This is a genomic window from Lysobacter soli (genome assembly GCF_003382285.1).
In the GTDB taxonomy this organism is placed as follows: domain Bacteria; phylum Pseudomonadota; class Gammaproteobacteria; order Xanthomonadales; family Xanthomonadaceae; genus Lysobacter_J; species Lysobacter_J soli.
In genome coordinates this window covers 55,994-169,164 of the sequence record NZ_QTJR01000004.1, presented here as the reverse complement: position 1 = coordinate 169,164, position 113,171 = coordinate 55,994, and the positions used below count along the sequence as shown (strand labels likewise).

Annotated in this window: 110 protein-coding genes, 2 tRNA genes and 1 pseudogene (2 of these 113 running past the window's edge); 74 read left to right on the top strand and 39 right to left on the bottom strand. The window is 67.0% G+C overall.

The features are described from left to right. Both DX912_RS08005 and DX912_RS08000 read right to left on the bottom strand, forming a co-directional pair. Positions 1–112, bottom strand: partial view of a hypothetical protein gene (locus DX912_RS08005; RefSeq protein ID WP_115841966.1) — the 5' portion only. The gene continues 98 nt to the left of window position 1, outside the view; the window shows 112 of its 210 coding nt (coding positions 1–112); its start codon is at positions 110–112; the stop codon falls past the left edge of the window. A gap of 164 nt (positions 113–276) precedes the next feature. After that, complete coding sequence (locus DX912_RS08000) at positions 277–615, bottom strand: RcnB family protein (protein WP_115841965.1); 339 nt, start codon at positions 613–615, stop codon at positions 277–279. A gap of 332 nt (positions 616–947) precedes the next feature. Here DX912_RS08000 and DX912_RS07995 point away from each other — a divergent pair, with 332 nt between their 5' ends. From DX912_RS07995 to DX912_RS07985, 3 genes are all read left to right on the top strand, one after another. Beyond that, the gene (locus tag DX912_RS07995) at positions 948–2,264 is read left to right on the top strand and encodes a metal-dependent hydrolase family protein (RefSeq protein WP_115841964.1); all 1,317 of its coding nucleotides are present in this window, start codon (positions 948–950) and stop codon (positions 2,262–2,264) included. Between the two features lie 112 nt (positions 2,265–2,376). Next, positions 2,377–2,601 (top strand): hypothetical protein, encoded by a 225-nt coding sequence (locus DX912_RS07990; RefSeq protein WP_115841963.1) that lies wholly within the window; start codon positions 2,377–2,379, stop codon positions 2,599–2,601. Between the two features lie 40 nt (positions 2,602–2,641). Further along, complete coding sequence (locus tag DX912_RS07985; protein WP_115841962.1) at positions 2,642–3,526, top strand: bifunctional helix-turn-helix transcriptional regulator/GNAT family N-acetyltransferase; 885 nt, start codon at positions 2,642–2,644, stop codon at positions 3,524–3,526. Between the two features lie 6 nt (positions 3,527–3,532). Here the strand turns inward: DX912_RS07985 and DX912_RS07980 are convergent, their stop codons facing one another. Then, complete coding sequence (locus DX912_RS07980) at positions 3,533–3,907, bottom strand: YciI family protein (protein WP_115841961.1); 375 nt, start codon at positions 3,905–3,907, stop codon at positions 3,533–3,535. A 205-nt stretch (positions 3,908–4,112) separates the two neighbouring features. On the opposite strand from DX912_RS07980, the gene DX912_RS18360 reads away from it, so the two are divergent. The 3 genes from DX912_RS18360 to DX912_RS07965 all read left to right on the top strand — a co-directional run bounded on the left by DX912_RS18360 (position 4,113) and on the right by DX912_RS07965 (position 6,183). Next, complete coding sequence (locus DX912_RS18360) at positions 4,113–4,382, top strand: DUF2798 domain-containing protein (protein WP_181902759.1); 270 nt, start codon at positions 4,113–4,115, stop codon at positions 4,380–4,382. 104 nt (positions 4,383–4,486) lie between these two features. Next, positions 4,487–5,425: an ABC transporter ATP-binding protein gene (locus tag DX912_RS07970; protein WP_115842082.1), complete on the top strand. Its 939-nt coding sequence runs from the start codon at positions 4,487–4,489 to the stop codon at positions 5,423–5,425. Continuing rightward, complete coding sequence (locus tag DX912_RS07965) at positions 5,422–6,183, top strand: ABC transporter permease (protein ID WP_115841959.1); 762 nt, start codon at positions 5,422–5,424, stop codon at positions 6,181–6,183. The genes DX912_RS07970 and DX912_RS07965 overlap by 4 nt, the downstream gene beginning before the upstream one ends. A gap of 66 nt (positions 6,184–6,249) precedes the next feature. Here the strand turns inward: DX912_RS07965 and DX912_RS07960 are convergent, their stop codons facing one another. Then, entirely contained in the window at positions 6,250–6,804 is a 555-nt protein-coding gene (locus tag DX912_RS07960) for a DUF3016 domain-containing protein (protein ID WP_115841958.1), read from the bottom strand. A gap of 299 nt (positions 6,805–7,103) precedes the next feature. On the opposite strand from DX912_RS07960, the gene DX912_RS07955 reads away from it, so the two are divergent. Beyond that, positions 7,104–7,823: a M23 family metallopeptidase gene (locus tag DX912_RS07955; RefSeq protein ID WP_233433526.1), complete on the top strand. Its 720-nt coding sequence runs from the start codon at positions 7,104–7,106 to the stop codon at positions 7,821–7,823. A gap of 3 nt (positions 7,824–7,826) precedes the next feature. Here DX912_RS07955 and DX912_RS07950 read toward each other — a convergent pair whose 3' ends face one another. Together DX912_RS07950 and DX912_RS07945 are read right to left on the bottom strand one after the other, a co-directional pair. Continuing rightward, entirely contained in the window at positions 7,827–8,078 is a 252-nt protein-coding gene (locus DX912_RS07950; RefSeq protein ID WP_115841956.1) for a DUF3297 family protein, read from the bottom strand. An 87-nt stretch (positions 8,079–8,165) separates the two neighbouring features. Continuing rightward, the gene (locus tag DX912_RS07945; RefSeq protein WP_115841955.1) at positions 8,166–8,450 is read right to left on the bottom strand and encodes a DUF4031 domain-containing protein; all 285 of its coding nucleotides are present in this window, start codon (positions 8,448–8,450) and stop codon (positions 8,166–8,168) included. 237 nt (positions 8,451–8,687) lie between these two features. Between DX912_RS07945 and DX912_RS07940 the strand changes: the two genes are divergently transcribed. Next, entirely contained in the window at positions 8,688–8,897 is a 210-nt protein-coding gene (locus tag DX912_RS07940) for a cold-shock protein (protein WP_115841954.1), read from the top strand. A 108-nt stretch (positions 8,898–9,005) separates the two neighbouring features. Here DX912_RS07940 and DX912_RS07935 read toward each other — a convergent pair whose 3' ends face one another. The 5 genes from DX912_RS07935 to DX912_RS07915 all read right to left on the bottom strand — a co-directional run bounded on the left by DX912_RS07935 (position 9,006) and on the right by DX912_RS07915 (position 13,602). Further along, the gene (locus DX912_RS07935; RefSeq protein WP_147298594.1) at positions 9,006–10,655 is read right to left on the bottom strand and encodes an outer membrane protein assembly factor BamB family protein; all 1,650 of its coding nucleotides are present in this window, start codon (positions 10,653–10,655) and stop codon (positions 9,006–9,008) included. 109 nt (positions 10,656–10,764) lie between these two features. Continuing rightward, the gene (locus DX912_RS07930; protein ID WP_115841952.1) at positions 10,765–11,175 is read right to left on the bottom strand and encodes a DUF3037 domain-containing protein; all 411 of its coding nucleotides are present in this window, start codon (positions 11,173–11,175) and stop codon (positions 10,765–10,767) included. Then, positions 11,162–11,929 (bottom strand): HipA family kinase, encoded by a 768-nt coding sequence (locus DX912_RS07925; RefSeq protein ID WP_181902769.1) that lies wholly within the window; start codon positions 11,927–11,929, stop codon positions 11,162–11,164. The genes DX912_RS07930 and DX912_RS07925 overlap by 14 nt, the downstream gene beginning before the upstream one ends. A gap of 85 nt (positions 11,930–12,014) precedes the next feature. Continuing rightward, positions 12,015–12,206 (bottom strand): hypothetical protein, encoded by a 192-nt coding sequence (locus tag DX912_RS07920; RefSeq protein WP_147298593.1) that lies wholly within the window; start codon positions 12,204–12,206, stop codon positions 12,015–12,017. A 106-nt stretch (positions 12,207–12,312) separates the two neighbouring features. Then, positions 12,313–13,602 (bottom strand): CynX/NimT family MFS transporter, encoded by a 1,290-nt coding sequence (locus DX912_RS07915; protein WP_115841949.1) that lies wholly within the window; start codon positions 13,600–13,602, stop codon positions 12,313–12,315. Positions 13,603–13,910: 308 nt separating this feature from the next. Between DX912_RS07915 and DX912_RS07910 the strand changes: the two genes are divergently transcribed. Together DX912_RS07910 and DX912_RS07905 are read left to right on the top strand one after the other, a co-directional pair. Then, complete coding sequence (locus DX912_RS07910) at positions 13,911–14,342, top strand: PepSY domain-containing protein (RefSeq protein WP_115841948.1); 432 nt, start codon at positions 13,911–13,913, stop codon at positions 14,340–14,342. 267 nt (positions 14,343–14,609) lie between these two features. Next, positions 14,610–16,283, top strand: a complete 1,674-nt coding sequence (locus DX912_RS07905) for a M28 family metallopeptidase (protein WP_115841947.1) — start codon at positions 14,610–14,612, stop codon at positions 16,281–16,283. Between the two features lie 163 nt (positions 16,284–16,446). On the opposite strand, the gene DX912_RS07900 is transcribed toward DX912_RS07905, so the two are convergent. Next, positions 16,447–17,061 (bottom strand): cysteine hydrolase family protein, encoded by a 615-nt coding sequence (locus DX912_RS07900; RefSeq protein WP_115841946.1) that lies wholly within the window; start codon positions 17,059–17,061, stop codon positions 16,447–16,449. 98 nt (positions 17,062–17,159) lie between these two features. On the opposite strand from DX912_RS07900, the gene DX912_RS07895 reads away from it, so the two are divergent. Beyond that, positions 17,160–17,594, top strand: a complete 435-nt coding sequence (locus DX912_RS07895; RefSeq protein WP_115841945.1) for an Lrp/AsnC family transcriptional regulator — start codon at positions 17,160–17,162, stop codon at positions 17,592–17,594. Between the two features lie 127 nt (positions 17,595–17,721). On the opposite strand, the gene DX912_RS07890 is transcribed toward DX912_RS07895, so the two are convergent. Next, a complete protein-coding gene (locus DX912_RS07890) occupies positions 17,722–18,048 on the bottom strand; it encodes a DUF6249 domain-containing protein (protein WP_115841944.1) in 327 nt (108 codons plus the stop codon). Positions 18,049–18,202: 154 nt separating this feature from the next. Between DX912_RS07890 and DX912_RS07885 the strand changes: the two genes are divergently transcribed. Next, positions 18,203–18,775 carry an RNA polymerase sigma factor gene (locus DX912_RS07885; protein ID WP_115841943.1) on the top strand — a complete coding sequence of 191 codons (573 nt, stop codon included), beginning with the start codon at positions 18,203–18,205 and terminating at the stop codon, positions 18,773–18,775. Then, entirely contained in the window at positions 18,772–19,293 is a 522-nt protein-coding gene (locus DX912_RS07880; protein ID WP_115841942.1) for a hypothetical protein, read from the top strand. Before DX912_RS07885 ends, DX912_RS07880 begins: the two co-directional genes overlap by 4 nt. Positions 19,294–19,749: 456 nt before the next feature. On the opposite strand, the gene DX912_RS07875 is transcribed toward DX912_RS07880, so the two are convergent. Together DX912_RS07875 and DX912_RS07870 are read right to left on the bottom strand one after the other, a co-directional pair. Next, a complete protein-coding gene (locus DX912_RS07875; RefSeq protein WP_115841941.1) occupies positions 19,750–20,976 on the bottom strand; it encodes an RtcB family protein in 1,227 nt (408 codons plus the stop codon). 57 nt (positions 20,977–21,033) lie between these two features. Then, on the bottom strand, positions 21,034–22,161 hold the full coding sequence (locus DX912_RS07870) for a slipin family protein (protein WP_115842081.1): 1,128 nt from the start codon (positions 22,159–22,161) through the stop codon (positions 21,034–21,036). Positions 22,162–22,203: 42 nt separating this feature from the next. Here DX912_RS07870 and DX912_RS18355 point away from each other — a divergent pair, with 42 nt between their 5' ends. After that, the gene (locus DX912_RS18355) at positions 22,204–22,524 is read left to right on the top strand and encodes a hypothetical protein (protein ID WP_181902758.1); all 321 of its coding nucleotides are present in this window, start codon (positions 22,204–22,206) and stop codon (positions 22,522–22,524) included. A gap of 16 nt (positions 22,525–22,540) precedes the next feature. On the opposite strand, the gene DX912_RS07865 is transcribed toward DX912_RS18355, so the two are convergent. The 3 genes from DX912_RS07865 to DX912_RS07855 form a co-directional block, all read right to left on the bottom strand. Further along, positions 22,541–22,608 (bottom strand) — tRNA-Leu (locus DX912_RS07865). 1 nt (position 22,609) lies between these two features. Then, positions 22,610–22,680: transfer RNA gene (locus tag DX912_RS07860), tRNA-OTHER, on the bottom strand. 667 nt (positions 22,681–23,347) lie between these two features. Next, positions 23,348–23,998, bottom strand: coding sequence for an arylesterase (locus DX912_RS07855; protein ID WP_325050562.1), 651 nt, complete (start codon positions 23,996–23,998; stop codon positions 23,348–23,350). A 145-nt stretch (positions 23,999–24,143) separates the two neighbouring features. Between DX912_RS07855 and DX912_RS07850 the strand changes: the two genes are divergently transcribed. Next, positions 24,144–24,845 carry an ABC transporter ATP-binding protein gene (locus DX912_RS07850; protein WP_115841940.1) on the top strand — a complete coding sequence of 234 codons (702 nt, stop codon included), beginning with the start codon at positions 24,144–24,146 and terminating at the stop codon, positions 24,843–24,845. After that, positions 24,842–27,352: an ABC transporter permease gene (locus DX912_RS07845; protein ID WP_233433523.1), complete on the top strand. Its 2,511-nt coding sequence runs from the start codon at positions 24,842–24,844 to the stop codon at positions 27,350–27,352. Before DX912_RS07850 ends, DX912_RS07845 begins: the two co-directional genes overlap by 4 nt. 40 nt (positions 27,353–27,392) lie before the next feature. Here the strand turns inward: DX912_RS07845 and DX912_RS07840 are convergent, their stop codons facing one another. Continuing rightward, on the bottom strand, positions 27,393–27,653 hold the full coding sequence (locus tag DX912_RS07840) for a hypothetical protein (RefSeq protein ID WP_115841939.1): 261 nt from the start codon (positions 27,651–27,653) through the stop codon (positions 27,393–27,395). A 133-nt stretch (positions 27,654–27,786) separates the two neighbouring features. Between DX912_RS07840 and DX912_RS07835 the strand changes: the two genes are divergently transcribed. Genes DX912_RS07835 through DX912_RS07825 form a run of 3 tightly spaced genes read left to right on the top strand, consistent with a single transcriptional unit; the run spans position 27,787 to position 30,214 of the window. After that, positions 27,787–28,845 (top strand): class I SAM-dependent methyltransferase, encoded by a 1,059-nt coding sequence (locus DX912_RS07835; RefSeq protein WP_115841938.1) that lies wholly within the window; start codon positions 27,787–27,789, stop codon positions 28,843–28,845. After that, positions 28,842–29,549, top strand: a complete 708-nt coding sequence (locus DX912_RS07830; protein WP_115841937.1) for a pseudouridine synthase — start codon at positions 28,842–28,844, stop codon at positions 29,547–29,549. Before DX912_RS07835 ends, DX912_RS07830 begins: the two co-directional genes overlap by 4 nt. After that, on the top strand, positions 29,546–30,214 hold the full coding sequence (locus tag DX912_RS07825; RefSeq protein WP_115841936.1) for an HAD family hydrolase: 669 nt from the start codon (positions 29,546–29,548) through the stop codon (positions 30,212–30,214). The genes DX912_RS07830 and DX912_RS07825 overlap by 4 nt, the downstream gene beginning before the upstream one ends. 5 nt (positions 30,215–30,219) lie before the next feature. Here DX912_RS07825 and DX912_RS07820 read toward each other — a convergent pair whose 3' ends face one another. After that, positions 30,220–30,756 carry a DUF1415 domain-containing protein gene (locus DX912_RS07820; RefSeq protein ID WP_115841935.1) on the bottom strand — a complete coding sequence of 179 codons (537 nt, stop codon included), beginning with the start codon at positions 30,754–30,756 and terminating at the stop codon, positions 30,220–30,222. A gap of 1 nt (position 30,757) precedes the next feature. Next, positions 30,758–31,240: a YajQ family cyclic di-GMP-binding protein gene (locus DX912_RS07815; RefSeq protein WP_115841934.1), complete on the bottom strand. Its 483-nt coding sequence runs from the start codon at positions 31,238–31,240 to the stop codon at positions 30,758–30,760. A gap of 158 nt (positions 31,241–31,398) precedes the next feature. On the opposite strand from DX912_RS07815, the gene DX912_RS07810 reads away from it, so the two are divergent. The 3 genes from DX912_RS07810 to DX912_RS07805 all read left to right on the top strand — a co-directional run bounded on the left by DX912_RS07810 (position 31,399) and on the right by DX912_RS07805 (position 34,031). After that, entirely contained in the window at positions 31,399–32,469 is a 1,071-nt protein-coding gene (locus tag DX912_RS07810; protein ID WP_115841933.1) for an NAD(P)-dependent alcohol dehydrogenase, read from the top strand. Between the two features lie 151 nt (positions 32,470–32,620). Beyond that, positions 32,621–32,851, top strand: a complete 231-nt coding sequence (locus DX912_RS18155) for a hypothetical protein (protein ID WP_147298591.1) — start codon at positions 32,621–32,623, stop codon at positions 32,849–32,851. Between the two features lie 292 nt (positions 32,852–33,143). Beyond that, positions 33,144–34,031, top strand: coding sequence for a DMT family transporter (locus DX912_RS07805; protein ID WP_115841932.1), 888 nt, complete (start codon positions 33,144–33,146; stop codon positions 34,029–34,031). Between the two features lie 192 nt (positions 34,032–34,223). Here DX912_RS07805 and DX912_RS07800 read toward each other — a convergent pair. The 3 genes and pseudogenes from DX912_RS07800 to DX912_RS07790 form a co-directional block, all read right to left on the bottom strand. Continuing rightward, positions 34,224–34,955, bottom strand: a pseudogene (locus DX912_RS07800) (DNA-formamidopyrimidine glycosylase family protein); the annotation flags it as partial. 7 nt (positions 34,956–34,962) lie between these two features. Then, the gene (locus tag DX912_RS07795) at positions 34,963–35,157 is read right to left on the bottom strand and encodes a hypothetical protein (protein ID WP_115841930.1); all 195 of its coding nucleotides are present in this window, start codon (positions 35,155–35,157) and stop codon (positions 34,963–34,965) included. Between the two features lie 180 nt (positions 35,158–35,337). After that, positions 35,338–35,988 carry an OmpW/AlkL family protein gene (locus tag DX912_RS07790; RefSeq protein ID WP_115841929.1) on the bottom strand — a complete coding sequence of 217 codons (651 nt, stop codon included), beginning with the start codon at positions 35,986–35,988 and terminating at the stop codon, positions 35,338–35,340. 253 nt (positions 35,989–36,241) lie between these two features. Between DX912_RS07790 and DX912_RS07785 the strand changes: the two genes are divergently transcribed. The 4 genes from DX912_RS07785 to lpdA all read left to right on the top strand — a co-directional run bounded on the left by DX912_RS07785 (position 36,242) and on the right by lpdA (position 41,171). Beyond that, positions 36,242–37,126: a DUF2884 family protein gene (locus DX912_RS07785; protein ID WP_147298590.1), complete on the top strand. Its 885-nt coding sequence runs from the start codon at positions 36,242–36,244 to the stop codon at positions 37,124–37,126. 91 nt (positions 37,127–37,217) lie between these two features. Continuing rightward, positions 37,218–38,657, top strand: a complete 1,440-nt coding sequence (locus DX912_RS07780; protein ID WP_115841927.1) for a dihydrolipoyllysine-residue acetyltransferase — start codon at positions 37,218–37,220, stop codon at positions 38,655–38,657. Next, positions 38,654–39,331 (top strand): hypothetical protein, encoded by a 678-nt coding sequence (locus tag DX912_RS07775; RefSeq protein ID WP_233433522.1) that lies wholly within the window; start codon positions 38,654–38,656, stop codon positions 39,329–39,331. The genes DX912_RS07780 and DX912_RS07775 overlap by 4 nt, the downstream gene beginning before the upstream one ends. Before the next feature lie 19 nt (positions 39,332–39,350). Beyond that, positions 39,351–41,171 carry a dihydrolipoyl dehydrogenase gene (gene lpdA, locus DX912_RS07770; protein ID WP_115841926.1) on the top strand — a complete coding sequence of 607 codons (1,821 nt, stop codon included), beginning with the start codon at positions 39,351–39,353 and terminating at the stop codon, positions 41,169–41,171. Positions 41,172–41,243: 72 nt separating this feature from the next. On the opposite strand, the gene DX912_RS07765 is transcribed toward lpdA, so the two are convergent. Together DX912_RS07765 and DX912_RS07760 are read right to left on the bottom strand one after the other, a co-directional pair. Then, entirely contained in the window at positions 41,244–42,047 is an 804-nt protein-coding gene (locus DX912_RS07765; protein WP_115842077.1) for a hypothetical protein, read from the bottom strand. A 417-nt stretch (positions 42,048–42,464) separates the two neighbouring features. Beyond that, on the bottom strand, positions 42,465–42,683 hold the full coding sequence (locus DX912_RS07760) for a DUF2061 domain-containing protein (protein WP_115841925.1): 219 nt from the start codon (positions 42,681–42,683) through the stop codon (positions 42,465–42,467). 260 nt (positions 42,684–42,943) lie between these two features. Here DX912_RS07760 and DX912_RS07755 point away from each other — a divergent pair, with 260 nt between their 5' ends. The 9 genes from DX912_RS07755 to DX912_RS07715 all read left to right on the top strand — a co-directional run bounded on the left by DX912_RS07755 (position 42,944) and on the right by DX912_RS07715 (position 50,215). Continuing rightward, positions 42,944–43,312, top strand: coding sequence for a hypothetical protein (locus DX912_RS07755; protein ID WP_232338469.1), 369 nt, complete (start codon positions 42,944–42,946; stop codon positions 43,310–43,312). A 10-nt stretch (positions 43,313–43,322) separates the two neighbouring features. Continuing rightward, entirely contained in the window at positions 43,323–44,153 is an 831-nt protein-coding gene (atpB, locus tag DX912_RS07750; RefSeq protein ID WP_115842075.1) for a F0F1 ATP synthase subunit A, read from the top strand. A gap of 77 nt (positions 44,154–44,230) precedes the next feature. Continuing rightward, positions 44,231–44,509 (top strand): F0F1 ATP synthase subunit C, encoded by a 279-nt coding sequence (gene atpE / locus DX912_RS07745; protein WP_115841924.1) that lies wholly within the window; start codon positions 44,231–44,233, stop codon positions 44,507–44,509. Positions 44,510–44,604: 95 nt separating this feature from the next. Next, a complete protein-coding gene (locus DX912_RS07740; RefSeq protein WP_115841923.1) occupies positions 44,605–45,075 on the top strand; it encodes a F0F1 ATP synthase subunit B in 471 nt (156 codons plus the stop codon). Positions 45,076–45,123: 48 nt separating this feature from the next. After that, positions 45,124–45,651 (top strand): F0F1 ATP synthase subunit delta, encoded by a 528-nt coding sequence (locus DX912_RS07735; RefSeq protein ID WP_115841922.1) that lies wholly within the window; start codon positions 45,124–45,126, stop codon positions 45,649–45,651. A 48-nt stretch (positions 45,652–45,699) separates the two neighbouring features. After that, the gene (gene atpA, locus DX912_RS07730; RefSeq protein WP_115841921.1) at positions 45,700–47,250 is read left to right on the top strand and encodes a F0F1 ATP synthase subunit alpha; all 1,551 of its coding nucleotides are present in this window, start codon (positions 45,700–45,702) and stop codon (positions 47,248–47,250) included. A gap of 67 nt (positions 47,251–47,317) precedes the next feature. Continuing rightward, positions 47,318–48,181 carry a F0F1 ATP synthase subunit gamma gene (atpG, locus tag DX912_RS07725; RefSeq protein WP_115841920.1) on the top strand — a complete coding sequence of 288 codons (864 nt, stop codon included), beginning with the start codon at positions 47,318–47,320 and terminating at the stop codon, positions 48,179–48,181. Positions 48,182–48,244: 63 nt separating this feature from the next. Beyond that, a complete protein-coding gene (gene atpD / locus DX912_RS07720; protein WP_115841919.1) occupies positions 48,245–49,645 on the top strand; it encodes a F0F1 ATP synthase subunit beta in 1,401 nt (466 codons plus the stop codon). 144 nt (positions 49,646–49,789) lie between these two features. Beyond that, positions 49,790–50,215 (top strand): F0F1 ATP synthase subunit epsilon, encoded by a 426-nt coding sequence (locus DX912_RS07715; RefSeq protein ID WP_115841918.1) that lies wholly within the window; start codon positions 49,790–49,792, stop codon positions 50,213–50,215. A 105-nt stretch (positions 50,216–50,320) separates the two neighbouring features. Here DX912_RS07715 and DX912_RS07710 read toward each other — a convergent pair whose 3' ends face one another. Beyond that, a complete protein-coding gene (locus tag DX912_RS07710) occupies positions 50,321–50,725 on the bottom strand; it encodes a GtrA family protein (protein WP_115841917.1) in 405 nt (134 codons plus the stop codon). Positions 50,726–50,838: 113 nt separating this feature from the next. On the opposite strand from DX912_RS07710, the gene glmU reads away from it, so the two are divergent. Further along, on the top strand, positions 50,839–52,209 hold the full coding sequence (gene glmU / locus DX912_RS07705; protein WP_115841916.1) for a bifunctional UDP-N-acetylglucosamine diphosphorylase/glucosamine-1-phosphate N-acetyltransferase GlmU: 1,371 nt from the start codon (positions 50,839–50,841) through the stop codon (positions 52,207–52,209). A 261-nt stretch (positions 52,210–52,470) separates the two neighbouring features. On the opposite strand, the gene DX912_RS07700 is transcribed toward glmU, so the two are convergent. From DX912_RS07700 to DX912_RS07675, 6 genes are all read right to left on the bottom strand, one after another. Then, on the bottom strand, positions 52,471–53,787 hold the full coding sequence (locus DX912_RS07700; protein WP_115841915.1) for a sensor histidine kinase: 1,317 nt from the start codon (positions 53,785–53,787) through the stop codon (positions 52,471–52,473). Positions 53,788–53,791: 4 nt separating this feature from the next. Next, a complete protein-coding gene (locus DX912_RS07695) occupies positions 53,792–55,126 on the bottom strand; it encodes a sigma-54-dependent transcriptional regulator (protein WP_115841914.1) in 1,335 nt (444 codons plus the stop codon). 107 nt (positions 55,127–55,233) lie between these two features. Further along, on the bottom strand, positions 55,234–56,469 hold the full coding sequence (locus DX912_RS07690) for an ABC transporter permease (RefSeq protein ID WP_115841913.1): 1,236 nt from the start codon (positions 56,467–56,469) through the stop codon (positions 55,234–55,236). Positions 56,470–56,484: 15 nt separating this feature from the next. Next, on the bottom strand, positions 56,485–57,804 hold the full coding sequence (locus tag DX912_RS07685; protein ID WP_115841912.1) for an ABC transporter permease: 1,320 nt from the start codon (positions 57,802–57,804) through the stop codon (positions 56,485–56,487). Positions 57,805–57,815: 11 nt separating this feature from the next. After that, positions 57,816–58,547, bottom strand: coding sequence for an ABC transporter ATP-binding protein (locus DX912_RS07680; RefSeq protein WP_115841911.1), 732 nt, complete (start codon positions 58,545–58,547; stop codon positions 57,816–57,818). 67 nt (positions 58,548–58,614) lie between these two features. Then, entirely contained in the window at positions 58,615–59,904 is a 1,290-nt protein-coding gene (locus tag DX912_RS07675) for an efflux RND transporter periplasmic adaptor subunit (protein ID WP_115841910.1), read from the bottom strand. A gap of 207 nt (positions 59,905–60,111) precedes the next feature. Here DX912_RS07675 and glmS point away from each other — a divergent pair, with 207 nt between their 5' ends. The 11 genes from glmS to DX912_RS07620 all read left to right on the top strand — a co-directional run bounded on the left by glmS (position 60,112) and on the right by DX912_RS07620 (position 71,043). Beyond that, the gene (glmS, locus tag DX912_RS07670; RefSeq protein WP_115841909.1) at positions 60,112–61,944 is read left to right on the top strand and encodes a glutamine--fructose-6-phosphate transaminase (isomerizing); all 1,833 of its coding nucleotides are present in this window, start codon (positions 60,112–60,114) and stop codon (positions 61,942–61,944) included. 172 nt (positions 61,945–62,116) lie between these two features. Next, positions 62,117–62,476: a hypothetical protein gene (locus DX912_RS07665; RefSeq protein WP_181902757.1), complete on the top strand. Its 360-nt coding sequence runs from the start codon at positions 62,117–62,119 to the stop codon at positions 62,474–62,476. A 1,140-nt stretch (positions 62,477–63,616) separates the two neighbouring features. Continuing rightward, positions 63,617–64,060, top strand: coding sequence for a hypothetical protein (locus tag DX912_RS07660; RefSeq protein ID WP_115841907.1), 444 nt, complete (start codon positions 63,617–63,619; stop codon positions 64,058–64,060). 125 nt (positions 64,061–64,185) lie between these two features. Next, positions 64,186–64,674, top strand: coding sequence for a hypothetical protein (locus tag DX912_RS07655; RefSeq protein ID WP_115841906.1), 489 nt, complete (start codon positions 64,186–64,188; stop codon positions 64,672–64,674). Between the two features lie 163 nt (positions 64,675–64,837). Further along, a complete protein-coding gene (locus DX912_RS07650; RefSeq protein ID WP_147298589.1) occupies positions 64,838–65,173 on the top strand; it encodes a hypothetical protein in 336 nt (111 codons plus the stop codon). Between the two features lie 156 nt (positions 65,174–65,329). Beyond that, a complete protein-coding gene (locus DX912_RS07645) occupies positions 65,330–66,130 on the top strand; it encodes an Imm41 family immunity protein (RefSeq protein ID WP_181902756.1) in 801 nt (266 codons plus the stop codon). Between the two features lie 71 nt (positions 66,131–66,201). Then, the gene (locus tag DX912_RS07640) at positions 66,202–66,747 is read left to right on the top strand and encodes a hypothetical protein (RefSeq protein WP_115841903.1); all 546 of its coding nucleotides are present in this window, start codon (positions 66,202–66,204) and stop codon (positions 66,745–66,747) included. Positions 66,748–66,953: 206 nt separating this feature from the next. Further along, positions 66,954–67,604: an outer membrane beta-barrel protein gene (locus tag DX912_RS07635; RefSeq protein WP_115841902.1), complete on the top strand. Its 651-nt coding sequence runs from the start codon at positions 66,954–66,956 to the stop codon at positions 67,602–67,604. A 121-nt stretch (positions 67,605–67,725) separates the two neighbouring features. Continuing rightward, entirely contained in the window at positions 67,726–68,079 is a 354-nt protein-coding gene (locus DX912_RS07630; protein ID WP_115841901.1) for a hypothetical protein, read from the top strand. Positions 68,080–68,385: 306 nt separating this feature from the next. Beyond that, positions 68,386–69,378, top strand: coding sequence for a hypothetical protein (locus DX912_RS07625; RefSeq protein WP_147298588.1), 993 nt, complete (start codon positions 68,386–68,388; stop codon positions 69,376–69,378). Between the two features lie 258 nt (positions 69,379–69,636). After that, a complete protein-coding gene (locus tag DX912_RS07620) occupies positions 69,637–71,043 on the top strand; it encodes a choice-of-anchor Q domain-containing protein (RefSeq protein ID WP_115841899.1) in 1,407 nt (468 codons plus the stop codon). A gap of 363 nt (positions 71,044–71,406) precedes the next feature. On the opposite strand, the gene DX912_RS07615 is transcribed toward DX912_RS07620, so the two are convergent. Then, positions 71,407–71,964: a fasciclin domain-containing protein gene (locus tag DX912_RS07615; protein WP_115841898.1), complete on the bottom strand. Its 558-nt coding sequence runs from the start codon at positions 71,962–71,964 to the stop codon at positions 71,407–71,409. A 213-nt stretch (positions 71,965–72,177) separates the two neighbouring features. Next, positions 72,178–73,428, bottom strand: a complete 1,251-nt coding sequence (locus DX912_RS07610) for a threonine synthase (RefSeq protein ID WP_115841897.1) — start codon at positions 73,426–73,428, stop codon at positions 72,178–72,180. Between the two features lie 284 nt (positions 73,429–73,712). Here DX912_RS07610 and DX912_RS07605 point away from each other — a divergent pair, with 284 nt between their 5' ends. After that, positions 73,713–73,892 (top strand): hypothetical protein, encoded by a 180-nt coding sequence (locus tag DX912_RS07605; protein WP_115841896.1) that lies wholly within the window; start codon positions 73,713–73,715, stop codon positions 73,890–73,892. A gap of 80 nt (positions 73,893–73,972) precedes the next feature. On the opposite strand, the gene DX912_RS07600 is transcribed toward DX912_RS07605, so the two are convergent. After that, positions 73,973–74,293: a hypothetical protein gene (locus tag DX912_RS07600; protein ID WP_115841895.1), complete on the bottom strand. Its 321-nt coding sequence runs from the start codon at positions 74,291–74,293 to the stop codon at positions 73,973–73,975. A gap of 19 nt (positions 74,294–74,312) precedes the next feature. Beyond that, entirely contained in the window at positions 74,313–74,786 is a 474-nt protein-coding gene (locus DX912_RS07595) for an Hsp20/alpha crystallin family protein (RefSeq protein ID WP_115841894.1), read from the bottom strand. A 324-nt stretch (positions 74,787–75,110) separates the two neighbouring features. On the opposite strand from DX912_RS07595, the gene DX912_RS07590 reads away from it, so the two are divergent. The 16 genes from DX912_RS07590 (at position 75,111) to DX912_RS07515 (ending at position 93,691) form a co-directional block, all read left to right on the top strand. Further along, positions 75,111–77,864, top strand: a complete 2,754-nt coding sequence (locus DX912_RS07590; protein ID WP_233433536.1) for a CHASE3 domain-containing protein — start codon at positions 75,111–75,113, stop codon at positions 77,862–77,864. Next, on the top strand, positions 77,861–78,244 hold the full coding sequence (locus DX912_RS07585) for a response regulator transcription factor (RefSeq protein WP_115841892.1): 384 nt from the start codon (positions 77,861–77,863) through the stop codon (positions 78,242–78,244). Before DX912_RS07590 ends, DX912_RS07585 begins: the two co-directional genes overlap by 4 nt. Before the next feature lie 41 nt (positions 78,245–78,285). After that, entirely contained in the window at positions 78,286–79,413 is a 1,128-nt protein-coding gene (locus DX912_RS07580) for a YaiO family outer membrane beta-barrel protein (RefSeq protein WP_147298586.1), read from the top strand. 2 nt (positions 79,414–79,415) lie between these two features. Further along, positions 79,416–80,504: a HEAT repeat domain-containing protein gene (locus DX912_RS07575; protein WP_115841890.1), complete on the top strand. Its 1,089-nt coding sequence runs from the start codon at positions 79,416–79,418 to the stop codon at positions 80,502–80,504. Further along, a complete protein-coding gene (locus DX912_RS07570; RefSeq protein WP_115841889.1) occupies positions 80,501–81,904 on the top strand; it encodes a glycosyltransferase family 2 protein in 1,404 nt (467 codons plus the stop codon). The genes DX912_RS07575 and DX912_RS07570 overlap by 4 nt, the downstream gene beginning before the upstream one ends. Positions 81,905–82,213: 309 nt before the next feature. Further along, positions 82,214–82,525 (top strand): hypothetical protein, encoded by a 312-nt coding sequence (locus DX912_RS07565; RefSeq protein WP_115841888.1) that lies wholly within the window; start codon positions 82,214–82,216, stop codon positions 82,523–82,525. A 353-nt stretch (positions 82,526–82,878) separates the two neighbouring features. Beyond that, positions 82,879–83,139, top strand: a complete 261-nt coding sequence (locus DX912_RS07560) for a hypothetical protein (RefSeq protein WP_115841887.1) — start codon at positions 82,879–82,881, stop codon at positions 83,137–83,139. Positions 83,140–83,333: 194 nt separating this feature from the next. Beyond that, a complete protein-coding gene (locus DX912_RS07555; protein WP_115842074.1) occupies positions 83,334–84,011 on the top strand; it encodes a hypothetical protein in 678 nt (225 codons plus the stop codon). A 394-nt stretch (positions 84,012–84,405) separates the two neighbouring features. Then, on the top strand, positions 84,406–85,773 hold the full coding sequence (locus DX912_RS07550) for a right-handed parallel beta-helix repeat-containing protein (protein ID WP_147298584.1): 1,368 nt from the start codon (positions 84,406–84,408) through the stop codon (positions 85,771–85,773). A 108-nt stretch (positions 85,774–85,881) separates the two neighbouring features. Next, entirely contained in the window at positions 85,882–86,277 is a 396-nt protein-coding gene (locus tag DX912_RS07545) for a GFA family protein (RefSeq protein ID WP_115841885.1), read from the top strand. 72 nt (positions 86,278–86,349) lie between these two features. Next, the gene (locus tag DX912_RS07540) at positions 86,350–86,967 is read left to right on the top strand and encodes a dihydrofolate reductase family protein (RefSeq protein WP_115841884.1); all 618 of its coding nucleotides are present in this window, start codon (positions 86,350–86,352) and stop codon (positions 86,965–86,967) included. A gap of 286 nt (positions 86,968–87,253) precedes the next feature. Then, positions 87,254–87,823, top strand: a complete 570-nt coding sequence (locus tag DX912_RS07535; RefSeq protein WP_115841883.1) for a fimbrial protein — start codon at positions 87,254–87,256, stop codon at positions 87,821–87,823. A 76-nt stretch (positions 87,824–87,899) separates the two neighbouring features. Beyond that, positions 87,900–88,625: a fimbrial biogenesis chaperone gene (locus DX912_RS07530; RefSeq protein ID WP_232338468.1), complete on the top strand. Its 726-nt coding sequence runs from the start codon at positions 87,900–87,902 to the stop codon at positions 88,623–88,625. Positions 88,626–88,772: 147 nt separating this feature from the next. After that, a complete protein-coding gene (locus DX912_RS07525) occupies positions 88,773–91,325 on the top strand; it encodes a fimbria/pilus outer membrane usher protein (RefSeq protein ID WP_115841882.1) in 2,553 nt (850 codons plus the stop codon). Between the two features lie 106 nt (positions 91,326–91,431). Further along, on the top strand, positions 91,432–92,469 hold the full coding sequence (locus DX912_RS07520; RefSeq protein ID WP_181902755.1) for a fimbrial protein: 1,038 nt from the start codon (positions 91,432–91,434) through the stop codon (positions 92,467–92,469). Positions 92,470–92,656: 187 nt separating this feature from the next. Further along, entirely contained in the window at positions 92,657–93,691 is a 1,035-nt protein-coding gene (locus DX912_RS07515) for a fimbrial protein (protein WP_181902754.1), read from the top strand. A 95-nt stretch (positions 93,692–93,786) separates the two neighbouring features. Here the strand turns inward: DX912_RS07515 and DX912_RS07510 are convergent, their stop codons facing one another. Beyond that, a complete protein-coding gene (locus tag DX912_RS07510; RefSeq protein ID WP_115841879.1) occupies positions 93,787–95,307 on the bottom strand; it encodes a DUF1254 domain-containing protein in 1,521 nt (506 codons plus the stop codon). A 44-nt stretch (positions 95,308–95,351) separates the two neighbouring features. After that, positions 95,352–96,731 carry a DUF1214 domain-containing protein gene (locus tag DX912_RS07505; protein ID WP_115841878.1) on the bottom strand — a complete coding sequence of 460 codons (1,380 nt, stop codon included), beginning with the start codon at positions 96,729–96,731 and terminating at the stop codon, positions 95,352–95,354. 309 nt (positions 96,732–97,040) lie between these two features. Here DX912_RS07505 and DX912_RS07500 point away from each other — a divergent pair, with 309 nt between their 5' ends. The 10 genes from DX912_RS07500 to DX912_RS07455 form a co-directional block, all read left to right on the top strand. Beyond that, positions 97,041–102,935 carry an autotransporter domain-containing protein gene (locus tag DX912_RS07500; RefSeq protein ID WP_115841877.1) on the top strand — a complete coding sequence of 1,965 codons (5,895 nt, stop codon included), beginning with the start codon at positions 97,041–97,043 and terminating at the stop codon, positions 102,933–102,935. 126 nt (positions 102,936–103,061) lie between these two features. Next, the gene (locus tag DX912_RS07495; RefSeq protein ID WP_115841876.1) at positions 103,062–103,895 is read left to right on the top strand and encodes a PhzF family phenazine biosynthesis protein; all 834 of its coding nucleotides are present in this window, start codon (positions 103,062–103,064) and stop codon (positions 103,893–103,895) included. A 252-nt stretch (positions 103,896–104,147) separates the two neighbouring features. Next, on the top strand, positions 104,148–105,776 hold the full coding sequence (locus tag DX912_RS07490) for a TldD/PmbA family protein (RefSeq protein WP_181902753.1): 1,629 nt from the start codon (positions 104,148–104,150) through the stop codon (positions 105,774–105,776). A 23-nt stretch (positions 105,777–105,799) separates the two neighbouring features. Beyond that, positions 105,800–107,134 (top strand): TldD/PmbA family protein, encoded by a 1,335-nt coding sequence (locus DX912_RS07485; RefSeq protein WP_115841874.1) that lies wholly within the window; start codon positions 105,800–105,802, stop codon positions 107,132–107,134. A 15-nt stretch (positions 107,135–107,149) separates the two neighbouring features. Then, positions 107,150–108,775, top strand: coding sequence for a TldD/PmbA family protein (locus tag DX912_RS07480; protein WP_115841873.1), 1,626 nt, complete (start codon positions 107,150–107,152; stop codon positions 108,773–108,775). Beyond that, entirely contained in the window at positions 108,772–109,473 is a 702-nt protein-coding gene (locus tag DX912_RS07475) for a DUF4159 domain-containing protein (RefSeq protein ID WP_115841872.1), read from the top strand. Before DX912_RS07480 ends, DX912_RS07475 begins: the two co-directional genes overlap by 4 nt. A gap of 119 nt (positions 109,474–109,592) precedes the next feature. Continuing rightward, a complete protein-coding gene (locus DX912_RS07470) occupies positions 109,593–110,588 on the top strand; it encodes an AAA family ATPase (protein WP_115841871.1) in 996 nt (331 codons plus the stop codon). 13 nt (positions 110,589–110,601) lie between these two features. Beyond that, positions 110,602–111,516, top strand: a complete 915-nt coding sequence (locus tag DX912_RS07465) for a DUF58 domain-containing protein (protein WP_181902752.1) — start codon at positions 110,602–110,604, stop codon at positions 111,514–111,516. Next, positions 111,513–112,643 (top strand): BatA domain-containing protein, encoded by a 1,131-nt coding sequence (locus DX912_RS07460; RefSeq protein WP_115841870.1) that lies wholly within the window; start codon positions 111,513–111,515, stop codon positions 112,641–112,643. The genes DX912_RS07465 and DX912_RS07460 overlap by 4 nt, the downstream gene beginning before the upstream one ends. Continuing rightward, positions 112,640–113,171: the beginning of a hypothetical protein gene (locus tag DX912_RS07455; protein ID WP_115841869.1), read on the top strand. 1,646 nt of this gene lie beyond the right edge of the window; 532 of the gene's 2,178 nt are visible here — the first part of the coding sequence; its start codon is at positions 112,640–112,642; the stop codon falls past the right edge of the window. Before DX912_RS07460 ends, DX912_RS07455 begins: the two co-directional genes overlap by 4 nt.

Genomic DNA, 113,171 nt, shown 5'->3' with positions numbered 1-113,171 from the left:
CGTCGTGGCCGGCGCGCATGGCGTGGTCGCGATCGGTGTCGCGATTGCCACCGGACGGCGGCGTGGTGTGGTCGCTCTTGACCCGGTCCCGCGCGTGCTTGTTGGTGCCCATGGTGTCTCCGTTCGTCGAGGGAACACCAACGTAGAGACGGCGCTGTTAGGGGTGTGGAATCGCGATGTAACGCAGGCGTTACCGCACGCGTGTTCAGCCTGAATGCGAAAAGGCCCCGGAATTCCGGGGCCTTTCGGTCGACGCAGCTGGAACGCCGGCCGCGATCAGTGATGCAGCAGCACGTCGGCGATGATGCCGGTGGCCACGGCGATCAGGACGTAGCGGCCGTCGTCGCTGCGCACCCAGCGGTGGCCGCGGGGCGGCTCGCGCAGGTCGTAGTGGCGGTAATCGTCGACGTAGACGCGACGTTCGACATAGACCACGCCGCGGCGGTAATCGTGCTTGTTGTGGCCCTTCTTGTGGCCGCGACCACGGTCGTGGTGGTCGTCGTGATCGTCGTAGTGGTCGTGACGATCGCGGTCGTGATGCTTGTCATGGGCCGAGGCGGCGACCGGCGAAAGCAGCAGGAAGCCGATCGCGAGAGTCGAAAGCAGGCGCTTCATGAAATCCCCTGTGTGCATGCGAGTTGCGGTGATGGATCTGGTTTGTGTCGATCCTGACTGGGGCGCACCGGCTGGCAATCGGGTTCGCGCCGAATCGCGACGCAGTTCGCGCTTTGTGACCGGAATCCTTCACCTCGGCTTTAGGTAAGCGCTTACAGCACCCCTTTGGAACGAAAAAAGCCGGGGTGGCGCGCGAACCGGTCGCGCGCCACCCCGGCAATCTCCCTGACGAGGAGTGCGCCCAGTGTGGCCGCCGCCTGTCGCAGGAGGCGAGACGGCGCGCCGCGTCGCCTCCTACACTCGCCCGAACGTGAACGCCTGAGGGGAAGGGAATGAAGCGTCGTGCCGTCGTGGCCCTGGCGGGCCTGTCCGTCGCCTTGTCGCTGGCCACCGCCGCGACGCCTGCGCAGGCGCCCGCCGCGCCGGCCTCGGCGCCCGTCGTGCTGCGGGCCGCGCACCTGTTCGACGGCCGCAGCGGCCAGCTTGTGTCGCCGGGCGTGGTGGTGGTGCAGGGCGATCGCATCGCCGCCGTCGGCGATGCCGCCGTGCCGGCCGGCGCGAAGGTCATCGACCTGGGCGAAGCCACGCTGCTGCCGGGCTTCATCGACGCGCACACGCACATCGCCTCCAACCACGACGACAACTGGGCGCAGGGCTTCTACGAGAACATGCTGCGCTTTCCGACCGAGCAATCGTTCCACGCGGCACGCAACGCGAAGCTGACGCTCGAAGCCGGCTTCACCACGGTGCGCGAGGTCGGCGCGCCGGATTTCGTCGACATCGCGCTGCGCAACGCGATCCGCGACGGCCTGGCCGAAGGCCCGCGCATGCTGGTCGCAGGCCACGCCCTCGGTTCCACCGGCGGGCATTGCGATGCCGCGCCGTTCCCGCCGGAGCGCGTCGTGCCGCTGGGCCCGCGCGACGGCGTGTGCAACGGCGCCGAGCAGTGCCGCCTCGCCACGCGCGAGCAGATGAAGTACGGCGCCGACCTCATCAAGATCTGCGCCTCCGGTGGCGTGCTGTCGGAAGCCGATCCGGTCGACGTCCCGCAGCTCACGCCCGACGAGCTGCGCGCGATCGTGACCGAAGCCCACACCTGGGGCCGCAAGGTCGCCGCGCACAGCCATGGCGATCTCGCCGCGAAGCTCGCGGTGGAAGCCGGCGTGGATTCGATCGAGCACGGAAGCTTCCTCACCACGCCCACGCTGCAGCTGATGAAGAGCAAGGGCACGTACCTGGTGCCCACGCGCATGACGCAGGTCTGGGTGCTCGACAAGGCCGATACGTATCCGCCGCAGATCGGCGCCAAGGCGCGCGCGGCCGGCGCGGCGCACCAGAAGATGTTCAAGGAGGCGCTGCGCGTGGGCGTGCCGATCGCGCTGGGCACCGACGCCGCGGTGTATCCGCACGGCCTCAACGCGCAGGAATTCGGCGACATGGTCGACCTGGGCATGACGCCGTCGGCGGCGTTGCTCACCAGCAGCCAGGGCTCGGCGAAGCTGCTGGGCATCGAGAACGAAACCGGCACGCTGGAGGCGGGCAAGTTCGCCGACATCGTCGCCGTGCCCGGCAACGTGCTGGAGAACATCCGCGCCACGCAGAAGCCGCTGCTGGTGATGAAGCAGGGTGCGGTGGTGCGCGGGCCGTAAGCCGCGCGCCGGGCGCAATCGATCAGTTTTCGAGAAGCGGCGCCGCGGGCGCCGCGCGAGGATGCCTTCCGTCGGCCCGCATCGTGCGGGCCATCCGCCAGGGAGCGCTCGAATGAACTGGAACAAGTGGATCCGCCAGGCCCATCGCTGGCTGTCGATTGCCTTCACGCTGTTCGTCATCGCCAACTTCGCCGTGATGGGTCGGGGCGACATCGCGCTGTGGGTCGGCTTCGCGACGCTGGTGCCGCTGGCGTTGCTGCTGGTCAGCGGGCTGTACATGTTCGCGCTGCCCTATCTGTCGCGTCGCCGGGCGCAACCGGCCTCCGGACAACCCTGAAACGCTTGCGCCCGAGCAATTGCCTGACTAAAGTCAGGCAATGGACGAACGTCAGATCGAACAGGTCCGCAGCTTCAACCGCTCGGTGACGCGCCGGATCGGGGCGCTTTCGGACGACTTCCTAGGTCGCGGCCGTCCGCTGGCCGAGTCGCGACTGCTGTTCGAGATCGGTAGCGACGGCGCCGACGTGCGCGACCTGCGCGCGCGGCTGTCGCTGGATTCGGGCTACCTGAGCCGCCTGCTGCGCGGCCTTGAATCGCAGGGGCTGGTGAAATCGCAGCCGGCGCCGGATGACGCGCGCGTCCGGCGCGTACTGCTGACCGCGAAGGGACGGCGGGAATTCGAGGCGCTCGACCGGCTGTCGCAGGACTTCGCGACCTCGCTGCTGTCGCCGCTGGGCGAGGCGCAGCGTGAGCGCCTGACCCGGGCGATGGCCGACGTCGAACGCCTGATGCGCGCCGCCGCCGTGGTCATCGAACCGGCGGACCCCGCCAGCGCCGATGCGCGCGCGTGCATCGACGCGTATCTGCGCGAACTCGACGAACGCTTCGACACGGGGTTCGACGCGACGCGCGGCCCGAGCGCCGATCCGCAGGAACTCGTACCGCCGTCCGGCGTGCTGCTGCTCGCGCGCCTGGACGAGGACGCGCTCGGCTGCGGCGCGCTGAAGGTGCTCGGCGACGGCGCCGGCGAGATCAAGCGCATGTGGGTCGCGCCGACCGCACGCGGCCTCGGCATCGCCCAGCGCATGCTCGATGCACTGGAAGCGCGGGCGCACGCGATGTCGCTGCACACGCTGCGCCTGGACACCAACCGCACGCTGCTGGAAGCACGCGCGCTGTATGCGCGCAACGGCTACGTCGAGATCCCGCGCTACAACGACAATCCCTACGCGGATTACTGGTTCGAGAAGCGCCTGGCCTGACGCGCGTTACGCGCCCACGCGCTCGCGCACCGCGTTGAAGTCGCGCACCGGGCGCACTTCGATCGAACCGAAGCGCGACCACGGGAACGAATGCGCGATGTCCACCGCAGCTTCGATATCCGGCGCCTCGATCAGGTTGAAGCCGGCGAAGACTTCCTTCGCTTCGGCGAACGGACCGTCGAACACGTGCGTGCTGCCGTTGCGGGCGCGGATCGAACGCGCGGTGCTGGGGACTTCGAGCTGCTGCGAATCCAGCAGCACGCCGCGCTCGCGCAGGGCGTCGGCCTTTTCGATGCAGTCCTTCATCAGGCGGTCGTACTCGCCTTCCGGCAACGCGTCGAGCAAGGCCTGGTCGGTATAGATCATCAGCAGGAATTTCATGGCACTCCGCGGATGCGTACTGGGGACACGCATTGTGGCCCATGCGTGCGACGGCGCGATGTACCGGAAGACACACGACGGCGCCGCGATGGCACGTTTCGCCGATTCGCCCGCTGACGGGACGGTTCTTCCCCCCGATACGGGCTTATCGGCGCGGGGTCGCGTGCCTAACCTGTCACTCCTCCCCCGCAACGGAATGCCCGCCATGCTCACGCCACGCCAGGCCCAGTTCGCCTTCGTTCCGCTGGTCGTCACGCTGATGTCGGGCGTGATGAGCTTCGCCATGATCGCCTTGCACCGCGGTTTCGGCCCCGGGCTCGTCGAGGCCTGGCTGCGCGGATGGCCCGTCGCGTTCGCCGTCGCGCTGCCGGCCGCGTGGGTGATCCTGCCCGGCGTGCGCGCGCTGCTGGCGCGTGTGACGAAGGTGTGCAGCGAAGCCACCGGATCGTCGCGTCGCCTCGGCCGCATGGGATGAGCGACGTGTCGTCGGCGCCGCTCCGGTACGATGCCGCGGGTTCTCCGCAGGAAAAGGAACACGGCATGGCGTCCACCGCCGGCTTGCAGGCACACGATCCCGTCATCGACCCCGTGATCGATGTCAGGGGGCTCACCAAGACGTACTCCACCGGTTTCCAGGCGCTCAAGGGCATCGACCTGCAGATCCGCCGCGGCGAGATCTTCGCGCTGCTCGGGCCCAACGGCGCGGGCAAGACGACGCTGATCAGCATCATCTGCGGCATCGTCAACGCGAGCTCCGGCAGCGTCACCGCCGACGGCCACGACATCGTCCACGATTACCGCGCCGCACGCATGAAGATCGGGCTGGTGCCGCAGGAGCTGTCGACCGACGCGTTCGAAAGCGTATGGGCGACGGTGAAGTTCAGCCGTGGGCTCTTCGGCAAGCCGCGCGACGACGCGTACCTGGAAAAGGTGCTGCGCGACCTTTCGCTGTGGGACAAGAAGGACAGCAAGATCATGGCGCTGTCGGGCGGCATGAAACGCCGCGTGCTCATCGCCAAGGCGCTGTCGCACGAGCCGTCGATCCTGTTCCTCGATGAACCGACCGCAGGCGTCGACGTCGAACTGCGCCACGACATGTGGGAAATGGTGCGTCGCCTTCGCGAGAACGGCACCACGATCATCCTGACCACGCATTACATCGAGGAGGCCGAGGACATGGCCGACCGCATCGGCGTGATCAACAAGGGCGAGCTGGTGCTGGTGGAGGACAAGGCCACGCTGATGCGCAAGCTCGGCAAGAAGCAGCTCACGCTGACGCTGCAGGCGCCGCTGGAGCGGATTCCCGACGACCTCGCCGAATACCCGCTGGAACTGGCCGAAGACGGCCATTCGCTGGTCTACACCTTCGACGTGCAGGCGCAGGAAACCGGCATTGCCGCGCTCCTGCGTCGCCTCACCCAGCACGGCATCGACTTCAAGGACCTGCATTCGTCCGAGAGTTCGCTGGAGGACATCTTCGTCAGCCTGGTCCGCCAGAACCGGGAGGCGCGCGCATGAACCTGCACGCGATCCGCGCCATCTACCGCTTCGAGATGGCGCGCACGTTCCGCACGCTGATGGAGTCGATCGTCTCGCCGGTGCTGTCGACGTCGCTGTACTTCATCGTCTTCGGCGCGGCGATCGGTGGGCGCATGGGCGATGTCGACGGCGTGAGCTACGGCGCCTTCATCATCCCCGGCCTGATCATGCTGTCGCTGCTGAGCGAGAGCATCTCCAACGCGTCCTTCGGCATCTACATGCCCAAGTGGGCCGGCACGATCTACGAACTGCTGTCGGCACCGGTGTCGGCGATGGAAATCGTGATCGGCTACGTAGGCGCCGCGGCGACCAAGTCGCTGATGCTCGGCACGCTGATCCTGCTCACCGCGCGCTTCTTCGTGCCGTACGAAATCCAGCATCCGTTCTGGATGCTGTGCTTCCTGGTGCTGACGGCGCTTACCTTCAGCCTGTTCGGTTTCATCATCGGTCTGTGGGCCGACAGCTTCCAGCGCCTGCAGCTGGTGCCGCTGATGATCATCACGCCGCTGACGTTCCTCGGAGGCGCGTTCTATTCGATCAGCATGCTCCCGCCGTTGTGGCAGAAGGTCGCGCTGTTCAATCCGGTGGTGTACCTCATCAGCGGTTTCCGCTGGAGCTTCTTCGGGATTTCCGACGTCAACGTCGGCATCAGCGCGGCGGCGATCCTTGGCTTCCTGCTGCTGTGCCTGGGCGTGGTGTACTGGATCTTCCGCACCGGCTGGAAGTTGAAGCAGTAAGCCGCTCCGCGCGACAAAACGAAGGGCCGCAGCTGCGGCCCTTCTTGTTTCCGGCGACTTCGATGACTAGCTGCGCTCGCCTTCGCGCAGTTCCTGCGTGAGCCAGCGATCGATCAGGCGTTTCTCGAAGCGCAGCGGATCGCTGTTGAGCGAGGCGCTGTCGCTCATCAGGAAGCCCGGATCGCTGAGCTTGCGCTCGCCTTGCGCGATCACGTTGCCGTTGGCATCGGTAAGGCGCACGTTGAGCGTCATGCGCGGCGGATAGACGTCGCGGATGATGCGCGTGTTCTGCAGGTTCGGGCCGTGCCACGGTTCGAACATGCCCGCGCGGCGGATGTCGAGGATGTCGACATCCAGGCGCTGGCCCTCGGGCAGGCGCTTCTCGGCGCGCTCGCGCAGGTAGCCCGCGAGTTCCTGCACCCAGTTGCCCTGCGAGGCTTCCCAGCGGTTGCCGCTGTAGCGAAGTTCGCTGAAGCGCGACGGGTCTTCCCATCGCACGTTGACCGACTCGCTTTCTGGCAAGGCGCGCGGTGCATCCGGATCGGTGACGTTTCGGACTCCGGCGATCGCAGTGGAGGTGAAGGCAGCGGCGAGAAGGAGAAGGGCGAGGCGCGATTTCATGGCGACCTCCGAAGGGATGGGGCAATCGGATTCTCCCACCGCCGATGCGCGCCGGCGACGCGGCTCGCAGCGACGTACAGCCGGCGTTCGCGGTTTCGAACCACGAATCCTTAACAGGTCAAGGCCTTCGGCTGAGAGTTTTTCGGACCCGTCTCATATCGGCCCCGGGGACCGATCCGGAAACTTCCTCCTGCGCCGCAATGGCGCTTCGCCCGGCACGTATCGCAGCCGGAATTCCCCCGCCAGGAGTCCACCGCGTCCGGTCGCCGGGCGCCGCCGTCCGCCCACGGAGCCGTTCCATGTCCCCCGCCGTACGCAAAGCCCGAGTCCGTCCCGTCCGCTGCGGTTGGCGCAGCAGCCTGCAGGTGATCTGCGCAGCCGCGGTGCTGGTTGCCGCCACGAGCGCCGGCTCCGGCTATGCGCGCACGCACGTCGCCGTGCCGGCGCGCGCGGTCGCCATCGAGGCGGGGATGGGCGGTCCGTACCTGCCGGCCTCGCAGGCGCCGCACTACGACCTCGCCGCGGACCTCGCGCACCTGGACGCGGTGCCGCTGCACAAGGCCGACGACGCGATCGACCTGTCGGCGATCGCCTGGAATCCGGTCAAGCGCGACTGGCGCGAGAAGCTGCTCAGCCTGCTGCCGGTCGCGCCGGTGCGGATCACGTCCGGCTTCGGCCGCCGCCACGACCCCTTCGGGCGCGGCGATGCCTTCCACAGCGGCATCGACTTCGCCGGCACGACCGGAACGCCGGTGCATGCCTGCGGCGACGGCGTGGTCGTGCAGGCGCATTACACGAAGGACTACGGCAACGTGGTCATGATCGACCACGGCCAGGGCATCGTGACGCTGTACGCGCACAACAGCCGGCTGGAGGTGCGGCCCGGCGACGTCGTCCTCGCCGGGCAGGAGATCTCGAAGATGGGCTCGACCGGCCGTTCGACCGGTCCGCACCTGCATTTCGAAGTGCGCCAGTACGGGCGCCGGATCGACCCGGGCCGTTACCTGGCGGGGCTTTGAGGCTTACTCGCCGGCTTCCGCGTCGCGGAACCAGGCCTCGACCTTGCCCTTGTGCTTCATCGTCATCGGGTTGCCGCGGCGATCCAGCGCCTTGCCGACCGGCAGCCGCACCCAGCCCTCGCTGATGCAGTACTCCTCGACATTGATGCGCTCGACCCCGTTGAAGCGGATGCCGATGCCGCGCTCGAGCACCGTCTCATCGAAGAACGGGCTGCGCGGGTCGTTGGAGAGGCGGTCGGGGGGGGTGTCGGTCATGGCGGGATTCGTGTTCTGGCGCGGGTATTGGCACCGGGCAGGCGCCGGGGCCGCACAGGATACGTGCGGTGGCGCGATCCCGCAGCCTCAGGGGTGCTCGCCGCGGCCCTGCGCCTTGGCGCGGGCGATCACCGCCCGGACCCGGTCGCGGTCGGTGTGGCGCGAAATAGCCACCGCGCCCAGCTCGATCGCGCGCTCGCGCAACTCGGACGGTACGTCGTAATGCGCGCCGGAGGTCTTGTTCTGGAAAGCCCGGCGCGGGATGTCCAGGCGCTCGGCCATGGCATGGAGCTCGTCGAGGGTGTCGGCCATCAGGTGGGCCCAGCGGCGGCCGCGCCACAGGTGGACCGCATCATCGACATAGACCGTCATCGCCGGGAGAGGTAATCGGTGGACATGCTGAATGGGGATCCTATCTGAACCGCCCCGGCCGGTCCGGATTTGCAAATCCGACCAAACACGTCCAACATGCCTCGCGCTGCGTTAGCCAAGGGTCACGGTGAATGTGACCCGATGTGGATTTTCTTCTCCATCGTTGCACCTCGCTTTCTCCTTGCGACCAGCTCCAATGCCGCGATAGCGGTCTCACCATCCGTATAGGAGAAAGTCATGTCGAACCGTGAAACCGGTACCGTCAAGTGGTTCAACGATGCCAAGGGCTTCGGCTTCATCAGCCGCGAGAACGGCGAGGACGTGTTCGTCCACTTCCGTTCGATCCAGGGCTCGGGCTTCAAGAGCCTGCAGGAAGGCCAGAAGGTGTCCTTCACCGTCGTCCAGGGCCAGAAGGGCCTTCAGGCCGACGCCGTGCAGGCCCTGTAAGCCTTTCGCACCAAGCGTTACCAAAAAGCCCGGCGCAAGCCGGGCTTTTTTTTTGGCGTGACGCCCGGCGGCAGGCCGGGCGTCCCCACGCATGGGCGGGCTACCGGCTCAACGGGTACGGAACGCAAGCAGGCGTCCGTCGCTGCCCGAAGACGGGTAGCCGTAGACATCGGTCGTTCCGGGCATGATGTAGAGCATGCGACTGGCGGAGATGGCCACCTGCCCCGGCGTCGGTGTCTGCCACACCGGCTTGCGGGTCGCCAGGTCGATCGCGTACAGCGCCCGGTTGGTGCTGACGAACGCGAGGTTGTTCGTAACCACCACGTTGTGGAAGAACACCGTGTCTGCCGTTCCCGGGATCCACGACCAGAGCACCTGTCCAGTCTTCTCGTCGATCGCGTCGAACGACTTGGGATTGTTCGACGCCGCGTAGATCACGCCCTTGGCGACGGCCGGGTAGGCGCGGTAGGTCTTCACCGACGTCCAGCGTTCGCTCAAGGTGTCGATCGCGTAATTGCGCAGCGGGCGCGTCTCGTTGTACCAGTCGCCGACGAAACCGGTCACGCTGTTTTCCGCGCCGACGATCGGTGTGGCGCGGTGGTCGACCTGCAAGCCGCCCGGCTGCGGGCCGATGCTTCCCACCAGCGTGCCATCTCGCGAATCCAGAACAGTCAGTGTGCTGCCGTTGTGGGCATACAGACGGTTCGCGTCGTCCAGGGCTGGCGTGTTCATGCCGTAGGTGCCGCCCGACGCTTCCCACTTCTTCAGTCCCGTGCTCCGCTCGAACGCGTAGACGACACCTCCGTAGTAGCCGGAGTTCACGTAAGCCACGCCGTCCTTGACCGTCGGTGCGAGGATGTCGGCCCATTGCGTACGGAAGCCCGACTGCATCTGCGGCGTGCCATCGGCCGCATCGAACGCCCAGAGGAACGTGTCCTCATGCCCCGTCGTCGGCACGTAGACCGTCCCCCCCGATGCCGCGGGCGGATTGAGCGAGCCGTAGCGCAGCGTGAACTGCTGGGACCACTTCACGGTCCCGTCCTTTTCATCGAGAGCGAACAGGCCCGGTCCCGCCGTACTGACACCGTCTGCGGCCACGTACACCATGCGGCCGCTGGTCACGACCGGAAAGATCGGGCCCGTCGTGGTCGAAGTGGAGACGGCCGGGCGCTTCCATTCCCATGCCTTGGCAAACCGCGTCACGTCCAGGGTTATGGGGACGTAAGCGTTGTGGGCCGCATTGCCCTGGGTGGTCTCCCACTCGGGCATCGGCGTGATCTCCACCTTGTAGGACAAGGTCTGCGAAGCGCTCGCGTAGGGTTTGACGCACTGGACGTCTTCGCACGCGCGCACCGTGATCGTGCCCGCGCGCGTCCCCGGCACGACCGCATTGGACAGCGGCAATGAATAGACGAAGTCCGGATTGCCGCTGGCGGTGACAGCGGGAGTGACGAAGGTGCCGCCGTCGTCGGCGACCTGCAGGTAGACCTGGGCCGAACCCAGATTGGCCGCGGTCCATCGACCGGTCACGTCGGCCTTCGCGTCGTCGCCAAAGGCGAGCGTCAGCGAGATCGGTGGGGTGGACAGAGTCAGTCCCACCGAGGGTGTCGCCGGCGGCGGCGTCGTGGGAGGCGTCGTGGGAGGCGGTGTTGAAGGTGCCGGAGCTGGCGTACTGCCGCCCCCCCCACCACCACCGCCTCCGCATGCAGAAAGCGCGCAGATCACTACGAGCGCGCCCAAGGCGCGTGTCTTCTTCATGAATTTCCCCTTCCTTGGCCCGCGCGCATGGGGTTGCGTGCCGGTTTCCCGGCATGGGCCGTCCCTGGATTGTCCCCGCGCCGACTATAGCCGGCCCGCGCCGGACGCGTCAGTCGCGCCGCACCCGCACCATCCGGTCCATCAGGTGCTCGACCGCGTTGCCTGCGTGCGTGCAGCGGCCCAGGTGGACGGGCGAGGTCTGGATGATCGAGCTGCGCTTGGCGGTGAGCCAGTGGAAGCGCGCGCGCTGCGGCAACAGGCCAATGGGGCCGCTGCCCGGGCCGCCGGCGCAGATCGCTTCCATCGCCTCCAGATGACGGCGCACCGTGTCCAGGTCGATATCGGGATCGAGCGCGCGCAGCCGCGCCTCGTCGACTTCGATGCGCGCCTGCAGGAACTTTGCCGTCGGACACGACAGCAGGATGCCGACGTTGACGAACTCCTCGCGTTCCACGCGCGGGACCACGCGGATCACCGCGTAGTCGTAGGTATCGCGGCGCGGCGTCTCAGGCGCGTGCATGGATCGCCTCCTCGACGAAGCGCTGGCGCTGCGCCAGCCGCTGCATGAAATGCTCGACGTAGGCCGCGCGATGTTCGGTGGGATCGGCCGGTGTATCCGCGCCGACGAGCCATGCGTCGGGCACGAGCGCGAGGATCGCGTCGAAATCGCCCCGCGTCAGCTTTCCCGACAGCCGTGCGTCCGCGCCGGCGATGTCGTCTGCCTGCGGCAGCAGCACGTGCTCGCGGATCATCGGGAACGCGCTGCCGGCATGCGTCGGCGAGCCGTCCCAGCCGTGGTGGAAGTACAGCGCCGCGCCGTGGTCGATCAGCCACGGGTTGCGATGCCAGACGAGCAGGTTCGGATTGCGGAAGCTGCGGTCGACATTGCTGGTGAACGCGTCGAACCAGACGATGTCGGACGCCAGCGCGCCCGGCACGCGTTCGGCGACGGGATCGAAATTGATCGCGCCGGGCAGGTAATCGAGGGCGAGGTTGAGGCCGTCGCTGGCCTTGATGAGTTCCTGGATTTCCGGATCCGGTTCGGTGCGCGCGAGCTCGGCGTCGAGTTCGACGAACACCAGTTCCGGGATCGGAAGGCCGAGCTTGCGGGCGATTTCGCCGGCGACGAGCTCGGCCACCAGCGCCTTCACGCCCTGGCCGGCGCCGCGGAATTTCAGGACATAGAGGCCGTCATCGTCGCCTTCGACGATCGCAGGCAGCGATCCGCCTTCGCGCAAGGGCGTGACGTAACGGGCAACGTTGACGGTGCGCAGGGTCATGGGTCGCGGCGTATGAGGGCCGCGACAGGGTACTTGGCACGGGAAACGAGCGAAAGGAACGTGCGCTCGTCAGGTTCGATCAGCGGCGATTGGCATCCTTCGCCGGCGGCGTGCCCGGCGCGCCCGGCGTGGCGTCGCGCTGCTTGCCGCCGCTGAAGCCCTGCCAGTCGTTCTCGCTCTTCTTGGTGTTGCGATCGCCCGAGCTGTGCTCGTACTCGCGCTCGGACTTGCCGGTGGTGTTCGAGTCGTTTTCGACGTGATGCTGGCCCATGTCGGACTCCATCGCAGAATGGAACGTGCATGGAGCGTGGGCGATTCGGGCTGAACCCCTTGTCGTGAGGATGTATGCGTCGCGCGAAGAATCGCGCCGGTGACGCCTACCAGGTGTCCTCGAGCATGCGCGGGCGGCTCGCGAGCCAGCCGCCGTACAGCAGTGCGAGCAGGCACAGCGTCAGGAATGCGAACGGCCACTCCCAGCCGTGCGTGGCCTCGTGCAGCCATCCGAACAGCAGCGGCCCCAGGCAGCTGAGGCTGTAGCCCACGCCCTGCACGAAGCCCGACAGCCGCGAGGAACCGCCCGGCGTGCGCGTGCGCAGGTTGATCAGCGTGAGCGAGAGCGGGAACGTGCTCGGCCCCAGGCCGAGGAATGCGACCCAAAGCAGCGGCGCGGCCATTGGCGCGAGCAGCAGGCCGGCGAACGCGCCGACGTAGCTCGCGCCGCACGCGACGACGATCGGGAACGGATTGCGGATGCGCACCGCCAGCGCCGGCAGGAACAGCGCGCTCAGCAGGCCCATCGTCGAGAACAGCGCGACCATCGTGCCGCCGAGCGCGTGCGAGCCGCCGGCTTCGGTGAGCAGCTTCGGCAACCACGTGAACATCGAATACGTCGTCAGCGACGTCATGCCGAACATCAACGTGAGGCCCCACGCGACGGGCGAACGCCAGACGCGACCGCGCGCGCTGCCGTTCGCGCCATCCTTCGCCCCATCGAGTTCCGGTGCGGGATCGCCGCTCGCGACCGCTTCGTCATGCGCCTGGCAAAGCGCCTTCGCCTGTCGCGATTGGCCGTAGCGTTCCATCCACAGCACGCCGATCCACGGCAGCGCGGCGGCGGCGGCGATCAGCGACCACGCGCCGAGCGACACGCGCCAGCCGGCGGCGGTCGCGATGGGGACGGCGAGCAGCGCTGGCAGGATCGTGCCCAGCTGCAGCACGGTGATGTAGAGCGTGCTGACGGTGCCGACGCGATCGGCGAAGTAGCGCTTCACCAGCGGCGGCAGCACGACGTTGCCCATGCCCATGCCGGACAGCGCGATCGCCGAGGTCACCAGCAGCATCGCCGTGTCGCCGACGAATGCGCGCACGAACAGGCCGATCGCCGCGAGCGCCATCGCAAGCAGCGCAGTGCGTTCGAGGCCAAGGCGATGCGCGATGGCCGGCGTCACCACGCCGAACACCGCGAACGCGGCCGTCGGCACCATGCCGAGCACGCCGGTCATGGTCGGACCGAAGCCGAAGGTGTCGCCCAGGGTGTCGAGCAGCGGCGTGAGCGAGGTAACGGCCGTGCGCAGGTTGAACGCCGACATCGCGATGCCCGCCAGCACGAGTGCGCGGTCGCGCCACAACGGGCGGACGAGCGGGGCGGCGAGGAAGTCTGCGTTCATTGCGGGAAGTCCTGTGCACCCCGCGGATCGATGCGGGGCGGATGCATTCGGTTCGATGTCGCGGGTGCTGCGGAAGATGCGCGGCGCGCGGCTGAATACGTGAAGTTTGCGGGATGGAGGCATGTGCGGCCACCCGGCCGGCGGCAACACTGGGTTCCAGTGTGGACCGCCGGACGCCGGTTTTCACGGGCGAATCACCATGCTGACCGTTTCCGCACACGTGCCGCGAGGATTCACCCGCGATTCGCATCGTCCGACGAAGACTCCAGCCCACTGCAACGATCCACTGCAAACCAGGGAGTCATCGAATGAAGAAGACCATCGTGCTGACCGCGCTGCTGTCGCTGTCGACCGTCGCGTTCGCGCAGGACGCCAAGCCGGCGGCCCCGCTGACCGAAGCGCAGGTGCGTGCGCGCCTGACGGAGCAGGGCTACACCAAGGTCAACGACGTGAAGTTCGAGGACGGCGTGTGGAAGGCCGACGCGCACAGCGCGCAGGGCGAAAGCGTCGACGTGCGCCTGGATGCGAAGACCGGCCAGGTCTACCCGGACAAGCAGGTCGCCAACCTCAGCGAGGCCGACGTGCGTGCACGCCTGTCGGCCGAGGGCTACACCAATGTGCACGACGTCGATTTCGAGGACGGCATCTGGAACGCCGAGGCCGATGATCCGTCGGGTAAGGACGTGGAGCTGAAGCTCGATCCGGCGACGGGCAAGGTGATCGGCAAGGAAAAGGATTGAGTTTCAGGCGGTGCTCTCCCCTGACCCGGTGATTAGGGGCACTCCGCCCATGCACTTAGCCCCTCTCCCGCCTGCGGGAGAGGGGTTGGGGTGAGGGCCGGGCAGCGGCATTGTGCTGACCGCAGGCTCCACCCTCATCTACCTGCCGGCACCTTCTTCCGCTAGCGGGAGAAGGGCAGCACCCCCGACGCCTGTGCATAACGTTGGCTGGCACCCCGCCTCCCCGCTCCGTACCATCGGCCGGCACTCCGCCCCCAGGTCCCATCCATGAAGCTACCGGCCGTATCGCTGCTCGCGTTGTCCCTCTCGCTTGCCCTCAATCCCGCCATCGCCGGAAAACCGGCGGCGACGGACATCGACCCCGCGCGCCTCTCGCAGGACGTGAGGGTCCTCTCCTCCGATGAATTCGAGGGCCGCGGCCCCGCCACGGCCGGCGAAACCAAGACCATCGATTACGTCGTCGCGCAGATGAAGGCCGCCGGCCTGCAGCCGGGTGGCGACCTGAAGGACGGCAAGCGCGAATGGACCCAGGCCGTGCCGCTGGCACGCGCCGAGATCAAGGGCACGCCGACGATTTCCGTCGCCGTGAAGGGCAAGACGCAGGCGCTGACGCAGGGCGAGCAGATCGCCGTGCGTGCCGCGCAGGACGGCTCGACCGCCGTCGACATCAGCAAGGCGCCGCTGGTCTTCGCCGGCTATGGCGTGCGCGCGCCGGAGCGCGGCTGGGACGACTTCAAGGGCGTCGACCTCAAGGGCAAGATCGCCGTGGTCCTGATCAACGATCCGGACTTCGATGGCGGCGAAGGCGACTTCGGCGGCAAGGCCATGACCTACTACGGCCGCTGGACGTACAAGTACGAAGAAGCCGCGCGCCAGGGCGCGCTCGGCCTGCTGATCGTGCACGAAACCGATCCGGCCTCGTACGGCTGGGCGACGGTCAAGAACTCCAACACCAACACGATGTTCGACGTCGTGCGCGACAAGCCGGCCTCGGTGCATCCCAAGCTGGAAGGCTGGATCCAGCGCGATTTCGCGCAGCAGCTGTTCAAGCAGTCGGGCCTGGATTTCGACGCGCTCAAGGCCCAGGCGAAGACCAAGGCGTTCAAGCCGGTCGAATTGAAGGGCGCGACGCTGAGCGCGAAGTACGACGTGGATCGCCAGATCATCACCTCGCACAACATCGTCGGCCGCATCGACGGCACGAAGCGCCCGGACGAAACCGTCATCTATTCGGCGCACTGGGACCACCTGGGCGTCGGCCAGCCGGACGCGAAGGGCGACAAGATCTACAACGGCGCCGTCGACAACGCGACCGGCACCGCCGCGCTGATCGAGATCGGCCGCGCGTTCGCCAAGGCACCGACGAAGCCGGAACGTTCGGTCGTCTTCCTCGCCGTCACGGCGGAGGAGAAGGGCCTGCTCGGTTCGGAGTACTACGCCTCCAAGCCGCTGTACCCGCTGGGCAAGACGGTGGCGGTGATCAACATGGATGCGCTCGACCCGCACGGTCCGGCGCGCAACTTCACCACCTCGGGCAGCGCGAAGCAGGAACTGCTCGACGAACTGATCGACACGGCGAAGAAGGTCGCGAACCTGGATTACGTGACCGATCCGAAGCCGGAAGCCGGCCACTTCTTCCGCTCCGATCACTTCCCCTTCGCCAAGCGCGGCGTGCCGGCGGTGTCGTTCGGCTCGGGCAACGACCTGGTCGACGGCGGCCTGGAAGCGGGCAAGAAGATGGAAGACGCGTACGTCGCCGACCGCTACCACCAGCCGGCCGACGAATGGGAAGCCGACTGGACCTTCCTCGGCATGGCGCGCGACCTGGGCCTGCTCTACACCGTCGGCCGCAACCTGGCCGATTCGGACCGCTGGCCGAACTGGGACGCGTCGAGCGAGTTCCGCGCGGCGCGTGACCAGACGGCGGGTGATCGGAAGTAATCGTTGTTGCGATGAGTGGTGTTCCCTCTCCCGCCTGCGGGAGAGGGTCGGGGTGAGGGCAGGCAGCCGATATCGCTTCGTTTCCCCTCACCCCAACCCCTCTCCCGCAAGCGGGAGAGGGGCTACCGAAGCGTGAGCGGCTCCAACCACGAGCGAAGAGCGATCAGCTCGCGCGCGCCCCGATCGCGCGCTCACTCACCCGCAGCGCCTCGATCACCGCCTCGCTCTCCACCACCTGCGCGAACTCCGCCCGCAATGTCGCCAGATGCGCGCGCTGTATCGCGTCGGCGGGTATCACCGATCCATCGGCATCCTTCAGATCGAAACACGCGCACGCATCGCCGATGACGATCGTGCGATAGCCCAGGTTCGCCGCGACGCGTGCGGTCGTCGACACGCACATGTCCGTGCTGATGCCGAACAACACGACGGTGTCGATGTTCAGTCGACGCAGGCGCAGGTCCAGATCGGTACCGATGAAGGCCGCATTGACCGACTTGGTCACCAGCGGCTCGCCTTCCAGCGGCGCGAAACCGGGGCGATGCGCGTTGCCCGGATGCCCGGGCGCCAGCACCGAGCCTTCCATCACCGAATCGTGCCGCACGTGGATCAGCGGCAAGCCGGCGCGGCGCCACGCATCCAGCACGCGCAGCGCATTGGCTTCCATCGCCGGGTTGTTGCGCGGCGGCCACGGCGGCAGGTCGAAACCGCACTGCACGTCGATGGGAATCAGCGCGCTGCGCGTGTCGAGTTCGAGGATGGAACGCGGAGCATTCATGGATCGGGATCTCGCGGGCGGTGGGTGCCCACGATGCGCGCTCGCCAGCGCCGGTCTCAACCCGGCAGAATGCCGGCGACACCGGCACTCCCGTTGCGATGAAACACCTCGACGCCATCGATCGCCAGCTCATCGCGCTGCTGCAGGACAACGCGCGCCTGTCGACGGTCGCGCTCGCGAAGGCCGTCGGCCTTGGACGCACCACCGTGCAGGAGCGCCTGCAACGGCTGGAAAGCGCGGGCGTGATCGCGCAGTACACCGTGCGGCTGGGCAGTGGCGGCGATCCGCTGCAGGCGTGGCTGATGCTGCGTTATGCCGACGGTTTCAGCTGCGACGACGTGATGCCGCAGCTGACCGCGATGCCGCAGGTACGGCTGTGCCACAGCGTCGCGGGCGAACTCGACCTGCTCGTGCTGGTGCAGGCGGAGTCGCCGGGCGAGCTTGCCGATCTGCGCGAGCGCGTCGCCGCGATCAAGGGCGTGGACGACGTCACCACGGTGCCGGTCCTGCGTACGACGCTGGATCGGCGGTGAGACTGGTTTCTTCATCGCGTTCGCTGCCGTCCATGGCGTCACGTCGAAGGTTACGGATCGCCCGGCCCGGCCATCCATGGCCGGGCGTTCGGCCGCGCGCGAGCCAGTGGCTCGCGAGCGCGCGGCCTCACCCCAGTTTCCGCGAGGCTGCGTAGGCGGCCAGGTTCCCGAGGCCCGTCACGCCGAGCAGTACGGCGACGACGCCGGGGGTGATCTCGGTCCAGCCGAACGCTTCGATCAGCGCGAAGCCGAGGCCGACGGCCAGCAGCAGGATGCCCCAGCGCAGCGAGGCGTGGCGGCGCTGCAGCGCCTCGGCCTGCACCAGCGAGCGGATCAGGTCTTCCGAGCCGTTGCTGGCGATCAGCTTGGCGCGGGTACGCGCGTCCACGACCACCTTGATGGCGTAGACGACGCAGATGAACAGGGTGATCGGGATCAGGATTTCGAAGTTCATGGGTGTGTTCTCAAGGCCGTGGCGTGGGGTACGGGGCAAGAGATACGGCCGCCGCGCGACCGGTTGCAGCGGCCCCGAACGAATTTCGTGAAGGCCGCGTTGCAACCATCCGGCCCCTGAACGTATCCACAAAGGTCATGACCGGTGAAACCCCGTGACCGAGGACGACCGCAGGCTGGTGGATGCCGTGCTGGGCAACGTGCCCGGCGCGTTCGAACGCCTCGTGCGCGAGTACCAGGGCCTGTGCTGGCACATCATCCAGCGCATGGTCCGCCAGCCGGAGGACACCCGCGAGCTGTGCCAGGAAGCCTTCCTGCGCGTGCACCAGTGCCTGCACCAGTACCGCGGCGAGAGCGCGCTGAAGTCGTGGATCGGGCAGGTGGCCTATTCGGTCGCCAAGCGGCACCTGGAGAAGCGCCGCATCGCCATCGCCGAACCAGTGGGCGACGAGGACGACGGCGTCAGCCTGCTGGACCAGCTCAGCGACGGCTTCGACCTGGAAACGGCCTGTGCCGATGCGGAGATCGCCGCCGGCCTCCATGAGGAAATCGAATCGCTGCCGCCGTTGCAGCGCACGCTGCTGACGCTGTATCACCTGGATGAAGTACCCATCGTCGAGATCGCCCGCATCACTGGCCTCGCCGAGGGTACGATCAAGAGCCATCTGTTCCGGACCCGGGCGCGGCTGCGCGAACGCCTGCAGGCCCGGATGGGAGTGACCGCATGAACACACCTGACGATCGCAAGCCCGGATGCGAAGACCCGCCGATCCACCGCACCGGCTGGCGCGGCATCGACGCCTTGCGCCTGGAAGCCGAATGGCAGGCGCAGGAACACGCACTCGAACAGGAACGCCGCGGGCAGCCGCTCGATCCGGCCGATTCGCGCCTGGCCGAGTACCGCCTGATCGCGCGCGCATTGCGCACGCCGGCGATGGAGCCGGTGCCCTACGACCTCGCGGCCCAGATCGTGCGCCACGTGGAAGGCATGCCCGCGGCTGGCGAACTGTTCGAACGCTGGCTGCTCCGCGTGCTCACCGCGATCTTCGCGATCGCGGTCATCGCGGTGGTCGCCGCGTACGGCGCGCAATGGATGCCGGCCTTCGCCAGCCTATGGCCGTCGCTGTCGCCGCAATCGGCCGACTGGGCGGGGCTGCTCGTCGGCTGCCTCGCGGTATCGCTGGCATGGCAGGGCGTGGTCCGCCTGATGCGCGCGGACGTGGAGATGCCCGCGGGGTTGGCTTGATTGAGCCCCTCTCCCTGCGGGAGAGGGGTTGGGGTGAGGCCGGGACGTGCGATTACACGCGCATGCCCGTGCACAAAAGGCCGTCATTCCCGCGAAGGCGGGAATCCAACTGTCCGCGTTCTCACGCTCTTCGTAAGTCGTGATGTGTCGTCAAGATGGATCCCCGCCTTCGCGGGGATGACGTCTTCCAGGGCGAGTGCGATTTGAAGAAACGCCGCTTCGAATGACGAGTCGATGCCATCCATGGCGCCGCACGTCAGGCTCCGGAAAGCCCGGCCCGGCCATCCCTGGCCGTGCGTTCGGCAAGGCCACGCGGCAGTGCCGCGCGCGCACCGGATTCGGCAAGGCTGCGTTTGCCATCCATGGCGCAACACACTGGCATCGGATCGCCCGGCCCGGCCATCCATGGCCGGGCGTTCGCGGCCGCGCGCGCCGGTGGCGCGCAAGCGCGGCCGCTCACCCCTTGATACAAACCACCTGCCGCAGCGTATGCACGATCTCCACCAGGTCGCGCTGCGCCGCCATCACCGCGTCGATGTCCTTGTACGCGGCGGGCGACTCGTCGATCACGCCTGCGTCCTTTCGACATTCGACGTGCGCGGTGGCCTCGCGGTGCTCCTTCAGCGTGATCCGCGCGCGTGCGGCGGTGCGGCTCATCACGCGGCCGGCGCCGTGGCTGCAGCTGTGGAAGCTGTCCGCGTTGCCCTTGCCGCGCACGATGAAGCTGCGTGCGCCCATGCTGCCCGGGATGATGCCGAGCTCGCCCTCGCGCGCGCTGACCGCGCCCTTCCGCGTGACCAGCAACGGCTCGCCGAAGTGGTCCTCGCGCTGCACGTAGTTGTGATGGCAGTTCACCGCCGACTTCTCCGTCTGGAACTTCGGCAGGCGGTGGCGCATCTCGTGCAGCACGCGCCCCATCATCGCCTCGCGGTTCGCACGCGCGTAGTCCTGAGCCCACGAGACCGCTTCGACGTACTCGTCGAACAGCGGCTCGCCTTCGAGGAAGAACGCGAGGTCACGGTCGGGTACGTGGAAACCGAGCACGCGCTTTTCCAGCTCGCGACGCGCCAGTTCGATGAAGTACGTGCCGATGAGGTTGCCGGTGCCGCGCGAACCCGAATGCAGCATCACCCAAACGCGATCGGCCTCGTCCAGGCAGATCTCGATGAAGTGGTTGCCGCCGCCGAGCGTGCCGATCTGACGATCGAGCTTGTCCGGCCGGATCTTCGGATGCTTCTGGCGGATCTTCGCCAGCCGCGCGACGAGGTTGGACTTCTCCAGCGCCGTCTCGACGCTGTCGGGAATCCGGCGGTGCTCGCCGCCCGGACCGTTGCCGACCGGCACGCTGCGCTCGATGGAGTTGCGCAGCAGCGACAGGTCGTCCGGCAGGTCGTCGGCGCGCAGCGTCGTGCGAACCGCGGCCATGCCGCAGCCGATGTCGACGCCGACCGCGGCCGGGATGATCGCGCCCTTCGTCGGCACGACCGATCCCACCGTCGCGCCGATGCCCAGGTGCACGTCGGGCATCACCGCGACCCACGGCCCGACGAAGGGCAGGGTGGTGATGTTGCGCAGCTGCTGCCGCGCCTGGTCCTCGACCGGCACGCCGTGCGTCCAGCCCTTGATCGGCGTGGTCGCACCTTCGGCGTGCAGCAGGTCGAATGAAGCGTGTTGCGTGTTCATGGTTCCATTCCTTGTGAAAAACCGTGCGGCGCGAATCCGTTCGCCCCGCGCGGAAGCTTACTGCTTGAGGCTCACCAGCTGCTTCATGACGCCGTCCAGGCCGCCGAACACGGTGAGCTTGTCGATCTTCTCGGTCACCTTCTCCAGAGCTTCCAGCTCCTTCAGGCGCATCAGCACCGGGCTCTCCTCGATCAACTTCGCGGTGTTGAGCAGGGAACGCGTGGCGTTCGCCTCCTCGCGACGACGGATCACGTTGGCCTGCGCCGACTTTTCCGCCTGCACGACGCTGTTGAGGATCTCCTTCATCTCGCCCGGCAGGATCACGTCCTTCACGCCCACGCCGAGCAGCTCGACACCGACCTCGCCGACGCGGCCGCGCACGTAGCCGAAGATGTCGGCGTCGAGCGAGGCCTTGTCGCCGAGCAGTTCGTCCAGCGTCTTGGCGGAGACCGCCTTTCGCAGGCCGAACTGCAGCTCGCGGTACACGTAGTCGGCGTACTTGCCGACCTTCGTGATCGCGGCGACCGGATCGACGATGCGCACGCTCGCGGCGAGGTTCACGCGCAGGCTGACCTTGTCGCGCGTGAGCAGCTCCTGGCCGGAGACCTCGAGCGACTGCACGCGCAGGTCGACCGCCTGCACCACGACGTTCTTCCGGAAATTCCAGAAGGCGTACGAACCCGCGCCGACGACGCGCACGAGCTTGCCGTCGACGAACACCAGGCCGGCGAACTCCGCCGGCACCGGCAGCACGACGGCGACCTTCTCGAGCACGCCGAGCTGGCGCAGACGCGTCGCGACATCGGTCGGCACATCCGGCTCGTCCTGCAGCGCGAGCGTGCGGACCTCGATCGCGATCGGGCCCTTCCAGTACAACCGGCGCGAACCCGGCGCGAGCACTTCCTCCAGCCGGCCGTTCTTCATCACCAGGCCGACTTCGTCCACGCCGATGTCGGCGAGCACGAACGTGTCGGCCAGGCGCGTGCCCAGCGCATCGATCAGCGCGTTCTCGTCGCTGCCGAGGTATTCGGCGCGAAGCGCGATGTTGTGCACCTTCACCTCGACCGCGCCGAACGGGTCGAACCACGTGTGCACGCCCGGCGCGATGACGCCTTCGAATTGACGGTTGCGATACACCAGGCCGCGCTCGCCGTCGCCGATCACGACCTTCTTGGTCCAGAACATCGGAATGTCCTCCTTGTTGTTGGCTCTGATGTTTCGATCCGCTTGGGGCGCGAGGGATCGGTCGTCGCGTTTGATTGGCGTCCCGGCGATAGCGCCGGGACGCAGGAAAAAGTTGGAAACGCCCCCGGCGCCGAACCCGCGGAGCACGTCGCGCTCGATGCATTCGATGCGATGGCGACCTGGATCGCGTCGCAGGCCGACATCGCCCGCGAACGGACCCGTGCAGCCAGCGCACGCATGCGCGAGGGCGACGGCCCGGCGGATCCACCGCTGCGATACTCCGATCGCATCCACATGAAGCCGGATGCGACACGGAATGCCGCAAGGGGCGTTTCCGATGAAGGGACTTTCGTCCCGATGTAACGACGTGAAAGGTCGTTTGGAGCGGGAATCGAACCCGCGACTCTCAGGCTTTGGACCTGATGCTCTACCCGACTGAGCTATCCAGTGGTGGACAAGCCGGAATCGAACCGGCGGCCGATGGCGTGCGCCATTGCTCTACCTCTGAGCTACTGTCCCAGCACGACGCACCGCTCTACATCCCGGCATACGCAACGGCAGTGCCGCGCGCACCGGGCAGGTACGGCTTCCGCCGCGAGCCTGCGCCGCTGTGGACGTTTCGCGTGATGCGTCGTTCATTGGCGTCGCGATCCACCGCAGGCGATGAGTCGTGACGTCAATCCTGTGTGCGAATACAACCGCCCGCCGCCCGCGCCGAAGCATCCAGGCGCAGCGCTGATGCGCTCACGGCATTCCCTTCATCGAAACCAGCATGTTCCGGATGCTTCGGGATGCGCGATGCACTCGCGTTGTGATTGTTAGAACTGCCTTGAAAACAGGCCTTTGCGAACGCCGAAAAGAAAACGCCCCCGGGTGGTGAACCCGAGGGCGTTCGCGTTGCCTCGGGGAGATCGGGGTGACCGACCTCCCGTGTGCAGGAGATCAGTCGATGGGCTTGCCTTCGTCGCGCAGTCGCGGCGCGAACGCGCACAGACCGCGGCACTTGGGCTGCAGTGCGTGGCGCTTGGCGATGTGGGCGACGGCGTTCATGGAAATCGACTGACTCGAAAAGTGTGTGGTGCAACGAAGGTCGCGCAAGTTACGCATTCGTAAAAACGAATGCAAGACCGTTCGTCGGGAAATGAACGGTCGCATGCAATGCAACCGGCAAATCAACATCGGCGAATCAACGCAACAACGGCGCGAGCTGCGTCCACACGTGATCGCGCAGTTTGGGTTGCGCGCTCGCGACCGGATGCAGGTTGTCGTCCTGGAACGCGGTGCGATCGGTCGCGATGGGTTCCAGCAGGAACGGCAGCAACGCGACGCCATGCTGCTTCGCCAGCGCGCTGTAGTTGTCGCTGAAACCCTGCGTGTATTCGCGACCGAGGTTCGGCGGCATGCGCATGCCGATCAACAGCACTTTCGCGCCGCTCTTCTTCGATGCGGTGATCATGCGGTCGAGGTTGGCGCGCGATTGCGCCAGCGGCAGGCCGCGCAGGCCGTCGTTCGCGCCGAGTTCGATCACCACCACCGCCGGCTTGTTGCGCTTGAGTTCGCCATCGATGCGCGCGGCGCCACCGGCGGTGGTCTCGCCGCTGATGCTCGCATTCACCACGCGCCAGCCGGGCTTCGTCTTCGCGATGCGGTCCGCGGTAAGCGACACCCAGCCCTGCGATGCGGCGAGCCCGTAACCGGCGGACAGCGAATCGCCCATCACCAGCACGGTGCGCGCCGGCTGCGCGGCAGGCGGGGCTTTCGCGGCCTGTGCCGCCGCCGGAAACGCAACCGCCAGCATCAGCGACGCCGCCGCGACCCAGCCGATGGCACATTGCACGGGGTGCGAAAGGCGCGCATATCCCGAGAGGACGGCGCCGGAACCGCCAATGATGGCCTTCTTAAAGAACATTTAATCCGCGCTCCCAATGATGGTCACAGGAATGTACCGCCCCACGATGAACGAGAAGAGCATAAGGACGAACATGGCCGATTCCATCGCACCGCGCACGCAGGCACAAGCGGCGCTTCAGGTCGCCGCGCTCGGCAAGCGCGTGATGCTGCCGTCGGGCGAACTGGTGATCCTGGACGATGTGTCCTTCGACATCGCGCCGGGCGACACGGTGGCGATCGTCGGTGCATCCGGCTCGGGCAAGAGCACGCTGCTGTCGTTGCTGGCGGGGCTGGATACGCCGAGCAGCGGTCGCGTGGTGCTCGACGGCGAAACGCTGTCGGCACTGGATGAAGACGGACGTGCGCGCGTGCGCGGCGAGAAGGTCGGCTTCGTGTTCCAGAACTTCCAGCTGCTCCCGTCGCTCACCGCGCTGGAGAACGTAATGTTGCCGCTCGAACTGCGCGGCGATCGCGAGGTCGACGCGCCTGCTCGCGCGATCCTGGAGAAGGTCGGCCTCGGCCAGCGCCTGAACCATTACCCGCGCCAGCTGTCCGGCGGCGAACAGCAGCGCGTCGCGCTCGCGCGCGCGTTCGTCACGCGGCCCTCGCTCCTGTTCGCCGACGAGCCCACCGGCAACCTCGACACGCACACGGGGCAGGCGATCATCGAACTGCTGTTCGAACTGAACGCGCAGGCCGGCACGACGCTGGTGCTGGTGACGCACGATGAACACCTCGCCTCGCGCTGTGGACGACTGCTGCGGCTGGACAGCGGCCGGCTGGTGGCGTCGTGAGCCGCACGTCGGGCAATACGTTCGGACTGGCGTGGCGACAACTGCGCCGTGACCTCGCGGCCGGCGACGTGCGCATCCTGATCGCGGCACTGGTGCTCGCGGTGCTGGCCGTTACGGCGGTCGGTTTCGTCACCGATCGCGCCGAACGCGCGCTGGCCATCGAAGCCAACCGCCTGCTCGGCGGCGATGCCGTGGTGCGCGCCGATTCGCCCATCACCGGCACCGTGCGCGAGGCCGCCAACGCATCGCAACTGCAACGCACCGAAACCATCGAACTGCAGACGATGATCCGCGTCGGCGAGCGTCTGCAGCTCGGCGACCTGCGCGCGCTGGGCGAGGGCTTTCCGCTCCGTGGCGCGTTCCGCATCAACGGCAGCGATGGCGTCGAACGCGATGCCGGCAGCGTGCCCGCGCGCGGCACGATCTGGATGAGCCGTGCCGGCGCCGACACACTCGGCGCAAAGCCGGGCGACGAGATCGCGCTGGGCGACGCGCAGTTCCGCCTCGCCGCGCTGGTCGTGCAGGAGCCCGACGCCGCGCTCGACTACTTCAACGTCGCGCCGAAGGTGTTCCTCAATCTCGCCGACGTCCCATCCACGGGGCTGGTGCAGGAAGGCAGCCGCATCCGCTATCGCCTCGTGGTTGCGGGGCCTGCTGCCGCGGTGGAGACCTTCGTCGCGAAGGCGAAGCCGGCGCTCGGACGTGGGCAGCGCCTGGAAACCATCTCCGACGCGCGTCCTGAAATCCGTTCCGCGCTCGATCGCGCCGGCCGTTTCCTCGGTCTCGCCGCGCTCGTCTCCGTCGTGCTCGCTGCGGTCGCGGTCGCAATGGCCGCGCGTCGCCACAGCGCACGGCATCTGAGCGGCACCGCGGTGATGCGCTGCCTCGGCGCGAGCCAGCGGACGCTGGTCGGCATCCAGGTCGGCGAACTGCTGATGCTCGGGGTCATTGCCAGCACCATCGGCGTGCTGCTCGCGTTCGCGCTGCAATGGGCGATCGGCGGCTGGCTCGCACAGGCGCTGAAGCTGTCGATTCCGCCCGCCGGCCTGATGCCCGCGCTGCAGGGTTACGGCGTCGGTCTGGTCGTGCTGATGGCCTTCGGCGCGCCGCCGGTGCTCGCGCTGCGCCGCGTGCCCGCGCTGCGCGTGCTGCGTCGCGACCTCGATCCCACCGAGCCGAGTGCGTGGCTCGTCGGCATCGCCGGCTTTGTCGGCCTCGCCGCGCTGTTGTGGTGGAAGGCGGGTTCGGCGGCGCTTGGGCTGTCGATGCTCGCCGGCATCGCCGCGACGCTGCTGGTGCTCGCGCTGCTGGCGTGGGCGCTGATCCTCGTCGTGCGCCGCGTGCGTTCGCGCCTGCGCGGCAGCCTGCGCTACGGTCTGGCGAACGTGAGCCGTCGCGCCGGCACGAGCATCGCGCAGGTGTCGGCGCTCGGGCTCGGCCTGATGGCGCTGCTGCTGCTCACCTTCGTGCGCACGGACCTCCTGGACCGCTGGCAGCTCGCGCTCGCCGCGGATGCGCCGAACCGATTCATCATCAACGTGCAGGACGACCAGGTCGACGCCGTACGCGCCTTCATCGCCGAGCAGGGCGTGGCCGCGCCGACGCTGTATCCGATGATCCGTGGTCGCCTCACCGCGCATAACGGCAAGCCGGTCACCGGAAAGGATTACGAAGCGCAGGGCGAGCGCGCGCAGCGTCTGGCCGAACGCGAGTTCAACCTGTCCGTCGCGGACCATCTTCGCGACGACAACCGCGTCACCGAAGGCAAATTCTGGACCGGCAAGCCTGCGAAGCCCGAAGCCTCCGTCGAGGAGGAATTCGCCAAGCGCCTCGGCTGGAAGATCGGCGACCGCATCGCGTTCGACATCGCCGGCCAGCCGTTCGAAGCCACCATCACCAGCCTGCGCAGCGTGGAATGGGAGAGCTTCCGGCCGAACTTCTTCGTGATCGCCTCGCCCGGCTCGATGGACGGATTGCCCGCCAGCCACATCACCGCGGTGAGCGTGCCGCCCCAGCGCACGCGGTTCACGGCCGACCTGGTGGAGCGCTTCCCGAACCTGTCGGTGATCGACATCGACGCGGTGCTCAAGCAGGTGCGCAGCACGGCCGACCAGGTGTCCACGGTGGTGGAAGTGGTCTTCTACTTCTCGCTGGTCGCCGGCCTGCTGGTGCTGATGGCGGCGGTGAGCGCGAGCCAGGATGAGCGCCTGCTCGAAGGTGGCGTGATGCGCGCGATCGGCGGCAGCCGTCGCCAGTTGCGACTGGCGCAGGCGTCGGAGTTCATCGCGATCGGCCTGCTGTCCGGCCTGACGGCGGCGATCGCCGCCTCGCTGCTGGCCGGCGTGGTCGCCACGCAGGTGTTCGACCTGCCCTGGGAAGCGGACTGGCGGATGGCGGCCGTCGGCGCGGTGGCCGGCGTGCTCGCGGCGCTGCTGGCCGGCATGTTCGCCACGCGACGCGTGCTGGATGCGCCGCCGTCGGTGACGTTGCGGGAACTGCAGGGCTGATTCGCAAGCAGCCCCTCTCCGCAGAGAGGGGCCGGACGGGTTACTGCATCACCGGCTGCGGGCGTGCGCTGAAACGACGCGCGTAATCGCGCTCCTCGACGACGCGGTCGACCTCTTCGGTGGCGAGTTCCGGCGCACCGTAGACGGCGTAGGCGATCTCGCCGTCGCGTACCCCGATCTGGTGCAGGCGGTAGCGAGGGCGGCCGCCGCCGGTGTTCTCGGGGTAATGCAGCGGCGGCTCGGCGCCATCGATGTCCAGTTCGCTGTTGTCGACCGTACCGCCGACGAAGAGGGCGCGCATCGCGATTCTCCTTTGGGCTTTACATGATGGTGGCGCGCCGCGCGTTGAATCGGCATGAAGCCGAGGCCGGATGCGGCGTCGCACGCGGGTAGAATTGACGGCAATCACCCCTTCTCCATGCCCGGGACTGCCCATGCGCGCCGAAGACGGCGACGACGCACTGGAAACCCTGTTCCTGCCGTTCATCGACGGCACGCTCGCGTGGCCGTCCGACGGCGCGCTGTTCCTGCGTGCACGCGACGGCTGGCCGCTGCACCAGCGCGCCTGGCCCGGGCTGCGGTGCGAACAGAGCTTCCGCCCTGCCGCCGATGCGCTGGAGCGTTCGGGCCTGTCGCTGGCCGAGGAGGACGAGACCTCGCGCGTCCCGCTCGTGCTCGTCCTCCCGCCGCGCCAGCGCGACGAATCCCGCGCCTTGTTCGCACGTGCCATCGCGCGCTGCGCCCCCAGCGGACGCGTCGTCGCGTGCGTGCCCAACAACGAGGGCGCGAAGTCGGCCGAGGCGGACCTCGCGCGTATCGCGGGCCCGGTGGGCAACCTGTCGAAGAACAAGTGCCGCGTGTTCTGGACCGCGCCGCTGGAGGGCCCCGCCGATGCCGATCTCGCCGCGCAGTGGGCGCAGGCCGACGCACCGCGCCCCATCGCCGACGGCCGCTTCGTGAGCCGGCCGGGTGTGTTCGCGTGGGATCGCATCGATGCGGCCTCGCGCCTGCTCGCCGATCACCTCCCGCACGATCTGGAGGGGCACGCGGCGGATCTGGGCGCGGGTTACGGCTACCTCAGCACCGAGCTGCTCGCGCGCTGCCCCGGCATCCGCGCGGTCGACCTGTACGAAGCCGAGCGTCGCGCACTCGACCTCGCGCGCGTGAACCTCGCGCCGTTCGCCGAGCGCGTTGCACTGCAGTTCCACTGGCATGACGTCACGCGCGGCATCGACGGCCGCTTCGACGTGATCGTCTGCAATCCCCCGTTCCACGCGCAGGGCCGCGGCGATCGCCCCGACATCGGCCGGCGCTTCATCGCCGTCGCCGCGCAGGCGCTGAAGCCCGGCGGGCGCCTGTGGCTGGTGGCGAACCGGCATCTTCCGTATGAAGCCGAGCTCGACGCGCATTTCGGCAACGTGCGCACGGTGGCGCAGGAAGGCGGATTCAAGATCGTGGATGCAATGAAATCGCGCGAAGGACGCACTGCATGAAGCTGGTCAAACTCATCGCCAACCTCGGTTACGGCAGCCGCAAGGAGATCGCGGCGATGTTCCGCGAAGGCCGCATCACCGATGCGCAGGGCGAAGTGCTGTACGCCGACGACAAGGTGGGCCACGACGCGATCCGCATCGACGGCGAACCGCTCGATCCGCCGGCCGGCATGACGCTGATGCTGCACAAGCCGATCGGCTACACGTGCTCGACCAAGGATCCGGGCCGCGTGATCTACGACCTGCTGCCGCTTCGCTTCCGCGCGCGTTCGCCGCTGCTGTCGAGCGTCGGTCGGCTCGATCGCGACACCAGCGGCCTGCTGCTGATGACCGACGACGGCGCGCTGCTGCATCGCATCGTCTCACCGAAGGCGAAGCTGGCGAAGGTGTACGAAGTGACGCTCGCGCAGGATCTGCGCGGCGACGAGGGCGAGGTGTTCGCCAGCGGCACCTTGATGCTGGAATCGGAAAACACGCCGCTCGCGCCCGCCGCGCTGGAGGTGCATGACGCGCGCCACGCCGCATTGACGGTCACCGAAGGCCGCTACCACCAGGTGCGACGCATGTTCGCGGCCGTCGGCAACCACGTCGATGCGCTGCATCGCAGCCGCATTGGCGGTCTTTCGCTCGGCGACCTGCCTGCCGGCAAGTGGCGCATGCTCGATGCGGCCGACCTCAATGCGCTCTTCGGAGGCGCGGCATGACGCTCGACTTCACGCCCGCGGCGGTGCTGTTCGACATGGACGGCCTGATGATCGAAAGCGAACGCGCGCTGCTGCAGTGCTGGCGCGAGGCGTCGCAGGAACTCGGACTCCAGCTCGAGGATGCGCTGTGGCTGTCGTTCGTCGGGCTGTCCGATCGCGCCTGCCACGCATTGCTTCTGGAACGTCTGGGTGACGAGGCACTGCTCAAGTCGCTGCTGCACGGCCTGCAGGTGCGTTACGACGCCCACGTGGAAGCAGGGCTGCCAGTGAAGGTCGGCGTGCTGGAACTGCTCGCGTTGCTGGAAGAACGCGGCATCCCGCGCGCCGTCGTCACGTCCACCCGCCGCGAGCGCGCGCTGCAGAAGCTCACCACCACCGGCCTGCTGCCGCACTTCGACGATGTCATCGCCGGCAACGAGGTGCAACACACCAAGCCCGCGCCCGACATTTACCTGCTCGCCGCGCAACGCCTGGGCGTGCCGCCGTCGGAGTGCGTCGTGCTGGAGGATTCCGTGCCCGGCGTGCGCGCCGCGCTCGCGGCCGGCATGACGCCGATACAGGTGCCGGACCTGGTGGTCCCCGATGACGCCGTGCGTGCGCTCGGCCACCGCATCGTCGATTCGCTGGTGCATGCGCGGGCATTGATCGAGCCGGCGCTGAGGTAAAGCCCTTACTCCATCAACCGCTTCCACCCCTCGACGCCCAGCTCCTCCAGCGTCGCGATATTCCGCTCCACGATCACATCCGGATCCGGGAATGCGGCCACCGCGCGATCGATGCTCGCCTCGCGCAGCAGGTGCAGCGTCGGGAACGGCGCGCGATTGGTGAAGTTGCCCATCTCGTCGGGATACGTGCCGGCGAACTGGTACTGCGGATGGAAGCTGGCGACCTGGATCTCGCCTTCCAGTCCGAGCGCCGCGACAGCCGCGTCGGCGCGATCGAGGAAATCGTTGTAGTCCAGGAAGTCCGTAAGCACGTGCGGATGCACCAGCAGCGTGGTGTCCACGGCCTGCGCATCGGTTTGCGAAAGCAGCGACAGCTCCGCGGTCAGTTCGTCCAGCAGCGCCTCGGTCGTCGTCGCTTCGCTCAGCACGAAGCGCACCTGCTGCTTCACATACACCGCTTTGGCGAACGGGCACAGGTTGAGCCCGATCACCGCGCGCTCCAGCCAGCGGCGGGTCTGCGCGATGGGGTCCTCGCCGCTCATGTCAGTCGCGGAAGTTTTCGAACTGCAGCGGCCGTTCGAACTCGACGCCGCGAAGCAGCGCGATCGCGGCCTGCAGGTCGTCCCGCTTCTTGCCCGTCACGCGCAGCTTGTCGCCGTTGATCTGGCTTTCGACCTTGAGCTTGGCGTCCTTGATCGACGCCTGGATTTTCCTGGCCAGTTCGCGCTCGATGCCCTGCTTGACGGTGATCTTCTGCCGCGCGCCGGCGAGGTTGGTTTCCACGTCGCCGAACTCCAGGCAGCGTACGTCGATGCCGCGGGCGATCAGTCGCGCACGCAGGATGTCGTTCATCTGCTTGAGCTGGAAATCGCTCGGCGCCGATTGCGTGATGGTCTGGTCTTCCAGCACGAACTTCGCGTCCACGCCCTTGAAATCGAAGCGGGTGCCGAGCTCGCGGTTGGCCTGGTCGACGGCGTTGGTGAGTTCGTGGCTGTCGACTTCGGAGACGATGTCGAAGGAAGGCATGGGCCGCTCCGGAGGGCGTTTCGGGGGCGCAAAGGGTAGCGCAGCGGGCGCGAAGCTGCAGCGTTGGAACGCTGTGTCGGCGCATGACGGCCGTTGGCGCACGGCGCGGAAACATCGGGCCAACTAGACTTTGCCGATTCGCCTTGAAGGAGCACCGCATGTCCACGCCCGCCTACGCCGCGCTGAGCGCGACCACGCCGCTTGCGCCGTTCACCATCGACCGCCGCGAGCCAGGCCCGCGCGAAGTGCTGATCGACATCCTCTACTGCGGCGTCTGCCACTCCGACATCCACCAGGCGCGCGACGGATGGGGCGGCTCGGTATTCCCGATGGTGCCGGGGCACGAGATCGTCGGCCGCATCGCCAAGCTCGGCAACGAGGTCACCGCGTTCAAGCTCGGCGAGGCGGTCGGCGTCGGCTGTTTCGTCGATTCGTGCCGCCAGTGCCCCTCGTGCGAGGCCGGCGAGCAGCAGTACTGCGACTTCGGCATGACCGGTACCTACAACAGCTTCGAGCGCGACCACGCCGACCGTCGTCGCCAGCATCGCAGCCGCCCGACCTACGGTGGCTATTCCACGCAGATCACCGTGGACGCCGGCTACGTGCTGCGCATTCCCGAGTCGATTCCGCTCGATCGCGCTGCGCCGCTGCTGTGCGCGGGCATCACCACGTACTCGCCGCTCAAGCATTTCGGCGTGAAGCCAGGCGATCGCGTGGCCGTGGTCGGCCTCGGCGGCCTGGGGCACATGGGCGTGAAACTCGCCGCCGCGATGGGCGCGCACGTCACGGTACTGAGCACGTCCGAATCCAAGCGTGCCGATGCGCTCGCGCTGGGCGCGCAGGATTTCGCGGCGACGCGCGACGGCGAGGTGTTCAAGAAGCTCGCAGGCAGCTTCGACTACATCCTCGACACGGTATCGGCCGAGCACGACTACAACGCGTACCTCAACCTGCTCAAGCTCGACGGCACTATGGTGCTGCTCGGCCTGCCGGAAGCGCCCGAGTCCGTGGCCGCTGGCGTGCTGATCCGCAAGCGTCGCCGTCTGGCGGGCTCGATGATCGGCGGCATTGCCGAGACGCAGGAAATGCTGGATTTCTGCGCGGCGCACGGCGTGGCGTCGGATATCGAAGTGATCCGCATGGACCAGATCAACGAGGCGTACGAGCGCATGCTGAAGTCGGACGTGCGATACCGGTTCGTGATCGATATGGCGAGTTTGAAGGGCTGATCTGGTCTGCCGCGGTCTCCTCGCGTCATCCCGGCGAAAGCCGGGACCCGGGCCAGTAGCGTCCGGGCACTCTCTCGACGGCTCCCAACCTCACCATCATCCCGGCGAAAGCCGGGACCCGGGCCCGCAACATCCGGGCACTCCGGCAGCGGTGAGCCACATCACCGTCATTCCAGCGAAAGCTGGAATCCATCGTGATGTTGCCTTTGCCTTTGCCTTTGCCTTTGCTCTTGCTCTTGCTCGTCATTCCCGCGAAGGCGGGAATCCATGGACTTTCCACGCTTTCCCCGTAGTCCGGCAAAGCAAAGAAGAATCACCCGCCAAGCTTCCGATCGCCTGCGGCGCTCGGGTCACTTTTCTTTGCTCGCACAAAGAAAAGTAACCTAAAGAAAGTGCGTACAAGTCCAACCCAGTCCTACGACCGGAAAGCAAAAGGGCGCGTTCGCGATTCGCCATCCATGGCTCAGCGCTCACCGCCGCACATCCTGTGCGGCGCCCTTCGGGGCTAGCGACGAATAGGCCGTTCGAGAGCAACGGCAACAGCAACAGCAACAACTGCAGAGCAAGAGCAACGGCAATAGCAGCGGCAACGCAACGCCACCGGCAGCACTGAGGCCTTCGCCGATGAGCGGCTCCTGGCCTTATAGTGCGGACCCCACCCGCCGGTTCCCGTCATGTCCCCCTCCCGCAACGCGCACCAGGGCCGCGCCATGCTGACCATGCTGGTCGCGGTGGCGATGTTCGCGATGATGGATGCGGGGCTGAAGCAGTTGTCCACGCACTATCCGCCGTTCCAGGTGGCGTCCCTGCGCGGCGCGGCATCGCTGCCGCTGGTGCTGGTGTGGGCGCTGTGGACGGGCGGCGTTGCGCCGCTGCTGCGCGTGCGCTGGTCGCTCCACCTGCTGCGCGGTGTGCTGGGCGTGGCGATGATGGCGACGTTCGTCTACGCCGTGTCCAAGCTTCCGCTGTCGACGACCTACTCGATCTTCTTCGTCGCGCCGCTGCTGATCACCGCGCTGTCGGTGCCGGTACTGCGCGAGAAGGTCGGGCCGCGGCGCTGGGCGGCGATCGTCGTCGGCCTCATCGGCGTGATCGTCCTGCTGCGGCCGACGGGCGAGGGCATGATCAGCCTCGCCGCACTGGCGGTGCTCGTCGCCGCGGTGATGTACGCCGTCAGCGCGATCACCGTGCGCATCCTCGCGCGCACCGACAGCACGCAGTCGATGATGGTGTGGCTGATGGTGATGATCGCGCTCGGCGCGGGCGCGTTGGCGTGGCCGGAATGGGTGGCGATCCGCCGCGAGGACTTCTCGCTCATCGCCTTCATCGGCGTCGCAGGCGCGTTCGGCCAGTACGCCATCACCGAGGCATTCCGCCTGGGCGAAGCCTCCGCCATCGCGCCGCTGGAGTACACCGCACTGGTGTGGGGCGTGCTGTTCGACCTGACATTCTGGGGCGTGCTGCCCGACGCGATCACCTGGGTGGGCGCGGCGATCATCGTCGCCAGCGGCCTGTACCTGATCCGTCGCGAGAAGGTGCACGCGGAAGCCGAGCACCCATAGGCAGCATCACACGCGTCGTGCGCTGCTTCGCTTCGCTGCAGGTTTGACGGCCTTGGTGACAGTCTTCTTCGAGACCTTCTTCGTCACTTTCTTCGCAGCCTTCTTCACCGCCTTCGCCGGCGCTTTCGTCGCCTTCTTCGAGATCGTCTTCCGCCCGCGCGTGATCGGTTCCGGCGGCGGCAGCCGCTCGCCGTAGAACACCTGGCAGGTCTCGCAGAAGAACGCGCGGCGCTGGAAATGGCCGAGCTTGGCGCGATACGACAGCCGCGTGCCGTCGCGCGGGCAGATCTGCTTGGTATGCACCTGGTAGTGCTTGCGCAGGACGAACTGCTTCTTCCAGTGCAGGAAATCGAAGCTGTATTCGCGCGCCTGCGTGATCAGTTCGCCGAGCTTGCGCGCCGACAGCGCGCCGACCTGGCTCTCAGGATGCACGCGGATGCGGTGCAGCACTTCGTTCTTGATGATGTTGCCGACGCCGGCAAAGATCGTCTGGTCGAGCAGCGCGTCGGCTGCGAGCAGCATTGGTCGCGCCTTGAGCTTGCGGCGCGCCTTCTTCGGATCCCACGCATCGGCCATCACGTCGCCGCTCCAGTCGTAGACGACGTCGAGGTCGCCTTCGATGTAGCGCAGCGAGCATGCGTAGAAGTTCAGTTCCTGCCCGTCGTCGAAACGCAGGCTCATGCGCGGTGCGGCTTCGCGACGTTCGTTGATGCGATAGCTGCCGAACAGCATGAAGTGCACGCGCATCGCGAAGGTGGGGAAGCGGATCAGGAAGTGCTTGCCCCAGCTGCACAGCGCGGTGATGCGCTCACCGCGCATGCGCTGGAGGTCGAGCCGGCTGTTGCCGCTGACCTCCTCGACCAGGCGCCCTTCGAATCCGACCGCCTCCTCGCGGAGGATGACGATCGTGGGACCTTCGGGCACGGGCGGATCAGCGCTCGGTGCTGGCCGACAGCGCCGCGTTCAGCTGCGCGTTCCCGCTGACCAGATCGGCCCAGCGCAATTCCTGGCCATTGCGGCGACCCTTCTCGACGAGCTTGAGGCCGTCGGCATCGATGGTCAGGGTGTAGGCGCGTTCCTCGATCTGGATTTCGCGACGCAGGGGCTTGTCGAGCTTGGTGGTCATGCGCAACTCCTTGCAGGGGGAATTCAGGGGTCACCGCGACCCTACGGGGAGGCGGTTAGCGTGGCGTGAATGCGTTCAGCGTGCGGTCGAGCCGCGAGCGCGCTTCGTGTGAAGTCGTCCCGTGACCGAAACGAAACGGGCCCCAGAGGGGCGCGTCTCGCGTGCATGGAACGGTGCGACTTAGAAGCGCGCGCCGAGGCCCACGCCCACCGTGACCGGATTCAACTCGGCCTTGCCGACGTTGGCGCCGTCGACGGTGACGTTCGGCTGGCCGGTGGTGTCGTGCATGTAGCGCACGTCCGCACGGGCGAACCACGTCGGGGTGATGTTGACGTCCACGCCGGCGGTCGCGATCGCGCCCTTGGCGGTTTCAACACCGATGTGCTGGCCGGCCAGCGGGCCGGTCGGTTCGGCCTTCTCGCCGTCGGTGTTGGCTTCGAAGTAGCCCAGGCCCACGAACGGACGCACGATGCTCTGCGTGTTGCCGAAGTGGTACTGGCCGCTCAGCGCGTACGGCTGGGTGTCGACGCTGGCGACCTTGCCGTTCGGCGTACGCACGCGGTTGCCGAACTTGTCGGCCGCGCCCCACGCCTCGATGGCGATGTTGTCGGTGATGTAGTAGTTCGCGCTCAGCGTGGCGGCGCCGTCGCCGTCCACGTTGGTGCGCTCGCCGGCAATCATCGGATTCTTGGTCGGTTCGGCCAGCGTGTAGCCGCCGACGACCGCGAACTTCTTGCCGCTGGTATCGGGACCGGTGATCTCCTGCGCGAAGGCAGGGGCGATGGCGAGGGTGGCCACGACGGCCAGGGTCAACTGACGAAAGTGCTTCATGGAGAAATCTCCTGTTATTGGTTTATCGATCACGCCTTGGGGGAGGCATCGCCTTTGAAGGCGCCGCCACCGTAGCGATCGGTCGATGAACCGTTCTTGCCGTGCAATCGCGATGCGCGGAACTTTCGCGCGGCGCTCACGGCTACGCGCTGCGCGCGCGTCTGCCACGTTCGTGATGAATCGTGCTTGACCATGCGCTCGCGTCGTTGACGAACGCTCCACGCATCGGCTTTCCGACGGGCGTGTATTCGCGGTGGAGGACAACGCGGCACGCAGGAGGCAAGATGGAAACCCACGGAAAGGGCGGGGGGAGTGCTCCATGAATCGACAGTTAGCGTCGTGCGCGTTGTGCCTCGCGTTCGTGACCGCGCCGGCCCTCGCGGCCGAGGTGGACATCGATGCTTCGTGCGACATCGACAGTGACTACGACCTGACCATCGACGAACGCAGCGTCATCCTGACGCGCGAGGCCGGCGTGCCGCACGCGATCGTCATGCGGCAGGGCAGGCTCTTCGTCGACGACCGCTGGGTCGAGTTGAACGCCGCCGACCGCCAGCGCATCGCCGAATTCGAGCAGGGCGCGCGCGCCGCGATGCCGGAGGCCCAGGCCATCGGGCGCGACGCCGCGGACATCGCCTTCACGGTGCTGGGCGAAGTGGCGACCGGATTCGCCAGCGACCCGAAGCTGGTGCAGCAGAAACTCGATCGCGCGCGTTCGCAGATCGACGCGCGGCTCGCACGCTCGGTCACCGCGACGCGCTTCAACGGCCGCGAGCTCGGCGATGGCATCGGCGAAGCGGTGGCCGAGGTGATCCCGAGCATGATCGGGGACATCGTGTCCGGCGCCATCGGCGCGGCCTTCAGCGGCGATGCGTCGCGGCTCAAGCGTCTGGAAGACCTGGACGCCCAGATCGACGCCCGCGCCGAACCGCGTGCCCGGGCGCTGGAAGCACGGGCGCAGGGCCTGTGCCGCCGCATGGTCGAACTGGACCGGATCGACGACGCGCTCGAATTCCGCCTGCCGGGCGGACAGCCGCTGGGGTTGCTCCGGGCGAGCCGGCCGGACGACGACACCCCGGCTGCGAACGCCGCCGAGGAAGCGGCCCGGGCCGGGCAACTTCCTGAAAAGACACGCTGAGTACCGGATACCGGTACGTACGGAAGTCTTGGTTGGCGCATGGGCCGCCAAACCGCACAATAGGGTTTTCGCGTCTGCGGGACCCCCCACAATGGCTGAGCTCAAAGAAGCACGCGTTCCCGACATCGGGGACTACGACGGCGTGCCGGTGATCGAATTGCTGGTCGCGGTAGGCGACACGGTGAAGCTGGACCAGGGACTGGTCACGCTCGAATCGGACAAGGCCACGATGGAGGTTCCGGCACCGTTCGCCGGCGTCATCCGCGAGATCAAGGTCAAGATCGGCGACGAACTGGCCGAAGGCAGCGTGGTCGCGCTGATCGAACCGACCGACGCCGCGCCGGCCGCCGAAGCGCCGAAGCCCGAAGCCCCGAAGGCCGAGCCGGCCAAGGCCGCCGCGCCGGCCCGCGCCGAACCCGCCGCGCCGTCGCAGCAGGTCCGGGCGGCGGAGACCGGTACCAGCGTCGAACCCGTCGTCGTCCCGCAGCAGGCCGACCGCATCGCGCAGGCGTCCATCGATGCCTCGCGTCCGGGCGTGGACCCGGAAGCCATGCCGCCGCGCAGCCCGCCGGTGACGTTCGACTCCAATGAACTGATGCCCGACAAGGTGCCCTACGCCAGCCCGGCGGTGCGCCTGTTCGCGCGCGAGCTCGGGGTGGACCTGGCGCAGGTCGGCGGCAGCGAGCGCGGCGGCCGCATCAGCCGCGAAGACGTGCAGAAGTTCGTGAAGTCGGTGATGGAAGGCGGCGCCGCGCCGTCGGCCGGCGCCGCACCCGTCAGCGGTGGTGGCGGCCTCAACCTGCTGCCGTGGCCGAAGGTCGACTTCGCCAAGTTCGGCGAGATCGAAAGCAAGCCGCTGTCTCGCATCCAGAAGCTGTCCGGCGCGAACCTCGCGCGCAACTGGGCGATGATCCCGCACGTCACGCAGCACGACGATGCCGACATCACCGATCTGGAAGAGCTGCGCGTCGCGCTCAACAAGGAAAACGAGAAGAGCGGCGTCAAGCTCACGATGCTCGCCTTCCTGATGAAGGCATCCGTCGCCGCGATGCAGAAGTACCCGACCTTCAACGCCTCGCTGGATGGTTCGGGTGAGAACCTGGTGCTGAAGAGGTACTTCCACATCGGCTTCGCCGCCGACACGCCGAACGGCCTGGTCGTTCCGGTCGTGCGCGACGTCGACAAGAAGGGCGTGCTGCAGATCGCGCAGGAAACCTCGGAGCTGGCGAAGAAGGCGCGCGACGGCAAGCTCGGCCCGGCCGACATGACCGGCGGCTGTTTCTCGATCAGCTCGCTCGGCGGCATCGGCGGCACGAAGTTCACCCCGATCGTCAACGCGCCGGAAGTCGCGATCCTCGGCGTGTCGAAGTCGGCGATCCGTCCGGTGTGGGACGGCAAGCAGTTCGCGCCGCGCCTGATCCTGCCGCTGTCGCTGAGCTACGACCACCGCGTCATCGACGGCGCCGCCGCCGCGCGCTTCACCGCGTACCTGGCGCAGCTGCTGGCCGACATGCGGCGCGTGCTGCTGTGACGCAGCGCGCGCTGGGGGTGGCGCTTGCGGCGTTAGCAGCGCTGGCGACGACGTCCGTCGCGCACGCCGCGGATGCGTGCGCGGTCGACCTCGGCCGCGGCTGGCCGCCGGCGACGGAGAACTACGGCACGGCCGTGGAGCAGCTGTTCTTCGGCGGTGCCAAGCCCGTGCTCAGCCTGACCCGCCTGCCTGCGCGCAGCGTCGAAAGCGGCGTGCAGCTGTTTGCCGGCGAAGGCGAGGGCGACTGGCGCCTGCGCTTCACCGAGGCGGACGAGCGCGTCGAAGTGTGGAGCGGCGGCAAGCGCGAGCTTCGCGTGGGCCAGCAGCCCGACGTCGTCGAAGTGCCGATGCCCGCCGCGCTCGCGCGTCGCGTCGTGACCGACTGGCAGCGCGCGCTCAGCACGCAGGTGCCGGCCGACCGCGCGGCGCAGTTCCACGAAGGCGAGGTGCTGCTGTTCGTCGTCGGCGAATCCGCCACCGGCGCGCCGCTGCGCGTCAGCGGGCTGCAACCCGCGTGCGGTCCGACCGCCGAACTCATGGAACAGCTCGGCCTGCTGATCGAGGCCACCGACGATAGCGACGAGAAGCGCTTCAAGCGCTGGCGCAAGCTCGAGGAGTCGCTGGACGAGCTGGAATCGCAACTGGAACAGACGCTCGCCGGCGCCACCGGCTGAGTCGCAGGAGACCCCCACAATGGCGACGATTGAAGTCAAGGTGCCGGACATCGGCGATTACGACGGCGTGCCGGTGATCGAGCTGCTCGTCGCCGTCGGCGACACGGTGAAGAAGGACCAGGGCCTGGTCACGCTGGAATCGGACAAGGCCACGATGGAAGTGCCCTCGTCCGACGAAGGCGTGGTGAAGGAAATCAAGGTCAAGGTCGGCGACAAGGTCGCCGAAGGCGCCGTGATCGTCGTGCTCGAAGGCGCCGGCGAAGCCGCCGCACCGAAGGCCGAAGCGCCCAAGGCCGCAGCGCCTGCCGCGCAAGCTGCTCCCGAACAGGCCAAGCCGCCGGTGGCACCGTCGCCGGCCGCACCGCCGAGCGAGGCGCCCAAGCCCGCGCTGGGCACGGGCCGCAAGGCCGACATCGAATGCCGCATCGTCGTCTTGGGTTCCGGCCCAGGCGGCTACACGGCGGCGTTCCGCGCGGCCGACCTCGGCCTGGATACGGTCCTCGTCGAGCGCTACGCCAGCCTCGGCGGCGTGTGCCTCAACGTCGGCTGCATTCCGTCCAAGGCGCTGCTGCACGCGGCGGCGCTGATCGATGAAGCCGCGCATTCGTCCGACATCGGCATCAGCTTCGGCAAGCCGAAGATCGACCTCGACAAGCTGCGCGACTTCAAGCAGAACAAGGTCGTCGGGCAGTTCACCAAGGGCCTTGGCGGCATGGCCAAGCAGCGCAAGGTGCGTACGGTGCAGGGCGTCGGCAAGTTCGTCTCGCCCAACGAGCTGGAGATCACCGGCGATGACGGCAAGACGCAGCTGCTGCGTTTCGAGCAGTGCATCATCGCGGCCGGTTCGCAGGCCGTGAAGCTGCCGAACTTCCCGTGGGACGACCCGCGCATCATGGATTCCACCGACGCGCTGGAATTGGCCGAGGTGCCGAAGAAACTGCTCGTCGTCGGCGGCGGCATCATCGGCCTGGAGATGGCGACGGTGTATCGCGCGCTGGGCAGCGAAGTGACCGTCGTGGAATTCATGGACCAGCTGATGCCGGGCGCCGACAAGGACCTGGTCAAGCCGCTGGCCGACCGCCTGAAGAAGCAGGGCGTCATCGTCCATCTCAAGACCAAGGCCGCGAAAGTCGAAGCCTCGAAGTCCGGCATCACCGTCTCGTTCGAGGCGGCCGAGGCCGGCGCGACGCCTGCGCTGGAGAACGGCACGTGGGATCGCGTGCTGGTCGCCGTCGGCCGCGCGCCGAACGGCAACAAGATCGACGCCGACAAGGCCGGCGTGCAGGTGACCGATCGCGGTTTCATCCCGGTGGATCGCCAGATGCGCACGAACGTGCCGCACATCTTCGCCATCGGCGACCTCGTCGGCCAGCCGATGCTGGCGCACAAGGCCACGCATGAAGGCAAGCTCGCCGCGGAAGTCGCGGCCGGCGAGAAGCGCGAGTGGGTCGCGCGCGTCGTGCCGTCGGTGGCGTATACGGATCCGGAAATCGCCTGGGTCGGCGTCACCGAAACCGAGGCGAAGGCCAAGGGCCTGCATGTCGGCGTGGGCAAGTTCCCGTGGGCGGCTTCCGCGCGCGCGGTGGGCATCGGCCGCGGCGAAGGTTTCACCAAGCTGATCTTCGACGAGAAGACGCATCGCATCATCGGCGGCGGCATCACCGGCGTACACGCGGGCGATCTGATCAGCGAAGTCGCCCTCGCCATCGAAATGGGCGCCGAAGCCGGCGACATCGGCGCGACGATCCACCCGCACCCGACGCTCAGCGAAACGGTGGCGATGGCGGCCGAAGTCTACGAAGGCACCATCACCGACCTGTACATCCCGAAGAAGAAGTAAGTCGGGACAGCAGCTGCAACGAAACAGGCGCGGAAGTCCGCGCCTGTTTCGTTTGCGTCGCAGGAAGCCGGATCAGAACGAGAACGACACGCCCGCGACCGGACCCTTGAAGCGGTGGTCGAGGCCGAGCGAGCCATCGCGACCGCCGCGGCGTGCATCGAGCTTGAACCAGTCGTAGCCCACGAACGCGCCGAACACCGGCGTGAAGCGGTATTCGACCGCGGCGTTGGCGCGCGAGATGCTGCCGTCGTAATCGCCGAAATCGCCCCAGTCGGCGTCCAGGTACTGGCCCTGCAGGTTGATCAGCCACTTCTCGCTCGGCGTGAACGTGAAGCGCGCACCGACCACCGGCGCATAGCCGTCTTCCTGGTCGCTGTCCTCGTAACGGTACGGCCCGGCTTCGGCGAGCAGCTTGCCGTCGAGCTTCGCCCACTCGGCACCGATCTGCAGGCCCATCTCGAAGGTGTCGGTATCCACGACCGCGTAGTCGTACATCAGGCTGGCCAGCGTGAACTCCACTTCGGCACGCGCGAAGCTGCCGGCGGGGATCGTGTACACGTCGTAGGACAGGTCGCGATCGAGCGTGGTGGTGTTTTCCTTGTCGTACTGGAAGTAGTCGAACACCAGGCGCTGGCGGTCACTGAAGCGGAACGTGCCGTCGATGCGCGGCGACACTTCGTTGCTGCCGAAATCGAAGTCCTGGCTGTAGCGGTAGTCCTGCCCCATGAAGGTCGTGTTGGCAGTCAGTTCGCTGGAAGCATCGGCATCCATCGCGCCGATGCGGAGGGTGAATCGATCGTTCTGTTGCGCCTGCGCGGCGCCGGCGAAAAATACGGAAGACAGGGCCAACGCAAGGCCCAAACGCTTCAACTCCATCATCAGTCCACTCCATCGAGGCGATTGCGAGTGCGTAATGGAGCCTCAATGGACATGCAGCAGAAGTGAAAGCGCGCGCATCGCATGCGTTGATGTCGCGACGGTGCGTTCGAGCGCAAGCACGCTCACATGCGACTCACGCGAGCTGCATCGTCGTTGCGCGAAGTGGGGAATGATGTCGATGCGCAGTGCGCATCACTTCAGTGCGATGCGGGACTGGACGTCAGCGAAAAACAAGCGCGCACACAGCGCGGGGCGACACAAAAGGAGAAGCCCCGGCGCGAGCCGGGGCTTCGGAGGGCCCACCTAGACTGCCGTTGACGAGGAGAGAGCGTCGGCGGGCGATCGCTGGTTGGGACCGGGCAAGTCCGGAAAGGTTCCGCGCTTCGCGGCCGTCATCGAAAAACCGGACCGACGTCACACTGCGACGGCGTCCGATTCCTGGTGCGGGGCAGCGTGCTGCCGGCGCGCCTCGATGCGCTTCCAGATCTTCTCGTGGAAGTGGAAGGCGACCGTATTGCAGGCGGGCTCGACCAAGGCGAGGGCGCCGCCGACCCAGACGCTGCCCGTCATCAGATAGCCGACCATGAAGGCGACGCTGAAGTGGACGGCGGCGAAGCTGAAAGTCTTGGCCATGGGGAGAGTCCTTCCAATGAGAGTGGTTCTCATTATGTGGACGCCTGCCGGGAGGTCCAATCGAATGATCCAGCCGCACCGATAGTCGCGGTCTATTGTTCGAGAAAAAGCCGCGGACGTCCGGAATCGTGCCGATTGGCCCGAATCCGGGCGAAATCCGGGCGCCGTGACTGGCGCCGGTTGCCCGGACTTAAGGGGACCTTTATACTTTTGCGGCTCTACCGGGCGCTTTGCGCCTGCCCCAGACCGACGAGTCCCGCGTGCACGATCCCTTGTCCGCAGGCCGCCGGCTGGCGTCGCGCGCGACTGCCTGGCAGGCCGCCGCGGCAGCGCTGGCCGCGCTGGCGTTCATCCCCCTCGGGGCGCCAATGGCGCTGGCGGCGGCGGTGGGCGGCGGTGCAGTCGTAGCAGGCGGACTGGTGGCGGCCCTGATGGCCCTGGGCGGCGGCATCCAGCCGGCCGGCATGGCGATGGGGCGGCTTCTGGCCGGGGTGATGTTGAAGTGGGTGGTGGTGTTTGGAGTTTTAACCCTCGGCCTGGCCGGGTTCAAGCTGCCGCCATTGCCGATGCTGGTGGGAGTGCTCGCGGCGACGCTGGCATTCGTATTGGCCAATCTTTTGAAACGATAAGGTGTCTTTCGTGAGCGAACAGACCGGTTCGGGCGGCCTGAACGAATACATCCAGCATCACCTGCAGCAGAACACGATCGAAGTGTTCGGCGGTGCGTTCCATATCGACACCTGGGCGGTGTCGCTGGTGCTGGGTCTGATCTTCATCGGCTGGTTCGCGTTCTTCGCGCGCAAGGCCACCGCCGGCGTGCCGTCCAAGGGACAGGCATTCGTCGAGCTGATCCTGGAGTTCATCGACGGCCAGGTGAAGGACAGCTTCCACGGCGACCGCCGTTCGATTACGCCGCTGGCGTTGACGATCTTCATGTGGGTCGTGCTGATGAACGGCATGGACCTGCTGCCGCTCGACCTGCCGGGCTGGCTGGTGAAGACGACCGCCGGCGCGGAAGTCGCGCACCACACCTATTTCCGCTGGGTCCCGACCGCCGACCTCAACACCACGCTCGGCCTGTCCGTCGTCGTGTTCTTCCTGATCCTCTACCACTCGGTAAAGGCCAAGGGCGGCTTCGGCTTCGGCAAGGAACTGCTGACCGCGCCGTTCCACGCGCACGGCACCGGCGCGAAGATCGCGCTGGCACCGGCGAACCTCGGCCTCAACGTCATCGAATACCTCGTCAAGCCGGTCAGCCTGGCGATGCGACTGTTCGGCAACATGTACGGCGGCGAGCTGGTCTTCATGCTCATCGCCGGCCTGCTGGGCGGCGGCCTGCTGATGTTCGTGCCGGGCGTGCTGTTCAACACGGCGTGGGCCCTGTTCCACATCCTGATCGTGCTGCTTCAGGCCTTCATTTTCATGATCCTCACCGTCGTCTACATCGCCGGCGCGTACGAGAGTCACTGATTTCGCTTTACCGCTTCACCTTCCAAGCTTCACCTTCCTTAGTCGTCCAAACCAAAACGTTTCAGTAGGAGAAAACCATGGAATTCATCGCCAGTGTGCAGGGCCTGACCGCGATCGCGATCGGCATGATGGTCGGCCTCGGCGCGATCGGCGCGTGCCTCGGCATCGCGCTGATGGGCTCGAAGTTCCTTGAGTCGGCTGCCCGCCAGCCGGAACTGGTTCCGATGCTGCAGGGCCGCATGTTCCTGCTGGCCGGCCTGATCGACGCGGCGTTCATCATCGCGCTGGCCGTCGGCCTGCTGTTCGCCTTCGGCAACCCGCTGCTGGGCGCGCTGCAGACCGCCGCTGGCGCCTGATCCCGGGCCGCAAGCCGATCTATTGAGCCGTCCGTGACCCGGGCGGCTCTCCCGGGCGTAACCGCCCGAAAGACAAGCGTTCCATCGGAGCTGTCATGAATATCAACATGACCTTCTTCGGCCAGATGATCACGTTCGCGATCCTCATCTGGTTCACGATGAAGTTCATTTGGCCGCCGCTGAACAAGGCGATCGAAGAACGTCAACAAAAGATTGCCGAGGGCCTGGCTGCTGCCGAGCAGAGCCAGAAGAACCTCGCGCAGGCACAGCAGAGCGTCGACGCCGAGCTGCGCAGCGCGCGTACGAAGGCCAACGAGATCATCGAGCAGGCGCACCAGCGCGCCAATCAGATCATCGACCAGGCCAAGAACGACGCGATCGCCGAAGCCAACCGACAGAAGTCGGCGGCCGAAGCCGAGATTGCGGCGGCATCGAACCGCGCCCGCGAGGAACTGCGCAAGCAGGTCTCCACGCTGGCCGTGACCGGCGCCGAAAAGCTGCTCAAGCGCGAAATCGACGCCAACGCCCACAAGGCGCTGCTCGACGAGCTGGCAGCCCAGCTTTGATCTGTGCACACGGCATCACCCAGGCTCGCTCGAGCGGAATGATCTGAAATGACCCAGGCCTTGACCCTCGCCCGTCCGTACGCACGTGCCGCCTTCGCGCTTTCGCGCGAGGGCGGTCGCACCGCTGCGTGGTCGCAGGCGCTCGCCTTCGCTTCGCGCGTGGCTGCCGATCCGCAGGCGCAGGCGCTGCTCGGCCACCCGCTGCTGAACCCTGCCGACGCGGTCGGCCTGCTTGCGCCGGACGGCGCCGATGAAGCCTTCACCCGCTTCCTCGGCCTGCTCGCCGACAACCGCCGCCTCGTTCTGCTGCCGGAAATCACCGGCCAGTTCGAGGAGCTGCGCGCCGAAGCCGAGCGCGTGGTCAAGGCGAAGGTCACCGCTGCGAGCGAGCTGCCGTCCGCCGAACTCGACGCCATCAAGGCCGCGCTGAAGAAGCGCTTCGGCCGCGAGGTCGAGATCGAGACGGCGGTCGATGCCTCGCTGATCGGCGGCGCCGTGATCGACGCGGGCGACGTGGTCATCGACGGCTCGCTGAAGGGCAAGCTCGAGCGCCTGCAGTCGACGCTGTCGCAATAACGAATTCATCTGCAATTCCGGTCTATGCCGGATCAAGGGACTCAACCCATGGCAACCACCACGCTCAACCCGTCCGAAATCAGTGAACTGATCAAGACCCGCATCGAGAAGGTCAAGCTGACCGCCGAAGCGCGCAACGAAGGCACCGTCACCTCGGTGTCGGACGGCATCGTGCGCATCTACGGCCTGGCCGACGTGATGCAGGGCGAAATGATCGAGCTGCCGAACAGCACCTACGCGCTGGCGCTGAACCTGGAGCGCGACTCGGTCGGCGCCGTGGTCCTGGGTGACTACGAGCACCTGCGCGAAGGCGACGTCGCCAAGACGACCGGCCGCATCCTCGAAGTGCCGGTGGGTCGCGAACTGCTCGGCCGCGTCGTGAACGCGCTGGGCGAGCCGATCGACGGCAAGGGCCCGATCGGCGCCTCGCAGACCGCTCCGGTGGAGCGCGTCGCCCCGGGCGTGATCTGGCGCAAGTCGGTCGACCAGCCGGTGCAGACCGGTTACAAGACCGTCGACGCGATGATCCCGATCGGCCGCGGCCAGCGCGAGCTGGTCATCGGCGACCGCCAGACCGGCAAGACCGCCCTGGCCATCGACGCGGTGATCAACCAAAAGGGCACGGGCATCAAGTGCGTGTACGTGGCGATCGGCCAGAAGGCCTCGACCGTCGCGAACATCGTGCGTCGCCTGGAAGAGAACGGCGCGCTGGCGCACACGATCGTCGTCGCCGCCACGGCGTCCGAATCGGCCGCCATGCAGTACATCTCGGCCTACTCGGGCTGCACGATGGGCGAGTTCTTCATGGACCGCGGCGAAGACGCGCTGATCGTGTACGACGACCTGTCCAAGCAGGCCGTCGCCTACCGCCAGATCTCGCTGCTGCTCAAGCGCCCGCCGGGTCGTGAAGCCTACCCGGGCGACGTGTTCTACCTGCACAGCCGCCTGCTCGAGCGCGCCGCGCGCGTGTCCGAGGAGTACGTCGAGAAGTTCACCAACGGCGAAGTGAAGGGCAAGACCGGTTCGCTGACCGCGCTGCCGATCATCGAAACGCAGGCCGGCGACGTGTCCGCGTTCGTGCCGACCAACGTGATCTCGATCACCGACGGCCAGATCTTCCTCGAAACCGACCTGTTCAACGCCGGCATCCGCCCCGCCGTGAACGCCGGTATCTCGGTGTCGCGCGTCGGTGGTGCGGCCCAGACCAAGATCATCAAGAAGCTGTCGGGCGGCATCCGCATCGCGCTCGCCCAGTACCGTGAGCTGGCTGCGTTCGCGCAGTTCGCCTCCGACCTGGACGAAGCCACCCGCAAGCAGCTCGAGCGCGGCCAGCGCGTCACCGAGCTGATGAAGCAGAAGCAGTACGCGCCGATGTCGATCGCGCTGCAGGCCCTGTCGATCTACGCCGTCAACGAGGGCTACCTCGACGACGTGCCGGTCAACAAGATCCTGGCGTTCGAAGAGGGCCTGCACGCCCACTTCGTCAACACGCAGGGCGAGCTGGTCAAGACGATCAACAGCACCGGCAACTGGAACGACGAGATCGAGGCGACCTTCAAGAAGGGCATCGCCGAGTTCAAGCAGACCGGTACCTGGTAAGCGACGAAAGTCGGTCATCCGCGCGGGCTCCGGCCCGCGCCGTTGAATCCAAGCAGACGAGAGCAGCATGGCAGGCGGACGCGAAATCAAATCCAAGATCAAGAGCGTGCAGAACACCCGCAAGGTGACGCGCGCGCTCGAGATGGTCTCGGCTTCCAAGATCCGCAAGGCGCAGGAACGCATGAAGGTCTCGCGTCCGTATGCGCGCGTGATGAAGCAGGTGATCGGCCACCTGGCGCAGGCCAACTCCGATTACCAGCATCCGTACCTGGTCGAGCGCCAGGACGTGAAGCGCGTCGGCTACATCATCGTGTCGTCGGACCGCGGCCTCGCCGGTGGCCTGAACAACAACCTGTTCCGCAAGCTGCTCGGCGAGTTCCGCAGGTGGCACGAGCAGGGCGTCGAGATCGACGTGGTCACCATCGGCCAGAAGGCCTCGGTGTTCTTCCGTCGCATCAAGGTCAACATGGTCGGTTCGGTCACCCACCTGGGCGACCAGCCGAAGCTGGAAGACCTGGTCGGCGTGGTCAAGGTGATGCTGGACGGCTATAGCAGCGGCAACCTCGACCGCGTGTTCGTCTGCTACAACGACTTCGTCAACACGATGACCCAGCGCGCGGCGTTCGACCAGCTGCTGCCGCTGCCGCCGTCGGAGACGCAGGTCGCCAGGCACGACTGGGACTACATCTACGAGCCCGATGCAGAGAGCGTGCTGAACCACGTGCTCAACCGCTACGTCGAGTCGCTGGTGTACCAGGCGGTGCTGGAGAACGTCGCGTCCGAGCATGCCGCGCGCATGGTCGCGATGAAGGCCGCCTCCGACAACGCCACCAAGCTGATCGGCACGCTGAACCTGGTCTACAACAAGGCCCGCCAGGCTGCGATCACGCAGGAAATCTCGGAAATCGTCGGCGGCGCCGCGGCGGTCTAAACCAACACGAGGCGGGCGCGCCATCCGCGACCGCCACACAGATTCAAGTTAGAGGAAATCACCATGAGTCAGGGCAAGATCGTTCAGATCATCGGCGCCGTCGTCGACGTCGAGTTCCCGCGCGAGTCCGTGCCGAAGGTGTACGACGCGCTGAAGGTCGACAACACCGCCATCACGCTCGAAGTCCAGCAGCAGCTCGGTGACGGCGTCGTCCGCACCATCGCCCTGGGCTCCACCGACGGCCTGAAGCGCAACCTGGTCGCCACCAACACCGGCCGCGCGATCGCGGTGCCGGTCGGCGCCGGCACGCTCGGCCGCATCATGGACGTGCTGGGCAACGCCATTGACGAAGCCGGCCCGGTGCAGGCTGCCGATCATTGGGAAATCCACCGCGCGGCCCCGACGTACGAAGACCAGTCCTCGGCCAACGAGCTGCTGGAAACCGGCATCAAGGTCATCGACCTGATGTGCCCGTTCGCGAAGGGCGGCAAGGTCGGTCTGTTCGGCGGCGCCGGCGTCGGCAAGACCGTCAACATGATGGAACTGATCAACAACATCGCCAAGGCGCACTCGGGTCTGTCCGTGTTCGCCGGCGTGGGCGAGCGTACCCGCGAGGGCAACGACTTCTACCACGAGATGAAGGACTCCAACGTCCTCGACAAGGTGGCGATGGTGTACGGCCAGATGAACGAGCCGCCGGGCAACCGCCTGCGCGTCGCGCTGACCGGCCTGACGATGGCCGAGTACTTCCGCGACGAGAAGGACGCCTCGGGCAAGGGCCGTGACGTGCTGCTGTTCGTCGACAACATCTACCGCTACACGCTGGCCGGTACCGAAGTGTCGGCACTGCTGGGCCGCATGCCGTCGGCGGTGGGTTACCAGCCGACGCTGGCCGAGGAAATGGGCGTCCTGCAGGAGCGCATCACCTCGACCAAGACCGGTTCGATCACCTCGATCCAGGCCGTGTACGTGCCCGCGGACGACCTGACCGACCCGTCGCCGGCGACCACCTTCGCCCACCTCGACGCCACCGTCGTGCTGTCGCGAAACATCGCCTCGCTGGGTATCTACCCGGCCGTGGACCCGCTCGACTCCACCTCGCGCCAGCTCGATCCGAACGTGATCGGCCTGGAGCACTACGAAGTCGCGCGCAAGGTCCAGTCGACGCTCCAGAAGTACAAGGAGCTGAAGGACATCATCGCGATCCTGGGCATGGACGAGCTGTCGGAAGAAGACAAGCAGGCCGTGTCGCGCGCCCGCAAGATCGAGCGCTTCTTCTCGCAGCCGTTCCACGTCGCCGAAGTCTTCACCGGTTCGCCGGGCAAGTACGTGTCGCTGAAGGACACCATCCGCGGCTTCAAGGGCATCGTGGAAGGCGAGTACGACCACCTGCCGGAGCAGGCGTTCTACATGGTCGGCGGCATCGAGGAAGCGGTCGAGAAGGCCAAGAAGATCACCGGTTGATCGGTTGATCTTGTTCCCTCTCCCATCGCAGCACTGACCGGTGCGCGAAGGTGAGAGGGTCAGGGTGGAAGCTCCGCTTCCGCCCTCACCCCAACCCTCTCCCGCAGGCGGGAGAGGGGGACGCAGAAGAAAGGCACGTTCTCCATGGCATCCACGATTCGTTGTGACATCGTCAGCGCCGAGCAGGAAATCTTCCACGGCGACGCCGAGCTGGTGGTCGCCACCGGTGAAATCGGAGAGCTCGGCATCGCGCCGAAGCACGCGCCGCTGATCACCCGCCTGAAGCCGGGCAAGGTCGTGGTGACCCTTCCGGGTGGCGAGCAGCTGGACTTCGCGATCTCCGGCGGCATCCTCGAGGTGCAGCCGACGGTCGTCACCGTGCTGGCCGACACCGCGGTGCGCGCGCAGGACATCGACGAAGCCGCCGTCCGCGCCGCGAAGGAAGAAGCCGAGCGGATCCTGTCGAAGAAGGATCCGAAGATGAGCATGGAAGAAGCCCAGAGCCAGCTGGCCATGAGCATCGCCCAGCTCAGCGCGCTGGAGCGCCTGCGCAAGAACATGAAGCACTGACGGCAACGCTGCGGGATAGCTGCGCGCAGCCCCGCTCGATGCACAGGAAGGCGACGGAGACCCCGTCGCCTTTCTGTTTGGTCCGACGGCGTGACGCGTACGCGCCTACCGCCGATACACCCAGTGCCGCGACAGCACGAAGCCGATCGCCGCGACCGTCATGTCGATCGCCGGCTTCGCCAACCACGCCCAACGCAGGCCGACGGCGTCGTCGATGTGCCCCACCGCCCAGGTGCTGATCGCCGTCGTCGTAAGCCACATGATCACGAAACGCGCGAACTGCCGACGACCAACTGCCGTGTCGGCGCTGGCGAAAGTGAACCGGCCGTTTCCCCAGAACCCAATCGCGGCGCCGCTGATCCGCCCGAAAATGTTCGCCGGCTCCACCAGAATCCCGGCCGCGCTGAGCGCAACGAACACCGCCCAGTCCACGAGCAGCTGCACGCCGCCGACCACGACGTAGCGGCCGCCTTGCCGGGCGAGGGTCGAACGATCGGGGCGGTTACGCATGACGCGATTCTAAGCGAGGCCCGCGCGCGCCCCTGCACGCGACCCACACGCACGGCGCGTTGCGTTTCGCATTGATAAGATCCCCGCGGTCGCGTCCACGAGTCCCTCATCGCATGAACCCGCTCCACGTCGTCATCCTCGCCGCCGGCGAGGGCAAGCGCATGAAGTCCGCCACGGCCAAGGTGCTGCAGAAGATCGCCGGCAAGCCGATGCTGGGTCACGTGATCGACACCGCGCGCCAGCTCGGCGCCGCAGGGATCCACATCGTTTACGGCCACGGCGGCGAGCAGGTCCGTGCCGCGTTTGCCGACCAGACCGATCTCCACTGGACCGAGCAGGAGCAGCGCCTGGGCACCGGCCATGCCGTGCAGCACGCGATGCCGTCGGTGCCGGTCGATGCACGCGTGCTGGTGCTGTACGGCGACGTGCCGCTCATCACTGCCGAGACGCTGCAGCGTCTGCTCGCCGCAGAAGGCCGCATCGCGGTACTGGTCGCCGATCTCGACGATCCCACCGGCTACGGCCGCATCGTGCGCGATCCGCAAGGCCGCGTGGGCCGCATCGTCGAACACAAGGACGCCGACGACGAGCAGCGCGAGATCCGCACCGTCAACACCGGCATCCTCGTCGCCGACGGCGAGGCATTGCGCCGCTGGTTGCAGCACCTGGGCAACGACAACGCGCAGGGCGAGTACTACCTCACCGATGTCTTCGCCTCTGCCGCCGCCGAGTTCAACGCGGCCGAGATGGTGCACGTCGTCGATCCGATCGAGGTCGAAGGCGCGAACGACGCATGGCAGCTCGCGCAGCTGGAGCGCGCGTTCCAGCGTCGCGCCGCGCGTGCGCTGTGTTTGCAGGGTGCACGACTCGCCGATCCGTCGCGATTCGACCAGCGTGGTGAAGTGCGCGTGGGCCACGACGTGGAGATCGACGTCGACGTCGTGCTCGAAGGAAAGGTCGTGCTCGGCGACGGAGTGCGCATCGGTCCGTTCTGCCGCCTGAAGGACGTCACGCTCGGCCCGGGCACCGAAGTGCGCGCGCACTGCGATCTCGATGGCGTGATCGTCGAAGGCGCCGCGCAGATCGGCCCCTACTCGCGCCTGCGTCCCGGCACCGTGCTCGCCGATGGCGTGCATGTCGGCAACTTCGTCGAGACCAAGAACGCGCGCATCGGCGTCACCAGCAAGGCCAACCACCTCACCTATCTGGGCGACACGGTCATCGGCGCGGGCGTGAACGTCGGCGCAGGCACGATCACCTGCAACTACGACGGCGTGAACAAGTCGACGACGACGATCGAGGACGGGGCGTTCATCGGATCGAACTCCTCGCTGGTCGCGCCGGTGACGATCGGCCGCGAGGCGACGATCGCCGCCGGCTCGGTCGTGACGCGCGATGCGCCCGAAGGCAAGCTCACGGTCGCGCGCGCGCGGCAGGCGACGATCGAAGGCTGGCAGCGGCCGAAGAAGAAGCCGAAGGCCTGACTTCGCATCGACGCGGGTGAGGGCACTTCACCCGACTCGCTCGCCACACATAGCGTCATCCCGGCGAAAGCCGGGACCCAGGCCCGCGCCTTCGGATGCTTGCGGTGCCTTCGCCTCTGCCACGAACGCCGACGGCGGATGCCTTGATAGCCTGGATCCCGGCTTTCGCCGGGATGACGACCCATGTGGTCGCAGGCGCAGGACTATCGCGAAAGGAGGAGCGCAGTGCGACGGCGACCAAACGCCTCGCGCGGCGACGCCTCACTCCACCGGCAACGTCAGACTCACCGTCAGCCCGCCGCCATCGCGATTGGCCAGGCCGATGCGGCCGCCGTGCGCTTCGCAGATCTCGCGCGCCAGCGCCAGGCCCAGGCCGCTGCCGGTGCGCTTGGTGGAATAGAACGGCACCAGCGCGTTCGCGAGCACCGCGTCCGACATGCCTGGGCCGCGATCGCTTACCTCCACGCGCACCACGCGGCCGATCTGTCGCACGCTCAGCGTCACGTCGCCTTCGTTCGAGCCCGACTCGTGCGCGTTCTTCAGCACGTTGATCAGCGCCTGTTCCACCTGCGCCGCGTCGAAGCGCGCGGGTTCGCTCGGAATCGGACCGCGGTGGAAGCCGTAATGCTGCTGCAGTCGCGACAGGAACGGCGCCCAGTCCACCGATTCGAGTTCGGGCACCGGCAGCTTGGCGACACTGGAATAGCCACGCAGGAAACCATGCAGATGCCGTGCGCGTTCCTCGATGGTTTCGAAAATGCGGCCAAGCTTCTCGTAATCCTCGCGTCGCAGCAGCTCCGCGCCGGAATGCGCCAGCGACGTGATCGGCGCCAGCGAATTGTTGAGCTCGTGGCTGATCACGCGGATCACCTTCTTCCACGTCGCTACTTCCTGCCGGTTCAACTCCGCCGTGAGGCGCTTGAACATGTAGAGCGTGTGCACGCGGCCGTTGAGGTGGAAGTCGCGGCGCGCGAGGTGGTAGGTCTCTTCCTGCCCGGCGTGTTCGAAGCTGAAAAGCCGGTCGCGGCCTTCGCCCAGCGCTTCGCGCAGCGGCGCCGGCGTGTGCTCCATCAGCTGCGGGAACTTGAGGCCTTCGACCTTGCGGCCGTCGTGGAAGAGCTGGCGCGCGGCGAGGTTGCCGTACACGATCGCGCCGCGGCTTTCGATCAGCAGCAGCGCGGTCGGCGTGTTCTGCACCACGGTGTCCAGCAGCAGTTCGCGCTGGAACAGCGACTGGCGCTCGTCGCGCAGCACACGTCCCAGTTCGTTGTGCGCTTCCACCAGATCGTCGAGCTCGTCGTGCGAGCGGCGCGTGACGCTGAAGCTGAAATCGCCGTCGCGGAAGCTGGCGACCGAACCGGAGAGCGCGCGGAACAGGCTCAGTTGCCGCGCGAGATAACGCTGCGCGATCAACGGCGCGACCAGCGCACACAGAACCAGCGTGAGGCTCGCGCCGAGCAGCGCATTGCCCAGCCAGTCGATCAGCAGCGCGCACAACCCGACGGCACCGAGCATTGCCGCGAACAACAGCAGCGCGAGCTTTCCGGCCATCGAGAAGTGGCGCTTCGGCGCGTCCATCGCATCACCGCGCGATGCCGAGCTTGTCCAGCCGGCGATACAGCGCCTGACGGCTCAGGCCGAGGTCCGCCGCCGCCTGGCTCATCACGCCGCCGGCGCGTTGCAGCGCGGCTTCGATGTCGTCGCGACCGGGTTCGCCATCGTGCGTGCGCGGCGCGGGCGGCGACGCTGCGAGGCCGAGCTCCTCCGCGTCGATGACATCGGCCGAACCCAGCAGCAGCGCACGCTGGATCGCGTTCTTCATCTCGCGCACGTTGCCCGGCCACGCATGCCGCAGCAGCGCGCCGCGCGCGGCGTCGCTGAGGCGACGGCGGCCTTCGAGGAAGTGCTCGGCCAGCGGCAGGATGTCGCCGCGACGCTCGGCCAGCGGCGGCACGCGCAGTTCGATCACGTTGAGGCGGTAATACAGGTCTTCGCGAAAGGTGCCGGCGCGGATCATCGCGGGAATGTCGGCGTTGGTGGCGGCGATCACGCGCACTTTCACCTGCCGCTCGCGGTTGGACCCCAGGCGCTGGAAGCGGCCGGTTTCGAGCACGCGTAGCAGCTTCATCTGCCCGGCCGGCGGCAGGTTGCCGATCTCGTCCAGCAGCAGCGTGCCGCCATCGGCCGCTTCGAACTTGCCTTCGCGCGACTTGTTGGCGCCGGTGTAGGCACCGGCTTCGGCGCCGAACAGTTCGGCTTCGATCAGCTCCGACGGCAACGCGCCGCAGTTGAGTGTCACGTACGGGCCTTCGCGCACCGACGAATTGGCCTGGATGATCTCGGCGATGCGCTCCTTGCCGGCGCCGTTCGGGCCGGCGATGAGCACCGGCACGTCGGCCCGCGCGACGTGGCACGCCAGGCTCACGACGCGTTCGCTTGCGGGATCGGCGAACACGACGCCGCGCAGATCGTACTGGCGCTCCAGTTCCTGCCGGCGACGGCGTTCGCCATCACGATGCTGCGCGAGCGCGCGGTTCGCCTCACCCAGCTCCAGCAGGTTGGTGACCGTGGTCATCAGCTTGTGGTCGTCCCACGGCTTGCCGAGGTAATCGGCGGCGCCGGCCTTCACCAGCGCGACCGCCGACTCCAGCCGCGTCCACGCGGTGAGCAGGATGATCGGCAGGTCGGGGAAGCGGTCGCGGATCGTGCGGAACAACGCGATGCCTTCCTCGCCGGACGTGGTGTCGGCGGTGAAGTTCATGTCCTGGATCACCAGGTCGATGGTTTCGCGTTCGAGCAGTTGCAGGCCTTCGTCCGGCGACTCCGCGCTGAGCACGCGCAGGTCGGCCAGCGAGAACAGCACGTCCAGCGCGACGTGCACCGCGTGGTTGTCGTCGATGACGAGGATGGTCCGCATGAGCCTTAGGGTAGCAGTGGGCCGACATGACGCGGCGGCCGTCCCGGAGAGAGTGGGGACGGCCGCCGCCGGTTACGAGGTTCCTGCGGACGCACGGCGTCCGGCGATCACACCGTACGCGTGGCCACCGCCGGCGAGACGCGGGAGGCGCGCGTGGCCGGGCCGAACACGGCCAGCTGGCCGAGCAGCAGCACGGTCAGCGCACCCAGCGGCGCGTAGTACCACGCCAGGCGCGGCAGTTCGTAGTGCTTCATCAGCCACAGGTTGAAGCCGTAGGTGAGCAGCAGGCCGAGCGCGATGCCCACGCCCACCACGATCACGTTCTCGATCATGAAGTAGCGGCGGATGTCGAAGCGGCGCGCGCCCAGCGCACGACGCGTGCCGATCTGCTTCACGCGGCGCGTCACCCAGAAGCTGACCATGCCGACGATGCCAAGCCCCGTCACCGCGAGCAGCGAGAAGATCACCGTGGTCAGCACGATGGTCATCGCGCGGTCCTGGCGATAGCTTTCGCCGCGCACTTCCTCCACCGATTGCAGGCCGCGCACGATGCGCCCGGTGTTGATCTCGCCCAGCTTGCGTTCGGCTTCCTTCATGATCTCGTCGCGACGCGCCGCATCGGTGCGGATGAGGTAACGCGCGGAGTTGTCGAACTCGCCGTCCTGGTACTGCGGCACCAGCAGCGCGTGCTCGACCTTGTCCCAGCCCACCCACGGCGCCTGCAGGCGTTCGACGATGCCCACGATCGTGCTCGACGACCCCTTGCCGCCCAGGCCGCTGTAGATCGGCTTGCCCAGCGCGTTGCCGTCGGGGTACAGCTGCTCGGCCAGCGCCTGCGTGACGATCACCGAATTCGGCGTGCCCTTGTCGTCGCGGCTGCGGTAGCTCACGTCGTCGGCGGTGAAGTTGCGGCCGGCCACCAGGTGCACGCCCAGCGTGTTCACGCCGTGGTCGTCGACGATGTAGATCGAGGTCGGCGTGTTCTTGCGCTGGTCTTCCGGCGCGCTTTCCGGAAGCGTCGCGATGCCTTCGCTCCAGCCGCCGTTGGACAGCGGCACGGAGTTGATCGTGGTCGCATCGATCACGCCAGGAATCGAACGCAGCGCGTCCAGGTCCTGGCGCAGGCTGCCGCGCAGGTCGAAGTCCGGTGCGAAGCCGAGGCTGGTGATGGTGAACAGCGCCTTCTCGTCCATGCCGCTGGGACGGTTCACCTTCTCGATGCGCTGCAGGATGATGAAGACGCTGTTGCACACGATGGCCAGCGTGATGGCGACCTGCAGCGCGATCAGCAGCAGGCCGGTCTTGTTGCGCATGAGCGCGTTGAGGATCGGTCGGAATTCCATGGTGGTGTCCTCGGCTTACTGCGTCTTCAACTGCGTGGCCGGCTGCACCTGGCAGGCGCGCCACGTCGGATAGAGGCCGGCGATCAGACTGGCGACCAGCGCGATCAGCAACGACAGGCCGACCATCACCCAGTCCAGTTCGGCCAGCCGTTCGATCGATGTGCCTGCATAGAGCTTGCGCAGCGCCAGCAATCCGAGCCCCGTCAGCACCAGTCCGAGCAGGCCGCCGGCGATGCCGACCAGTCCCGATTCGGTGAGGTACTGCGCGAACACCGCCGGCTTGCTCGCGCCCACCGCGCGACGCAGGCCGATTTCCGGCGCCTTGCCCATAAACTTCGCCAGCAGCAGGCCCACGGTGTTGATCAGGCACACGGCGAAGAACGCGAACGCCAGCCACACCTGCGTGCGGACGTCGCGACCCACCACGCGCTGCGCCTGCAGGAATTCGGACACCGTGTACACGCGGTTGTTCACCGGACGCGCGAAACGGCCGGCCTTCTTCTGCTCGCCGACGTAGTCGTTGAGGAAGCCCAGGTATCGCTGCGCATCGGCTTCATCCTTGACCTGCACCCACATGTCGATCCAGATGCAGTCCGACGCCAGCAGGCCTTCGTAACCGGGTTCGGAATCCTTGTAGCAGCTGTTGTTCGAGTTGCTGTTGAGCTTCTTCTCGATGCCGAACGAGAACGGCACGAACACCGACTGCGGATCGTTGAAGGCGCCGTTGGAGACGTGGTACACGCGCGGCGTCGGGCGCCATTTGTCGAGCACGCCCACGACGGTGAAGTCCTCGCCGCCCAGGCGCACCTTGCGGCCGACGCTGTTCTCGCCGCCGAAGAGCTTGTCGTTCGTCTCCGCATCGATCACCGCCACGCGCGCGGCGCTGCGGTCTTCGGCCGGCGTCCAGCCGGTGCCGTAGCGGAAGGGCGGCTCGAAGATCGGGAAGAAGCCCGACGTGGTGAACAGCGCTTCGACCATGTACGGCTTGATCTCGCGCTTCTCCGGTTCCAGCGGAAGCACGTTGGGGAAGAACGCCGCCTCGTGCTCGGCCTTGTGCGCGTTCACCAGGTTGTTGGCGTCCTGGTAGGTCATCAGCTCCGGCGGTTCGGTCGGGTAATCCTCGTCCCAGGGTTCGTTGACGTCCCAGTTGTCCAGCTGCACGCGGCGCACCTGTTCGTCCTTGTAGGACATCGGGTTGCTTCCCATCATGTGCAGCACGGTCATCGAGGTCATCGACATGCCGATGCCCAGCGCGATGGCCGCGACCATCAGCGCGGTGAGGATGCGGTTCCGCTTGAGCGAGATGGCCGCCAGTCGCAGGTAGTAGGTGAACATGGGTGCGTTCCTCAGCCGGCCGTGACGGTGGCGGAGTGCGCGGCGGCGTGCACTTCACCGCCCAGGCGCGGCGCGTCGTCCAGGTCGGTCACCTGGCCGTCGATGATGTGCACGTTGCGCTGCGAACGCGCGGCCAGTTCCGGATCGTGCGTCACCATCACGATCGTGGTGCCCTGCGCGTGGATCTCCTCCAGCAGTTCCATCACGCCGCGCGCCATCAGCGAATCGAGGTTGCCGGTGGGTTCGTCGGCAAGCAGCAGGCGCGGCGAACCGGCCAGCGCACGTGCGATCGCCACGCGCTGCTGCTGGCCGCCGGACAGTTCCGACGGGTAGTGCTTCATGCGCGACGACAACCCCACGCGCCCCAGTGCGTGCTCGATGCGCTCCTTGCGCTCGCCCGCGCCCATGCGGCGATAGCGCAGCGGCACGTCGACGTTGTCGAACAGGTTCAGGTCGGGAATCAGGTTGAAGCCCTGGAAGATGAAGCCGATCTTCTCGTTGCGCAGGCGCGAACGCGCGTTGTCGTCCAGGCCCTTCACCGATACGCCGTCGAGCAGGTAATCGCCGTCGTTGAAGTCCTCCAGCAGGCCGGCGATGTTGAGGAACGTCGTCTTGCCCGAGCCCGACGGCCCGGTGACGGCGACGAACTCGCCTTCGCGCACGTGGATGTCGAAACTGCGCAGCGCGTGCGTCTCGATCATGTGCGTGCGGTAAACCTTGCTCAGGTGGGTCATCTTCAACATGGCGGGCTCCTGGGTCGTTCTGTTCGTGCGTGCGGTGATGCGGAAAGGGTGGGATGCGTGAAGCAGGTCAATCGTTGACCATCACTTCGTCCGCGCCGTTGAACGCGGTGGTGTCGGAAATCACGATGCGGTCGCCGGGCTTCAGGCCCGAAAGCACTTCCACGTCGGACAGGCTGCTGGCGCCGGTGGTGATCGCGGTCTTGATCGCGGTGTCGCCATCGAGCTTGTAGGCGACGCGGCCGCCGCCGGTGTCGAGGAACGGGCCGCGCTGCACCATCAGCACGTTCGGCTTCTCCTCGATCATCACGCGCGTGCTCACGCGCTGGTTCTGGCGAAGGCCGGTGGGGCGCTTGTTGTCGGGCTGCTGATCGGCGAAGCGCAGGCGCGCCATGACCTGGCCGTTCACCACTTCCGGCGACACCGACTGCAGCACGCCGTTGTACTTCTGCCCGCCGTAGCTGATCTCCGCGCCCATGCCCAGGCGCAGGTCGTCGGCGTAGCTCTCCGGCACCGGGAGTTCGACTTCCAGCTCGCGAAGGTCCACGACCACCAGCAGCGGCTGGTTGAGCGGCACCACCGTGCGGTCGGTGATGTTCACCGTGCCGACCATGCCGTCCACGGGCGAGCGGATGTTGAGTTCGTCCACCTGGCGCTGCAACTCGTCGACGATCGCCTGCTGGCGCTGGGCGAGCAGGTGCTTGTTGCGCGTGTCCAGCCCGGCGCCGCGATCCTGCAGGCCGTAGTCGTGCTGCGCGTGCGTCAGGCCGATGTCGGCCTTCTTCAGCGTGTCCTGCGCCCGGGCCACTTCGATGCTCGACACCGCGCCGCCGTCGAAACCCTTCTGGCTGCGTTCCAGGTCGCGCAGCGCGGCGGTGCGGTCGATCTCCGCCTGGTCCAGCGCCTTCTGCGCCGTGGAGCGCGCCAGTTGCGCGTCGAGCGCGGCGCGGCTGGCCTCTGCCTGCAGGCTCGCCAGCGTGGACTGCTCCTGCACCAGCTTGCTGCGCAGCTCGGGGCTGTCGATCACCGCCAGCGTCTGGCCCTGCTTGATGGTGTCGCCGGCGCGCACCTTCAGCGTCACCGTGCCGGCGGCCGGCGCGTACAGCGTCGGGCTGACGGCCGCGACCATGCGGCCCTGCACCGAGACATCCCGCACCAGCGTGCCGCGATGCACTTCGGCCGTGCGCAGTCGCTCGCCGCTGACCGACTGCCCGGCGCCCAGCCAGCGACCCAGCGTCGGCACGCTCAGCGCCACCAGGAGCAGGGCCGCCACGCCGCCGCCGATGAGCAGCTGCTTGCGGCGCGGGTTCGCGGGGGGCGCGGCGAGGACGCGGTCTTGGGCGGAGGTGTCGCGGATCATGCGGTCGTCTGGTGATGGAAGCTCACCTGAATACGCAGATCGCGTGCCAACCTCGCGCCCCTTTGGATTCAACCACTTGCGCGCGCCAAGACCTGTCCGGAGTGTCCGCGCGGACAGTTCCGTGTCCGCCGTACAGCGGCCTTCGCGTACCTCCCGCTAAACTGTTTTCCTTTCCGGAAATCCCCTTCGAATCAGGAGTACGGCTGCATGTGCGGAATTGTGGGAGCGATCGCCGATCGCGACGTGGTGCCGGTGCTGATCGAAGGCCTCAAGCGCCTGGAATACCGCGGCTACGACTCTGCCGGCATTGCCGTGCTGGACGGTGAACAGGTCCGCCGCGTGCGCCGCACCGGCCGCGTGTCGGAGATGGAAACGGCCGCCCAGTCCGAAGGCTTCCACGCCCGGCTCGGCATCGGCCACACCCGCTGGGCCACGCACGGCGGCGTGACCGAAGCCAACGCGCACCCGCACGTCTCCTTCGGCGAGCTGGCCGTGGTGCACAACGGCATCATCGAAAACCACGACGAGCAGCGCGAAGCCCTGCGCGCCCGCGGCTACGACTTCGAGTCGCAGACCGACACCGAGGTCATCGCGCACCTGATCCACTTCCACCAGTCGCAAGGCGCCGACCTCCTGGCCGCCGTGCAGAAAGCCGTGCACGAACTCGTGGGCGCCTACGCCATCGCCGTGGTCAGCAAGCGCGAACCCGGCCGCCTCATCGCCGCGCGCATGGGCTGCCCGCTGCTGGTGGGCCTGGGCGAAGGCGAGAACTTCATCGCCAGCGACGTGTCCGCGATCCTGCAGGCCACCCGCCAGGTGATCTTCCTGGAAGAAGGCGACACCGCCGAAGTCACGCGCGAGTCCGTGCGCGTGTTCGACGCCAGCGGCGTCGCCATCGAACGCGAAGTGCACGTGTCCGACGTCTCGCTCGCCTCGCTGGAGCTGGGCCCGTACCGCCACTTCATGCAGAAGGAAATCCACGAGCAGCCGCGCGCCATCGCCGACACCATCGAGGCGGTGATGGACGCCAACGCGTTCAACGCGCTGCTGTTCGGCGCCGATGCCGAAAACGTCCTGCGCGACGTGGAAGGCGTGCAGATCCTCGCCTGCGGCACCAGCTACTACGCCGGCCTCACCGCGCGTTACTGGATCGAAGCCATCTCCGGCCTGCCGTGCTCGGTCGAAATCGCCAGCGAGTACCGCTACCGCAAGGCCGTCGCCAACCCGAAGCACCTCATCGTCACCATCTCGCAGTCGGGCGAAACCCTCGACACGATGGAAGCGCTGAAGTACGCCAAGTCGCTGGGCCACGACCGCACGTTGTCCATCTGCAACGTGCCCGAAAGCGCCATCCCGCGCGCCAGCCGGCTGGTGTACTACACGCGCGCCGGCGCCGAGATCGGCGTGGCGTCCACCAAGGCGTTCACCACGCAGCTGGTGGCGCTGTTCACGCTGGCCGCCACGCTGGCCAAGTTGCAGAACCGCCTGAGCGTGGAGCAGGAAGGCCAGTACCTGGACGCGCTGCGCTTCCTGCCCGGCAGCGTGCAGCACGCGCTGAACCTGGAACCGCAGGTCACCGCCTGGGCCGAGCGTTTCGCGCCCAAGCAGCACGCGCTGTTCCTCGGCCGCGGCGTGCATTACCCCATCGCACTGGAAGGCGCGCTCAAGCTCAAGGAAATCTCCTACATCCACGCCGAGGCCTACCCGGCCGGCGAACTCAAGCACGGCCCGCTCGCGCTGGTGGATGCCGCCATGCCGGTGGTGGTCATCGCCCCCAACGACACCCTGCTGGAGAAGGTGAAGTCCAACATGCAGGAAGTGCGCGCCCGCGGCGGCGAGCTGTTCGTCTTCACCGACGAGGACAGCCAGTTCGGCCCGTCCGAAGGCGTGCACGTGATCCGCGCCCCGCGCCACGTCGGCGTGCTGTCGCCGGTGGTGCATGCCATCCCCGTGCAGCTGCTGGCGTACCACGCCGCACTGGCGCGCGGTACCGACGTGGACAAGCCGCGTAACCTGGCGAAGTCGGTGACGGTGGAGTAACGCCGGACCGAATGCGGTGCTTGGGAACGGCCCTCCTTTGCGAGGGCCGTTTTCTTTTTGGCGGGATGTTAATGTCCGCTTTCGACCCAAAGCGGACATTTCGTGCCGACCGAGGCAACGGAAGAGAACGGACGGAACTATCTGGCGAAGTCATCATATGGACGGTGGTGAGATGGCTAACGAAGCAGAAGAGATCACCGACAGGTTCAAGACCATCCTCCTGGATGCGCGGGACTCTGGCCCAGAAGTACTGCGCGCCTGGCTGAGCGAACCAGACAAGTTTCTGCGCGAGACTCGGTACAGCCTTCCCATACATGAAGTGCTGCGCGGGCTAAGCGTCGAAGAGCAGGAGAAAGCCATGGCAGTGGCTGACTATGCCGTGCGCTCGTCGTTCTCGTACCTCCTGAAGTACCTGGAGGAAGGAGAAAGTGGATTGACCTTCACTCTCACCGCCATCGACGAATCGACAGGGGCAAAGGAATGTGTCATTGGGGATGGGGTGTATAGGGAGTTCGCCGACTTCGTACGGTGACCATTCCTTGCTGGGTACGTGACGACCTCGGCGGCCGATGTCCGCTTCTGGCCGATAGCGGACGGTGCATGCAAGGTTGATCTCAATTGGAGTCGCCAGAATGACGTTCCGCATTCCGACTTTTGTTGTTCGGCGCCGCATCAGTCGCCACCGCTCTTGCCGCGGCCTACGTTTTCCTATCAGCAGTCTCCACCGCTTCCCTTCGGTTCGGCGCGTGTGGCCCCACCTCGCTCAAGCACGCCGAACAGTACTGTCGCGTTGGCACTCAACTCCTGTTGTTCTCCTATGCGCTTGGTGTCTGCGCGCTATTCCTAGTCGGCCTGACGGTCTGGCTGTTCCAACGCCGCCGCCCCCCTAGGTGAATGTCCGCTACCGCCCGAAGCGAACGTCCACAGGGGGGCGCGGTAAGCTTTACTAAAGCAGCCGAGATCGTTGAGAGCATGGGTACTACTCATAGATTCATCGCAGACCCGTCCCAGCCTTCCGAAGTTCTTGAGTGGTTCCGCTCGCTAGACGAAGCTCCAGTCGAGGCGCGTACGGATAGAGGGATCGTTCTCTACTTCTCCGCCCAAGGGCCGCTTGCATATCAGGGGAGCGGAAACATCGACGAGCGCTCTTCGCCCATAGTCACGATTTTCCTCCCGCGCGCTAGGCGCGGCGAGCTTTGGACTGTAGGTGAGGCGCACTTCTTGTCCACACCGCTCCGGCGGTTCCCGTCCTTGCAGAAGGTCAACCTGGCGTTCGGTAGATGGCTCTCCCGCCTGCAGTGTGTGTATTCCAACGGGCGGAGCGAAAGCGACTTCAACTATTACCTGGAGGGTTCGATTCGCAACTACGACACTCCAGTGTTTGCGTTCGATTCCGGATTACGCTCACTTTAGGATGGCCGCTACTTCGTAGCGGATGACGACTCCGAGGCTAGGCTTGATTCGCTCTGCAGGGCTCTTCGGTTGCGAGGCATCGAGTGCGCAGCTACCTAACAGGTAGCCGAGTCCAGGGCATAGTCCGGATTCATCGGCGCTCGCGAAGTCCGCTTCTGGCCGATAGCAGACGTTCGGCGGGACGGCCGGCAGCCGGGCTGCTAATGTCCGCTTTCGACCCAAAGCGGACGCTCAGGCTACCGAGCGCGAATGAGGAAGGATGGCGATCTACGACACCATCATCTGGCTGCAATCTCAGTCAAACGGCAAGCTATTCCCTGCGGTTCAGTTCACCGCAGACACAGACATGGCTACCAGCGGCTGGGTTTCCCTGACCAGTGTTGAGCGACCCGAGGTCGTCGTGACGACGTTCACTGTCGATGAAGTTCAAGCAGCGGGGGGAGGGGAACCGCCGTACATCGGCGTGGAGGCTCGTGTTAACGCCATTCTCGGCAGACACGACCTGCGTGTTCCTTGGCTGGTATCCGTCGAGCGAGATGAGCGTCCTGCAGCCGGGGTTTCGTTCCAGGACTTTCTGAAAACGTATCGCTCACCACGACTGCTCTACCGCGACATCTTCACTCCGGGTTCCTTTGCGGAGAAGGCTTCAACGGAATCCCGGGAACAGTTCGAGCGCGGCGGTGGAATGGTCACCCGTCTTTGAAGCCAGCGTCCGCTTCTGGCCGTTAGCGGACACTGGGAGCAGGTCGAGGCTGGATCGGATGCTAATGTCCGCTTTCGACCCAAAGCGGACATTCGTTTGGGCGGCCGATTTGATAGCTTGGCCCCATGAATAAACTCCTCAACAGCGCACACACCTGGTTCTTGGAGTCTTACCAGCAAGGCCCGTATGGCTCACTCGTCATTCGCCTTGCGGAAGGGATAAAGGGGACTGAGCGGCTACCCGTCCAGATTGGAGATCAAACGCTAGGCCCTTACTTTCCGGTCACCGTTGAGCGTTCTAGCAGGTGCGCCACGATTGTCTTCAACGATGTCAGGGCCGTCCTGACGTACGCCGAAGGCTACGATGCCGAGGACCCCAAGCTTGAAATAGAGGAAGGCCGGTTTCTTCGACGCGTAACGGCATCTTCGTTCCGGGACTTCGCGGGGAACTCGCTAACCGCCATCGACGAGTTTCGAGGAGAGTTCTCCGAGTGGCTAGTGTGGACGGAGGAGCTGGTCCTACAGGTCTTTTCTGGGGCACCGCCAGAGGTTCGACTCGAAGATCGCCAACCTGACGACACCATCGAGCGCGGTGAAACCTGGTCAGCAACTTGAGTTTGTGACCTCTGCCGCCAGGAGCATTCGAATTGTCCGCTTCTGGCCGATAGCGGACGTTCGCCCGGGACGGCCGGCAGCCGGGCTGCTAAGGTCCGCTTCCGACCCAAAGCGGACACTGAAGATCTCGCTTCGGGCATCTTGGGCGACAGGGGAGGGAATCATGAAACGGATAGCGATTGTCGCGGCTTCGGCTTTCTTGGCTGCGTGTGCATCTGTCCCGAAGCCGGCGACATACGCAGGCGACGTTCCCGCCGAGATTTCAGCGATGCCAGGCGACGAGTTCTCGTGGCGAGGACGGAACTACACCCCTGACCGTATGGGCGATGCGATTCGTGCAGCCAAGGCGTCTGAGGGCGTCACCTCGGTCGTCCTGCTGTACGGCGACGATGCCACCGTTCAAGACATTGTCGATGTCGCGATCATCGCTCGTGCTGCCGGGTTGCCTGCGTTCTACAAGCAAGGCGACAAGCTCAACCCCATCACGGTCAGCCGCTGATCGCCAAGCAGGAAATGTCCGCTTCTGGCCGATAGCAGACGTTCGGACAGAACTGTTGACGGCCGCGCCGCTAATGTCCGCTTTCGACCCAAAACGTACATCTGCTCGTAGTCGCGTTGGATAGATCGGAGCCATCTCAAGATGCAGTCGGATGCAATGGACGCCCGCTCGATAATTTCGAAGAACCACCCCGCGTCCGGTGAGTTCGAAACGACCTCGTTCAGGTCGCGGCTGTACGAAGATGCGACCTGGTCGCAGGACGAATACTGGAAGGTGGAGTGGGCGCTGTTTCAGCTTGCAGCTGCCGCCGACTCGGACGCGGAGCTGCGTTGGCGCGTTTTCCGTCTTTTCAGCGCGACAGTCTCGCTCTTTGTCGCGCATTACGATCCGAAGGACATCTATGTGATGGATGGCATCGACGCTGAAGGACTGCTGGAAGCGAGGGAGCGATTCGACCTCGTGTTCGAGGGATTCTTCTCTCAGCAGATGCCAGATGTCCGCTCCTGGCCGATAGCGGACGTTCGGCTGGGGCGTCCGGCTGCCGGGCTGCTAATGTCCGCTTACGAGCCAAAGCGGACATCGGGGTTCCCGCGCTGTGCGTATTGCCTTTGCTTCAGGAGGCCCCCTTTGGCTGTGAGTATTGGATCGAGCGCACCCAGGGCGCGCTTTCTCATGGTGGGAATCGGCGCCTTGCTGCTCTGGGGAGCGCTGGTCTACGCATACGTGGCGTTTGCACTGAATGTCGCCGGCCGCGCAAACATATTCATCGCCAGCGCCTTGCTGCTCGCCGTGTGCGTTGGATTTCTGTGGGCAGGTTTGCCGTTGTTCGGCGAGCAGGCAGGTGCATCGCGTGTCATCGGCCGTATCCTGATCGCACCGCTCGCAAGCGCTGTGTGGGTATTGATGCTGACGCTTGTTGGAATTCCATTCCATCTCGCTATTGGCGGCACTCTGTAAGTACAAGGCGCTCCAGGCAATGTCGCTCCTTGAATAGACTTGGCTTCAGCGCATCTGACCGGGGAGGGTCGATGGCCGCACTCCTGGTTCCCTTGTTGGCAGTCTCAGCAATCGGATTTCTCTGCAGCGCGCTGGTGCATATCGTTGCGCTCACCGGCGTGGTGCCCCCTGGTGGCAATGCGGTGTTCGCGTTGCACGTGGGGGTCTTCGTCATCTGGTTTCCGGTTGTCTTTCTTGCGATTCGCATCAGCCAAGGTCAGCGCGGCTTCATGAGCTGGGGGCCACTGCTTTCCGGCTGCCCGGCCTGGTTCCGCGGATTCCTGCTGGTCTTGTTCGCCTACGCATTTCTCAACTTTTTCTCCGCATTCAATGGTGAGGCCGGGCACAAGCAGCAAAGCGACGCACTTGCGCCGGCCACACTTCGCGGCTCCTCCGGTCACTGGATGCTCTTCTACGCCGCCGGCTTCGGCGTCCTGCTCACGGCGTATCGCCGACCGTGGATGCTGCGCGGCGCGACGTGCCCGAGAGGCCACAGAGGTCTCCGGGACGCAAAGTTCTGCCCGACGTGCGGAGCCGCTCTTCCAGACACGCCGTCCCGGACGAGGCCCTTGGTGTGAGCGGGCTGCGAGTTGTATCCACGCACAAGGGCATGTGCTAGATGTCCGAACGTCCGGGCGACAGCAGACGTTCGCGTGGAATGGCCGGCGGCCGGGCTGCTGATGTCTGCTTCCCGCTTGGCCGACATCTGCCGGCAGGTCCGGGGGAAGGCGGATAACCGTGATGCGTCTGCGTTCACGTCGACAACAAGGACAGGGGGAGTGCAATGGAGAAGGCGCTTGCGTGCGTGGCTTTGCTGGCGGTTATCCCGATGTCGGGAGCGGTGGCCGGCGGGCTGACGTACACCTATGTAGAGGGAGGCTTTGACCGCGTCGATCAGAGCGCTGAGACGCTCGGCGCACAGGACCCGAGTGGGGCGTACCTACGCGGCTCTTACGCGCTGACCCCCTCGCTTTTTGTCTTTGGCAGCTACGCCGAGCGTGATGACACGTCGCACCACACCGTTGTCCTGGGGTCTTTGGATCCGTTCCAGACGCACACGAAGATGGAGCAGCGTGCGACAGAAGCAGGTCTGGGAGTCCACGCGCCGATGGGCGAGAGGCTCGATTTCGTAGGTGAGCTGACCTACTTCAACATCGATCGGGACATTACCTTCACGGTGGACGGTGGGGAAGCCACCCATCTTTCATGGCGCGACCTCGACGGCACTTCAGCGACAGTCGGACTGCGCGGAGCGAGCGAGCGCATCGAGGGCTGGATCAAGGTCGGGTATCGCGACAGCGACGATTTTCGGGACCACTTCATCGGAGCGCTTGGAGCGCAGTACCGCTTTACCGGTACATGGGGCGTGGTGGCCGAATGGGAAGAGTCGAACGAGTTGCGACGCTATCGTGTGGGGCTTCGTGCCAGCTTCTGATCTCGTGATATCCGCTCTTGGCCGATAGCGTCCAATGGAATGAACGGTCAGCGGTGCTAAAGTCCGCTTCCACCCGGCACGGCCTCTGGCCGCATGCCACGCGCGATGGAGCTCTGCTCGCATGGATAGTGGTTTGTTCGTGGTCCTGATTGTCTTCGGCGTGCCCGCGTCGGTCTTCTACATGTTGCGCACGCGTGTCGAGGTGACCATGACCCCGGCCAAACGGTTGTTGGGGTTCGTGGGATTCGTGGCGCTCGGCATCGTCCTGCTGGCTTACGCCGACGAGGCCATCCAGACCGGGCGCGTCACTTGCGGTCGAGCTCCCCGCATACACGATTGCGAGAAGGCGGCGGATGCGGTGGGGTTCTCGGCGCGCGTGCTGTTCTTCACCCTCGGCGGGATCTTTGCAGTGGCAGGGGGAATCGTCGCGCTGATCCGGCCCGAATCCGCAGGCGCAAACAGCGAAGACTCGTAAGCGCCGTTCGCGACCCAACGCCTGTCGATCGATAGCGCGGAACCCAGGACTCGCTGATGACGCCTGGCCGTTAGGGGCGGTTCGGACGTTCGGACAGACGGCGGGGCTGCTAGTGTGGCGATTGGTCCGTAGCGGAAATGACAGGGTGGATCAGCCTCAAGGTCTGCTTGGCGGGGACCAATCTGTTATCCGGCGGATCGCAACCCCGCAATGACAGGATGCGATCCGACAGGAGCGATCATGACGTGCCGGAGGATGTCCGTTAATCTGGCGGCTCGGCGGGGGGGGCGCCGTACGGTGCACGCGATGTTGAAGTTCGCATGGATTGCACCGTCGCACTTCGTGGCGCTTTGCCTGTTGGCGCTGCTGAACAAGCAGGAGTTCCGGCGCGGTGCGCAAAAGGACCGCCTGGAGCAAAGCGGATGCTGGAACCGCGGTCGTACGGAGTCGGAATCGAGCAGGACGTCCAACGCGATGGAAAAGTACAAACTGCAGCCCCCTGCCCGAGTTTCCATGGCGGGCCTCGCCTCGTTGACAATCGTGCTCCTGCTGGCAGGTTGTCCGGGAACGTCCGCCGTGCCCACGGAGGGCCGTGGACGCACGACCACGATCGCACGTGACTCCGGCTATGCAGCGTCGGTAGCGCAATGGCGCGATTTCCTTTCATGCTGGGATCGCGACGCGAGCAAGGCACGGCAAGGGCGCGACGACATGGGGCCTGCGTTGATCGCGAAGGGCCAGGGCAGTCCGGACGTGTCCCTTTCCGCGCGTATCAAGGCGCGCGAGCGTGCGCTTGGCGTTGAGTTGCCACGGTCGTACGTCGATTTTCTCACCGCTGCCCAACCCGACGCATCCTGGTCCGAGCTGTCGCGGAAAACCGGCCTGCTGTCCATCGACGCCATCGACACGGTGGCGCGCCTGGATCCGGAGGGAGTGCGGATCGCGCATGCGCATCCGCTTCATGCGAGCGACGAAACATACTTCGTCTATGGCGTGGACCAGGACAGCGTGGTGCTGCGATCGAGCTACTTCGCTGACGCCATCGTGGTCGGGAAGTACGGCGATAGCCTGTATGAGCAGATCGTGCTCTTTCCGCAGGTCCGGACGTCGGATGGCGAAATGGAGGCCGCACTGCTGGGATGGTCGGGAGTCTACCGCGCCCCGTCGTTCGCTGAGGTCATGCGGCAACTGTCCTACCACGACCTGGGCCGCGCCGACCATGTCCCACCTTACGCACAGACGTCGCTTGCTGGCACGTGCGCCGATCGGCTGCCGCAAAACAACGTCTGGTGGAAGTAATTCGTTCCCCGTGCTCCGGGACGACACGTGCTTCTACGTCCGTCGCATTCGAGTCAGGGTGGTTACCGCACCTCCCGCTGAGTCCGCATCCCGCACGACCGTTCGTCGCGCGGCTCACGGAAGCTGAATCACGTCCTCATCTGAATACGTCACGGCGTGGGCTACAGGCAAACGGACTTCACTCCGCGCGTACGACGTCGGCGTAAACAGCGAACGAGGCGCGCGCCCCGGGCCGGGGTGCATCTTGGGAGCACCGCCATGGTTCGCATCGGGCACTTCGCATCGTTCACCATCACGCTGATCATTTTGATGGGCGTCGCTGTCCCGACGCCTGCGGCATACGCGGCGATGCGCTTGGTCTCCAACTGCAGTGACAGTGGCACGGGAAGCCTGCGCGCCGCCATAGGCGCAGCCGCCAGCGGCGATGTGATCGACCTGCGCTCGCTGGGCTGCAGCGCCATCGTGCTCACCAGCGGTTCGATCGTGGTGCCACAGGCGGATCTCACGATCCGCGGCCGCACCCGTTACGCACTCACCATCGACGGCAATCGCAAAGACCGCGTGTTTCTGCACGACGGCACGGGGACCTTGCGCATCGAGTACGTGTCAGTGGCCAATGGGCGCCGCATCGCCGACCAGGAAAACCAGATATCCGAGTACGGCGGCTGCATCAGATCCGAAGGCAACGTCGCGTTGCACCAGGCGTGGGTACACGGATGCAGCGCGGAGGCGTTCGGCTTCATCGACGGACCGCTTGCCTGGGGTGGCGGGATCAGCGCGATGGGAAACGTCGAGGTGACCTGGAGTGCGGTTTTCGACAACAGCGCCACCGAAAACAGTTTCGGCGGCGGAATCTACGCGCAGGGGCGTGTGACGCTGTACCACGCGCAGGTCTACCAGAACGAGGGTTACATCGGCGGCGGCGTCATGGCGGAAGGCGGCGCCAGCGTCACGTACTCGCGCATTTATCGCAATCACGCCGGGGCGATCGGGGGCGGTCTGTACGTCAGCTCGCTCACCGGACTTTCCGACCTCATCATCAACAAGTCGACCCTGTCCAACAACATGGTGCGCGACGACTGGAGGGGGACGCTCTACGGCTTGGGAGGCGGTTTCGCCGTCGGTGAGGGGGAACCGGCCGGAAAGCACCTCATCGTCGACAGTACGATCTCGAACAACCGCGCGCACACCAACAGCGCGGGCTACGCACAGGGCAGACTCGACATCTACAACAGCACCATCGCCTACAACGCGGAGGTCACGAACATCTACGGCGGCGAGGGGGAGGACCCATTGCGGCCGTGCGATAGACGCGGCGCACTGCGGGCCGACGCGCTGCATCTGGAAAGCACCATCGTGGCGCGCAACAGCTGCGTCGCAGGCCCGGTCGGCTACGGCATCAGCGCCTCCACCGGTTCGGTGGTCGGCGCCCACAACCTCATCGAGTACCCGCTGGTCCCGGTGCCGGCCGACACCATCTCGCTTGATCCACGACTTGCACCGCTGGCCGACAACGGCGGCTACTCCGCCACGCACCTGCCGCTGGCGGACAGCCCCGTGTTGGGGCAGGGGAGCAACCTGTTCGACCGCATGTACGACCAGCGCGGTCCCGGCTTCCCCCGGGTGAAAGGCGCAGCGCCGGACATCGGCAGCACGGAGCGGTGAATGCGTTGCCGACTGCATCGACCGGCTCAAGCCAGCTCGAGTTCGGAGCAACTTCGCTGACGATGATTGCGCCGGGCCGTCTGGCCGTATCCGCCTGCGGCGGGTCATTCTCGCGAGGGCCGCGCTTGGTGGGCAACCCGGACTGGCACCGCCGCTGACGATGCCGCTCGATGTGCAGCCGAAGCCTCCACGTCGCTGCCCCGCGCAATCCAGACTGCGGCAGCCGGCAACTCGTGCCGCGAGCGAATGAGCCGCCCTCGGGCGGCTCATTCCATTCTCTCCGTCAGGCCCGAGCGTGGCTCGCGTGGCTTCGGAGTCGCGACCCGCTGCGTCCGCATCCGAGTCGCAAGGAAGCGCGCATCTTCAGGGCATCAGCACCTTGTCGATCACGTGGATGACGCCGTTCTTCTGATACACGTTCGCGATGGTGACGTTCGCCGCGTTGCCCTTGCTGTCGGTCACGGTGACCTTGCCGCCAGCTGCGCGGGCCGTCAGCGTCTCGCCCTGCACCGTCTTCAGTTCGGCCTGGCCGCCGCCGGCCTTGATCTGCGCAGCGATGGCCGCCGCTTCCAACTTGCCCGGCACGACGTGGTAGGTGAGCACGGCGGTGAGCTTGGACTTGTTTTCCGGTTGAAGCAGGGATTGCACCGCTCCGCTGGGCAGCGCGTCGAATGCGGCGTTCGTCGGCGCGAATACAGTGAAAGGGCCCGCGCCTTTCAGCGTATCGACCAGGCCCGCGGCTTTGACGGCGGCCACCAGCGTCGTGTGGTCCTTGGAGTTTGCCGCGTTGTCGACGATGTCCTTGCTGGCGAGCATCGGCGCTCCGCCGACCGTGGGATTGGCGCTGGGGGACCCCGCATGGGCAGCTACGGTGCATCCGACGGCGAGCGTCAGGGCCAGTGCGATCTTCTTGATGTTCATGATGTCGTTGCTCCTTCGATGACGTAGGCAGAACCGCAAGTCGGTGCTACGTCATCGAAGGTATATCGACAGGGGATCACCCGGCTTCAGTAGTTGCAGCAGCAGTCGATGCGGGGAAGCACGTCGTTTTCCGTGGGTGGACGAGTAGAACTACGCAGGCGCCGCGCTCGCCGTTGCAGTGGCGCGGCCGAGTCGTTGTTCAACTCCGCGTCGTCACAACAGGTGGCGCAGCGTGGGCAGGTACTTCTCGCTGGAGCCGGTGTTCACCGCGACCACGCGCTCGCCGCGGTGGATGAGCCCGCGGTCGAGCAACTGCGGCAGCGCCGCGAGGCACGCTGCGCCTTCCGGCGAGATCCAGTCGTGCGTGCGGCGCCACGTCGCTGCGAGTTCGGTTTCGATGTCGGCCTCATCGACCGCCACCGCCGCGCCGCCGCTCTGCCTGATGATGTCGAGCACGCGGAAATGGCCGACGCCGCCGGGCACGTTGAGGCCCACGGCCAGCGTCCCGCCTGCTTCGACGACGGTCGTGTCCGCTGCGCCGGCGTCGAACGCACGCACGAGCGGCGCCGTTCGTGCGCTCTGCACGCACAGCATGCGCGGGCGTCGCGAATCGATCATGCCCAGCGCCTCAAGTTCGTCCCACGCCTTCCACATTCCCAGCACGCCGGTGCCGCCGCCGGTGGGATAGATCACCGCGTCGGGCAACGACCAGCGCGTTTCGCCCGGCAACGGCTCGGCGAGTTCGAGGCCGAGCGACTTCTTTCCCTCGATGCGCCAGCCCGGTTCCTGGAACGTCGCGACGGAAAACCAGCCATCGGGGATGTAGCGCTCCTTGAGGAACGCGCCGGCCTCGCGGATGGTCGGGCCGACCAGTTCGAGCGTCACGCGATCGGGATGGCGCTTGGCCGCCGCTGCGACGCCGCCGAGGATCGGCATCGGCGTGTCGTCCGGCATCGCGACGACGACACTCAGCCCGCCCTCCAGCGCATAACGCACCAGCGAATCGCCGGCGTTGCCCTGCGTCGGCACCGCGAGCCTGGTCAGGCCCAGGCGACGTGCCTGCGCGGCGACCATCGCCATGCCGCGGTCCTTGAAACTCTGTGTCGGGTTCGCGCCGTAGCCGGGATGCGCCTTGCCTTCGTCCTTGAGCTGGAGCGCGAGGCCCGCCTTCGCCGCAACCGGATGCGCCGAATAATCGAGCAGCGGCGTCGCGCCTTCGCCGAGCGGTACCAGATGCGCGGCGTCGACCGGATCGTCTGCATCGAGCGCCATCAACGCGCCGAAGCGCCACAGGTCGCGACGCTGCGGGCGATACCACGCGGCATCCGGTTTCTCGCGCGCCAATCGCTCCAGGTCGAGCACCATCTCGACCGGCCGGCCGTCGACGGGATCGAGGTTCATCGGTACATCGGCGGAGTACTCGACGCCGGAGGCGATACCACGAAGGCAGCGGACGTAGGACATGGGCGAACCCGGTGGGAGGTCCGTCGTTGTCGCAGCCCGGGGCGCGGATTGCAACCAAGCGCAGCTCCCGGTTCGTAAAGGAATCGCGTTCGTGGAGGGGTAAGGCGACGGCGGCGTTCAGCGCGGCATGCACATGAAGCAGGGAAGGGCGCTGATCCAGCCTCGCAACGCAGTAACAGTAGAACTACCGAAGCAGCACGCGGTGCCCGATGTTCATCATGGCAATGACACCGCCACGCGCCACGCCTGCGTCGGCGCGCACGCCCGTCTGGAAGGTGAGGAGCATGGCGCCGAAACAGCCCCCGTGGAAACGCCCGGCGCCGCCGGGCAAGGCGCCGCGCAAGCAATTGACGTCCGCTGAAATCAAGGCAGCCAAGGCACGAGCGGATGCAGCCGGCCGACGTTACCCGAACCTGGTCGACAACATGTGGGCGCTGCGCCAGCGACGTCTCTCCGATCGTTGACGGCTTGAAGAAAGGAGCGGAGGGATTGCGCTCCCTCCGCCCCTCATGCGTCCTTCGACTGCATGGAAGGCGTCAGCCTTTCAGTCCTCCGGCCGGCGCAACGGGACGACGACGCTACCGTCGGAATCCGCAATCCTTGCGGCATCGAGCCTTGGCAACGTGAGATCCACCAGCTCGGCGGTCCAGTCTTCCGCACGGATCCGGCAGAGTTCATCGAGGTAGGCGCTGTCGCGCTCGCGTACCGAGATCGGTCCGGTTTCGGCGTCGACCCGGAGGTTCCGCCACGCGGCCAGCAGCGCGGTCGGATCCGGATGCGTGGCAGCCAGCGCACGCAGCGCCAATCCCTGGACGTGTACCTGCGCCTGCAGGCTGCACATGGCTTCTTCGGTGCTTCTGTCCATGCGCGTGCTCCGGCCGGGCTCAGGAGTTGAGGACGGCCCCGACCTGGATGCGCCGGGGCGTCGATTCGGGACGCTTGGGGATGCTGATGGTCAGCACGCCGTTGTGCCCCGATGCCGTGATGCCATCCGGGTCGGCGCTGTCCGGCAGCGCGAAGCGGCGGTGGAAGACGCCGTGTCGTCGCTCGATGCGCGAGTACCGTTCGGTTTCGTGCACCTTCTCCTCGCGGCGTTCGCCCTTGATCGTCAGCAGGCCCTTGTCCATCTGCACCTCGATGTCCTGCGGGTCGACGCCGGGGATGTCGGCGTAGAGCAGGAAGCGGTCGGCTTCTTCCTTGATGTCCACGCGCGGCACCCATTGGCTGGTGACGACCGACGACTCGTCGGCGGTGTTCTGGAACAGGCTCCCCTCGAAAAGGCGGTCGAAGATCTGCTTGACCGGATCCTTCATCGATCCCTGCGCGGGCCACTGGGGATTGCGAACCATCTCGTTCATGGCTGGGTCTCCAATTGGCAAGGGACGGTCATTCCGTCCGGCGATGGGAGTAGGTTCGCGCCGATGGTTTTCAAGGCCCGCAAACGACGGGCATGCACGCGTTGAAAATCGGTTTAGCAACGTGGAGGCGGCGTCGAACGTCGATACGGTATCCGAGGCGGGCGATTGAGCATTCGCTCTCATCGATCGGGCGCCTTCACCGCCGTGGCACCGCCGCCATGGCAGGATCGCGCCGCCGGTGGACGCGCCGGCGATCGAGGGAAGCGAGGCGTGGGCAAGCCAAGGATTCGCTTACACAACATCGGATTCGGACTCGCGTTGCTGGTGATCCTGTTGCTGCTGGCGCAGGCGCGGCGGACGCAGGAGGACCTGCTTCGATCCAACCAGGCCTTCTCGCGCAGCGCCGAAGTGCTTACCACCGTGCAGGACACGCTGTCCGCGTTGCAGGACGTGGAAACCGGCATGCGCGGTTACGTGATCACCGGCACCGACGCGTTCCTGCAGCCGTATCACGACGGGAACCGGCGACTGGTCGAGGGCCGTGCGCGGCTGCGCCAGCTGGTCGGCAACCAGCGCGATGCGGCCTGGTGGAGCAGGACCAACCACGACATCGACGAACGCCTGCGGCTGGCGAAAGTGAACGTCGACCTGCGTCGTCGCGCCGGGCTCGAAGCGGCGTCACAGAGCGTGGCGCAGGCGGGCGGCAAGGAGGCGATGGATCGCGTGCGCTCGCTGCTGGGCGAGTTGGAAGCCGCCGAACGCGAACGCATGATTGTGGAGGGCCGCGCCGTCGAACGCCGCGTCGCGGAATTCCGACGTTGGACCACGTGGGGAACGGCGGTGGCGCTGGTGCTGCTCGCCGCGGCGCTTCTGTCCGTGCACCGCAGCCTCGTGCAGCGTCGGCAGGCATTGCATCTGGCGCGCGCGGGCGAGGCGCGGCAGCGTGCGATCCTCGACGCGATTCCCGACCTGCTCTGGCAGTTCGACACGAACGGCAACCCGCGCCTTCTGTCCAGCGACTACGGGGCGACGCTGCCGCCGGCGCTGCTGGTCGCGATCCGCTCCGCCTTGCCGCACGTGCAGGCCGACAGCGCCGTGCACACGCTCACCGCGCAGGAGGCCAGCGGGCAGGTGTTCGAGGCGCGACTGGTCGCCATTGACGACGGGCATCTGGCGATCGTGCGAGAGGTCACCGAGTTCATCGTGCAGGAGCGCGCCCTGCGCGACCAGCACGACTTCCTTCGCGCGATCGTCGACTCCGACGAAAGCCTCGTCTTCGTGCGCAGCGCGGGCGGGCGTTTCACGCTGTGCAACATCGCGTTCGCCGCGACCATGGGGCTCACGCCCTCGCAGGTGGAAGGGCGCCGCCCGTCGGACCTGGCGGGCCAGCGCATCATCGAACCGCTGTTGCAGGCCGACGACGCGCTGCTGCAGGGCGAGGACGAATGGCGCGCCGATCGCGTGCGGATCGTCGACGTGCGCGAGCAGGAGCGCTGGATGCAGGTGCTCAAGCGCCCACTCGTGCGCTCCGACGGCCAGCGCCAGGTGCTCACGGTGGTGATCGACGTCTCCGCGCAGCAGCGCATGGAGCGGATGAAGGACGAGTTCATCTCGACCATCAGCCATGAACTGCGCACGCCGCTGACCTCGATCCGCGGGGCGCTCGGGCTGGTGGTGGGCGGGACCGCCGGCGAGCTGCCCGATTCCGTGCGGCCGCTGCTGGAGATCGCGCACAAGAACACCGAACGCCTCGTGCGGCTGATCAACGACATCCTCGACATCGAGAAGCTGCAATGGGGCGGCCTGTCGCTGCAGACGCACCGCTTGCCGCTGCGCGCGATGGTGGCGCAGTCGATCGACCAGATCGCGACCTATGCGCGCGAGTTCGAGGTGACGGTCGAGTTCGGCCCCGGCGACGACGGCGTCGTGGAGGTCGACGTGGACCGCTTCGCGCAGGTGATGGCGAACCTGCTGTCCAACGCGATCAAGCATTCGCATGCAGGCGGTGTCGTGGAGGTGTCGGTGACGCGTCGCGATGGTGGCCTGCAGATCGACGTGCGCGACCACGGCGAAGGCATCCCCGAAAACTTCCGTCCGCGCGTCTTCGAACGTTTCGCGCAGGCCGACGCGTCCGACGTCCGGCGTCGCGGCGGAACGGGCCTGGGCCTGGCGATCACGCAGTCGCTGGTGGAGAAGATGTCCGGGCGCATCGGTTTCGAGACCGAAACCGGGCAGGGCACGCGCTTCTTCGTCTGGTTGCCCGAAGCGATGCGCCTGAACGATCCCGCGCCGTCCAACACGGCCGACGACCTCACGCCGTACGTCGTGCTGTTGCAGGACGAATCGGCGCTGGCCGACGAACTCGCGCGCGTGCTGCGCGAGCACGGCTACCGGACACTGCTCGCCAACGACATCACGCGGGCGCGCGAACTGCTGCAATCGCCCAACGCGAAGGCGCTGGCGATCGACCTGGGATCGGCGGGCACGTCCGCGCGCGGCGTGCTGCGTGAACTGCGCTCGGAACCGGAGTTCCGCTCGTTGCCCGTGCTGCTGCTGGGAATACGTCCGCCTTCGGTGGACTCCGACGGATTGCGCGGCGGCGCCGTCGGCGTGGTCGACTGGCTCGGCAAGCCGCTGGATCCGGAGCAGGTGGCCGAAACGGTGCGCACCACGTTGCGCGATCCGTCCCGGCGCTTCGAAGTCCTGCACGTGGAGGACGACGAGGACGTCTGCGAGCTGCTGCGCGCGCTGCTGCAGGGCCACGGCCTCAACCTGCACGCGGCCGGTTCGCTGGCGCAGGCGCGCGAGCAGCTTTCGCAGCGACGCCACGACCTGGTGATCCTCGACCTGAAGCTGCCCGACGGCGATGGATCGGAACTGCTTGAGGAACTCGCGCGCGCCCGGCCGCCCACGCCGGTGATCATTTTTTCCGCCCAGGACGGCGGCCTCGCCGAGAGCCGCGCCGTGCTGCGCCGGCTGGTGAAATCACGCCACCATGCCCGCGAGCTTGCGACCCTGATCCTGGATACCTTGCGCCACTGGCCGGCCGGCGGCGCGCAGAAAGAGGAGACCGGATGAGCTCCGCCGCCCATGTCCTGATGATTGAGGACGAGGAAGACATCGCACTGATCGTCCGTTACCTGCTCGAGCGAAACGGATTCACGGTCGAACACCTGGCCGACGGACGGGCCGGGCTGGAACGCATCCAGACCGGCGCGGTGCCCGACCTGGTGCTGATGGACTTCATGCTGCCGTTCCGCGACGGCCTGGAACTGGTCGAACGCCTCCGCGCGCAGCCGCAGTGGACCTCCGTTCCCGTGCTGATGCTCACGGCCAAGGCGCGGGAGGCCGACATCGTGCGTGCGCTGGAGATCGGTGCGGACGATTACGTCACCAAGCCGTTCCAGCCCGAGGAACTGATGGCACGCATCCGGCGTCTGCTGAGGCGATCGCTGTGAGGTTGCGCGACGCGGCCCGGCTTTCGGTGCTGGGACTGGCGATGACCCTCTGCACGGCGAACGCGCAGACGGTCGAGCAGGCGCAGGCGCTGGTCGAACTTCGGAAGTACGCCGACGCCGCGCGGGTGCTCGAACAACGCCTGGCGATCGCGCCCGACGATGCCGACGCGATGTTCCTGCTCGCGCGGACGCATGCATGGAACGGCGAGCCGACGCGCGCGCTGCCGCTGTACGAGCGCCTACTGGCGCGTGCGCCCGACAACGTCGATTACCTGCTGGGTTACGGTCAGGCCCTAGGCTGGGCGGGACGCAACGAAGAGGCCATCGAGGTGCTCACGCGCGCGCAGCGCCTCGCGCCGGACTACGCGGACATCGGACCCGCGCTCGCACAGGCGCGCGCCGCGCAGGCCGCCGCCGTTTCGCCCGAGCCGTTGCTGCCGTCGCCCACGGACGCGCCGCGCGCAGCGGCGCCGCAGACGCCGGAACGCCGGCGCACCGTCTCCGTGTCGGCGCGCCACGACTGGCTCGATGGCGCCTACGACGACTGGAGCGGCGTGCGCGTGGATGCATCGAGTTCGCAGCGCGGAAGGTTCGGTGGCTACGGCGCGCTCACCGCCGACCGGCGCTTCGACCTCGACGACGTCGGCATCGAAGCCGGTGCGTTGCTGCCGCTCGGCGAGACCTGGCTGTTGCAGCCCGAAGTGGGCGTGGTGCCCGACGCCGATTTCCTGCCGCGCTACTACGCGGACCTGCGCGTGCAGCACACCTTCGCGCATGGCTGGATCGGGAGCGCGAGCCTGCGCACGAGCGACTATCCCGACACGCGCGTCGACCGGCTCGCGGTGGGCGTGGAGCGCTACTGGAGCCAGTGGCGCGCGGCGTACACGTTCAACCTGACGCGACTTCGCGACACGCACTCGCCCGGACACGACGTGCGCCTGGCGCGCGCGTACGGCGACGGCAGCGAGATCGGCCTGCAGCTGGCGTTCGGGCGTGAGGCGGCGCTGGTCGACACGGGCGTGGTCGCGAGCGACGTACGCGGCGCGGTGCTGTTCGGGCGCCACGTCTTCGCGCAGCGGTGGTCGTGGCTGTGGAATGCCGGCGTGGTGGAGCAGGGCGACCTCTACACGCGCCGCGGCATCGGCATCGGGCTGGAACGGCGCTTCTGACGATGGAATGGACCAGCTGGCTACCGGTGGATCCGCTGCTCCGGCTGGCCAGCCTGATCGCCTCGCTGCTCGCGGTCGTCACGGTCCTCGTGCTGCTCCAGGTGCTGGTGCTTTCCACGCTGGCGACGCGGCAGCGTCGTGCCCGCGAGGCGTTCGATCGCCAATGGCGTCCGCACATGGCGATGGCGAGCCTGGACAACGACATCGTCTGCGACTTGCCGGCGCCCAGGGGCCGCAGGCGCCTGTGGTGGCTCATGTTGTGGAACAAGCTGCAACGCAAGCTGCGCGGCGAGGCGACCTCGCGGCTGAACCGGCTGCTGCTCTCGCTCGGGCTCGACGAGTACGCATTGCGACTGCTGCGGTTTCCCGGCGTGCGCAATCGACTTGTCGCGCTGGAAACCCTGCGTCATCTCGGCGACGCCGCGCACTGGGACGCGGTCGAACCGCTCGCGCACGGACGCAATCCGTTCGTCGCATTCGCCGCCGCGCAGGCGCTGATCGCGATGGACGCACCACGTGCGACGCGAACGGTGCTGCCGATCGCGCTGGAAGGCGAACACTGGGGCGGGCAGCGCCTGGTGGCGCTGTGCCGTCAGGCCGGACGCGATGCCGTCACCGACGCGCTGCTCGATCTGCTCGCGCGCGCCGACGCGCGTGCGTTGGCCCGACTCGCGCCGCTGCTCGCCTTCGCCGATCCCGTGCGCGCGGCGCCGTGGGCGCGCGAACGCGCCTTGGGCGATGCCGATGCGCGCAACCGCCAGGCTTCGCTCAAGGCGCTGGGCGAGCTGGGCGATCCGCGCGACAAGCCGCTGATCGTCCGTTCGCTGCACGACGAGGATCCCGCGGTGCGCCTTACAGCGGCCCAGGCGTTGCGGGCGTCGGCGGATCTGTCCGACATCGAGGTGCTGCTTCCCGCACTCGCCGACCAGAGCTGGTGGGTGCGCCGGGAAGTCGCCGACACGCTGGCCGCGCTGCCGCGCATGGACGACGGCGCGCTGCAATCCCTGCTGCCGCGCGTGGAGGATCGCTACGGGCGTGAAGCGCTGGAGCGCGCCCGCGCCGAGCGCGCGATGAGGGCGGGTCGCGCATGAGCGGCGAGTTCCTCTTCGCCCTGCAGCTGTTCTTCATCGGCTACTTCGTGCTGCTCAACGGCGGCTACCTCGTGCTCAACCTGCTGTCGATGCTGAGCCTGCGCAGCTACATGCGCCAGCGCGCCGAGTACGGCACCGACGCGCCGTACCTCGGCATCGAACCGGCGATCTCGCTGCTCGTGCCGGGCTACAACGAGGAAGCGACGATCCGCACGTCGGTGCGCTCGATGCTGCAATTGCAGTACCCGGACTTCGAAGTGGTCGTGATCAACGACGGCTCGAAGGACGGCACGCTCGCGGCGCTGGTGGAGGAATTCGAACTCGTCCCGCACCCGGAGGTCGTGCGCCGCGCGGTGCCGCACAAGCCGATCCGCGGCGTCTATCGCTCACTGCGCTACGGCAACCTGCGCGTGATCGACAAGGAGAACGGTGGCAAGGCCGATGCGCTCAACGTCGGCATCAACGCCGCGCGCAACCGGCTGTTCTGCGCGGTCGACGCGGACTCGATCCTCCAGCGCGACAGCCTGCTGCGCATCGTGCAGCCCTTCATCGAGGACGAAAGGACCGTCGCCGCCGGCGGCACCGTGCGCATCGCCAACGGATCGGAAGTGCGCGGCGGCTTCCTGGTGAAATCCGGGCTGCCGCGCAACCTGCTCGCGCGCATGCAGATCATCGAATACCTGCGCGCGTTCCTGTTCGGGCGCCTGGGCTGGTCGCCGCTGAATGGCGTGCTGATCATCTCCGGCGCATTCGGCCTGTTCGATCGCGCGCGCGTGGAAGCCGTCGGCGGTTATCGCACCGACACGGTCGGCGAAGACATGGAACTGGTCGTGCGGCTGCACCGCTGGCATCGGCGCAAGCGCATCGCGTACCGCATCCGCTATCTGCCCGATCCCATCTGCTGGACCGAGGCGCCGGAAGATCTCGGCACGCTGGGACGGCAACGCTCGCGATGGCAGCGCGGCCTGGCCGAAAGCCTGATGTTCCATCCGCCGTGGCGATTCGGCTGGCGCGCGGGTGCGGCGGGTTACCTCGCGTGGCCCTTCATGGCGCTGTTCGAATGGGTCGGCCCGTTGATCGAGCTGACCGGCTACGTCTTCATGATCGTCGGCTTCCTCATGGGCTGGGTGTCGCCGGTCGCGTTCACCGTGTTCATCGCCGTCGCGCTCGGCATGGGCATCCTGCTGTCGGTCAACGGCCTGTTGCTGGAGGCGCTTTCCTTCCGCGTCTACAACCGCAGCCGCGACATGCTGTGGCTGTTCGCGATGGCGGTGCTGGAGAACTTCGGCTACCGCCAGCTCAACACGCTGTGGCGTTGCCGCGGCATGTGGCAATGGATGTCGCGGCGCAAGCATCAATGGGGCGCGATGAAGCGTAGCGGGCAGTGGGGGAGGATGTAGCCCACGATCGCGTCGCGTCGCCGCCTTCGCAACGACCCGTGCAAGTGAATGAGCCGCCCGCAGGCGCCCATTCAGTACGGCGCCATCTGCAATTCGCCGCCCGGCAACGACGACAGGCGCGAGAGAGCTGCGTCCCCAGGGGCGATGACGCAAGGCCAACCACGCAGCTGCCGAAGGGCGCCGGCCCGGCGGCGCGCTACGGTGGGGAGGACGCCATGCACGTGCGTTATGACGGGGGCGCTTCGCATGTGGAACGAAGATCGCGCCCACATCACACCGCAAGCAACAGACTGCATACACCGCCAGCACATGACCTTCGACCAGTCCATGCATCGCCTGCATTCCAGACCGCTGACCGGGCGGGAATATTCGCGAATCATGCGACGGTTCCGGAAGGGCATGATGCGCGCGACGCTTTTTGGTCTTTTCCTCCTGCCGCTGCACGTGACCGGCTCTGCCGTCGGGTCCGCGCAGGGCACGTTGGACATCGCGTTCGCGCTATTGGCCGCGACGGTATCCGTGATGTTTCTGGTCAGCATGCTCGGCATGGGAATCGCGTGGGCGAAGCGACCACGCCAACGGAACATCTCGGAAAACCGGAACTACTGCGGCATCGCGTAATAACCGAGCCAGCGCTGAGCGCTCCGGTGTGGCCGCAGTGGTGCGTTCGTGTCGGCGCTTGTGCTGACTCGCCGCTGATACGTGCGATCGACTTGCGCATCAGGAAAAAGTTTGCGCCAAGGCGTTACTCGGGTGACCGATGCCTCATTTCGAACATCCGCTTCTCACCGATGGCTGACATTCAGCCAGATATGGCTGGCATGGGCGATGCTAGGCCCCCCTCGAGGGGGTTAACTACCTCGAGATACCCGCATCTTCACGATGCATCTACATATTGCGAAGCAAGCTGAAGGCGGGTCACGGCTCCAGCCGGCGCCGCGATATTTCCGATATCCCAACGAAGGAGGATTGGAATGATTCTGACCAAGCAAAATCTGGCGAAGCTCGGTGTGGCAGCCGTCGTAATTGCGGGCCTTGGCGGCTGCGCCACCTACAAGGAAGAGTTCGCGACGATCAACTCGCGTCTCGACTCGCTCGACCAGAAGGTACAGAGCGCGGCGCAGAGCGCCGAATCGGCCAACCAGTCCGCACAGCAGGCCAACCAGCGCCTGGACGCCCTGGAAGGCCGCGTCCAGCAGCTCGAAGCCGCTCCGGCTCGCAAGCCGCGCGGTTGATCGCGCAGTCGTAAATCGCTCTTTCGTACTACGTAGCGTAGTTACGCAAAAGGTGACGAACGGATCGAACCCAGGATCCGGTGGTCTTCATTGACCACCGGACTCTTTTGTCGACCGACGCATTCGTCCCAAGGAAGTATCCCATCAATACCTTCATGCACCCTGCAATCCGCGCCGCTTCCGGCGCGCTCGCGCTGGCGCTGACGTTCGCGATCTGCGGTGTCGCCCATGCCCAGGGCCCCGAGCAATCGGCGGCCACGGTGGCGATGGACCAGCTGCCACCCGACCAGGCCGTGTCCGACACGGTGACCGAGCTCGCGGGCTGGATCGTCGCCAGCGGCGACAACCAGGGCTATCCGTTCGCGATCATGGACAAGGCCGCGGCGCAGATCCTGGTGTTCGGCGGTGACGGACGCCTTCGCGGCGCCACGCCCGGGCTCTTCGGATCGGCGGTCGGCGACCATTCCGCTCCCGGCGTCGCGGGTCTCGCGCTTCGCGAAATTCCGGGCCGCGATCGCACCACGCCTGCCGGTCGCTTCGTAGGCGGTTACGGCCCGTCGACCGACGCCGGCCGCGTGCTGTGGGTCGATTATGACTCGGCGGTCTCCATGCACCCGACGGCGACCGGCGTCCCGGCCGAACGACGTCCGGAACGCCTTGCATCGCCCACGCCGGACGACAACCGCGTCACGCACGGCTGCATCAACGTGCAGCCCGACTTCTACGAAGCGGTGATCCGGCCGACGTTCGAGAAGGGCGGCGTGTTCTACATCCTGCCGGACTCGACGCCGCTCGCCGAGGTATTCCCGGAGTTCGTGCAAAGCCGCGCGACCGCGCAGCACGACGACGGGACCACGCGCCGTCGCCGCTAAGCGGCGCTTTCCCGGACTACCCGGGCGTGTGACGAGAAGTAACGTAGCGGCCGGCAATCCGGCCGCTTTTCGTGTGCCGACGCCTGGCGGTCTTCCTCCGACGTTCGGTCCCACGGTTTGCCTGGGCGTCGAATCTTCCGCCAACGTCACCTGCGCGGCTCGAAGCATGCCGCCTCCTGAAACCTGGTTCGCGATGGCGAGCCCGCGCACGCAGCCCTGAATGGCTGCAAGGCGTCCTCCATGTCCGCTCGTGTGATCCGCGCGTGAGGCAATTCGCGTCTTCACTGTCACGTCCACGACGCAGGCGTCGAATCCCGCTGCACTTCGCGTCGTCGTCAAAGCGAAGTGGTCGGGCGTCGGATGCGCCGATGCCACCAAAGGATGGAGTGGATCGATGCGCCTTCAACACCTCGCGCTGGCAGCAGCGCCGATAGTCCTCGTGCTGGCTCCCGTCCTGCTGGGCGCCCCCGCCCACGCAGCCACGCGACTGGTCGGCAACTGCAACGACAATGGTGCGGGCAGCCTGCGGGCTGCAGTCGCAAGCGCGGGGAGTGGCGATGCCATCGACCTGCGTTCGTTGCGCTGTTCGAGCATCGTGCTCAACGCGACCATCGACGTGCCGCAGGACGATCTCCGGCTGCTCGGGCCGGGCAGCGCGGCGCTGACCATCGACGCGAATCGCAAGGGGCGTGCGTTCCTCCACACCGGTGCGGGCACGCTCCATTTCGCGCGGCTATCGGTGAGCAATGGCCTGTCGCGCGTCGCCGGCGAAGAAGATGAAGCCGAAGGCGGCTGCATCCATTCGCCCAACGGCACCGTCGAGTTGTTCCACTCGCGCGTGCACCATTGCGAAGCCTACTCGGAGGAATACACCTCGATCATTCTCTTCGGCGGTGGCATCGCGGCGCGCAACGTCGTGCTGAATTTCAGCAGCGTGTTCGAGAACAAGGCGGGCATCTACGGGTACGGCGGAGGCGTGTTCGCCAGCGGCTCGGTGAGGCTATACCGCAGCCAGGTGTACGGCCACGACGTGACGGGCGACGGCGGCGGCATCTACGCCACGGAAGTGGATGCAAGCTATTCGACGATCCGCGACAACAGCGCCAACCGAGGCGGCGGCATCGCGTGTCAGGTACTGCACCTCAACAAGTCGACCGTCTCGGGCAACCGCGCGGTGCTGCGCGACTTCCTCGGCGGATATCGCGAGAACGAAGCCGGCGGCCTGCTGGTGATGGGCACCGGCCACAGCGTCGTCGCCGACAGCACGATTTCGGGCAACTCGGCCTTCAACTACAGCGCCGCGGAGTTCAGCAACGGCACGGTAACCATCTACAACACCACGATCACCGACAACGTCGAGAACTATCCGGAAGGCGATCTGTGGCACTACTACCCGCCGGAGTATTTCGGACGCGGCGCGCTGTATGCGGCGACGCTGCGGCTGGAAGGCAGCATCGTCGCCGGCAACCGGCGAATCGAGGGCACGCCGCCATACGACATCGCCAACGGCACCGTAAGCGGCAGCCATAACCTCATCGGCGCTTCGCAGGTGCCGACGCCGGCGGACACGCTTGCCTTTGCCGACCCGCGGGTACTGCCCCTGGCCGACAACGGAGGACCGACGCGGACGCACAGGCTGCGTGCCGACAGCCCGGCGCTGGATCGAGGCAACAACGTGCTCGGTCGCCAGTTCGACCAGCGCGGACCGGGCTTCCCGCGAGTGAAAGGCCCGGCACCGGACATCGGCGCGTACGAGCGTTGACGATCCCGCCGCCGGCCGTCCGAGACGCAGCGCAGGACGTGGATCGCCTGCGCACACGCAGCTAGAGTGACCCCGCCGCGGCCGCCAAGCCGCGCGGGAGTCAAAGCCATGACCGACCACGTCGCTTCATGCAGTTGCGGGCAGTTGCGCATCACCGCGCGCGGCGAGCCCGTGCGCGTGTCCATCTGCCATTGCCTGTGCTGCCAGCGACGCACGGGCAGTGCGTTCGGCGTGCAGGCGCGGTTTTCCGAGGACGCAACGTCCGTCGAAGGCGACAGCACGCAATTCGCGCGAACCGGCGACGAAGGCACGACGGCGCACTTCCATTTCTGTCCCACGTGCGGGGCGACGGTGTTCTGGCGGGCGGATGCCATTCCCGGCTTCGTGACGATTCCGGTCGGCGCCTTCGCCGATCCGACGTTTCCGGCGCCGACCGTGACGGTGTATGTCGACCGCAAGCATGCGTGGGCGCGGTTGCCGGACGGCATCCAGTCGCTCGACTGACGGCTGTCGATTCCGCGCGTCCCCGTTCGTCATCAGAACAGGCGGACGCGTCGATCCGCACGGAGTGATCCCATGCGCAAGCTCATCGTGGCCGCGTTCATCAGTCTGGATGGCGTCATGCAGGCGCCGGGCGGGCCGGAGGAGGACACCAGCGGCGGCTTCGCGTACGGCGGCTGGATCGTGCCGTATGCCGATGGTTCCGGCGACGTGATGGACGGCGTGTTCACGCGGCCGTTCGCGTTGCTGCTGGGCCGTCGCACCTACGAGATCTTCGCCTCGTACTGGCCGCACGTGCGCGAAGGCGCGCCGCACGGCTTCATCGCCGACCTGTTCAACCACGCGACCAAGCACGTCGCCACGCACCATGCCGACACGCTGCAATGGCAGAACAGCCGCGCGCTGGGCGCCGACATCGCCGCGGCCGTGCGCGACCTCAAGCGCACCGACGGCCCCGACCTCGTCACGCAAGGCAGCGGCGAACTGGTGCATCAACTGCTGGCGGCCGGGCTGGTCGACGAACTGCGCCTGATCGTGCATCCGATTCTGCTGGGGCAGGGCAAGCGGTTGTTCGACGATCGCGCACAGCCGTCGGCGTTCCGGCTCGACGCCACGCGCACGACGTCCACCGGCGTGCTGGTCAATCGCTACATGCGCGAAGGCGAGGTGCGGACGGGTTCGTTCGCGTCCTGATTCCTCCCGGCGCGTCGGCCCGCTCGCCGACCGTCGGCACGCGACATTTCCCGGGCGTGAAACTTTCCTGCCGGCGCGGCGCAGCCAAGGCAAGGCGCGCCGCCGTGCGGTCGGCTGTTGAGGCCTGATCGCCCGCTGTCCCAACGCAATGTTGGGCGACTTATCTGATTGATTTCGGAACTGTCCGATGTTGTGGGCGGGCCGCGACGAGGAACATGCACCCCGTCGCTAGGGCCAAGGCCTTGCGGCCCAACCAATCCCCCAAGCACACATCAGGAACTCCGTAATGAAGAAGACCCTGCTCTCCACCGCCCTGGTCGCCGTCGTCGCCGCCGCGGCCGTCCCGTCCGCCTTCGCCGCCACCGGCAAGATCACCATCAACGGCGTGCTGCGCGATGGCACCTGCGACGTGATCCCGGGTTCCGGCGCTGCCGGTAGCGCCGCCGACATGACCGTGACGCTGGATCCGGTCATGGCTTCGTCGCTGGGCAGCGCCAACAGCATCGCCGGCACCAAGGCGTTCGACATCAGCGTCGGCGGCGGCGCCTCCGATAGCTGCAATGGCAAGGTCACGAAGCTCATCTTCGAAAACATCGGCGCGCCGGGCTCGCTGATCAACGCCGATGGCTTCCTGGACAACTCCGCCACGGGCACGGCCACCAACGTTGGCGTGCGCCTGCTCAACCGCGACACCACCGCCGCGATCAACCTGGTCACCGGTGCCAACAACCCGACCGCCACGCCGGCTGCGGGCACGCCGGGCGTCCTGAAGTACGAAGCGCAGTACTTCAGCAAGAACGGCGGCGCCACCGCCGGTACGGTCAACACGTACGTGACCTACACCGTCTCGTACTGATCCATCCGCAGTACCCGGTGATGCCGGCACGTCCGGCATCACCCCCTCTTCCGCACGCCTGCTCCGGACCTCCCCCATGAAACTCCTCCATCGCACCACCCTTGCGCTGATGCTCACGGCGGTCGGGTGCTTCTCGTCGGCACAGGCGGGCATCTCGCTGGTCGGCACGCGCGTGATCTATCCCGCTTCCGAGCGCGAAGTCACCGTCACGATGAACAACAAGGGCGACACGCCGCGCATCGTGCAGTCGTGGATCGACGACGGCGACGCCAACGCCACGGCCGAAACCGCCAAGGCGCCGTTCCTGCTCACGCCGCCGCTGTCGCGCGTGGAGCCGGGCAAGGGCCAGACGCTGCGCATCATGTTCACCGGCGGCGACCTGCCGCAGGATCGCGAATCGGTCTACTGGCTCAACGTGCTGGAAATCCCGCCGAAGCCGTCGTCCGACACGCGCAGCTACCTGCAGTTCGCCGTGCGCACGCGCGTCAAGATCTTCTATCGCCCGACCGGGCTGACCGGCGACGCCGCCAGCGCGATCGGCCAGGTCACCTGGCGCCTGGTGCACGACAAGGACGGCATGGCGATGGAGTGCACCAACGGCACGCCGTTCAACGTGTCCATCGCCGACGTCCGCCTGAAGGGCGCACCGGCCGATCCGTCCATCGGCAAGGGCGGGCTGTGCCCGGCGAAGGGGCGCGAGACCTTCCCGATCAAGGGCGGCAACGACGCCGGTCGCCTCGTCTATCGCGCCATCGACGACTACGGCGCCTACCTCGACGGCGAAGCGGCGTACACGCGCTGACGCCCGAGCTGCTCCGCCGCTAACACCGGCATCCACCGATTCGCACTCCAGGCGCCTCGTTCGCGAGGCGCACGGGAACGTCTTGCCCCTCGAAAAGCGCGGCGCCTGCCGCTGCAGCGGGAGGCACCCAGATCAACGGTATCCGCAATGTCCCGCATCGCTTCCCTTTCGCGCTCCACGCCGGCCGCGTACCGCCGCAACCTCACCGTGTCGATCCTGGCGGTGCTGGGCACGGCACCGGTCATCGCGCTTGCCGCGCCGGCGCCCGATCCGTCGCCGGAACCGCAGAACGTCGAGTTCACCTCGGCCTTCCTCAGCGGCAGCGCCAGCGCGGACCTCTCGCGCTTCGAGCGCGGCAACCCGATCCTGCCCGGCCAGCAGTCGGTCGACCTTTACGTCAACGACGCGCTCATCTCGCGCGAGACGGTGACGTTCCGCGAGGCGAACAACGACATCCAGGCCTGCTTCGACCTCAACCTGCTCGTCGCCGCCGGCATCGACACCACCAAGCTCGAAGCCGAAGGCCACGCGCTCGACGGCGATTGCCTCGACCTGCGCGAACTCATCGCCGATGCGCGCGTGCATGCCGACGCGGGCGACATGGGCCTGCACCTGTCGATCCCGCAGAGTTATCTGCGCCGCAGTGCGCGCGGTTATGTCGACCCCAAGCTGTGGGACGACGGCGTCACCGCGTTCACGCTCGGCTACTCGGCCAACGTCACCAACACCGACAACGACTTCGGCGGCAACACGCGTTCGGGCTATCTCGGCCTCAACGCCGGCCTCAACGTCGCCGGCTGGCGCGTGCGCAACCAGTCGTACTACAGCTGGAACCAGCGCGGCGGTTCCGACTTCACCAACATCAGCACCTACGCGCAGCACGACGTCGATCGCCTGAAGTCGCAGCTCACCGTCGGCGACACGTTCACCTCGGGGCAGCTGTTCGATTCGGTCGGCTTCCGCGGCGTGTCGCTGGCGACCGACGACCGCATGCTGCCCGACTCGATGACCGGCTACGCGCCCATCGTGCGCGGCGTGGCCGAAACCAACGCGACGGTGGAAATCCGCCAGGCCGGCTACGTCATCTACCAGATGAGCGTGGCGCCGGGGCCGTTCGAAATCAGCGACCTGCCCGCGGCCGGTTACGGCGGCGACCTGCAAGTCGTCGTCACCGAAGCCGACGGCCGCCAGCGTTCGTTCAACGTGCCGTTCGCGGCCGTGCCGAACCTGCTGCGTCCGGGTTCGTGGCGCTATTCGGCCATCGCCGGCGAACTGCGCGACCAGAACCTCACCGATGCGCCGAAGTTCGTCGAAGCCACCTACCAGCGCGGCATCAACAACTGGCTCACCGGTTATGCCGGCCTGCAGGCCAGCGATGGCGACCTGTATCGCAGCGCGGTGGTCGGCGCGGCGTTCAACACGCCGATCGGTGCCGTGTCGGTGGACGTGTCCGGTTCGCGCGTCAACTTCAGCGAGGACCGCGGCAGCCAGTCGGGTTACTCCGCGCGCGCCACGTACAACAAGAACATCCCGTCGACGAACACCAACTTCGCGCTGGCCGCGTACCGCTATTCGAGCCAAGGCTACGCGGACCTGTCGCAGGCCGCGCAGTGGGACGACCTCATCCGCAACCAGGGCATGAACGGCCTGCTCAAGGATTCCGGCGTGGAGCGCAACCGCTTCTCCGTGAGCATGAGCCAGAGCCTCGGCCGCGCCGGCTCGCTCAGCCTGACCGGTTCGCGCCACGACTACTGGTCCGGTCGCGACGTCAACACCAGCTACCAGCTCGGCTGGTCGGCGCGCTGGCGCCGTGCGAACTTCGGCGTCAACGCGGGCCGCTCGCGCATCAACGACGGCAGCTACGACACCACCTACGGCATGACCCTGTCGGTGCCGCTGGGCAACGACCGCAGCGTACGCGCGCCGGTGCTCAACGTCGGCACCGCGCACGACACGCAGGGCAACCGCGTGCAGGCCGGCGTGGCCGGCGTGGCCGGCGACCGCTACCAGTACAGCTACGGCGCCACCGGCAACTTCAGCGACCAGAACGACGACACCGTCAACCTCTACGGCGGCTGGCGCGGTGCATACGGATCGGTCAATGGCTCCTACACGCAGGGCACCGGCACGCGCTCGCAGAGCGTGTCGGCGCAGGGCGGCCTGGTCGTGCATCCGGGCGGCGTCACGCTGGCCTCGTCGCTGGGCGAGACGATGGCGATCCTCCACGCCGATGGCGCCAAGGGCGCGCGCCTGGGCGACGGCATCGGCAAGATCGACCGCCGCGGGTACGCCATCACCAACAGCCTCATGCCGTACCGCCTCAACGAAGTGTCGCTGGATCCCAAGGGCATCTCGTACGACGTCGAACTGGAACAGACGCGCGCCACCGTCGTGCCGCGCGCCGGCGCCATCATCCCGGTGTCGTTCGAAACGAAGACCGGCAGCGCCTACGTCATCCAGACCACGCGCGACGACGGCAAGCCGCTGCCGTTTGGTTCGGAAGTGAAGAGCGCGAGCGGCGGCGTCGTCGGCTACGTCGGCCAGAACGGCCAGGCGTTCGTGCGGCTGCCGGACGACAACTCCGTCGCGCTCACGATCGACTGGGACGGCGGCCAGTGCGCGCTCGACTGGCAGCCGGCCAACGCGAAAGCAAACGCTGCCGGCCTGAACGTCGTCGCAGGTAGCTGCCATGCGCGCTGACTACACGAAACAGCGTCCCGAACTCCTGCCTCCGATGCGTCTGCACGGGAGCGCCCCAAGCCATCACATCGCGCGCCATGGTGCCGGGCGCGTCCGGAAATCCCTCATGTCCAGATTCTTCGCCGCGCTTTCCCTGCTCATCGCGTTCGCGCTTCCGACGGCTGCTTTTGCGGTGCCATGCAAGTACTACGAACAGTCACAGCAAGGCAGGTTTCCCGGTGACCCCACACAGGAACGTCCGGGGCCGTTTACGCTCCTCCTTTCGCCGCCGTCGAGCCTCGTAAAAGTGAATCCTTTGGCTCCTGTCGGAACGGTGTTGGCACAGCAGACGATAGCTGGCAACTCGACGATCGTGGACCAGAACGGCGTTCCAGCCAGGTACGGCGTTATCCAATGCGATAGTTCGATCATCGGGGCCTGGTACGACATGCTCGGACAGCCGACAGCGTATCCACACGTCTACCAGACGAGCGTCCCAGGTATCGGTATCGAGATTGTCGGGTGGCCGCTCGTCTGGGGGCCGGGCGTCCCGCAGACGTCTGACGACATCGCCACTAACGAAACCCTGTACATCAAGTACTACAAGATCGGCCCTATTGAGCAGGGTGGATCCATTGCGGGAGACATTGCCGCCGCCACGATCATGTACAACAAGCAACCTTCTTTCAGCATTAGGTTCAAGGATCCGCTCATCATCGTGCCGACCATTCCGACGTGCAGTGTTTCCACGCCGGATGTGCAGGTGTCACTCGATTCCGACGCGGTCGCAAGTTTCACGTCGGTCGGCATGACGCGGGACGAGAAGGACTTCAAGGTGTCATTGGCCTGCTCTGGCGGCGACCCGAGCACCAGCACGAACGTGCACATGTTCCTGAGCGACCAGACGACGCCGTCGAACCAGACCAACATCCTGACGCTGGACCCCAGTTCCACTGCGACTGGCGTGGGGGTGCAGATCCTCAACGGCAGCACGCCGATCGTGTTCGGCCCGACGTCGACGGCGCCCACGACGGACATCACCCGCAACATCGTCGTCAACACGCCGACGGTCGATATCCCGCTGAAGGCGCGCTACGTGCGCACCGGCAACATGACAGCGGGTTCCGTCACGGCCATCGCGACGTTCACGACCACGTACAACTAGCCAACACGCAAACCGACGCCGGATGCGCATCGCGAACACGCGGGCGCATCCGGCGTTGTTTTGTTTCACGTCCGCGTCTTTCGTATCAGGAGGGCAAGCACCGAGTCTCGGCCTTCAAAGATTTGCGCTTCATTCCGACTGCCAACACGCCCGAGGGTCGTACGCGCCCTCGCGCAAAGGAGCTCTAATGAAACGAATCCTTGCCTTGTGTTTTGTAGTGCTTGCCATCGCACTCCCTGCGTGCGCGTGGGCAAGCTGCCAGTGGCTATACAACATGACCAACGATTACGGTCTGCCGTATACGGTTCAGACGGTCGGGCCCTTCGTACTGCAGTTCGACGGAACTGTAAGCCAGGTCAGCGCAAATGCGCCCAAGGGCACGGTGCTCTTCACGCAGAGCTATTCGTCGAGCAACATCGTCGGCAACCCGGGCGGGCTGCCCGAAGTCAAATGCACCGACAAGGTCCTGTACTGGGAGTGGGCTGCGACGTCCGGACCGGCGACCGGATACATGAATACGTATGAGACCAACATTCCGGGCGTTGGCCTCCGGATCTACAACTACGGCGGCATCCCCTTCACCGTGAGGCAAAACATCAATGGGTACGGCGCGCAGTTCAGTACCCCGTCGACATACAAAGTTCAGCTGATCAAGACCACCGATGCGCCGTTGACGGCAACGGGATCGGTCACCGGGCCGATCGGTGAATGGCGCATGGATCAGGGGGGTCCGTTCGTGGCACTCATCTTCAGCATGAGGACACCCATTGTCATCGAGCCCACGGTACCCACCTGCGCGATATCGACGCCCGACGTGGTGGTGTCGCTCGACCAGAAGTCGCTGGCAGACTTCGCCAGCGTGGGCAGCGCGCTGGGCGAGAAGGATTTCATGGTGTCGCTGGCATGTTCGGGTGGCGACGACAACACCAGCACGAACATGCACATGTTCCTGACCGACCAGACGACGCAGACCAACCATAGCAACATCCTGTCGCTGACGCCTGCATCGACGGCTAGCGGCGTCGGTGTGCAGTTGCTCAATGGCAGCACGCCGATCGTGTTCGGCCAGACGTCGGATGCGCCCACGACCGACATGATCCGCAACATCGTCGTCAACACGCCGACCGTCGATATCCCGCTGAAGGCGCGTTACGTGCGCACCGGGAACATGAGCGCGGGCTCCGTCACGGCGATCGCGACGTTCACGGTGGATTACCGATAGGCGGAAAGCGCGTCGCGCTCGTTCGCGACCGTCACGCGCAAGAAAAACGGCGGGATCGCTCCCGCCGTTTTCCATTCCTTATGTGACGCGAAGACTCAGGACGAAACCGGCTTCACCGCCGGCGGCGACCACTGGCCGTCCAGGATCGCCTGCTCCGGCCAGTACGTGCGCACGTACAGCGAGAAGTCGGCGCCCTTGGGCGAGGGCAGCCAGTTCGCGCGCTGCACCGGGTCGCTCGGTGCGTCGGGCTGCACGTAGATCGTCAGCGTGCCGTCGGGGTTGGGCTTGAGGTCCTTGTTCTTCGTGCCGACGGAGTAGCGGTTGATCTCGTTCGGCGCGAAGAAGTGATCCGCGTCGTACAGCGTCAGCGACCAGAAGCCCTTCACCGGCGGGCCACCCTTGTCGAAGGTCACCGTGTAGCGCTTGCTGCCGTTGAGCCGCGCGCCGCTGTCGTCGAGGTCCTGGTAGAAGTACGTCGCCTCGTTGGGCTTGTTGACGTAGATGTTCGACTTGGCAACGGCGGTGCGCGTGAAGTAGTCCGAGCCGAACTGCGCGCCGTTGCGCACCGTCGTCCAGTTGTGCGGCAGCGGCACGCCGAAGTTGCGGAACTGCAGCAGCGGCGCGATGAGTTCCTGCTCGGCCTTCTTCGCTTCGTCGATGGCGGCCGCCTTCAGCGCCGGGTCCTTCTGCAACGCGTCCACCAGCGCCAGCGCCTGCGCGTAGCGGGTTTCCTCGCCGGGCAGCGGCTTGGCGTCCTTCAGCACGACGGGCAGTTCGTCGAAGAACGTATCCGGATTCACCTTCGGCGCTTCGCCGCCGCCCGGCGCGCGCGGCGGTTGCGGGAACGTCGGATTCTTCGACCAGTCGTGCTGCTTCAGCTTTCCGTCGAACTTCGACAGCGGGTACATGTCGATCTGCGCGACCAGCGGCTGCACGGCGGCGCGATCTTCCGCGGTGTCGAGCAAGGCGACGCGCGGGATCACGTAGCCGGTGTTGGTGCCGGCGCGGAAGACTTCGGTGATGCCCTGCGGCACGTCTCCCTTCCAGTCGGGACCGGCGAGCAGGTAGAAGCCCGGCCTGGTGTCGTACATCTTGCCGAGCTTCACGAAGCTGTCGGTGCGCGAGTCCACCACCTGGTACACCCAGAAACGGTCGCCGAAGTCCGGCACCTGGATCACCACCGGTTCGATGTCGAGCGCCAGCGGACCGCCGCCGTACACGACGTCCTGGTTGGGACAGGCGACTTCGCGCTCGGACGGCGCGACGTAGTCGGTGAGCATCATCAGGCTGTTGGGCGGTGCCGCCGGCAGTACGCCGCCGAGCTTTCCGGGCCCCGGCAGATCCTTGAAGCCGAGCCGGCGGTTGTAGATGTTCACCATCGGCCACGCCCAGAAGTACGTGTCGCGCGCGGCCATGCGCACGTAGGGTTCGGTGAGGCGCGTGCCGGCGACGGGCCCGGGCACGGCGGGTGCGGGCGTTGGCGTGGCAGCGGGCGCTGGTGCGGTGGCGGCGGTGGGTTGCGGCGCAGGCGTCGCCGCGTCGGGAGACGGTTGTTTCTGGCAGGCCGCGAGCGAAGTCGCGGCAACGATGGCGAGGGCGAGGGTGTGGATGCGCATGGGCTGTCCTTGTCGTGGGGTTCGTGTGTTCGGGTGCCTGCGCATCAGGAGCGCTTCACCAGCGGAGGCGGGAAGTAGCTGCCGTCCTTTACGCCGCCCTTCGGTCCGTAGAAGCGGAAGGTGAGGCGGTAGTCCTGCCCGCGCGGTGTCGGCAGCCAGTTGCCGTCGGGCGCGTCGGCCGGCTTTTCGGCGGCGAAGTAGAGCGTGAGCGAGCCGTCGGGGTTGTACTTGAGGCCTGATTCGCGATTGAGCAGGAAGCGGTTCTTCGCGTTCGGCAGGACGCGCATGTGGCGAGGGTCCACCGCTATCACCGACCAGAAGTAGTTCGCGTACTTCTCCGGCAGGTCTTCCCTGGGGAAGGTCAGCGTGTACACGTGGTCGCCGTTGAGCTGCGTACCCGTGGCGTCCAGATTGCCCTTGTAGTAGACCACCTCGTCCATGTCGTTCGCCCAGATGCCCGCGTAGTTGACGAGCGTTCGACCAAGCCAGTCGTCCTTGTAGGTGCCCGATACGGCCGGGCGGGCCCAATGGTTCTTCGTCGTGCCGTGGCCGATGGTCGGCGAGGCCTTGGCGAAGTCGGCCAGCGCCTTCTCGCGGATGACCTGGTCCACGCGTGCGCGTTCGGCGGGGTCCTTGATGCCTTCGGCAATCGCACGCGCCTTCGACGCCACCGCGTCCATGCCGGCATTGATGTCGGCTTCGCTATCGAGTACGGCCGGCGCGGCTTCGAACGCCTCGACGCCGGGCAGCTTGTCCATGTCGAAGGGCGGGATCTCCGGCAACGTGGGCAGCGCCGGCGTACCGGTGGCCTTGAACGCGAACTGGTGCTGCAACGCTTCGGCACCCTTCCAGTCGTCGCCCAGTTCCACGCGCGCCAGGACGCGCGCGTATTTCACCGGCAGGTCGATGCGGGTCGCATTCGCCGGCAGCTGCACGTTCGCGCCCTTCAGGCACACCGCGAACTCGCCGTTCGGATGCGCACGCTGCGTTCGTTCGTTGATGTTGGCCAGCGTCTCGCCCCAGCCATTGAGGAACTGCACGGTGTAATAGCGGCCCGTCACCTTGGGCACGGTCACCAGCGTGCAACTGTTCTCGTCGACGGCGATCCATGCTTCGGAATAGGCAACGTCGAGGTTGGGATTCGGCCAGTCCACTGCGCCCGGCTTGCGGTGGACGATCTCGTTCCACTTGAAGCCTTCCTTCAGGTCGAGATGCTGCTGGCGCAGTACCAGCAGGCGCGACAGCAGGTAGATGTACGCATCGCTGATGTCCTGGTCGGTGTACGACCGGGCGGGCGTTGCAGCGGGAGTTGCGGTTGCGGGCGGCGTCTCGGCGGCGCCCTCCGGTGCGGGCGTGCGGTTGCACGCGGTGAGCGGGACCAAGGCGACGGCAACAGCGACAGCCAACCAGCGGACACGGGGCATGGCGGCAACTCCTTGCGAGGTAGGGGGTTGATGCGAGCGCCGGCGTGAAACGGCGGTGAAGTCGGATAAAGCCGAAGCGAGCTGAACGTGTATGGCGTCGCAAGTCATTGATGCTACGAAGGAAACCGCTCGCGACTACCCCGAAACTGTCGCGTTGCGGCGCGAAGCGGACTCATGCGGTGCGGCGCTTGCGAACGCCTGCGTGCTGGCATTCGGGCGCCGAACGTGGTCATATGCGCGCCGCTGAAGTGCGAGCGCCATCACATTTCGTGGCGCCGCCGGGGAAGCAGCACAACCAGGGGAATCACCATGTGGAATTCGGGCGCGACCCATCGATGGGTCGGCGTGGACGGTGTCGTGCGCGCGCTGCGCATGTCGGGTCGATCGGGCGCGATGCGCCACGCGGCCATTGCGATGGTCGCGTTGCTGGCCGGCGTGTTCGCCGCGCCGGTGGTCGCGCAGAGCACCACGGTGTCGATCACGGGCGCCAACCGGCCCTCGTTCTCGCGCGCGGGTCAGCCGCTGACGTTCTACGTCCAGCTCTCGGCGGGCAACGCCGAGATCGCCGGGCTGAGCTTCACCAGCGGTAGTCCGTCCGGCATGTCGGCCGTGAGTTGCCCGAGCCTGCCGGTCGCGGTCAACGCGACCACCACGTGCACCTTCACCTACACCACGACCGACATGGACGTGGCGATGGGCAAGGTGACCGCGCTCGGTCGCTGGCGCGCGACGCGCACCGCCGCCGCCGCACGCTCCGGCTCCACCAACACCGTCGAGCTGGGCTACGCGCCGCCGCGCGCACCGGACGCGCCCACGGTCGTTACCGCGACGGCCAGCGACGGCAAGGCGGTCGTCAACTTCGCCGCGCCGTTCGACGGCGGCTATCCGATCGACGACTACACCGTCACCTCGCAGCCCGATGGCATCACCGCGACCGGCGCGAACGGTCCGATCACCGTCAGCGGGCTCACCAACGGCGTCACGTACCGCTTCGCGATCACCGCGCGCAGCACGATGGGCGCGAGCGCCGCGTCCGCATCGTCCAACGCCGTGACGCCCAAGGCGGTGCAGAGCATCGACTTCCAGAACCCGGGCGCGCAGAACTTCGGCACCTCGCCGACGCTGACCGCGACGGCGACGTCGAACCTGGCGGTCGCCTTCAGCTCCGGCACAACCTCGATCTGCACGATCACCGCGGGCGGCACGCTGACCTTCCTCTCGGCCGGCACCTGCACCATCCACGCCGATCAGGCCGGCGACACCGTGTACGACCCGGCCCCGCGCGTGTCGCAGTCGTTCGTCGTCAACGCGATCCTCCCGGATGCGCCGACGATCGGCACGGCGACCGCGGGCGATGCCGAAGCGACGGTGGCCTTTACCGCGCCGGCCTCCAACGGCGGCTCGGCGATCACGAACTACACGGTCACCGCGAATCCGGGCGGCAACACCGCCACGGGCAACGCGAGCCCGATCCGCGTCGCCGGTCTCACCAATTTCGTCGCCTACACCTTCACCGTCACCGCGGAGAACACCGCCGGCACGGGACCGGCGTCGGCGGCGTCGAACAGCGTGGTGCCGAACACCGCGCCGCAGGTGACGTCCGTCGCCGTGCCGGCGAACGGGCTTTACGGGCCGGGGCAGAACCTCGACTTCACCGTGACGTGGGACCAGGACGTCGCCATCGCCGGCACCCCGCAGATCGCGGTGACGATCGGTACCACGACGGTGCAGGCGAGGTATCTGGCGAGCCCGACCGCGTCGACCGCCCTGTTCCGCTACACGGTGCTGGCCGGGCAGATGGACGCCAACGGCATCCTCGTCGGCACGCTGTCCTTGAACGGCGGCAGCATCGCCAACGGCTACGGCACGCCCGCGCAGCTCACGCTCAACTCCATGGGCAGCACCACCGGTGTGCTCGTCGGCACGAACAACCAGGCGCCGGTGAACACGGTGCCGGGTGCCCGTTCCGTCACCGAGAACGACACGCTCAACTTCGGCAACACGATCTCGATCGACGACGCCGATGCCGGCAGCGCGCAGGTGCAGGTGACGCTCACCGTGAGCAACGGCGTGCTGTCGCTGACGAGCCCGGCGGGCCTGACCTTCGCCGTGGGCGATGGCAGCAACGACGCCACGATGACCTTCAGCGGCACGCTGGCCAACATCAATGCCGCGCTGGACGGACTCCGGTTCACGCCGACGACGGGCTACTACGGCCCCGCGTCGCTGCAGATCACGACCAACGACCTCGGCAACACCGGCTTCGGCGGCGCGAAGACCGACACCGACAACGTCGCGATCACCGTCGTGCCGCTGGACAACACGCCGCCGGTCGTGAGTGCGATCGCCCTCGTCGACGCATCGCCGACGAATGCGACGACGGTGGCGTTCGACGTGACCTTCAGCGAACCCGTCATCGGCGTGACCGTCAGCGATTTCACGCTGGTCGGCACCAACGGCACCACCGGCTCCGCTGCCGGCCTGGTGACGTCGGACAACATCCGTTACCGCATCACCGTCACCGGTGTGTCGGGCAGCGGCACGCTGAGGCTCAATCTCAACGCGAACACCGGCATCACCGATGCGGCCGGCAACGCGGCTCCCGGCTACAACGCCGGGCCGGCGTACTCGATCGACCAGGCCGGGGCGCAGATCGACAGCGTCGCCACGCCCGCGGCCGGCCAGTACATCGCCGGGCAGACGCTGACGTTCCAGGTGACCTTCGACGAGAACGTGACCGTCACCGGCACACCGTCGCTGCCGTTGACGCTGGACGTCGGCGGCGCGCGTGAAGCGACCTACGTGAGCGGTTCGGGCACGACGACGCTGACCTTCAACTACACCGTTGCGGCGGGGGACCAGGACCTCGACGGTCCGGTGGTCGGTACTGCCGTCGTGTCGAACGGCGGCACGATCGCCGACGTCGCGGGCAATGCGGCGCTGCTCACGCTGAACAACGTCGGCAACACCTCGGGCATCGTCGTCGGCCAGCTGGCGCAGGCGATCACCGGTTTCGCCGCAACGCCGACCACGCCGACGTTTGCGCCGAACGGCACCTTCACCGTCGCCGCCACCGGCGGCGCGTCGGGCCTGCCGGTCGTGTTCGCGTCGACGACGGCGTCGGTGTGCACGGTCGCCGGCAACGCCGTGACGATGCTCGCCGCCGGCACGTGTTCGCTCACCGCAGACCAGGCCGGCAACGCGAACTACAGCGCCGCCCCGCGCGTCACGCTCGACGTCACCATCGCCGCCGCCAGCCAGGCGATCACCAGCTTCGCCGCCAATCCCGTGGCTCCGGTCTACTCGCCGAACGGCACGTTCACCGTGTCCGCGACGCCGGGCGTGTCGACGAGCGCCGTGGTCTACGGCAGCACGACGCCGCAGGTGTGCGCCATCGCGGGCAACGTGGTGACCATGCTCGCCGCCGGCACCTGCTCGCTCACCGCCGACCAGGCGGGCGACGCGAACCACAACGCCGCGCCACGCGTCCTGCTGGATGTCACCATCGGCGCCGCGCCCCAGGCGATCACCGGTTTCGCATCGACGCCGGCGGCGCCGACCTTCGCGCCGAACGGCACCTTCGCCATCGCGGCCACGGGCGGGGCATCGGGAGCTCCGGTCCTGTTCGCTTCCGCCGCGCCTTCCGTGTGCAGCGTGGCCGGCACCACGGTGACGATGTTGTCGGCGGGTACGTGCTCGCTCACGGCGAACCAGGCCGGCAGCGCCAACTACAGCGCGGCGCCGCAGGCGACGCTCGACGTCGCCATTGCGACGGCGGGCCAGGCGATTACCGGCTTCGCCGCCCATCCGGTGACGCCGGTCTACGCGCCCAACGGCACGTTCACCGTGTCGGCGACGCCGGGCGTGTCGACCAGCGCGGTGGTGTTCGGCACCACGACGGCATCGGTCTGCACCGTTGCCGGCAACGTCGTGACGATGGTTGCCGCCGGCACGTGTTCGCTTACCGCCGACCAGGCGGGCGATTCGAACTACAACGCCGCGCCGCGCGTGACGCTCGACGTGGCAATCGGAGCGGCGACGCAGGCGATCACCGGCTTCGCCGCCAACCCCGCCGCGCCGGTGTATGCGCCGAATGGCATGTTCAGCGTGACGGCCACGGGGGGCGCTTCGGGCCTGCCGGTGACGTACACCTCCACGACCGCGGCGACATGCAGCGTAGCCGGCAGCACGGTGACGATGCTCGCGGCGGGCACGTGTTCGCTCACGGCCGACCAGGCCGGCAATGCGAACTACAGCGCCGCACCGCGCGTCACGCTCGACATCGCCATCGGCGCCGCGACGCAGGCGATCACGAACTTCGTCGCCAATCCGACCGCGCCCGTGTTCGCGCCGAACGGCATGTTCACCGTGTCGGCGACGCCGGGCGTGTCGACGAGCGCGGTCGTGTTCGGCAGCACGACGACCTCGGTGTGCACCATCAACGGCAGCACCGTGACGATGCTGTCGGCCGGCACGTGCTCGCTCACCGCCGACCAGGCCGGCGACGGCAACTACAACGCCGCGCCGCAGCTGACGCTCGACGTGGCGATTTCCGCCGCGACGCAGGTCATCACCGGCTTCACGGCCACTCCGTCGGCGCCGGTGTTCGCGCCGAACGGCACCTTCGCGCTCGCTGCCGTGGGTGGTGCGTCGGGCAATCCGGTGACGTTCGCCAGCACGACGCAGGCCGTGTGCACGGTCGCGGGCAATGTCGTGACGATGAAGGCGGCCGGCACGTGCGCGCTCACCGCCGACCAGGCCGGCTCGAACGATTACGTCGCCGCGCCGCAGGTCGCGCTGCCGGTGGTGATCGGTCGCGCGACGCCGACGCTGTCGTGGCTGGGCGAGATGAGCCGCGTCGTCGGCGAGGCCGCGTTCGATCTGCCCGATCCGGGCAGCGACAGCCGCGGCGCGTTCACCTTCACCAGCAGCAATCCGGCGGTCGCCACCGTGAGCGGGCGTCGCGTGACCATCGTCGGTGCGGGCGTGACCACGCTCGTCGCCACGCAGGCCGCCGACGGCAACTACGCGCAGGGCACGGTGAGTGCGACGCTGACCGTCACCGATCGCCCCGATCCGACCAAGGACGCGAGCGTCGCCGGCGGATTGCAGGCGCAGGTGGATGCGAGCGTGCGCTTCGCCGCGGCGCAGCTGTCGAACATCCAGGGCCGCTTGCGCGAGCAGCGCTTCGCCACCGCGAACCACTCGCGCAACGACCTCACGTTCGCGATGGCGAGCCGTTCCGGCGGCGCGGTGTCGATGAGCGCCGAGCAGTTCGCGTCGATGGACACCGCGCACCTGCCTACCGGCCTCGCGGTGTGGTCGGCGGGCGCGATCACCAGCGGCGGACGCGATGAGGGCGATTCCGACTTCCAGAGCGACGGCGTCACCGTCGGCGCCGACTGGCGCTTCAACGACCGCCTGCTGTTCGGCGTCGCCGGCGGCTGGGGCTGGGACGACACCGACCTGGACGACGCGCGTTCGCGACTGGACGCGCAGCAGCGCGCCGTGTCGATGTACGGCCTGTGGCTTCCGACGCAGCGCTGGTTCGTCGACGGCATCGTCGGCTGGGGCGAGCTGGACTTCGACATCCGCCGCCACAGCGACGTGGCCGACGCGACCGCCACTGCCACGCGTAGCGGCGACCAGGCGTTCGGTTCGCTCACCGCCGGCTACGAGCACGGCGGCGGCATCGGCATGACGCTGACCGGTTACGGCCGCCTCGACGCCAGCCGCACGACGCTCGACGCGTATCGCGAACAGGGGCTGGGCATTTACGACCTCGCCTACGGTTCGCAGACGGTCGAGAACAGCGGCGCGTCGCTCGGCGTGGAGGGCAGCTTCCCGATCCTCACCCCGCGCGGTTCGGCGTTCCGTCCGTACTGGATGCTCGAATACCGCGAAACGCTGGAGAACCGCAGCGACGTGGAACTGAACTACGTCGTGCTGCCGGTGGACGGCGGTTATGTGCTCGGCATGCGCGGCTACGGCGACAACGCGCTGACGTACGGCGGCGGCATCGACATGGAACTGGCCCGCGGCTGGAAGCTGTCGCTGCTCGGCCGACGCCAGCACGCCGACGGCCAGCGTCCGAGCAGCACCTTCGGCCTGCTGCTGTCGTTCTCGCCGGCGGCGGCGAGCGCAGCGAACTTCCGTGACGACGCCGTCGACGCGGCGCAGCCGCAGGACGCCGCCAAGCCCTGACGCACGCACGCCGGCACCGCCACGCGCGGTGCCGGCCTGTGCACAACACAGCGTCCTTCGGCGCGGGTTGTTCTGGACACGGGGCGGCGCCAACCATGGACCGTCACCAGTCCAAGGACGCCCGCCATGACCGAGATCCTGCGCTACACCGCCTTCACCACCGATCCGGCCGGCGGCAATCCCGCCGGTGTCGTGCTCGACGCGCGCGGACTCACCGACGCGCAGATGCAGCAGATCGCCGCCGACGTCGGCTATTCGGAAACCGCGTTCTTCTCGCCGCGCGAGGACGGCGCGTTCGACGTGCGCTATTTCAGCCCACGGGCGGAAGTCACCTTCTGCGGGCACGCGACTGTCGCCGCCGTCATCGCGCATGCGCAGCGGCACGGCGCGGGCGAGCGCACGTTGCACACGCGCGCCGGCGTCGTGCGGGTGGACGTCGATGCGGGCCAACGCGCGACGCTGGTCAGCGTGGCGCCGCGCGTGGAGCCGCTCGCGGACGAGGACCTGACGGCCGTGCTGGCCGCGCTGGGTTGGGATCGCGATGAACTCGATCCCGCCTTGCCGCCGGCGATCGGATACGCGGGTGCGTGGCATCCGGTGATCGCGGTCGCGTCGCGCGCTCGACTCGCGCGGCTGGACTACGACTACGACGCACTCGCCGCGCTGATGGCCGCGCGCGACTGGACGACGATCGACCTCATCCATCGCGAGAACGACACCACTTTCCACGCACGCAACCCGTTCCCGCCCGGCGGCGTGGTCGAGGATGCGGCGACCGGCGCCGCGGCCGCAGCGCTCGGCGCGTACCTGGCGGCGAACGACGCGCTGCCTGCCGAACGCGCGTTCGTCATCCACCAGGGCGTGGACCTTGGGCGACCGAGCCGGCTGGACGTCGCCGTGCCGGAAAACCTTCGCGACGGCGTACGCGTCAGCGGCGCGGCAGTGGCGATCGCCGGTTGATCGCCATCCATTGAATGCGGTGCCTGGCGAGTTCCTCGCCATTCCACCGCATTCGGCACAGTCGCTGCCCCGAGCGTCGCACACGACCCAGCGCACACTTCCGCCCCGCGCCGCCTTACGACCAACGCCTATAGCCCGTTCGTCACTTGACGGCCCCCGAGCCCCCCACCCACAGTCGGTGCGATTTTGTCTCGATCGCCTGCCCGCCCGCCGTTCCGGCGTCCGCGGGCCCACTCCGGGGGTACTACAACAGTGGATAGACGTTCCTTCCTCACCATGTCCGGCATCGGTGTCGCCGGGCTGATGTTGCCGTTCGGCCGCGCCATCGCCGCCGAAGAGCTGCTCACCACCCTCGACGTGGCCAAGAAGAAGCAGCTGGCCGACGCCGCGCTGCAGGCCGCCACGTCCGCGGGCGCCAGCTATTCCGACGTCCGCATCGGCCGTTACCTGCGCCAGTTCGTCATCACGCGCGAGGACAAGGTCCAGAACGTCGTGAACACCGAGTCCACCGGCATCGGCGTGCGCGTGCTGGTCAACGGCGCGTGGGGCTTCGCCGCCACCAACGCGCTGAACACGCAGGGCGTGGTGAAGGCCGCGCAGCAGGCCGCGGCGATCGCCAAGGCCAACGCGAAGATGCAGACCACGCCGGTCCAGCTGGCCAAGGCGCCGGGCGTGGGCGAGGTGTCGTGGAAGACGCCCATCAAGAAGAACGCGATGGAAGTGCCGCTGAAGGACAAGGCCGACCTGCTGCTTGGCGTGAACGCCGCGGCGATCAACGCCGGCGCGAACTTCGTCAACTCGATGCTGTTCCTGGTGAACGAGCAGAAGTACTTCGCGTCCACCGACGGCAGCTACATCGACCAGGACGTGCACCGCATCTGGGCGCCGATGACCGTCACCGCCATCGACCAGGCCACCGGCAAGTTCCGCACGCGCGACGGCCTGTCCTCGCCGATGGGCCTGGGGTTCGAGTACCTGGACGGCGCATCGTCGGGCAAGGTGATCTCGCCGAACGGCGTCGTGAACTACGGCCTGTCGTACGACATGAAGGAAGACGCCATCGCGGCCGCAAAGCAGGCGAAGGCCAAGCTGAAGGCGCCGTCGGTCAAGCCGGGCAAGTACGACCTCGTGCTCGATCCGTCGCACACCTGGCTCACCATCCACGAGTCGGTCGGCCATCCGCTCGAACTCGACCGCGTGCTCGGCTACGAAGCCAACTACGCCGGCACCAGCTTCGCCACGCTGGACAAGCAGAAGGAGCGCTTCCAGTACGGCAGCGGCATCGTCAACATCTTCGCCGACAAGATCCAGCCGGGCAGCCTCGGCGCCGTCGGGTACGACGACGAAGGCGTGAAGACCAAGAAGTGGGACCTCATCAGCGACGGCAAGCTGGTCGACTACCAGACCATCCGCGACCAGGCCCACATCCTCGGCAAGACCGAATCCGACGGCTGCTGCTACGCCGACTCGTGGTCGAGCGTGCAGTTCCAGCGCATGGCCAACGTGTCGCTGGCGCCGGGCAAGAACAAGCTGTCGGTCGCCGACATGATCAAGGACGTCGAGAACGGCATCTACATCATCGGCGACGGTTCCTTCTCCATCGACCAGCAGCGCTACAACGCGCAGTTCGGCGGCCAGCTGTTCTACGAGATCAAGAACGGCAAGATCACCCAGCAGATCGAGGACGTCGCCTACCAGATCCGCACGCCGGAATTCTGGAACGCCTGCGCCGCCGTCTGCGACGAAAGCGACTATCGCCTCGGCGGTTCGTTCTTCGACGGCAAGGGCCAGCCGGGCCAGGTTTCGGCGGTCTCGCACGGTTCGAGCACGGCGCGCTTCAACGGCATCAACGTCATCAACACCGCCCGCAGCCTCGGCTGATCGCGCGCTGGAGAACTGAATAAATGAGCATCTTCACCGAAGAACAGTCCAAGGCCATCCTGGACAAGGTCATCAAGCTGTCCAAGGCCGACCAGATCAGCGCGACGCTGTCGGGCTCGGTCGACGGCAACATCCGTTTCGCGCTGAACAACATCTCCACCAGCGGCATCGTCGACAACACCGAACTCGCGGTCGAAGTCGCCTTCGGCAACCGCGTGGGCACGGCGACCATCAACGAGTTCGACGACGCCTCGCTCGAACGCGTCGTGCGTCGCGCCGAGGACCTCGCGCGCCTGGCGCCGGAAAACCCGGAGTTCATGCCGGCGATCGAGAAGCAGACCTACAAGCCGAGCCCGACCTTCAGCGAATCCACGGCGGGCATCACGCCGGAATACCGCGCCAAGGTGGCGGCCGATTCCATCGGCCCGTGCAAGGGCGAGAAGCTGATCGCCGCGGGCTTCCTGGAAGACGGCCAGAACTTCGTGGCCATCGCCAACTCCAACGGCAACTTCGCCTACCAGCGCGGCGCGAACTTCAACTACACCTGCACCGTGCGCACCGAAGACGGCCGCGGTTCGGGCTGGGTCGGTCGCAACCTGAAGGACGCGTCGGACTTCAAGGCCGACGCCGACATCCGCACCGCCATGCGCAAGGCCACCGAATCGGCCGAAGCCAAGGCGCTGGAGCCGGGCAAGTACACCGTGATCCTGGAACCGGCCGCGGCCGCGGGCCTGATCTCGTTCATGATGAATTTCTTCGACGCGCGCCAGGCCGACGAAGGCCGCAGCTTCCTGTCGAAGAAGGGCGGCGGCAACAAGCTCGGCGAGCAGGTCTACGACTCGCGCGTGAACATCAGCGCCGACCCGTGGGATCCGCGCGCGCCGGTGCTGCCGTGGGATTCCGAAGGCCTGCCGCGCGAGAAGATGAACATCGTCGAGAACGGCAAGGTCGTCGCGCTCAACTACTCGCGCTACTGGGCCAAGAAGCAGGGCAAGCGCGCCGTGGGCGAGCCGGGCAACCTGCTGGTCGCCGGCGGCGACAAGTCCACGGCCGACCTGGTGCGCGGCACGCAGAAGGGCATCCTCGTCACGCGCACCTGGTACATCCGCATGGTCGATCCGCAGACCGTGCTGCTGACCGGCCTCACGCGCGACGGCACCTTTTACATCGAGAACGGCCAGATCAAGCACCCGGTGAAGAACTTCCGCTTCAACGAGTCGCCGGTGATCATGCTCAACAACATCGAGGAACTCGGCCGTCCGGTGCGCGTGGCCGGCGATGAATCCTCGTTCGTGATGATGATCCCGCCGATGAAGCTGCGCGATTTCACCTTCACCTCGCTGTCCGACGCGGTGTGACGGGGAAGTTCGATCGTGCAACGTCGTGATTTCCTCAGCTTCACCGGTTTGACCACGGCAGGCGCGCTGCTCCCGTTCGGGCGCAGCGTTGCTGCGGAAGCGCTGCTGGAACCGGTCGATCATGCACGTCGCCGGCAGCTCGCCGACGCCGCGCTCACCACGGCCCGTGCAGGCGGCGCGCAGTATTCCGACGTGCGCATCGGCCGCTACCTGCGCCAGTCGGTCATTACCCGCGAAGCGCGCGTGGAAAACGTCGTCAACGCCGAGTCCTCGGGCGTGGGCGTGCGCGTGCTCGCCGACGGCGCGTGGGGCTTCGCCGCCACGCACGTGCAGACGCCGGAAGCCGTCGCGCAGGCGACGCGCACCGCGTTGTCGATCGCGAAGGCCAACGCGCGCAACCAGACGCGCAAGGTCGAACTGGCGCCCACGCCCGCATTGGGCGAGGTGCGCTGGGCCACGCCTATCCGCAAGAACGGCATGGAAGTGCCGATCAAGGACAAGGTCGACCTGCTGCTGTCGGTCAATGCCGCGGCGATGAAGGCCGGCGCGGATTTCTTCAACTCCACGCTGTTCCTCATCAACGAACAGAAATACTTCGCGTCCACCGACGGCAGTTACGTCGACCAGGACATCCATCGCATCTGGTTGCCGGTGACGGCCACCGCGGTGGACAAGGCGAGCGGCAAGTTCCGCACGCGCAATGGCCTGTCCGCACCGATGGGCATGGGCTACGAATACCTGGACGGCGCGGCGGCCGGCAAGCGCGCGCTGCCCGGCGGCATCACCGCCTACGCCACCAGCTACGACGTGGTGGAAGACGCGGTGCAGGCCGCGCGCGACGCACGCGCCAAGCTCAAGGCGCCGTCGGTGAAGCCGGGCAAGTACGACCTGGTCATCGATCCGACGAATCTGTTCCTCACCATCCACGAGAACGTCGGCCATCCGCTCGAACTCGACCGCGTGCTCGGCTACGAGGCCAACTACGCAGGCACCAGCTTCGCCACGCTCGACAAGCGCGACGCCGGCTACAAGTGGGGCAGCGACATCGTCAACTTCGTCGCCGACAAGACGCGTCCGGGCAGCCTCGGCGCGGTCGGCTACGACGATGAAGGCGTGAAGACGAAGCAGTGGGACCTGGTGCGCGACGGCGTGCTCGTCGATTACCAGGCCACGCGCGACGAAGCCCACATCCTCGGCCACACCGAATCGCACGGTTGCAGCTACGCCGATTCGTGGTCGAGCGTGCAGTTCCAACGCATGGCGAACGTTTCGCTGATGCCGGGCAAGACGCCGCTCAGCGTCGCCGACATGGTCAAGGACGTCGAGAACGGCCTGTACGTGCACGGCCGCGGTTCGTACTCCATCGACCAGCAGCGCTACAACGCGCAGTTCGGCGGCCAGCTGTTCTACGAAATCAGGAACGGCAAGGTCACCGGCCTCGTCGAAGACGCCGCGTACCAGATCCGCACGCCGGAATTCTGGAACGCGTGCGTGGCGATCTGCGACGAGCGCGACTTCCGCCTCAACGGCTCGTTCTTCGACGGCAAGGGCCAGCCGAGCCAGGTCTCGGCGGTGTCGCACGGCGCGGCCACGGCGCGGTTCAACGGGATCAACGTCATCAATACCGCGCGGTCGATATGAACCGCGCGCAGTTCCTCCGCCTGATGCTGGGAAGCGCGGCAGCCGCGATGCTGCCGCCTCTCGCGCAGGCGGCGGCTGCGGACTACGACTTCTGGCTGACGCGGTTGAAGTACGACTCCGGCGACTGGGACGTCGACCAGCGGATGCCGGCGAACCTGATCACCTCGCTGATCGACTACACCCACCTGCGCGTCGACCCGAAGGAACACGTGCTGGCGCTGGCCGATCCGAAGATGCTCACTGCGCCCTTCTGCTACCTCGCCGGCCACAAGCTGGTGGACTTCAATCCGGCCGAACGTCGCAACTTCGAACGTTACGTGCGCAACGGCGGCTTCGTTTTCGTCGACGACTGCAACCACGACATCGACGGATTGTTCGCCAAGTCGTTCGAGGAACAGATGGCGAAGATCTTCGGCCCGAAGGCGCTGAAGAAGCTGCCGAACAACCACGCGCTGTACCGCAGCTTCTTCGAGTTCAAGGACGGCCCGCCGGCTACTACGTTCGAACTCAACGGCTGGGGCGACGACCTGGTGCATGACTACCTCAAGGGCATCGAGATCGACGGCCGCCTGGGCGTGCTCTACAGCAACAAGGATTACGGCTGCGAGTGGGATTACGACTGGCGCAACAAGCGTTTCCTCGCAGAGGACAACACGAAGTTCGCCGTCAACATCGTGATGTATGCGTTGAGCAGTTGATGCCCCAGGGTCGTCATCCCCGCGAAAGCGGGGATCCAGCGACTTCAGGGCGGACGACGAAGGCACTGGATTCCCGCGTGTGCGGGAATGACGAGCAAGAGCGAACCCGGACTCCACACATGAACCACACCCTCACCGAAGCGCAACTCAAGACCCAGCTCGAACGCCTCGGCACGCTGCGCAGCGCCATCGCGCAGGCCATCGTCGGCCAGGAATCCGTCGTCGAGCAGTTGCTCATCGGCCTGCTCGCCGGCGGCCACTGCCTGCTCGAAGGCGTGCCGGGCCTGGGCAAGACGCTGCTGGTGCGCTCGCTGGGACAGGCGCTGGAACTGCAGTTCCGCCGCGTCCAGTTCACGCCCGACCTGATGCCCAGCGACATCCTCGGCACGGAACTGCTGGAAGAAGACCACGGCACCGGCCATCGTCATTTCCGCTTCCAGCCGGGTCCGATCTTCACCAACCTGCTGCTCGCCGACGAACTCAACCGCACGCCGCCGAAAACGCAGGCCGCATTGCTGGAAGCGATGCAGGAACGCACCGTCAGCTATGCCGGCGTGACGCACACGCTGCCGGCGCCGTTCTTCGTACTGGCGACGCAGAATCCGATCGAACAGGCCGGCACGTATCCGCTGCCCGAAGCGCAGCTGGACCGCTTCCTGCTGCACATCCGCGTGGATTACCCGACAGAACGCGAGGAGCGCGACATCCTTGCGCAGACCACCGGCACGCACAGCGCGCACGTGCCCAGCGTGATGCACGGCGAGGAAGTGCTCGCGCTGCAGGCGCTGGTGCGCGAGGTGCATTTCGGCGACGACCTGCTCGCGTGGGTCACGCGCCTGGTGCGCGCCACGCGCCCCGGCGCCGACGTGCCGGACGAAGTGAAGCAGTGGGTGAAGTGGGGCGCCGGTCCGCGCGCGGGCCAGTCGCTGGTCCTCGCGGCGAAGGCGCGCGCGCTGCTGCACGGACGCCTCGCCGCGACGCGCGAGGACATCGCCGCGCTCGCCGCGCCGGTGATGCGCCATCGCCTGCTGCTGTCGTTCGCCGCCGAAGCGGAGCAGAAGAGCGCCGACGACGTGATCGCCGCGCTGCTGCGCGCGGTGCCGTTCAACGGCTGATCGCCACGTTCCGATGAACGCGCCCGGCACCCGTATCGCCGACTTCATCCCGCCCGCCGTGCGCGCGCGGCTGAAGGACCTGCGCCTGACTTCGCGACGTGCGGTCGGGCTGCAGGGGCTCGGGCTGCATCACAGCCGCAGTCGTGGCGCGGGACTGGAATTCGCGCAGTACCGCGCGTACGAGCCGGGCGACGAACTGCGCCAGATCGACTGGAAGCTCTACGCGCGCTCGGACCGCTTCTTCGTCCGCGAGGCCGAACGCGAAAGTCCGCTCGCCGCGTGGCTGCTGATCGACGCCAGCGCATCGATGGCGCAGGAAGACAAGGCGCGTCCGGGCTGGTCGCGACTTGCCGCCGCGAAGGGACTCGCCGCATGTGTGGCGGAACTCGCGCTGCGACAGGGCGACCGCTTTGGCCTGGTCGCATTGCGCGACGACGGCGTGCGGCTGCTCGCGCCGGGCGCGGGGCTGCGCCAGCGCGACCGTTTCCTGCTCGAACTGCACGGACTTGAAGCGCGCGGGCAATGGCCGTCGCCGGAAAAGCTACGCCCGCTGTGGGAACGCATCGGCGCGGGCGATCTGGTGGTGCTGCTCAGCGACGGTTTCGACGAAGGCGCCATCGATGTGATGACGCGCCTGGCCGCCGCGCGTCGCGAAGTGCTGACGGTGCGCATCCTCACCGCCGAGGAGCGCGACTTCCCCTTCAGCGGCGGCCATCGCTTCCACGATCCGGAAACGGGCGAGGAACTGCTCGGCGACGGTGCCGCGATGCGTGCGCAGTTCCTGGCGCGCTTCACGCAGGCGCGGCTTGAGCTCGATGCGCGGCTGGATTCCAGCGGCATCCGCCACGCCGAATACGTGCTCGACCAGCCGCTCGACCTGCCGCTGCGCCGGCTGTTCGGCGCGCGCGACGCCGCGGAGTACGCGTGAGTCTCGCGTTCCTGATCCCCGCCGCGCTGGCTGCACTGGGCGCACTGCTGATCCCGCTGGCGATCCACCTAGCGCGCCGCAGCGAGCAGCGCCCGACCGCGTTCGCCGCATTGCGCTGGCTGCGGCAGAAGCCCAAGCCGCGGCATCGCATCCGCTTCGACGAATGGCCGCTGCTGATCCTGCGCCTGCTGCTGGTCGCGCTGATGGCGCTGCTGCTCGCGCGTCCCGTGCTGCACGGCGGTGAATCGCATGCGCCGTACGTCGCCGTGGCGCCGGGTGTAGATCTCGCAAAAGCGCGAGCGGCGTTGGACTCGCCACAGGCGCGTTGGCATTGGCTGGCGCCGGGTTTTCCGGAGGTAGAGGCGATGCCGGATGCGGCGAACGCATCGCTTCCGAGCCTGTTGCGCGAGCTCGATGCGAACCTACCGGAAGAGGTCGTGCTCACCGTCTTCGTGCCGGCGCGCATCGATCATGCCGACGGCCGACGCATCGTGTTGTCGAGGAAGGTCGACTGGCGCGTTGTGCCCGGTGCGATGACGGCGGATGTGGCACAGAAGGCGCTGCCCCCGCTAGCGTTGGACATCCATCATTCGGCCGATCGCGAGTCCGCTGCCCGCTACCTGCGCGCCGCCGTGCGTGCGTGGCAGGCGCCAGATCAGCCCAAACCCGTCAGCGTGAAACACTTCGCCTGGCTTGCACCGGGCGATGTTCCGTCGAAGGTTGGCGATTATGCACGCAACGGCATCACGCTGTTGCTCGACGCCGACGCGAAGTTCGCCGACGTGACCGCGTGGACGCCGCTGTGGCGCGATGAAGGCGGCTCGACGTTGATCGAAGGCGCCGCGTACGGCCGCGGCCGCGTGCTTCGCTTCACGCGCACGCTCGCTCCGCAGGCGATGCCGCAGCTGCTCGACGCCACGTTCCCGCAGCATCTGCGCGACGCGCTCGAACCGCCGGTCGCGTCCCCGTCGCGCGTTCTGTCCGCTGAGCACACACCGCTGACGGGTGGCCCGACGTTCCCGATCTCGCCACGCGATCTCCAGGCATGGCTGGCGTTGCTCATCGCGCTGGTCTTCCTGCTAGAACGCTGGCTCGCGACGTCGTCGCGTCGCGCGGTGGCGCCATGAACGCGACCGCGCTGCTGCGCCAGACGTTGCAGCACGCCCGCACACGCGTCGCGCTCGACGCCGTCGCGCGCACGCTGCCGTGGGCCTTTGCCATCGCGGCCATCGCCTCGCGATGGCAAGGCGTCGGCGTGGCCGTGGCGATGTTCGTCATCGCGACCGCCATCGTCGTGGCGTTCGCGATGCATAGCGCGCGCAAGCTCGACACGCACTGGCTCGTACAGCGCCTGGACGCGACGCGTCTGGACATGGAAGACAGCACGGACCTGCTGTTCGCGCCCGAAGCGTCCATGTCGACGCTCGAACGCCTCCAGCGTGCCCGGCTGATCGAGCGTCTTGAGCGCGGCGCGACACCGGACCTTCGTCCGCGCTGGTCGACGCGCGCGATCGTGCTCTCGACGCTGGTCGCGGCCGTCGTGTCCGCCGCCGCGCTGTTCTGGCCGAATCGTCCTGAGCAGGCCTTCAACGACGTCGTCGCGCAGCTCAGCGGCGAGGCCGCCAGTCCGACGCACACGCGCATCGTCGAGCAGA

Coding starts and splice junctions, on each gene's coding strand:
- DX912_RS08000 (WP_115841965.1), bottom strand. CDS start 615: ATGAAGCGCCTGCTTTCGACTCTCGCGATCGGCTTCCTGCTGCTTTCG.
- DX912_RS07995 (WP_115841964.1), top strand. CDS start 948: ATGAAGCGTCGTGCCGTCGTGGCCCTGGCGGGCCTGTCCGTCGCCTTG.
- DX912_RS07990 (WP_115841963.1), top strand. CDS start 2,377: ATGAACTGGAACAAGTGGATCCGCCAGGCCCATCGCTGGCTGTCGATT.
- DX912_RS07985 (WP_115841962.1), top strand. CDS start 2,642: ATGGACGAACGTCAGATCGAACAGGTCCGCAGCTTCAACCGCTCGGTG.
- DX912_RS07980 (WP_115841961.1), bottom strand. CDS start 3,907: ATGAAATTCCTGCTGATGATCTATACCGACCAGGCCTTGCTCGACGCG.
- DX912_RS18360 (WP_181902759.1), top strand. CDS start 4,113: ATGCTCACGCCACGCCAGGCCCAGTTCGCCTTCGTTCCGCTGGTCGTC.
- DX912_RS07965 (WP_115841959.1), top strand. CDS start 5,422: ATGAACCTGCACGCGATCCGCGCCATCTACCGCTTCGAGATGGCGCGC.
- DX912_RS07960 (WP_115841958.1), bottom strand. CDS start 6,804: ATGAAATCGCGCCTCGCCCTTCTCCTTCTCGCCGCTGCCTTCACCTCC.
- DX912_RS07955 (WP_233433526.1), top strand. CDS start 7,104: ATGTCCCCCGCCGTACGCAAAGCCCGAGTCCGTCCCGTCCGCTGCGGT.
- DX912_RS07950 (WP_115841956.1), bottom strand. CDS start 8,078: ATGACCGACACCCCCCCCGACCGCCTCTCCAACGACCCGCGCAGCCCG.
- DX912_RS07945 (WP_115841955.1), bottom strand. CDS start 8,450: ATGACGGTCTATGTCGATGATGCGGTCCACCTGTGGCGCGGCCGCCGC.
- DX912_RS07940 (WP_115841954.1), top strand. CDS start 8,688: ATGTCGAACCGTGAAACCGGTACCGTCAAGTGGTTCAACGATGCCAAG.
- DX912_RS07935 (WP_147298594.1), bottom strand. CDS start 10,655: ATGAAGAAGACACGCGCCTTGGGCGCGCTCGTAGTGATCTGCGCGCTT.
- DX912_RS07930 (WP_115841952.1), bottom strand. CDS start 11,175: ATGCACGCGCCTGAGACGCCGCGCCGCGATACCTACGACTACGCGGTG.
- DX912_RS07920 (WP_147298593.1), bottom strand. CDS start 12,206: ATGGGCCAGCATCACGTCGAAAACGACTCGAACACCACCGGCAAGTCC.
- DX912_RS07915 (WP_115841949.1), bottom strand. CDS start 13,602: ATGAACGCAGACTTCCTCGCCGCCCCGCTCGTCCGCCCGTTGTGGCGC.
- DX912_RS07910 (WP_115841948.1), top strand. CDS start 13,911: ATGAAGAAGACCATCGTGCTGACCGCGCTGCTGTCGCTGTCGACCGTC.
- DX912_RS07905 (WP_115841947.1), top strand. CDS start 14,610: ATGAAGCTACCGGCCGTATCGCTGCTCGCGTTGTCCCTCTCGCTTGCC.
- DX912_RS07900 (WP_115841946.1), bottom strand. CDS start 17,061: ATGAATGCTCCGCGTTCCATCCTCGAACTCGACACGCGCAGCGCGCTG.
- DX912_RS07895 (WP_115841945.1), top strand. CDS start 17,160: ATGAAACACCTCGACGCCATCGATCGCCAGCTCATCGCGCTGCTGCAG.
- DX912_RS07890 (WP_115841944.1), bottom strand. CDS start 18,048: ATGAACTTCGAAATCCTGATCCCGATCACCCTGTTCATCTGCGTCGTC.
- DX912_RS07880 (WP_115841942.1), top strand. CDS start 18,772: ATGAACACACCTGACGATCGCAAGCCCGGATGCGAAGACCCGCCGATC.
- DX912_RS07875 (WP_115841941.1), bottom strand. CDS start 20,976: ATGAACACGCAACACGCTTCATTCGACCTGCTGCACGCCGAAGGTGCG.
- DX912_RS07870 (WP_115842081.1), bottom strand. CDS start 22,161: ATGTTCTGGACCAAGAAGGTCGTGATCGGCGACGGCGAGCGCGGCCTG.
- DX912_RS07850 (WP_115841940.1), top strand. CDS start 24,144: ATGGCCGATTCCATCGCACCGCGCACGCAGGCACAAGCGGCGCTTCAG.
- DX912_RS07840 (WP_115841939.1), bottom strand. CDS start 27,653: ATGCGCGCCCTCTTCGTCGGCGGTACGGTCGACAACAGCGAACTGGAC.
- DX912_RS07835 (WP_115841938.1), top strand. CDS start 27,787: ATGCGCGCCGAAGACGGCGACGACGCACTGGAAACCCTGTTCCTGCCG.
- DX912_RS07830 (WP_115841937.1), top strand. CDS start 28,842: ATGAAGCTGGTCAAACTCATCGCCAACCTCGGTTACGGCAGCCGCAAG.
- DX912_RS07825 (WP_115841936.1), top strand. CDS start 29,546: ATGACGCTCGACTTCACGCCCGCGGCGGTGCTGTTCGACATGGACGGC.
- DX912_RS07820 (WP_115841935.1), bottom strand. CDS start 30,756: ATGAGCGGCGAGGACCCCATCGCGCAGACCCGCCGCTGGCTGGAGCGC.
- DX912_RS07815 (WP_115841934.1), bottom strand. CDS start 31,240: ATGCCTTCCTTCGACATCGTCTCCGAAGTCGACAGCCACGAACTCACC.
- DX912_RS07810 (WP_115841933.1), top strand. CDS start 31,399: ATGTCCACGCCCGCCTACGCCGCGCTGAGCGCGACCACGCCGCTTGCG.
- DX912_RS07805 (WP_115841932.1), top strand. CDS start 33,144: ATGTCCCCCTCCCGCAACGCGCACCAGGGCCGCGCCATGCTGACCATG.
- DX912_RS07795 (WP_115841930.1), bottom strand. CDS start 35,157: ATGACCACCAAGCTCGACAAGCCCCTGCGTCGCGAAATCCAGATCGAG.
- DX912_RS07790 (WP_115841929.1), bottom strand. CDS start 35,988: ATGAAGCACTTTCGTCAGTTGACCCTGGCCGTCGTGGCCACCCTCGCC.
- DX912_RS07780 (WP_115841927.1), top strand. CDS start 37,218: ATGGCTGAGCTCAAAGAAGCACGCGTTCCCGACATCGGGGACTACGAC.
- lpdA (WP_115841926.1), top strand. CDS start 39,351: ATGGCGACGATTGAAGTCAAGGTGCCGGACATCGGCGATTACGACGGC.
- DX912_RS07765 (WP_115842077.1), bottom strand. CDS start 42,047: ATGGAGTTGAAGCGTTTGGGCCTTGCGTTGGCCCTGTCTTCCGTATTT.
- DX912_RS07760 (WP_115841925.1), bottom strand. CDS start 42,683: ATGGCCAAGACTTTCAGCTTCGCCGCCGTCCACTTCAGCGTCGCCTTC.
- atpE (WP_115841924.1), top strand. CDS start 44,231: ATGGAATTCATCGCCAGTGTGCAGGGCCTGACCGCGATCGCGATCGGC.
- DX912_RS07740 (WP_115841923.1), top strand. CDS start 44,605: ATGAATATCAACATGACCTTCTTCGGCCAGATGATCACGTTCGCGATC.
- DX912_RS07735 (WP_115841922.1), top strand. CDS start 45,124: ATGACCCAGGCCTTGACCCTCGCCCGTCCGTACGCACGTGCCGCCTTC.
- atpA (WP_115841921.1), top strand. CDS start 45,700: ATGGCAACCACCACGCTCAACCCGTCCGAAATCAGTGAACTGATCAAG.
- atpG (WP_115841920.1), top strand. CDS start 47,318: ATGGCAGGCGGACGCGAAATCAAATCCAAGATCAAGAGCGTGCAGAAC.
- atpD (WP_115841919.1), top strand. CDS start 48,245: ATGAGTCAGGGCAAGATCGTTCAGATCATCGGCGCCGTCGTCGACGTC.
- DX912_RS07715 (WP_115841918.1), top strand. CDS start 49,790: ATGGCATCCACGATTCGTTGTGACATCGTCAGCGCCGAGCAGGAAATC.
- DX912_RS07710 (WP_115841917.1), bottom strand. CDS start 50,725: ATGCGTAACCGCCCCGATCGTTCGACCCTCGCCCGGCAAGGCGGCCGC.
- glmU (WP_115841916.1), top strand. CDS start 50,839: ATGAACCCGCTCCACGTCGTCATCCTCGCCGCCGGCGAGGGCAAGCGC.
- DX912_RS07700 (WP_115841915.1), bottom strand. CDS start 53,787: ATGGACGCGCCGAAGCGCCACTTCTCGATGGCCGGAAAGCTCGCGCTG.
- DX912_RS07695 (WP_115841914.1), bottom strand. CDS start 55,126: ATGCGGACCATCCTCGTCATCGACGACAACCACGCGGTGCACGTCGCG.
- DX912_RS07690 (WP_115841913.1), bottom strand. CDS start 56,469: ATGGAATTCCGACCGATCCTCAACGCGCTCATGCGCAACAAGACCGGC.
- DX912_RS07685 (WP_115841912.1), bottom strand. CDS start 57,804: ATGTTCACCTACTACCTGCGACTGGCGGCCATCTCGCTCAAGCGGAAC.
- DX912_RS07680 (WP_115841911.1), bottom strand. CDS start 58,547: ATGTTGAAGATGACCCACCTGAGCAAGGTTTACCGCACGCACATGATC.
- DX912_RS07675 (WP_115841910.1), bottom strand. CDS start 59,904: ATGATCCGCGACACCTCCGCCCAAGACCGCGTCCTCGCCGCGCCCCCC.
- glmS (WP_115841909.1), top strand. CDS start 60,112: ATGTGCGGAATTGTGGGAGCGATCGCCGATCGCGACGTGGTGCCGGTG.
- DX912_RS07665 (WP_181902757.1), top strand. CDS start 62,117: ATGGCTAACGAAGCAGAAGAGATCACCGACAGGTTCAAGACCATCCTC.
- DX912_RS07660 (WP_115841907.1), top strand. CDS start 63,617: ATGGCGATCTACGACACCATCATCTGGCTGCAATCTCAGTCAAACGGC.
- DX912_RS07655 (WP_115841906.1), top strand. CDS start 64,186: ATGAATAAACTCCTCAACAGCGCACACACCTGGTTCTTGGAGTCTTAC.
- DX912_RS07650 (WP_147298589.1), top strand. CDS start 64,838: ATGAAACGGATAGCGATTGTCGCGGCTTCGGCTTTCTTGGCTGCGTGT.
- DX912_RS07645 (WP_181902756.1), top strand. CDS start 65,330: ATGGACGCCCGCTCGATAATTTCGAAGAACCACCCCGCGTCCGGTGAG.
- DX912_RS07640 (WP_115841903.1), top strand. CDS start 66,202: ATGGCCGCACTCCTGGTTCCCTTGTTGGCAGTCTCAGCAATCGGATTT.
- DX912_RS07635 (WP_115841902.1), top strand. CDS start 66,954: ATGGAGAAGGCGCTTGCGTGCGTGGCTTTGCTGGCGGTTATCCCGATG.
- DX912_RS07630 (WP_115841901.1), top strand. CDS start 67,726: ATGGATAGTGGTTTGTTCGTGGTCCTGATTGTCTTCGGCGTGCCCGCG.
- DX912_RS07625 (WP_147298588.1), top strand. CDS start 68,386: ATGTTGAAGTTCGCATGGATTGCACCGTCGCACTTCGTGGCGCTTTGC.
- DX912_RS07620 (WP_115841899.1), top strand. CDS start 69,637: ATGGTTCGCATCGGGCACTTCGCATCGTTCACCATCACGCTGATCATT.
- DX912_RS07615 (WP_115841898.1), bottom strand. CDS start 71,964: ATGAACATCAAGAAGATCGCACTGGCCCTGACGCTCGCCGTCGGATGC.
- DX912_RS07610 (WP_115841897.1), bottom strand. CDS start 73,428: ATGTCCTACGTCCGCTGCCTTCGTGGTATCGCCTCCGGCGTCGAGTAC.
- DX912_RS07605 (WP_115841896.1), top strand. CDS start 73,713: ATGGCGCCGAAACAGCCCCCGTGGAAACGCCCGGCGCCGCCGGGCAAG.
- DX912_RS07600 (WP_115841895.1), bottom strand. CDS start 74,293: ATGGACAGAAGCACCGAAGAAGCCATGTGCAGCCTGCAGGCGCAGGTA.
- DX912_RS07595 (WP_115841894.1), bottom strand. CDS start 74,786: ATGAACGAGATGGTTCGCAATCCCCAGTGGCCCGCGCAGGGATCGATG.
- DX912_RS07585 (WP_115841892.1), top strand. CDS start 77,861: ATGAGCTCCGCCGCCCATGTCCTGATGATTGAGGACGAGGAAGACATC.
- DX912_RS07580 (WP_147298586.1), top strand. CDS start 78,286: ATGACCCTCTGCACGGCGAACGCGCAGACGGTCGAGCAGGCGCAGGCG.
- DX912_RS07575 (WP_115841890.1), top strand. CDS start 79,416: ATGGAATGGACCAGCTGGCTACCGGTGGATCCGCTGCTCCGGCTGGCC.
- DX912_RS07570 (WP_115841889.1), top strand. CDS start 80,501: ATGAGCGGCGAGTTCCTCTTCGCCCTGCAGCTGTTCTTCATCGGCTAC.
- DX912_RS07565 (WP_115841888.1), top strand. CDS start 82,214: ATGACCTTCGACCAGTCCATGCATCGCCTGCATTCCAGACCGCTGACC.
- DX912_RS07560 (WP_115841887.1), top strand. CDS start 82,879: ATGATTCTGACCAAGCAAAATCTGGCGAAGCTCGGTGTGGCAGCCGTC.
- DX912_RS07550 (WP_147298584.1), top strand. CDS start 84,406: ATGCGCCTTCAACACCTCGCGCTGGCAGCAGCGCCGATAGTCCTCGTG.
- DX912_RS07545 (WP_115841885.1), top strand. CDS start 85,882: ATGACCGACCACGTCGCTTCATGCAGTTGCGGGCAGTTGCGCATCACC.
- DX912_RS07540 (WP_115841884.1), top strand. CDS start 86,350: ATGCGCAAGCTCATCGTGGCCGCGTTCATCAGTCTGGATGGCGTCATG.
- DX912_RS07535 (WP_115841883.1), top strand. CDS start 87,254: ATGAAGAAGACCCTGCTCTCCACCGCCCTGGTCGCCGTCGTCGCCGCC.
- DX912_RS07530 (WP_232338468.1), top strand. CDS start 87,900: ATGAAACTCCTCCATCGCACCACCCTTGCGCTGATGCTCACGGCGGTC.
- DX912_RS07525 (WP_115841882.1), top strand. CDS start 88,773: ATGTCCCGCATCGCTTCCCTTTCGCGCTCCACGCCGGCCGCGTACCGC.
- DX912_RS07520 (WP_181902755.1), top strand. CDS start 91,432: ATGTCCAGATTCTTCGCCGCGCTTTCCCTGCTCATCGCGTTCGCGCTT.
- DX912_RS07515 (WP_181902754.1), top strand. CDS start 92,657: ATGAAACGAATCCTTGCCTTGTGTTTTGTAGTGCTTGCCATCGCACTC.
- DX912_RS07510 (WP_115841879.1), bottom strand. CDS start 95,307: ATGCGCATCCACACCCTCGCCCTCGCCATCGTTGCCGCGACTTCGCTC.
- DX912_RS07505 (WP_115841878.1), bottom strand. CDS start 96,731: ATGCCCCGTGTCCGCTGGTTGGCTGTCGCTGTTGCCGTCGCCTTGGTC.
- DX912_RS07500 (WP_115841877.1), top strand. CDS start 97,041: ATGTGGAATTCGGGCGCGACCCATCGATGGGTCGGCGTGGACGGTGTC.
- DX912_RS07495 (WP_115841876.1), top strand. CDS start 103,062: ATGACCGAGATCCTGCGCTACACCGCCTTCACCACCGATCCGGCCGGC.
- DX912_RS07485 (WP_115841874.1), top strand. CDS start 105,800: ATGAGCATCTTCACCGAAGAACAGTCCAAGGCCATCCTGGACAAGGTC.
- DX912_RS07475 (WP_115841872.1), top strand. CDS start 108,772: ATGAACCGCGCGCAGTTCCTCCGCCTGATGCTGGGAAGCGCGGCAGCC.
- DX912_RS07470 (WP_115841871.1), top strand. CDS start 109,593: ATGAACCACACCCTCACCGAAGCGCAACTCAAGACCCAGCTCGAACGC.
- DX912_RS07465 (WP_181902752.1), top strand. CDS start 110,602: ATGAACGCGCCCGGCACCCGTATCGCCGACTTCATCCCGCCCGCCGTG.